At 61.7% G+C, this 112,019-nt stretch carries 111 protein-coding genes and 1 riboswitch (2 of these 112 running past the window's edge); of the genes, 51 read left to right on the top strand and 60 right to left on the bottom strand.

The genetic code is table 11. The features are described 5' to 3' along the window. On the bottom strand, positions 1-268 hold the start of the coding sequence (locus tag ATY75_RS17630; RefSeq protein WP_088938574.1) for an FAD-binding oxidoreductase. It extends 1,172 nt beyond the left edge of the window; the window shows 268 of its 1,440 coding nt (coding positions 1-268); its start codon is at positions 266-268; the stop codon falls past the left edge of the window. 439 nt (positions 269-707) lie between these two features. Between ATY75_RS17630 and ATY75_RS17625 the strand changes: the two genes are divergently transcribed. Continuing rightward, entirely contained in the window at positions 708-3,020 is a 2,313-nt protein-coding gene (locus ATY75_RS17625) for an NADP-dependent malic enzyme (RefSeq protein WP_088938573.1), read from the top strand. Between the two features lie 16 nt (positions 3,021-3,036). Here ATY75_RS17625 and ATY75_RS17620 read toward each other — a convergent pair whose 3' ends face one another. Further along, positions 3,037-3,570, bottom strand: a complete 534-nt coding sequence (locus tag ATY75_RS17620) for a ribonuclease H (RefSeq protein WP_088938572.1) — start codon at positions 3,568-3,570, stop codon at positions 3,037-3,039. Positions 3,571-3,723: 153 nt separating this feature from the next. On the opposite strand from ATY75_RS17620, the gene ATY75_RS17615 reads away from it, so the two are divergent. After that, on the top strand, positions 3,724-4,815 hold the full coding sequence (locus ATY75_RS17615; RefSeq protein WP_088938571.1) for a DUF2865 domain-containing protein: 1,092 nt from the start codon (positions 3,724-3,726) through the stop codon (positions 4,813-4,815). Between the two features lie 18 nt (positions 4,816-4,833). Here the strand turns inward: ATY75_RS17615 and bluB are convergent, their stop codons facing one another. Beyond that, complete coding sequence (bluB, locus tag ATY75_RS17610) at positions 4,834-5,523, bottom strand: 5,6-dimethylbenzimidazole synthase (protein ID WP_088938570.1); 690 nt, start codon at positions 5,521-5,523, stop codon at positions 4,834-4,836. A gap of 41 nt (positions 5,524-5,564) precedes the next feature. Next, positions 5,565-5,751: riboswitch (cobalamin riboswitch) on the bottom strand. A 174-nt stretch (positions 5,752-5,925) separates the two neighbouring features. Here bluB and ATY75_RS17605 point away from each other — a divergent pair. The 6 genes from ATY75_RS17605 (at position 5,926) to ATY75_RS17580 (ending at position 12,573) form a co-directional block, all read left to right on the top strand. Further along, the gene (locus ATY75_RS17605; protein ID WP_088938569.1) at positions 5,926-7,332 is read left to right on the top strand and encodes an MFS transporter; all 1,407 of its coding nucleotides are present in this window, start codon (positions 5,926-5,928) and stop codon (positions 7,330-7,332) included. A gap of 201 nt (positions 7,333-7,533) precedes the next feature. Further along, on the top strand, positions 7,534-9,408 hold the full coding sequence (locus tag ATY75_RS17600; RefSeq protein ID WP_088938568.1) for a HAMP domain-containing methyl-accepting chemotaxis protein: 1,875 nt from the start codon (positions 7,534-7,536) through the stop codon (positions 9,406-9,408). Positions 9,409-9,467: 59 nt separating this feature from the next. Then, a complete protein-coding gene (locus ATY75_RS17595) occupies positions 9,468-10,049 on the top strand; it encodes a hypothetical protein (protein WP_088938567.1) in 582 nt (193 codons plus the stop codon). A 326-nt stretch (positions 10,050-10,375) separates the two neighbouring features. Then, a complete protein-coding gene (locus ATY75_RS17590) occupies positions 10,376-11,443 on the top strand; it encodes a 3-deoxy-7-phosphoheptulonate synthase (protein WP_088938566.1) in 1,068 nt (355 codons plus the stop codon). Between the two features lie 158 nt (positions 11,444-11,601). Continuing rightward, positions 11,602-12,036 carry a DUF1629 domain-containing protein gene (locus tag ATY75_RS17585; RefSeq protein ID WP_088938565.1) on the top strand — a complete coding sequence of 145 codons (435 nt, stop codon included), beginning with the start codon at positions 11,602-11,604 and terminating at the stop codon, positions 12,034-12,036. A 141-nt stretch (positions 12,037-12,177) separates the two neighbouring features. Next, positions 12,178-12,573: a hypothetical protein gene (locus ATY75_RS17580; RefSeq protein WP_088938564.1), complete on the top strand. Its 396-nt coding sequence runs from the start codon at positions 12,178-12,180 to the stop codon at positions 12,571-12,573. An 89-nt stretch (positions 12,574-12,662) separates the two neighbouring features. Here ATY75_RS17580 and ATY75_RS17575 read toward each other — a convergent pair whose 3' ends face one another. Next, entirely contained in the window at positions 12,663-13,493 is an 831-nt protein-coding gene (locus tag ATY75_RS17575; protein ID WP_088938563.1) for a TolB family protein, read from the bottom strand. A gap of 70 nt (positions 13,494-13,563) precedes the next feature. Then, positions 13,564-15,243 carry an NAD+ synthase gene (locus ATY75_RS17570; RefSeq protein WP_088938562.1) on the bottom strand — a complete coding sequence of 560 codons (1,680 nt, stop codon included), beginning with the start codon at positions 15,241-15,243 and terminating at the stop codon, positions 13,564-13,566. 190 nt (positions 15,244-15,433) lie between these two features. Between ATY75_RS17570 and ATY75_RS17565 the strand changes: the two genes are divergently transcribed. Beyond that, positions 15,434-15,964 carry a DUF1003 domain-containing protein gene (locus ATY75_RS17565; protein WP_088938561.1) on the top strand — a complete coding sequence of 177 codons (531 nt, stop codon included), beginning with the start codon at positions 15,434-15,436 and terminating at the stop codon, positions 15,962-15,964. On the opposite strand, the gene ATY75_RS17560 is transcribed toward ATY75_RS17565, so the two are convergent. Continuing rightward, positions 15,961-16,359, bottom strand: coding sequence for a GFA family protein (locus tag ATY75_RS17560; protein WP_088938560.1), 399 nt, complete (start codon positions 16,357-16,359; stop codon positions 15,961-15,963). The genes ATY75_RS17565 and ATY75_RS17560 overlap by 4 nt on opposite strands. 298 nt (positions 16,360-16,657) lie before the next feature. On the opposite strand from ATY75_RS17560, the gene ATY75_RS17555 reads away from it, so the two are divergent. Further along, on the top strand, positions 16,658-18,493 hold the full coding sequence (locus ATY75_RS17555; RefSeq protein ID WP_088938559.1) for an ABC transporter ATP-binding protein: 1,836 nt from the start codon (positions 16,658-16,660) through the stop codon (positions 18,491-18,493). Positions 18,494-18,550: 57 nt separating this feature from the next. On the opposite strand, the gene ATY75_RS17550 is transcribed toward ATY75_RS17555, so the two are convergent. Beyond that, positions 18,551-19,924, bottom strand: a complete 1,374-nt coding sequence (locus ATY75_RS17550; protein WP_003579666.1) for a 3-deoxy-7-phosphoheptulonate synthase class II — start codon at positions 19,922-19,924, stop codon at positions 18,551-18,553. A 255-nt stretch (positions 19,925-20,179) separates the two neighbouring features. Between ATY75_RS17550 and ATY75_RS17545 the strand changes: the two genes are divergently transcribed. Then, positions 20,180-21,463, top strand: coding sequence for a vWA domain-containing protein (locus tag ATY75_RS17545; protein WP_088938558.1), 1,284 nt, complete (start codon positions 20,180-20,182; stop codon positions 21,461-21,463). A gap of 68 nt (positions 21,464-21,531) precedes the next feature. Next, positions 21,532-21,981 (top strand): hypothetical protein, encoded by a 450-nt coding sequence (locus ATY75_RS17540; RefSeq protein ID WP_088938557.1) that lies wholly within the window; start codon positions 21,532-21,534, stop codon positions 21,979-21,981. A 46-nt stretch (positions 21,982-22,027) separates the two neighbouring features. Here ATY75_RS17540 and gor read toward each other — a convergent pair whose 3' ends face one another. Next, the gene (gene gor / locus ATY75_RS17535) at positions 22,028-23,413 is read right to left on the bottom strand and encodes a glutathione-disulfide reductase (RefSeq protein ID WP_088938556.1); all 1,386 of its coding nucleotides are present in this window, start codon (positions 23,411-23,413) and stop codon (positions 22,028-22,030) included. A gap of 535 nt (positions 23,414-23,948) precedes the next feature. Between gor and ATY75_RS17520 the strand changes: the two genes are divergently transcribed. Further along, positions 23,949-24,167, top strand: coding sequence for a hypothetical protein (locus ATY75_RS17520; RefSeq protein WP_003569075.1), 219 nt, complete (start codon positions 23,949-23,951; stop codon positions 24,165-24,167). Between the two features lie 45 nt (positions 24,168-24,212). Here the strand turns inward: ATY75_RS17520 and ATY75_RS17515 are convergent, their stop codons facing one another. From ATY75_RS17515 to rpiA, 3 genes are all read right to left on the bottom strand, one after another. After that, positions 24,213-24,497, bottom strand: a complete 285-nt coding sequence (locus ATY75_RS17515) for an acylphosphatase (RefSeq protein ID WP_088938721.1) — start codon at positions 24,495-24,497, stop codon at positions 24,213-24,215. 94 nt (positions 24,498-24,591) lie between these two features. Beyond that, the gene (locus tag ATY75_RS17510) at positions 24,592-25,161 is read right to left on the bottom strand and encodes a DUF2059 domain-containing protein (RefSeq protein ID WP_088938555.1); all 570 of its coding nucleotides are present in this window, start codon (positions 25,159-25,161) and stop codon (positions 24,592-24,594) included. Between the two features lie 15 nt (positions 25,162-25,176). Continuing rightward, positions 25,177-25,875 (bottom strand): ribose-5-phosphate isomerase RpiA, encoded by a 699-nt coding sequence (gene rpiA / locus ATY75_RS17505; protein ID WP_003579681.1) that lies wholly within the window; start codon positions 25,873-25,875, stop codon positions 25,177-25,179. Here rpiA and ATY75_RS34640 point away from each other — a divergent pair. Both ATY75_RS34640 and ATY75_RS17500 read left to right on the top strand, forming a co-directional pair. Continuing rightward, positions 25,874-26,026, top strand: a complete 153-nt coding sequence (locus ATY75_RS34640; RefSeq protein ID WP_190241376.1) for a hypothetical protein — start codon at positions 25,874-25,876, stop codon at positions 26,024-26,026. The two genes, rpiA and ATY75_RS34640, sit on opposite strands and share 2 nt — an antisense overlap. A gap of 121 nt (positions 26,027-26,147) precedes the next feature. Further along, positions 26,148-26,858: an HAD family hydrolase gene (locus tag ATY75_RS17500; RefSeq protein ID WP_088938554.1), complete on the top strand. Its 711-nt coding sequence runs from the start codon at positions 26,148-26,150 to the stop codon at positions 26,856-26,858. 225 nt (positions 26,859-27,083) lie between these two features. On the opposite strand, the gene ATY75_RS17495 is transcribed toward ATY75_RS17500, so the two are convergent. Both ATY75_RS17495 and ATY75_RS33980 read right to left on the bottom strand, forming a co-directional pair. Further along, on the bottom strand, positions 27,084-28,997 hold the full coding sequence (locus ATY75_RS17495; RefSeq protein WP_088938553.1) for a murein L,D-transpeptidase: 1,914 nt from the start codon (positions 28,995-28,997) through the stop codon (positions 27,084-27,086). Between the two features lie 70 nt (positions 28,998-29,067). Further along, positions 29,068-29,334, bottom strand: a complete 267-nt coding sequence (locus ATY75_RS33980; protein ID WP_143535316.1) for a hypothetical protein — start codon at positions 29,332-29,334, stop codon at positions 29,068-29,070. 61 nt (positions 29,335-29,395) lie between these two features. Between ATY75_RS33980 and fumC the strand changes: the two genes are divergently transcribed. Continuing rightward, the gene (gene fumC / locus ATY75_RS17490) at positions 29,396-30,787 is read left to right on the top strand and encodes a class II fumarate hydratase (RefSeq protein ID WP_088938552.1); all 1,392 of its coding nucleotides are present in this window, start codon (positions 29,396-29,398) and stop codon (positions 30,785-30,787) included. Between the two features lie 171 nt (positions 30,788-30,958). Here the strand turns inward: fumC and ATY75_RS17485 are convergent, their stop codons facing one another. After that, positions 30,959-31,786, bottom strand: a complete 828-nt coding sequence (locus tag ATY75_RS17485) for a VCBS domain-containing protein (RefSeq protein WP_088938551.1) — start codon at positions 31,784-31,786, stop codon at positions 30,959-30,961. Between the two features lie 254 nt (positions 31,787-32,040). Between ATY75_RS17485 and ATY75_RS17480 the strand changes: the two genes are divergently transcribed. Further along, positions 32,041-33,648, top strand: coding sequence for a fumarate hydratase (locus tag ATY75_RS17480; RefSeq protein ID WP_088938550.1), 1,608 nt, complete (start codon positions 32,041-32,043; stop codon positions 33,646-33,648). Between the two features lie 251 nt (positions 33,649-33,899). Beyond that, positions 33,900-34,967, top strand: a complete 1,068-nt coding sequence (locus ATY75_RS17475; protein WP_065092374.1) for a GGDEF domain-containing protein — start codon at positions 33,900-33,902, stop codon at positions 34,965-34,967. A gap of 48 nt (positions 34,968-35,015) precedes the next feature. On the opposite strand, the gene ATY75_RS17470 is transcribed toward ATY75_RS17475, so the two are convergent. Continuing rightward, positions 35,016-35,627 carry a pyridoxamine 5'-phosphate oxidase family protein gene (locus ATY75_RS17470; RefSeq protein WP_088938549.1) on the bottom strand — a complete coding sequence of 204 codons (612 nt, stop codon included), beginning with the start codon at positions 35,625-35,627 and terminating at the stop codon, positions 35,016-35,018. A gap of 37 nt (positions 35,628-35,664) precedes the next feature. Then, a complete protein-coding gene (locus tag ATY75_RS17465) occupies positions 35,665-36,645 on the bottom strand; it encodes an alpha/beta fold hydrolase (protein ID WP_088938548.1) in 981 nt (326 codons plus the stop codon). A gap of 47 nt (positions 36,646-36,692) precedes the next feature. Here ATY75_RS17465 and ATY75_RS17460 point away from each other — a divergent pair, with 47 nt between their 5' ends. Continuing rightward, positions 36,693-37,160, top strand: a complete 468-nt coding sequence (locus tag ATY75_RS17460; RefSeq protein ID WP_088938547.1) for a MarR family transcriptional regulator — start codon at positions 36,693-36,695, stop codon at positions 37,158-37,160. A gap of 3 nt (positions 37,161-37,163) precedes the next feature. On the opposite strand, the gene ATY75_RS17455 is transcribed toward ATY75_RS17460, so the two are convergent. After that, a complete protein-coding gene (locus tag ATY75_RS17455) occupies positions 37,164-38,354 on the bottom strand; it encodes a low temperature requirement protein A (protein ID WP_088938546.1) in 1,191 nt (396 codons plus the stop codon). 23 nt (positions 38,355-38,377) lie between these two features. Further along, a complete protein-coding gene (locus ATY75_RS17450; RefSeq protein WP_064841348.1) occupies positions 38,378-38,752 on the bottom strand; it encodes a DUF971 domain-containing protein in 375 nt (124 codons plus the stop codon). A 136-nt stretch (positions 38,753-38,888) separates the two neighbouring features. Between ATY75_RS17450 and moaA the strand changes: the two genes are divergently transcribed. Beyond that, complete coding sequence (gene moaA / locus ATY75_RS17445; RefSeq protein ID WP_088938545.1) at positions 38,889-39,935, top strand: GTP 3',8-cyclase MoaA; 1,047 nt, start codon at positions 38,889-38,891, stop codon at positions 39,933-39,935. Between the two features lie 281 nt (positions 39,936-40,216). On the opposite strand, the gene ATY75_RS17440 is transcribed toward moaA, so the two are convergent. Further along, the gene (locus ATY75_RS17440; protein WP_088938544.1) at positions 40,217-41,002 is read right to left on the bottom strand and encodes a methyltransferase domain-containing protein; all 786 of its coding nucleotides are present in this window, start codon (positions 41,000-41,002) and stop codon (positions 40,217-40,219) included. Between the two features lie 116 nt (positions 41,003-41,118). Here ATY75_RS17440 and ATY75_RS17435 point away from each other — a divergent pair, with 116 nt between their 5' ends. Genes ATY75_RS17435 through ATY75_RS17425 form a run of 3 tightly spaced genes read left to right on the top strand, consistent with a single transcriptional unit; the run spans position 41,119 to position 44,078 of the window. After that, a complete protein-coding gene (locus ATY75_RS17435; RefSeq protein WP_088938543.1) occupies positions 41,119-42,255 on the top strand; it encodes an ABC transporter substrate-binding protein in 1,137 nt (378 codons plus the stop codon). Between the two features lie 6 nt (positions 42,256-42,261). After that, positions 42,262-43,332: an iron ABC transporter permease gene (locus tag ATY75_RS17430; protein ID WP_088938542.1), complete on the top strand. Its 1,071-nt coding sequence runs from the start codon at positions 42,262-42,264 to the stop codon at positions 43,330-43,332. After that, on the top strand, positions 43,326-44,078 hold the full coding sequence (locus ATY75_RS17425; RefSeq protein ID WP_088938541.1) for an ABC transporter ATP-binding protein: 753 nt from the start codon (positions 43,326-43,328) through the stop codon (positions 44,076-44,078). Before ATY75_RS17430 ends, ATY75_RS17425 begins: the two co-directional genes overlap by 7 nt. Before the next feature lie 22 nt (positions 44,079-44,100). Here the strand turns inward: ATY75_RS17425 and ATY75_RS17420 are convergent, their stop codons facing one another. The 4 genes from ATY75_RS17420 to ATY75_RS17405 all read right to left on the bottom strand — a co-directional run bounded on the left by ATY75_RS17420 (position 44,101) and on the right by ATY75_RS17405 (position 48,371). Beyond that, the gene (locus ATY75_RS17420) at positions 44,101-45,051 is read right to left on the bottom strand and encodes a sugar-binding transcriptional regulator (protein ID WP_088938540.1); all 951 of its coding nucleotides are present in this window, start codon (positions 45,049-45,051) and stop codon (positions 44,101-44,103) included. Between the two features lie 21 nt (positions 45,052-45,072). Beyond that, a complete protein-coding gene (locus ATY75_RS17415; protein ID WP_088938539.1) occupies positions 45,073-46,539 on the bottom strand; it encodes an FGGY-family carbohydrate kinase in 1,467 nt (488 codons plus the stop codon). A gap of 66 nt (positions 46,540-46,605) precedes the next feature. Then, complete coding sequence (locus ATY75_RS17410; protein WP_088938538.1) at positions 46,606-47,562, bottom strand: transketolase family protein; 957 nt, start codon at positions 47,560-47,562, stop codon at positions 46,606-46,608. Then, the gene (locus ATY75_RS17405) at positions 47,562-48,371 is read right to left on the bottom strand and encodes a transketolase (RefSeq protein ID WP_088938537.1); all 810 of its coding nucleotides are present in this window, start codon (positions 48,369-48,371) and stop codon (positions 47,562-47,564) included. Before ATY75_RS17405 ends, ATY75_RS17410 begins: the two co-directional genes overlap by 1 nt. Before the next feature lie 211 nt (positions 48,372-48,582). On the opposite strand from ATY75_RS17405, the gene ATY75_RS17400 reads away from it, so the two are divergent. The 5 genes from ATY75_RS17400 to ATY75_RS17380 all read left to right on the top strand — a co-directional run bounded on the left by ATY75_RS17400 (position 48,583) and on the right by ATY75_RS17380 (position 54,146). Beyond that, entirely contained in the window at positions 48,583-49,563 is a 981-nt protein-coding gene (locus ATY75_RS17400) for an ABC transporter permease (RefSeq protein ID WP_088938536.1), read from the top strand. A 116-nt stretch (positions 49,564-49,679) separates the two neighbouring features. Then, entirely contained in the window at positions 49,680-50,609 is a 930-nt protein-coding gene (locus ATY75_RS17395) for a sugar ABC transporter substrate-binding protein (RefSeq protein WP_003569108.1), read from the top strand. Positions 50,610-50,844: 235 nt separating this feature from the next. Beyond that, positions 50,845-52,323, top strand: a complete 1,479-nt coding sequence (locus ATY75_RS17390) for a sugar ABC transporter ATP-binding protein (protein ID WP_088938535.1) — start codon at positions 50,845-50,847, stop codon at positions 52,321-52,323. A gap of 22 nt (positions 52,324-52,345) precedes the next feature. Further along, positions 52,346-53,134 (top strand): SDR family oxidoreductase, encoded by a 789-nt coding sequence (locus ATY75_RS17385; RefSeq protein WP_088938534.1) that lies wholly within the window; start codon positions 52,346-52,348, stop codon positions 53,132-53,134. Between the two features lie 229 nt (positions 53,135-53,363). Next, positions 53,364-54,146 (top strand): glucose 1-dehydrogenase, encoded by a 783-nt coding sequence (locus ATY75_RS17380; RefSeq protein ID WP_088938533.1) that lies wholly within the window; start codon positions 53,364-53,366, stop codon positions 54,144-54,146. 696 nt (positions 54,147-54,842) lie between these two features. Here the strand turns inward: ATY75_RS17380 and ATY75_RS17370 are convergent. Further along, the gene (locus tag ATY75_RS17370; protein ID WP_088938531.1) at positions 54,843-55,610 is read right to left on the bottom strand and encodes an SDR family oxidoreductase; all 768 of its coding nucleotides are present in this window, start codon (positions 55,608-55,610) and stop codon (positions 54,843-54,845) included. A 342-nt stretch (positions 55,611-55,952) separates the two neighbouring features. Between ATY75_RS17370 and ATY75_RS17365 the strand changes: the two genes are divergently transcribed. Genes ATY75_RS17365 through mobB form a run of 3 tightly spaced genes read left to right on the top strand, consistent with a single transcriptional unit; the run spans position 55,953 to position 58,015 of the window. Beyond that, positions 55,953-56,861, top strand: coding sequence for a DMT family transporter (locus ATY75_RS17365; RefSeq protein ID WP_088938530.1), 909 nt, complete (start codon positions 55,953-55,955; stop codon positions 56,859-56,861). Positions 56,862-56,870: 9 nt separating this feature from the next. Then, a complete protein-coding gene (gene mobA, locus ATY75_RS17360) occupies positions 56,871-57,500 on the top strand; it encodes a molybdenum cofactor guanylyltransferase MobA (RefSeq protein ID WP_064841349.1) in 630 nt (209 codons plus the stop codon). Then, positions 57,497-58,015: a molybdopterin-guanine dinucleotide biosynthesis protein B gene (gene mobB, locus ATY75_RS17355; RefSeq protein WP_088938529.1), complete on the top strand. Its 519-nt coding sequence runs from the start codon at positions 57,497-57,499 to the stop codon at positions 58,013-58,015. The genes mobA and mobB overlap by 4 nt, the downstream gene beginning before the upstream one ends. Here mobB and ATY75_RS17350 read toward each other — a convergent pair. The 3 genes from ATY75_RS17350 to ATY75_RS17340 form a co-directional block, all read right to left on the bottom strand. Then, positions 57,950-60,112 carry a hybrid sensor histidine kinase/response regulator gene (locus ATY75_RS17350; protein ID WP_088938720.1) on the bottom strand — a complete coding sequence of 721 codons (2,163 nt, stop codon included), beginning with the start codon at positions 60,110-60,112 and terminating at the stop codon, positions 57,950-57,952. The two genes, mobB and ATY75_RS17350, sit on opposite strands and share 66 nt — an antisense overlap. Further along, positions 60,084-61,595, bottom strand: a complete 1,512-nt coding sequence (locus tag ATY75_RS17345) for an ATPase domain-containing protein (RefSeq protein WP_088938528.1) — start codon at positions 61,593-61,595, stop codon at positions 60,084-60,086. Before ATY75_RS17345 ends, ATY75_RS17350 begins: the two co-directional genes overlap by 29 nt. A gap of 149 nt (positions 61,596-61,744) precedes the next feature. Beyond that, positions 61,745-62,638 carry a LysR family transcriptional regulator gene (locus tag ATY75_RS17340; RefSeq protein ID WP_088938527.1) on the bottom strand — a complete coding sequence of 298 codons (894 nt, stop codon included), beginning with the start codon at positions 62,636-62,638 and terminating at the stop codon, positions 61,745-61,747. Positions 62,639-62,778: 140 nt separating this feature from the next. On the opposite strand from ATY75_RS17340, the gene ATY75_RS17335 reads away from it, so the two are divergent. Then, positions 62,779-63,174 (top strand): cupin domain-containing protein, encoded by a 396-nt coding sequence (locus tag ATY75_RS17335; protein ID WP_088938526.1) that lies wholly within the window; start codon positions 62,779-62,781, stop codon positions 63,172-63,174. Between the two features lie 13 nt (positions 63,175-63,187). Further along, complete coding sequence (locus ATY75_RS17330; RefSeq protein ID WP_088938525.1) at positions 63,188-64,177, top strand: aldo/keto reductase; 990 nt, start codon at positions 63,188-63,190, stop codon at positions 64,175-64,177. A 44-nt stretch (positions 64,178-64,221) separates the two neighbouring features. On the opposite strand, the gene maiA is transcribed toward ATY75_RS17330, so the two are convergent. The 5 genes from maiA to ATY75_RS17310 all read right to left on the bottom strand — a co-directional run bounded on the left by maiA (position 64,222) and on the right by ATY75_RS17310 (position 68,382). Next, positions 64,222-64,857, bottom strand: coding sequence for a maleylacetoacetate isomerase (gene maiA / locus ATY75_RS17325; RefSeq protein ID WP_088938524.1), 636 nt, complete (start codon positions 64,855-64,857; stop codon positions 64,222-64,224). Next, on the bottom strand, positions 64,854-65,006 hold the full coding sequence (locus ATY75_RS34635; RefSeq protein WP_172601191.1) for a hypothetical protein: 153 nt from the start codon (positions 65,004-65,006) through the stop codon (positions 64,854-64,856). Before ATY75_RS34635 ends, maiA begins: the two co-directional genes overlap by 4 nt. 167 nt (positions 65,007-65,173) lie before the next feature. Beyond that, positions 65,174-66,496 carry a HAMP domain-containing sensor histidine kinase gene (locus tag ATY75_RS17320; protein ID WP_088938523.1) on the bottom strand — a complete coding sequence of 441 codons (1,323 nt, stop codon included), beginning with the start codon at positions 66,494-66,496 and terminating at the stop codon, positions 65,174-65,176. Then, the gene (locus ATY75_RS17315) at positions 66,493-67,233 is read right to left on the bottom strand and encodes a response regulator (RefSeq protein ID WP_088938522.1); all 741 of its coding nucleotides are present in this window, start codon (positions 67,231-67,233) and stop codon (positions 66,493-66,495) included. The genes ATY75_RS17320 and ATY75_RS17315 overlap by 4 nt, the downstream gene beginning before the upstream one ends. A 114-nt stretch (positions 67,234-67,347) precedes the next feature. Next, positions 67,348-68,382 carry an alpha/beta hydrolase gene (locus tag ATY75_RS17310; RefSeq protein WP_088938521.1) on the bottom strand — a complete coding sequence of 345 codons (1,035 nt, stop codon included), beginning with the start codon at positions 68,380-68,382 and terminating at the stop codon, positions 67,348-67,350. Between the two features lie 306 nt (positions 68,383-68,688). Between ATY75_RS17310 and ATY75_RS17305 the strand changes: the two genes are divergently transcribed. After that, on the top strand, positions 68,689-70,458 hold the full coding sequence (locus ATY75_RS17305) for a cytochrome c biogenesis protein DipZ (RefSeq protein ID WP_088938520.1): 1,770 nt from the start codon (positions 68,689-68,691) through the stop codon (positions 70,456-70,458). Positions 70,459-70,511: 53 nt separating this feature from the next. Next, positions 70,512-71,270, top strand: coding sequence for an alpha/beta hydrolase (locus ATY75_RS17300; protein ID WP_088938519.1), 759 nt, complete (start codon positions 70,512-70,514; stop codon positions 71,268-71,270). A 152-nt stretch (positions 71,271-71,422) separates the two neighbouring features. Here the strand turns inward: ATY75_RS17300 and ATY75_RS17295 are convergent, their stop codons facing one another. Next, complete coding sequence (locus tag ATY75_RS17295; RefSeq protein WP_088938518.1) at positions 71,423-73,630, bottom strand: OmpA family protein; 2,208 nt, start codon at positions 73,628-73,630, stop codon at positions 71,423-71,425. A gap of 329 nt (positions 73,631-73,959) precedes the next feature. Here ATY75_RS17295 and ATY75_RS17290 point away from each other — a divergent pair, with 329 nt between their 5' ends. The 4 genes from ATY75_RS17290 (at position 73,960) to ATY75_RS17275 (ending at position 76,920) form a co-directional block, all read left to right on the top strand. After that, entirely contained in the window at positions 73,960-74,733 is a 774-nt protein-coding gene (locus ATY75_RS17290; RefSeq protein ID WP_064838806.1) for a transporter substrate-binding domain-containing protein, read from the top strand. Positions 74,734-74,846: 113 nt separating this feature from the next. Further along, positions 74,847-75,653 (top strand): ABC transporter permease, encoded by an 807-nt coding sequence (locus ATY75_RS17285; protein ID WP_088938517.1) that lies wholly within the window; start codon positions 74,847-74,849, stop codon positions 75,651-75,653. Continuing rightward, positions 75,650-76,480: an ABC transporter permease gene (locus ATY75_RS17280; RefSeq protein ID WP_088938516.1), complete on the top strand. Its 831-nt coding sequence runs from the start codon at positions 75,650-75,652 to the stop codon at positions 76,478-76,480. The genes ATY75_RS17285 and ATY75_RS17280 overlap by 4 nt, the downstream gene beginning before the upstream one ends. Before the next feature lie 173 nt (positions 76,481-76,653). Next, positions 76,654-76,920 (top strand): usg protein, encoded by a 267-nt coding sequence (locus ATY75_RS17275; protein WP_003594110.1) that lies wholly within the window; start codon positions 76,654-76,656, stop codon positions 76,918-76,920. Positions 76,921-76,936: 16 nt separating this feature from the next. Here the strand turns inward: ATY75_RS17275 and ATY75_RS17270 are convergent, their stop codons facing one another. Next, positions 76,937-77,662: a DUF2270 domain-containing protein gene (locus ATY75_RS17270; RefSeq protein WP_065092384.1), complete on the bottom strand. Its 726-nt coding sequence runs from the start codon at positions 77,660-77,662 to the stop codon at positions 76,937-76,939. 113 nt (positions 77,663-77,775) lie between these two features. Between ATY75_RS17270 and ATY75_RS17265 the strand changes: the two genes are divergently transcribed. From ATY75_RS17265 to ATY75_RS17250, 4 genes are all read left to right on the top strand, one after another. Continuing rightward, positions 77,776-78,594, top strand: a complete 819-nt coding sequence (locus ATY75_RS17265; RefSeq protein ID WP_064838814.1) for a methyltransferase domain-containing protein — start codon at positions 77,776-77,778, stop codon at positions 78,592-78,594. Between the two features lie 101 nt (positions 78,595-78,695). Continuing rightward, entirely contained in the window at positions 78,696-79,382 is a 687-nt protein-coding gene (locus tag ATY75_RS17260; protein WP_064838816.1) for a glutathione S-transferase family protein, read from the top strand. Beyond that, complete coding sequence (locus tag ATY75_RS17255) at positions 79,379-79,720, top strand: metalloregulator ArsR/SmtB family transcription factor (RefSeq protein WP_064838818.1); 342 nt, start codon at positions 79,379-79,381, stop codon at positions 79,718-79,720. The genes ATY75_RS17260 and ATY75_RS17255 overlap by 4 nt, the downstream gene beginning before the upstream one ends. Beyond that, positions 79,717-80,175 carry an SRPBCC family protein gene (locus ATY75_RS17250; protein ID WP_088938515.1) on the top strand — a complete coding sequence of 153 codons (459 nt, stop codon included), beginning with the start codon at positions 79,717-79,719 and terminating at the stop codon, positions 80,173-80,175. Before ATY75_RS17255 ends, ATY75_RS17250 begins: the two co-directional genes overlap by 4 nt. 138 nt (positions 80,176-80,313) lie before the next feature. Here the strand turns inward: ATY75_RS17250 and ATY75_RS17245 are convergent, their stop codons facing one another. The 7 genes from ATY75_RS17245 to ATY75_RS17215 all read right to left on the bottom strand — a co-directional run bounded on the left by ATY75_RS17245 (position 80,314) and on the right by ATY75_RS17215 (position 84,259). Continuing rightward, positions 80,314-80,766 carry a DUF1801 domain-containing protein gene (locus tag ATY75_RS17245; protein ID WP_088938514.1) on the bottom strand — a complete coding sequence of 151 codons (453 nt, stop codon included), beginning with the start codon at positions 80,764-80,766 and terminating at the stop codon, positions 80,314-80,316. A gap of 33 nt (positions 80,767-80,799) precedes the next feature. Next, positions 80,800-81,270 (bottom strand): DUF1801 domain-containing protein, encoded by a 471-nt coding sequence (locus ATY75_RS17240; RefSeq protein ID WP_088938513.1) that lies wholly within the window; start codon positions 81,268-81,270, stop codon positions 80,800-80,802. A gap of 95 nt (positions 81,271-81,365) precedes the next feature. Continuing rightward, entirely contained in the window at positions 81,366-81,776 is a 411-nt protein-coding gene (locus ATY75_RS17235) for an SRPBCC domain-containing protein (RefSeq protein WP_088938512.1), read from the bottom strand. Beyond that, positions 81,773-82,096 carry a metalloregulator ArsR/SmtB family transcription factor gene (locus tag ATY75_RS17230; RefSeq protein ID WP_088938719.1) on the bottom strand — a complete coding sequence of 108 codons (324 nt, stop codon included), beginning with the start codon at positions 82,094-82,096 and terminating at the stop codon, positions 81,773-81,775. Before ATY75_RS17230 ends, ATY75_RS17235 begins: the two co-directional genes overlap by 4 nt. A 265-nt stretch (positions 82,097-82,361) precedes the next feature. Beyond that, positions 82,362-83,537: an FMNH2-dependent alkanesulfonate monooxygenase gene (gene ssuD, locus ATY75_RS17225; RefSeq protein ID WP_064838828.1), complete on the bottom strand. Its 1,176-nt coding sequence runs from the start codon at positions 83,535-83,537 to the stop codon at positions 82,362-82,364. Positions 83,538-83,568: 31 nt separating this feature from the next. Then, entirely contained in the window at positions 83,569-83,781 is a 213-nt protein-coding gene (locus tag ATY75_RS17220; protein WP_088938511.1) for a hypothetical protein, read from the bottom strand. A 106-nt stretch (positions 83,782-83,887) separates the two neighbouring features. Next, complete coding sequence (locus ATY75_RS17215; RefSeq protein ID WP_088938510.1) at positions 83,888-84,259, bottom strand: hypothetical protein; 372 nt, start codon at positions 84,257-84,259, stop codon at positions 83,888-83,890. A 161-nt stretch (positions 84,260-84,420) separates the two neighbouring features. Here ATY75_RS17215 and ATY75_RS17210 point away from each other — a divergent pair, with 161 nt between their 5' ends. Beyond that, a complete protein-coding gene (locus ATY75_RS17210; protein ID WP_088938509.1) occupies positions 84,421-85,290 on the top strand; it encodes an NAD(P)-dependent oxidoreductase in 870 nt (289 codons plus the stop codon). Further along, positions 85,287-85,970, top strand: a complete 684-nt coding sequence (locus tag ATY75_RS17205; RefSeq protein WP_088938508.1) for a DNA alkylation repair protein — start codon at positions 85,287-85,289, stop codon at positions 85,968-85,970. Before ATY75_RS17210 ends, ATY75_RS17205 begins: the two co-directional genes overlap by 4 nt. A 48-nt stretch (positions 85,971-86,018) precedes the next feature. On the opposite strand, the gene ATY75_RS17200 is transcribed toward ATY75_RS17205, so the two are convergent. The 5 genes from ATY75_RS17200 to ATY75_RS17175 all read right to left on the bottom strand — a co-directional run bounded on the left by ATY75_RS17200 (position 86,019) and on the right by ATY75_RS17175 (position 90,837). Then, on the bottom strand, positions 86,019-86,915 hold the full coding sequence (locus ATY75_RS17200; protein WP_088938507.1) for a LysR substrate-binding domain-containing protein: 897 nt from the start codon (positions 86,913-86,915) through the stop codon (positions 86,019-86,021). 440 nt (positions 86,916-87,355) lie between these two features. Next, positions 87,356-88,423, bottom strand: a complete 1,068-nt coding sequence (locus tag ATY75_RS17195; RefSeq protein ID WP_088938506.1) for a porin — start codon at positions 88,421-88,423, stop codon at positions 87,356-87,358. Between the two features lie 661 nt (positions 88,424-89,084). Then, complete coding sequence (locus tag ATY75_RS17185) at positions 89,085-89,573, bottom strand: Lrp/AsnC family transcriptional regulator (RefSeq protein ID WP_003540387.1); 489 nt, start codon at positions 89,571-89,573, stop codon at positions 89,085-89,087. Positions 89,574-89,642: 69 nt separating this feature from the next. Then, positions 89,643-90,275 (bottom strand): uracil-DNA glycosylase family protein, encoded by a 633-nt coding sequence (locus tag ATY75_RS17180; RefSeq protein ID WP_088938505.1) that lies wholly within the window; start codon positions 90,273-90,275, stop codon positions 89,643-89,645. A 4-nt stretch (positions 90,276-90,279) separates the two neighbouring features. After that, positions 90,280-90,837 carry a thermonuclease family protein gene (locus ATY75_RS17175; protein ID WP_088938504.1) on the bottom strand — a complete coding sequence of 186 codons (558 nt, stop codon included), beginning with the start codon at positions 90,835-90,837 and terminating at the stop codon, positions 90,280-90,282. 106 nt (positions 90,838-90,943) lie between these two features. Here ATY75_RS17175 and ATY75_RS17170 point away from each other — a divergent pair, with 106 nt between their 5' ends. Further along, positions 90,944-92,479, top strand: a complete 1,536-nt coding sequence (locus tag ATY75_RS17170) for a HAMP domain-containing sensor histidine kinase (protein ID WP_088938503.1) — start codon at positions 90,944-90,946, stop codon at positions 92,477-92,479. Positions 92,480-92,527: 48 nt separating this feature from the next. Here ATY75_RS17170 and ATY75_RS17165 read toward each other — a convergent pair whose 3' ends face one another. Together ATY75_RS17165 and cobT are read right to left on the bottom strand one after the other, a co-directional pair. After that, on the bottom strand, positions 92,528-92,917 hold the full coding sequence (locus ATY75_RS17165) for a diacylglycerol kinase (RefSeq protein WP_088938718.1): 390 nt from the start codon (positions 92,915-92,917) through the stop codon (positions 92,528-92,530). Positions 92,918-93,046: 129 nt separating this feature from the next. Beyond that, positions 93,047-94,063: a nicotinate-nucleotide--dimethylbenzimidazole phosphoribosyltransferase gene (gene cobT / locus ATY75_RS17160; RefSeq protein ID WP_064838845.1), complete on the bottom strand. Its 1,017-nt coding sequence runs from the start codon at positions 94,061-94,063 to the stop codon at positions 93,047-93,049. 200 nt (positions 94,064-94,263) lie between these two features. Here cobT and ATY75_RS17155 point away from each other — a divergent pair, with 200 nt between their 5' ends. From ATY75_RS17155 to ATY75_RS17135, 5 genes are all read left to right on the top strand, one after another. Next, complete coding sequence (locus ATY75_RS17155) at positions 94,264-95,046, top strand: adenosylcobinamide-GDP ribazoletransferase (RefSeq protein ID WP_088938502.1); 783 nt, start codon at positions 94,264-94,266, stop codon at positions 95,044-95,046. 18 nt (positions 95,047-95,064) lie between these two features. After that, the gene (locus tag ATY75_RS17150; protein WP_088938717.1) at positions 95,065-95,283 is read left to right on the top strand and encodes a DUF1289 domain-containing protein; all 219 of its coding nucleotides are present in this window, start codon (positions 95,065-95,067) and stop codon (positions 95,281-95,283) included. Next, complete coding sequence (locus ATY75_RS17145) at positions 95,280-95,981, top strand: TIGR02281 family clan AA aspartic protease (RefSeq protein WP_088938501.1); 702 nt, start codon at positions 95,280-95,282, stop codon at positions 95,979-95,981. Before ATY75_RS17150 ends, ATY75_RS17145 begins: the two co-directional genes overlap by 4 nt. Positions 95,982-96,162: 181 nt before the next feature. After that, positions 96,163-96,600 (top strand): EamA family transporter, encoded by a 438-nt coding sequence (locus tag ATY75_RS17140; RefSeq protein ID WP_088938500.1) that lies wholly within the window; start codon positions 96,163-96,165, stop codon positions 96,598-96,600. A gap of 118 nt (positions 96,601-96,718) precedes the next feature. Further along, entirely contained in the window at positions 96,719-97,642 is a 924-nt protein-coding gene (locus ATY75_RS17135) for a LysR family transcriptional regulator (protein WP_088938499.1), read from the top strand. Here the strand turns inward: ATY75_RS17135 and ATY75_RS17130 are convergent. From ATY75_RS17130 to ATY75_RS17075, 12 genes are all read right to left on the bottom strand, one after another. After that, a complete protein-coding gene (locus ATY75_RS17130; protein WP_088938498.1) occupies positions 97,605-98,342 on the bottom strand; it encodes an SDR family oxidoreductase in 738 nt (245 codons plus the stop codon). The two genes, ATY75_RS17135 and ATY75_RS17130, sit on opposite strands and share 38 nt — an antisense overlap. Before the next feature lie 106 nt (positions 98,343-98,448). Continuing rightward, positions 98,449-99,210 carry an ABC transporter permease gene (locus ATY75_RS17125; protein ID WP_088938497.1) on the bottom strand — a complete coding sequence of 254 codons (762 nt, stop codon included), beginning with the start codon at positions 99,208-99,210 and terminating at the stop codon, positions 98,449-98,451. After that, positions 99,207-100,133 carry an ABC transporter ATP-binding protein gene (locus ATY75_RS17120; protein ID WP_088938496.1) on the bottom strand — a complete coding sequence of 309 codons (927 nt, stop codon included), beginning with the start codon at positions 100,131-100,133 and terminating at the stop codon, positions 99,207-99,209. The genes ATY75_RS17125 and ATY75_RS17120 overlap by 4 nt, the downstream gene beginning before the upstream one ends. A 433-nt stretch (positions 100,134-100,566) precedes the next feature. Further along, positions 100,567-102,180, bottom strand: a complete 1,614-nt coding sequence (locus ATY75_RS17115) for a glycoside hydrolase family 43 protein (protein WP_088938495.1) — start codon at positions 102,178-102,180, stop codon at positions 100,567-100,569. 257 nt (positions 102,181-102,437) lie between these two features. Beyond that, positions 102,438-103,469: an L-glyceraldehyde 3-phosphate reductase gene (gene mgrA, locus ATY75_RS17110; RefSeq protein ID WP_088938494.1), complete on the bottom strand. Its 1,032-nt coding sequence runs from the start codon at positions 103,467-103,469 to the stop codon at positions 102,438-102,440. A 216-nt stretch (positions 103,470-103,685) separates the two neighbouring features. Next, a complete protein-coding gene (locus ATY75_RS17105) occupies positions 103,686-104,819 on the bottom strand; it encodes a Gfo/Idh/MocA family oxidoreductase (protein ID WP_088938493.1) in 1,134 nt (377 codons plus the stop codon). A gap of 8 nt (positions 104,820-104,827) precedes the next feature. After that, a complete protein-coding gene (locus ATY75_RS17100) occupies positions 104,828-105,589 on the bottom strand; it encodes a sugar phosphate isomerase/epimerase (protein WP_088938492.1) in 762 nt (253 codons plus the stop codon). 39 nt (positions 105,590-105,628) lie between these two features. Continuing rightward, positions 105,629-108,088: a glycoside hydrolase family 2 protein gene (locus ATY75_RS17095; RefSeq protein WP_088938491.1), complete on the bottom strand. Its 2,460-nt coding sequence runs from the start codon at positions 108,086-108,088 to the stop codon at positions 105,629-105,631. Positions 108,089-108,358: 270 nt separating this feature from the next. Further along, a complete protein-coding gene (locus tag ATY75_RS17090) occupies positions 108,359-109,465 on the bottom strand; it encodes an ABC transporter ATP-binding protein (protein WP_064838871.1) in 1,107 nt (368 codons plus the stop codon). A gap of 4 nt (positions 109,466-109,469) precedes the next feature. Continuing rightward, entirely contained in the window at positions 109,470-110,414 is a 945-nt protein-coding gene (locus tag ATY75_RS17085) for a carbohydrate ABC transporter permease (RefSeq protein ID WP_088938490.1), read from the bottom strand. Next, positions 110,407-111,312 carry a sugar ABC transporter permease gene (locus tag ATY75_RS17080; protein WP_064838875.1) on the bottom strand — a complete coding sequence of 302 codons (906 nt, stop codon included), beginning with the start codon at positions 111,310-111,312 and terminating at the stop codon, positions 110,407-110,409. Before ATY75_RS17080 ends, ATY75_RS17085 begins: the two co-directional genes overlap by 8 nt. Positions 111,313-111,478: 166 nt before the next feature. Then, positions 111,479-112,019, bottom strand: partial view of an ABC transporter substrate-binding protein gene (locus tag ATY75_RS17075; RefSeq protein WP_088938489.1) — the 3' portion only. 695 nt of this gene lie beyond the right edge of the window; only the last 541 of its 1,236 coding nucleotides appear in the window; its start codon lies beyond the right edge, outside the window — the gene reads right to left on this strand; its stop codon occupies positions 111,479-111,481.

The raw sequence follows: 112,019 nt of genomic DNA, 5'->3' as shown, positions 1-112,019 counted from the left end.
TGCCGTGGCCGCCGCCGCGCACCGAAACGAGCAGATTGTTGTCGCGCGCAAACCGCACGGCGCGCACGACATCGGCAGCACCGGCGCAACGCGCGATAAGCCCGGGCCGACGGTCGATCATCGCATTCCAGATCGCCCGCGCCTCATTGTAATCCTTGTCTTTACCGGTCAGGAGATTGCCGCGAAATCCGGCGGCAAACGCATCGATGGCCACGTCATTGACCATCGTCTGCCCCTTTTGCAGGGTCGTCAGGTTCAAGTTGTCCATGATTTCCTCCATGCGACCGGCGCCCCGCACCGTCGCGGCGGCATATTGCGCCTGCGGTGGTCGCCAAACAAGTTTTCCAAAAGGATTAGTTAGTTGCTCCCGCCGCGATGAGGCTCCACGCAAAGAACGTATTGGGTGCGCCGTGGATACCCCCTCTGCCCTGCCGGGCATCTCCCCCACAGGTGGGGAGATTGGATGGGCGCGATGGCTCGCTCAAACAACGACCGCACAAATACACCGACCCGGTAGAGAGGGAGTGATCCAGCCTCCTGCCGATCTCCCTCCTTGTGGGGGAGATGCCCGGCAGGGCAGAGGGGGGTAATCCCACGGCACAACCTAGTCCTCGCGAAAACTTCTCCCATCCCCCATTTCCATACTGTCGCCCGTATCCGATTGATGTATGGAGGGAACTCCCAAAAAGACGTGCACGGAGGCGGCAATGGATAACCAGGAAAAATCCAAGACGGACAAGAACCTGACAAGCGGCGATCTCGACGAGCAGGCGCTGTTTTTCCACCGCTATCCCCGCCCCGGCAAGCTGGAGATCCAGGCAACCAAGCCGCTCGGCAACCAGCGCGACCTGGCGCTCGCCTATTCGCCGGGTGTTGCCGCCCCTTGCCTTGCCATCCGCGACAATCCTGAGATGGCGGCTGAATATACCTCGCGCGCCAATCTCGTCGCCGTCATCTCCAACGGCACCGCCGTGCTCGGCCTCGGCAATATCGGTCCGCTGGCCTCGAAGCCGGTGATGGAGGGCAAGGCCGTACTCTTCAAGAAATTCGCCGGCATCGATGTCTTCGATATCGAGATCGACGCGGCAAGCGTCGACCAGATGGTCTCGACCGTCAGCTCGCTGGAGCCGACCTTCGGCGGCATCAATCTCGAGGACATCAAGGCGCCGGAATGTTTCGAGGTCGAACGGCGTCTGCGCGAGAAGATGAAGATCCCGGTCTTCCATGACGATCAGCACGGCACGGCGATCATCGTCGCCGCCGCGATCCTGAACGGGCTGGAACTCGCCGGCAAGGCGATCGAAAACGTCAAGATCGTCGCCTCAGGCGCCGGTGCGGCCGCGCTTGCCTGCCTCAACCTCTTGGTGATCCTCGGGGCAAAACGCGAAAACATCTGGGTTCACGATCTCGAAGGCCTCGTCTACGAGGGCCGCACCGAGCTGATGGACGAATGGAAATCCGTCTACGCCCAGAAGAGCGACACGCGCACGCTCGCCGAAAATATCGGCGGCGCCGACGTCTTCCTCGGCCTGTCGGCCGCCGGCGTGCTGAAGCCGGAATTGCTGGCGCAGATGGCCGACAAGCCGCTGATCATGGCGCTCGCCAATCCGACGCCAGAAATCATGCCCGATCTCGCCCGTGCCGCCCGCCCCGACGCGATGATCTGCACCGGTCGCTCGGATTTCGCCAACCAGGTCAACAACGTCCTCTGCTTCCCCTATATCTTCCGCGGCGCACTCGATTGCGGTGCCGAGACGATCAACGAGGAAATGAAGATGGCGGCCGTGCGCGCCATCGCAGCCCTCGCCCGCGAGGAACCGTCGGATGTCGCCGCCCGCGCCTATTCCGGCGAAACGCCGGTCTTCGGCCCGGATTACCTGATCCCCTCGCCCTTCGATCCGCGCCTGATCCTGCGCATCGCGCCTGCCGTTGCCAAGGCCGCCGAACAGAGCGGCGTGGCGCGCCGCCCGATCCAGGATTTCGACGCCTATCTCGACCAGTTGAACCGCTTCGTCTTCCGCTCCGGCTTCGTCATGAAGCCGATCTTCACCGCGGCCAAGGCCGCCGAGCGCAAGCGCGTCATCTTCTCCGAAGGTGAGGACGAGCGTGTGCTGCGCGCCGCCCAGGTGCTGCTGGAGGAAGGCCTTGCCGACCCGATCCTCATCGGCCGCCCGCAGGTCATCGAGACGCGCCTGAAGCGCTACGGTCTGCGTATCCGGCCGCTGCAGGATTTCGAGGTCATCAACCCCGAGGACGATCCGCGCTTCCGCGAATATGTCGATCTCTATTTCTCCCTGGTCGGCCGCCGCGGCGTCATTCCCGAAGCCGCCCGCACCATCGTGCGCACCAACACCACCGTCATCGGCGCGCTGGCGCTGAGGCGCGGCGAAGCCGATGCGCTGATCTGCGGCCTCGAAGGCCGCTATGAAAAGCATCTGCGCGACGTCCGCCAGATCATCGGCAAACGCAAGAATGTCCGCGATTTCTCCGCCCTCAGCCTGATGATCTCGCAGCGCGGTGCCACCTTCTTCACCGACACCTACGTCACCTTCAACCCGAGCGCCGAGGAAGTTGCCGAGGCAACGGTGCTGGCGGCCGAGGAAATTCGCCGGTTCGGCATCACCCCGCGCGCCGCCCTCGTCTCGCATTCCAACTTCGGCTCGCGCGAATCCGAGAGCGCCACGAAGATGCGCAATGCCCTGCAGCTCGTGCGCGAGACCGCCCCCGATCTCGAGGTCGACGGCGAAATGCATGGCGAAAGCGCCATCACCGAAGCGCTGCGCAAGCGTGTCATGCCGGATACGACCCTGCATGATGAGGCGAACCTGCTGGTCTTCCCGAACCTCGACGCCGCCAACATCACGCTCGGCGTCGTCAAGTCGATGACCGACGGCCTGCATGTCGGCCCGATCCTGCTCGGCACCGCCCTGCCCGCCCACATCCTGGCGCCCTCGGTCACCTCCCGCGGCGTCGTCAATATGGCCGCACTGGCCGTCGTCGAGGCATCGCAGCCGGCGTAAGCCGGCGTCGCCAATGTTAGCCACCTGCTATCGACAGGCGTCCTCTATCCGCGAGCGCGTCCGCGCGCTCGTTGCCGGCAATCCCCGAATGCCCCTTGCACCAAGCAATGGTCACCAGGGCGTTTTGGCATAGCTGAAGATCGACCGCTTTCCAAAGGTCCGCATTGTCGATCGTTCGCCGTCGCCCATGTCCATTCGGGCTGCTTTTCTTCCAGCCGTTGTTCTTCCAGATATGTCGGCGGCTGTTGCAGCCTTTGACGGCATAGACGGAATCGGACCAGATGGTCGCGGGTTCGCCGGCTGTTTGGCTGTTGATCCACATGGCGGCCCTGAGAACGGCGGTCAATTCCATGGAATTATTGCTGGAAACGTCGACGCCACCGAAGTCGGAGGCGATTTCCACCGCATCGCGATAAGCGACAAACGACCAGCCTCCATGCCCGGAACCGGGCTCATAACAACCATCCGCGAAGAGGTGAAGGCCGTGTGGCGCCTCCGTGACCCCCGATGTCGGTGCAAAGGATCGGATCTCGTCGGGGATGCCTGTCATTTTCACCGCGTCTCTGGCGATTGCTGGATAAGATCAGGAAAATACGCTAATATTTTCTCTGAGCTTATTAAGAGAAATCCGTTAAGGGAAAACGCGCGGCCGATTGAAGTCGCATTCGACCCACCGACCGTTTGCTCATTCCGGGACGACGCCGTGAAACGCCGAAACCTGTCTCTCGCCCTTCTCCTCGCCTTGGCAGCGCCCGCCGTCGCGCAGACCAATGCCATCTGTGAGGACCTGCGCGGCCGTCTCGCCGACCTGCCGCGATCGATCGGCAATAGCAACGGCCCGGAAGCCCGCCAATATGCCAGTGCCATGGCCGAGCAGAACCTCGAGCTGCGCAAGGTGCGCAATGATCTGCGCAACTACGGCTGCACCTCGGGCAGCATGGTGGTGATCGGCGGCGAGAATGCCGATTATTGCACCGAGCTGTCGCAGGCCGAAGGCCGGATGATCGACAATATCGCTTATCTCCAGGACCGCCGCGACGAGCTGGCCGGCCGGAACAGCGCCGATGACGACCGCCGCGAACTGATGGCCGCGCTCGACAGCAACGGCTGCAACAGCGAGAACTTCTATGCGCCTTCCGCGCGCGGTGCCGACGAGCCTGCCCCGAGCGTCGAGGAGCAGGCGATGCGTTCCGATACCTTCATTCCGCTCGGCGGCGGCGAGGAGGCCGACCCGCATTACGGCCTGCCGCGGGCCGATATGCTGTCGCCGGTCAGCACCATGTGCGTGCGCAGTTGCGACGGCGGCTTCTTCCCGATCAGCTCGAACACCACCTCGGTTGATTTCGGCCGCGACGCCCAGACCTGCGCCAAGATGTGCCCCGGCATCGAGACCGAACTCTTCTATCGCGAGGTGACGAGCACGGAGGCCTCGAACATGATCTCGGTCGCAACCGGCACGCCCTACAGCGCCATGAAGAACGCCTTCGCCTACAAGAACCGCGCGCCCGGTGAAAAGAACACCTGCGCCTGCAATCTCACCGCCTATTACGACGAGATGCGCGGCAAGCAGGCGGTCAGCCAACCGCCGCAGCAGGGCTCGATCACCACCATCCGCACCAATCCGCCGATCAAGGAGACCGCGACAACGGCCGCGCCGCAGTCATCGGTGTCTGAGCGCCCTTACGATCCCACGCAGAACAAGGTCCGTCAGGTCGGCCCGCAGTTCCTCGCCGGCGACCAGGGCTCGATTGATCTTGCCAATCCCGCAGCACCTGGCCCCCAACCGCAGCAGTAGCCGCAGCAGCAGTGATGGCTAAGGCTCGTTGCGTCCCCAGCCGTCGTGGAAGACGAGTTCCTCGAGCGGCAGCCGCTGCCGCCAGCCTTTAACCGAGAGTTCCGGCTCGTCGTAAAGCCGGTCGACGAACCCGGCGCAGAGCCAGGCGACCACTTCGATATGCTCGGGTATGCCGAGAATGGTCTTCAGATCGCCTTCGCGAAAAATGCTGACCCAGCCGATGCCGATCCCTTCGGCGCGAGCCGCAAGCCAGAGATTCTGGATGGCGCAGACTGTGGAATAGCTGTCCATCCGCGGATTATGCGTGCGCCCCAGCACCACGCTGCCGCTGCGGGTGGGATCGCAGGTCACGCATATGCCGAGCGGCGCCTCGACGATGCCTTCGAGCTTGAGCGAGCGGTAGGCTTGGCGCCGCTCGCCCTCGAACATCGCTGCCGCTTCCTCGTTGGCCTTCGAAAAGGCATCGCGGACCTGCGCGCGCACCGTTGGACTTTTCACCAGAATGAAATTCCACGGCTGCATGAAGCCGACGGAGGGTGCGTGGTGGGCGGCTGTCAAGAGCCGCGCCACGACATCGTCCGGCAAGGGATCGGGCAGGAACTGGCTGCGAACGTCGCGCCGCGTCATGATCGCGTGATAGACGGCCTCGCGTTCGGCCAAGGAAAAACCGGACGCCACTGACAGGGCATCCTCATCAAAGGGTCGCATCGTCAAATCCCCAACAACGCAACCGCCCGCCGTCCGCGCGGGTTGGGTCTATCTTGCCAGGCCGGTCTTCTGACTTGGCGTCATCCGTCTGCCGCAGCCTTCCCGGCAAAAGCCAGTGGCATATGAAGCGGCAGGCGTCGGCCTTACAGCGTTGGGCACGTTCCGGTCTTGCACCGGATTCCCGATTCTCCCGCCTAGACGGCGGGCACCTGACGGCACATCTATCTCAGGAAAGCAGCACGACTGCAAGCCGGCCCTCGGGTGGCATTCGAACGGCCTGCGACATCGACTTCATGGACAGGCGGGTGTCGCTGCCTTAGAAATGAATTGATCCTGAGCGACGCCCATGGCGCCGTGATTTGTCTCCTTGCATCCCGGTTGCCCGTGCCCCGCCTCACACCCATGATCCTTGCGGTCGCCCTGTTCATGGAACAGATGGATTCGACCGTCATCGCCACCAGCCTGCCGGCGATAGCGGCCGATATCGGCACATCGCCGATCGCGTTGAAGCTTGCCGTCACCAGCTATCTCGTGGCGCTGGCGATCTTCATCCCGATCAGCGGCTGGATGTCGGATCGTTTCGGCGCGCGTAACATCTTCCGCATGGCGATCTTCGTCTTCATGATCGGCTCGGTCGCCTGCGCCTTTTCCAATTCGATCGCGGCCTTCGTCGTCGCGCGGCTGATCCAGGGCGCCGGCGGCTCGATGATGACGCCGGTCAGCCGCCTGCTGCTGGTCCGGGGAACGCCGCGCCACGAACTCGTCGATGCCATGGCCTGGCTAACCATTCCGGCGCTGATCGGGCCGATCATGGGTCCGCCGATCGGCGGTTTCCTCACCACCTATCTCACCTGGCACTGGATCTTCTGGATCAATGTCCCGATCGGCGTGCTCGGCATCATCCTCGTCACGCATTTCCTGCCGGCGGTCGAGCCGCGCAGCCCGCGGCCGATGGATTTTCCGGGCTTCTTCCTTTGCGGCATCGGCTTTTCCGGATTCGTCTTCGGCCTCTCGGTGATCAGCCTGCCGGCCGTGCCGGTGATCTACGGCTATGTCACGGTGGCCGTCGGCATCCTTGCCGGCCTCCTCTATCTCCTGCATGCCCGCCGCGTGCCCTATCCGCTGCTCGATCCGAAAATGTTCCGCTACCCGATGTTCCGGGCGGCGATCCTCGGCGCCTCGAATTTTCGCATGGGGCTCGGCGCCCTGCCCTTTCTGATGCCGCTCATGTTGCAGCTCGGCTTCGGCCTGACGCCGCTGCAATCGGGCTCGGTCACCTTCGTCAGCGCGCTCGGCTCGATGGGCTCGAAATTTGCCGCTTCGCGCACCTTCAATGCCTTCGGCTTCCGCACCGTCATATCGATTACCACCTTGCTTGCGGCAATCTTCCTCGGCATCAATGGCTTCTTCACCACGGAGACGCCGCTGCCGCTGATCATGGCCTGCCTGCTGATCGGCGGCCTGTTCCGCTCCATGGCCTTTTCGGGCGTCAACGCCATGGCCTTCGGCGATGTCGACGATTCCGACAGCAGCCAGGCGACCGCGATCAACGCCGTGGCCCAGCGCATCTCCATGGCGATGGGAGTGGCGATCGCCGGCGGCATCCTCGAAATTTCGAGCGGCTTCCATGGCGGCAGGCTGCTGGTCTCGGATTTCCACACCGCCTTTTTCAGTGTCTCGGCGATTTCGGCGCTGGCCTGCATCACCTTCCTGCGCCTGCCGCGCGACGCCGGTGCCGAACTGACGACACGGCGCCGCAAGCACCGCCAGGCCGAGCCGGGTGAGGCCATGGCGGAAAACAGCCCTTGATCCCGCCGGCCGCCGTTTCGGTATCCCATTCCACTTTATGATTTCTTCACACATCGAAGACAGACTGCGTTTGCGCGTTTTGGGTCGCACAGGGGGACATGGGCATGAGTGCTCATGCTGCGACCGCCGGCGTGGATGCCTGTATTGATAGGCTGGTCGGGAACATATCCGACTGAGCCCGCGTTTCGAGGCCCCCGCGGCATGTTCCAATTTTTGAAAACGATGCCTCTGACAGCCAAGCTGGCGGCGATTATCGTGGCCGTCAACCTTTGCGGCATCTCCGCCTTTGCCACCTACACCTGGATGTATGAAACCAAGGCGTTGATCGATGGCGCCAAGGCGAACTGGTCCAAGGATGCGGAGCAATTTGCCTCTCTGGCCGCCGGCGGCGTGAAATGGGGCAAGGCGAACGCCGTTCGCGAGGCCTATTCGCTTTATCGCGACGATCCCTCGCTCGACCTCGTTCAGTTTGCCGCCTTCAACGCCGAAGCTGCGGCCGTCGATACATGGACGCGCGACGGCATTGACGGTCTGCCGGCAGCCGCCGATCTGACAAAGAGCCTCAGCGCCAAACCTGAGAAAACCACGATCGACGACAGCGGAGTATCGGCCGGTGTCGTGACGATCATCGCGCCGCTTCCGCTGGACAAATCGGGCAAGGCGACCGGCTACGTCGTCACCAACTGGTCGGTCGAAAAAATTGCTGCTGACGTCGAGCAGAAGGTGCTGATTTCGCTGCTGACGCAGTTCGTGATCACCGCCATCGCCGTCGTCGCTTTCCTTCTCGCCATGCGCAGCCTCGTCGGCCGCCCTCTCCGGATTCTCAGCGAGCGGATCAGCGCCTTGCAGAAAGGCGATCTGGCCTCTCCCGTCACCTACCGGGAAAATGGCGACGAGATCGGCTTCCTGGCGCGTGCCCTGGAAGTTTTCCGTAACGAGGCGATTGCGAAAGTCGAGAGAGAACAGGCTGCGGCCGAGCAGAGCGCCTCGTTCGACGCCGAACGGGCGCGCAACGCATCCTTGACGGAAGAGGCCAGCAACGCGCAGCGGCTGGTCATGAGCGCGCTCGCCAATGAATTGGAAAAGCTGGCCGCCGGCGACTTCTCGACACACCTGGCAGATCTCGGCCCTGAATTCGATAAATTGCGGCAGGATTTCAACCGTATGGTCGAAGCGGTCGCGGCAGCGCTGACCGAGATCAAGATCGCCTCCGTCGCGGTTGAAGGCGGCTCAAGCGAGCTTGCCTCCTCCGCCGATCAGCTCGCCAAACGCACCGAGCAACAGGCGGCAGCCCTGGAACAGACCGCCGCCGCACTCGATGAAGTGACCGCCACGGTCAGAACATCGTCGCAGCGGGCCGAAAATGCCGGAAAGCTGGTCGAGGAAACGAAGCGCAGCGCCCATGTCTCTGCGACCGTGGTACGCGATGCGATCGGAGCGATGGACCGTATCCAGACCTCCTCGAGCCAGATCGGCCGCATTATCGGCGTCATCGATGAAATCGCTTTCCAGACGAACCTGCTGGCGTTGAACGCCGGCGTCGAGGCGGCGCGCGCCGGCGAAGCCGGCAAGGGTTTTGCAGTCGTCGCGCAGGAAGTGCGCGAACTCGCCCAGCGCTCCGCCAACGCGGCAAAGGAAATCAAGAACCTGATCAACGTCTCCGGCCAGGAAGTGGCGGCCGGCGTCGGGCTGGTGAACGAAACCGGCGATGCCCTGTTAAAGATCGAGGAGCAGATCAACCGCATCAGCGACAGCATCGCTTCGATCGTCCAGTCCTACCGCGAACAGGCGACGGGCCTGCAGGAAATCAACGGCGCCATCAATCAGATGGATCATGCGACACAGCAGAACGCGGCAATGGTCGAGGAGACCAATGCCGCCTGCCAGGAACTGCGCACGCAGGGACGGCTTCTGCAGGATTCGGCCGGCAGGTTCACTGTTGGCGCCGCTTCGGCCAGCCAGCCCAAAGCCGCTCAACCCGTTCGTCAATCTCGCCCCGAGCCCAGAGCCTTGGTGCAGCGGCATGCAGGAAACGCCGCCGTTGCCGCTGCTCCCGGTGCCTGGGAGGAGTTCTGACCTCGTCTTCGTTCGATAGACTTTATTTCTCAGCACCCATAATCAGGAAGGGAACAGTTATGAAGAAAGTTGTGTCCGCATTTCTTTTGGCCTGCACCGCAATTGCCGTGACGACGGGCGTATCCATGGCCCAGGATGCGAAACTCGCCCCGATCTCCGACTACGTCACGAGCGATGTAAAGCCATGGCTTAACGACCCGGTCATCATCGAGGCCATCAAGGCGCAGAATGCCGCAAACGCCAATCTGGGCCTGGCCGATATCGACGCTCTCGACAAGAAGTGGCGCGCCGAGGTCGATGGTTCCGACCATTCGATGATCGATAGCGTGCTCGGCAATGCCTTGTCGAAATTCCTCCAGGAAAAGAAAGAGGCGTCCGGCGGCAAGATTGCCGAGATCTTCGTCATGGATGCAAAGGGGCTGAATGTCGGCCAAAGCGATCCAACCTCCGACTACTGGCAGGGCGATGAAGGCAAGTTCCAGAAATCCTTCGGCGCCGGCAAGGACGCCGTCTTCGTCGATGAGATCGAAAAGGACGAATCGACCCAGACGCTGCAGTCGCAGGCAAGCGTCACCATATCGGACGACAAGGGAACGCCGATCGGCGCCATCACCGTCGGCGTGAACGTCGACGCTTTGTGATCGTAAGACCTTATTTGGTTCGTATCTCTCGCCCAGAAGCCGCGCGCTTCTGGGCGATTGCTTTAAGCCCTGCGCAGGAACGGTGGCGCCGCGCCGACGCGCGTGGCTTCCAGCCGAAAATTCTGCGTGACATCACGCGGCCGCGACGCTACATACGCCGGATGTCGACCGCTTCGATCCACGCCTCGCGATTTTATTGGTACCGCTGCTCCCAGCGGATGCGGGTCTATGCGTAACTGAAGTCGACGCGACGACAACCCGAACAGCCGCTAGTCTACCTGGCGGCTTTTTTGTTCCGCTCGGTATGACCAAACAGGAGCCATACCGTGTCCGATACCATTGACGATCTCCGTATCCTCGAGATCACCCCGCTGACCAATCCCGCCGATATCATCGCGGAAATCCCGAGAACCGTTGCCGTCAGCGAGACGGTGACCAGCAACCGCCATGCGATCCACAAGATTCTCGTGGGAGAAGACGACCGCCTGATCGTCGTCATCGGCCCTTGCTCCATCCATGATCCTGCTGCGGCACGCGAATATGCCGAGCGGTTGGCAGAACAGCGGCAGCGCTTCTCCAGCGATCTCGAAATCGTCATGCGCGTCTATTTCGAAAAGCCCCGCACCACGGTCGGCTGGAAGGGCTTGATGAACGATCCGCATCTCGATGGCAGCTACCGCATCGAGGAAGGACTTCGGATTGCCAGGCGCCTGCTGCTCGACGTCAATGCCATGGGGCTGCCCGCCGGCGTCGAATTCCTCGAGACGATCACGCCGCAATATATCGCCGACCTCGTCAGCTGGGGCGCGATCGGCGCGCGCACGACCGAAAGCCAGATCCATCGCCAGCTCGCCTCCGGCCTCTCCTGCCCGATCGGCTTCAAGAACGGCACGGACGGCGGCGTCCGCGTCGCGCTCGACGCTATCCTTGCCGCCTCGCAGCCGCATCATTTCCCCGCCGTCACTAAGGACGGGCAGGCTGCCATTGCTTCAACAAAGGGCAATGAGGACTGCCACATCATCCTGCGCGGTGGCAAACAGCCGAACTATGAAGCGGCCGATGTCGAAGCCGTGGTCGGCGATGCCGTCAAGCTGGGCGTGACCCCACGCATCCTGATCGATGCCAGCCATGCCAACAGCAGCAAGGATCCGATGAACCAGCCGCGCGTCGTCAAATCCGTGGCCGCGCAGATCGCCGTCGGCAACCGCTACATCAAGGGCATGATGATCGAGAGCAACCTCGTCGCCGGCCGCCAGGATCTCGTCCCCGGCAAGCCGCTGGTCTACGGCCAGTCCATCACCGATGGCTGCATCGACTGGGATATGTCGGTCGCCGTGCTCGAGGATCTGGCCAAAGCCGTCCGCGATCGCCGCCGGGCGGCTGTCGCTGCCTGAGTGGCCGCATCAGTTGCCGCTAGCAACCCGCCGCCCATTCACAGGGCGGTGGGGACCGCGAGAGATCAGGAGACTCGTGATGCGGCAAAACGCCTGTTGAAACCCAATGCTGGCAACACATACTTGCGGACGTGACATGCATTCACTCAGAGCGTCACATGGCAGGCAAATTCGAGAAGATGATCTACTACGAGATCGGACCCACGCGCAGTGATCGCGGCGATGGGTGGGATTTAATGAATCGCGACAAGCTGCAGTCTGATGGCGATCGGCTCAAATTGAAGAATGCTTGGCCAGACGGCCGGGGGGTCTTGCCAAGGGGGCACTGGACACTTCCCGACTATCTTGAGCCGCCACATTTCGTCTTTGATAGGCGCCTTGGACGTCCGCCTCAAGATTTCGGCATGCGCGATGGACTCTTCCTGATCTCGGCCAAGATGAAGTCGCTTCTTGAGGAGCTGGCGCCGGATGTTTGGGACTATAGACCATGTTCTACGAGTTATCGAAACGGTCAGCCCGCTCCAGAGCTGTGGATAGGCAGCGTTGTAAGAGCTTTCAAAGAAGCGGTGGACCTCGGAGCGCCACCCGAATAGGAGGGGTTAGCGCTCCAGTGCGTGACCGCGCTCGCTACATTCCTTCGAGCGCTCTGTGCGACGACAACTCCAATACTTATACGACGTTCTTTGGCCCACGATTCACCAAAAATCGCGTGGGCAATCTTTAAAGCGGATGATATGCAAAAACGCTTCCTCGCCGAGCTATTAGAAAAGCGGAGAAATTCGCGTTCTGCGCGAAGAGCCCTTGTCATCGCCGCACCGATTGCCGTGCTCGTCACGATCTCGTACGCCGTCGATCCGGGCCGGAAGATAATGTTGGCTTTGTATTTGATGTATAGCATCTTCATCGCACCAAAGGCTACAGAGGGCGTCATTACCAAGCTGAGACACGTGTATATCTTTGCGGTGGTGACATTTCCGTTCTTAGCCATTACCGAGTATTTCCAGTCAGGCGACACCCTAGTAGTTGGATGGCTGATGGTCTTCTCAGTGTTAAGTTATCAGTTCGGCCATGGAAAATTCATCGACGACTTGGCAAAAGCAGCTCGTGCCCGGCGGAAGCGAGATCAATGATGCCAGATGATTCGTCCAGTCCGGCAAAGGCCTTCATCTTAGCTTCCTGACCCCACCGCCCCATCATCAAATGGCGGTGCGCGCCGCTCTCAAGATCTCGCCGGAAAATACCTGACATAAGCAAACTCGTCACCGTCTGGTGACCAACAGGGCACGTTGATTGTGCCCTGCCCGCCGAAAAGCTCGAACAGCGTCTTCAGGTTGCCGCCGTCCATATCCATCAGCCGCAGCCGCACGTCGAGATCGCGCGGGTGGTCAAAAACGCTGGGGTCATAGGACAGAATCAGCACCTTGTCGTTTTTAGGCGACGGATGGGCGAACCAGTTGCCCTGATTGTCCGACGTCACCTGCTCCAGCCCGCTGCCATCGGGATGGATGCGCCAGATCTGCATCAGCCCGGTGCGGCTGGAATTGAAATAGATCCATTGCCCGTCGGCCGAATAGTCCGGCCCGTCATTGCGGCCCTCGCCATGCGTCAGCCGCGTCTCGGCGCCACCGTCGACGGAGATGGTATAGATGTCGAAGAGGTCATCGCGGATGCCGCAATAGGCAATCTGGCGGCCATCCGGCGACCAGCCATGCCAGTAGGACGGCGCGTTCTCGGTGACGAGCCGCGGCGTGCCGCCCTCGATCGGCAGGACATAGATCGTCGACTTGCCGAATTCGGTCTTGTCAGAGATGACGATCTCGGTGCCGTCGGGCGAAATACCGTGATCATTGTTGCAGTTGACGGCAAAGCCGGTATCGACCTTGGTGACTTCGCCGCCATTGAGCGGCAGCCGGTAGAGCAGCCCGTCGCCGTTCAGGAGCAGGTAGGAACCGTCAGGTGCGAAGTTCGGCGCCTCCACGAGCATGTCCGTCTGCCAGACCTCGCGGGCTCTGCCCGTCCTGACATTGTAGATCTCGACCGAGCTGCGCATGTTTCCTCCCTCGCATTTCCAGAGCGATAGCGTCAGCAATCCCGATGACGTCAGCAAATCCCGATCGCGATTAGCGATCCCGGAACTGGTTGGTGATCGGATAACGCCGGTCGCGGCCGAAATTCTTCTTGGTGATCTTTACGCCCGGCGCAGATTGCCGCCGCTTGTATTCGGCGAGATAGAGCAGGTGCTCGACGCGATGGACGGTTGCCACGTCATGGCCGCGTGCGACGATCTCTTCGACCGCCATCTCCTTCTCCACCAGGCATTCGAGAATATCGTCGAGAACAGGATAGGGCGGCAGCGAATCCTGATCCTTCTGGTCGGGACGCAGTTCGGCCGACGGCGCCTTGTCGATGATATTTCTCGGGATCACCTCGCCCGACGGCCCCAGCGCACTCGGCGGCACATTCTCGTTGCGCCAGCGGGCCAGCGCATAGACCTGCATCTTATAGAGGTCCTTGATCGGATTGAAGCCGCCGTTCATGTCGCCGTAAAGCGTGGCGTAGCCAACCGACATTTCCGACTTGTTACCCGTCGTCACCACCATCGAGCCGAACTTGTTGGAGATCGCCATCAGGATGACGCCGCGCGCCCGGCTCTGCAGGTTCTCCTCGGTGATGCCGCTGTCCGTGCCCGCGAAGAGATCGGACAGCGCGCTGCTGAAGCCCGTCACCGGCTGCTCGATCGGCACGATGTCATAGCGGCAGCCGAGCGCCTTTGCGCAATCGGCCGCGTCCTTCAACGAGTCTTCCGATGTGTAGCGGTAGGGCAGCATGACGGTCCGCACCCGCTCCTCGCCCAGCGCATCGACGGCGATTGCCGTGCAGATCGCCGAGTCGATGCCGCCGGAAAGGCCAAGCACCACCGTCTTGAAGCCGTTCTTGTTGACATAGTCGCGAAAGCCGAGCAGGCAGGCCCGGTAGTCGGCCTCCTCGCCTTCAGGAATATGCGCCATCGGCCCTTCGGCGCAGTGCCAGCCGGCCTCGCCGCGTTTCCATGTCGTCACCGCCAGCGCCGTCTCGAACTGGCTCATCTGGAAGGCAAACGATTTGTCGGCATTGAAGGCGAAACTGGCGCCGTCAAACACCAGTTCGTCCTGGCCGCCGAGCTGGGCGGCGTAGACCAGCGGCAGGCCGGTCTCGATCACCTGCTTCAGCACCACCTGATGGCGGATATCGACCTTGCCGCGATAATAGGGCGAACCGTTCGGCGACAGCAGAATCTCGGCTCCGCTTTCGGCCAGCGTCTCGCAGACGCCGAGATCGCCCCAGATATCTTCGCAGATCGGAATGCCGATGCGAACGCCGCGGAAATTCACCGGCCCCGGCATGGCGCCCTGGTTGAAGACGCGCTTCTCGTCGAACTCGCCGTAGTTCGGCAGGTCGATCTTGTCGCGCACCGCGATCACCTTGCCGCCGTCGAGCACGGCGACGGAATTATAACGTCCCGTCTCGTCCTGCCGGGGAAAACCGATGAGAACGCCCGGCCCGCCATCGGCGGTATCGGCCGCAAGGCTCTCCACCGCTTTCCAGCAGGCGCGGATGAAGGCCGGCTTCAGTACCAGGTCCTCAGGCGGATAGCCGGAAATGAAGAGTTCGGTCAGGACGAGCAGATGCGCGCCTTCGCGAGCCGCATCGGCCCGCGCTTCGCGTGCCTTGACGAGATTGCCGGCGACATCGCCGACTGTCGGATTGAGCTGCCCGATGGCGATACGGAAGATATCAGAAAGAGCGTTTTCCTGTGTCATGTCATTTATTTAGCCTGCACCTTCCGCGACCGCAACATGTCCCGCGGCAAAAGCCGCGCCTTGCGGTGACGAAATTTTTGTGAACGGACGCGCCGCAGCCTCGCGGCATAGACACGCATTGCAATTTGCCGAAGGAGCGGAATACTGCCCGAAAAGCGACTGCATCGATAACAGGCACCGGAAACAGGCCATGTCTAATCTTTCGAACTTCATGCACCATCATTTCGACAAGCCGGCCGACGAACTCGGCGACATCGAAAAACGCGTGCTGGCGAAGGCGCACGCGCGCAAGGTCATCTCGACCGATGTAAACGCCGCTCTTTCCGCCGAGTCCTCGTTCGGCGAACGTGTCGCCGATGGAATCGCCCGCGTCGGCGGTTCCTGGTCGTTCATCCTCGCCTTCCTGGCCTTCCTCGTCGTCTGGACGCTGATCAACACCATCATCCTGGCGACTGGCGCTTTCGACCCCTACCCCTTTGTTTTCCTCAACCTGATCCTGTCGATGCTCGCCGCCATCCAGGCGCCGATCATCATGATGTCGCAAAACCGCCAAGCCGAACGTGACCGCTTCGAGGCCGCCAAGGATTACGAAGTCAATCTCAAGGCCGAACTCGAGGTGCTCTCCCTTCACCAGAAGATCGACATGCGCGTGCTGACCGAACTGACGGCGCTTCGCGAGGACGTCGCCCGCCTGAGCGCCGATCTTGCCGCCAGGAGCTAGACCGGATACCTGTCATATTGCGGCAGGCCATCTGTGATCTCATAGAAATCGCCCTTGTCGACGCAGTAGATGTGATGGCTAAAGGCAAGGCCGCTCGGCTCGTCGAAAGTTCCGGCCATGACGGAAACCTCCGGCGATTGGTCGCCCTGCCAGAACAGCGACGAACCGCAATTCGAACAAAAGCCGCGCTGGGCTTCGGCGCTCGACCGATACCAGCGGATCGCGCTGGCGTCTTCCACCGAAAGAGCGGCGCGCGGCACGTTGACCGCCGCATAATAAAACCCTGTCTGCCGGCGGCATTGCGAGCAATGGCAGCCGACGACGGGTCCGGGCTTTGCCCCAATTGAATATCGCACAGCGCCGCAAAGACAGCCGCCTGTATGCCGTTCGGTCATGTTCGCTCTCCCCTTTATGACTGAAAATTGCCGCCGATCTCGCCTTCCGTCAAATCCATTCCGTTCAACAAAATCATCAGAAATCTTGACGACCGCAGGCTTTGCCGATGCCCGGCTGTTGCGGTCGCCGCTGTTGCTTGTCGACAACACCCGCCCATCCCGTCCCATCCCGGCATTGAATTAGTCGCTGTTGTCGGCGATACTGCGGCTGCAATTTAATTCAACCTCCGGGAGACTGACATGAGAGCGCCCCTGTCCAAACAGAAAGGAAACATCGCCCACAGGGACATTCTGCCTCATGAATATTCGGTTCTCCCGCGCGAGGAAAAGCTCGCGACGTCATAACGCCTTCCTGAAATTATTCCTGCACGATCCCGACGTCGACCACGGCCGACGCTGGTCGCGCATGCGAAAATTTCTCTCCTACTATCGCCCGCATCTGCCTTTGCTGCTGGCGGATCTGCTGTGTGCCATTCTTGTCGCCGGCACGGCGCTCGCGCTGCCGCTCTGCGCCAATATTGTCACCAGCCGCCTTCTGGCTCTGCCAGACGCGCCGCAGGCCTTTGCCCAGATACTCGGGATGGGTGGCGTCATGCTGGTCGTCTTGGTGGTCCAGATCGCCGCCATCTTCTTCGTCGACTATCACGGCCACGTCATGGGCGCCCGCATTGAGGCGACGGTCCGGCAGGAACTCTTCGAGCACTGCCAGAGGCTGTCCTTCAGCTTCTACGACCGCCAGCGCACCGGCCAGCTGATGAGCCGCATCACCAATGATTCCCTGTGGCTGGGGGAACTCTTCCATCACGGCCCCGAGGACCTTTCCATCGCCGTGCTGAAATATGGCGGCGCCATGCTGGTGCTGTTCTTCATCGATCCGCCATTGGCCGGCCTCATCCTGCTGCTGACGCCTGTCGCGGTGATCTATGCGCTCTATTTCAACCGGCGCATGAACCGCGCGCTCGAAGCCAGCAAGCACCAGATCGCCGCGGTCAACGAACGTGTCGAAGATGCGCTGGCCGGCATCCGCGTCGTCCAGTCCTTCGCCAACGAGGCGCTGGAAAGGGAACGCTTCGCTGAGCAGAACCGGCGCTTCCTGCAAAGCCGCGCCGACGGTTACCGCAGCGAGGCGTGGTTTTCGGTCGGCACCGAAACCTTCGCCCAACTCGTCACCATCCTGGTGATCGTCGTCGGGGGCTTACGCATCCTGGCGGCGGAACTGACCGTCCCGGATATGCTGACCTTCCTGCTCTGCGTTGCCGTGCTGGTCGATCCCGTCCAACGGCTCGCCAATTTTGTGCGTCTCTGGCAGGAGGGCTATACCGGCTTCCTCAGGGCAATGGAGATCCTGGAGATCGACCCTGATATCACCGATCGGCCGTCCGCCCGGCCGATGCCGAAGCCAAGGGGAGAGATCAGTTTCTCCAATGTCGCCTTCGGCTATGAGGCCGATGGCCCGCGCGTGCTGGAACGGCTTTCCCTCACCATCGCACCCGGCGAGTTCGTTGCCCTCGTCGGTCCGTCAGGGGTCGGCAAGAGCACGCTTTGCGCACTCATACCACGGTTTTACGATGTCGAGGCCGGAGCGATCCACATCGACGGCACCGATGTAAGAGACGTGACGCTGGCCTCGCTCCGGCTCCATGTCGGGGTGGTGCAGCAGGATGTCTATCTCTTTGCCGGCACCGTGGCGGAAAACCTGCGCTATGGCAGGCCCGACGCCAGCGATGCGGAGCTGGAAGCAGCCGCCCGCGCCGCCAATGCGCACGATTTCATCATGGCCCTGCCCCAGGCTTATGACACCGATATCGGCCAGCGCGGCGTCAAGCTCTCCGGCGGCCAGCGCCAGCGCATCACCATCGCCCGCGCCTTCCTCAAGAATCCCGAGATCCTGATCTTTGACGAGGCGACCAGCGCGCTCGACAACGAAAGCGAACGGGCGGTGCAGCAGGCGCTGCTGAGCCTCGCGAACGGCCGGACCACCTTGGTCATCGCCCATCGCCTGTCGACCGTCCGCCATGCCGACCGCATCCTGGTGCTGACGGCTGACGGCATCGTCGAACAAGGCACGCATGACGAGTTGATGGCGCATGACGGCGTTTACGCCAACCTGCACAGCGTGCAGGCCAGCATTTGACAGCAATAAAAAACCCGGCATCGCGCCGGGTTTTTCGTCATTCGTCTTGGGTCGGCCTCAGCCGTTGGCGACCATGCGCTTCTCGTCGCGGCCGCCCTTCATGCGTTCGGCAAGCAGGAAGGCAAGCTCAAGCGCCTGGTCGGAATTGAGGCGCGGATCGCAATGGGTGTGGTAGCGGTCCTGCAGGTCGTCGGCGGTGACGGCGCGGGCGCCGCCGGTGCATTCCGTCACGTCCTTACCGGTCATTTCGACATGGATGCCGCCGGGATGCGTGCCCTCGGCGCGGTGGATCTGGAAGAAGCTTTCGACTTCCGACAGGATCCGCTCGAAGGGACGGGTCTTGTAGTTGTTGAGCGTGATCGTGTTGCCGTGCATCGGGTCGCAGGACCAGACGACCTTGCGGCCCTCGCGCTCGACGGCGCGGATCAGCCGCGGCAGGTTTTCGGCGACCTTCTCATGGCCGAAGCGGCAGATCAGCGTCAGACGCCCGGCTTCGTTAGCCGGATTCAGGATGTCGATCAGTTGCAGCAGATCGTCGGCCTGCAGCGACGGGCCGCATTTCAGGCCGATCGGGTTCTTGATGCCGCGGCAATATTCGATATGCGCATGGTCGGCCTGGCGCGTGCGGTCGCCGATCCAGATCATGTGGCCCGATGTGGCATACCAGTCGCCCGAGGTGGAATCGACGCGAGTCAGCGCCTCCTCGTAGCCGAGCAGCAGCGCCTCATGGCTGGTGAAGAAATCGGTCTCGCGCAGGCTCGGGTGGTTTTCCGAGGTGATGCCGATCGCCTTCATGAAATCCATGGTTTCGCTGATGCGGTCGGCAAGCTTGCGGTAGCGCTCGCCCTGCGGGCTGTCCTTGACGAAGCCGAGCATCCACTGATGCACGTTTTCGAGATTGGCGTAACCGCCCATCGCGAAGGCGCGCAGAAGGTTCAGCGTCGCGGCCGACTGGCGGTAGGCCATGGCCTGGCGTTCCGGGTTCGGAATGCGCGACTCCTCGGTGAACTCGATGCCGTTGATGATGTCGCCGCGATAGGCCGGCAGCGTCACATCGCCCTGCTTCTCGACATTCGACGAACGCGGCTTGGCGAACTGGCCGGCGATGCGGCCGACCTTGACGACCGGCAGCTGAGCGCCGAAGGTCAGCACGACGGCCATCTGCAGGAAGGCGCGGAAGAAGTCGCGGATATTGTCGGCGCCGTGTTCGGCGAAGCTCTCGGCGCAGTCACCGCCCTGCAACAGGAAGCCGTTGCCTTCGGCGACATTGGCGAGATGCTTCTTCAGGCGGCGCGCCTCACCGGCAAAAACCAGCGGCGGATAGCTGGCGAGCGTGGCCTCCGTTGCCGCCAACGCGGCTGCATCCGGATATTCGGGAACCTGCAGGATCGGTTTCTGCCGCCAGCTGCTCGGGGTCCAATTCTCTGCCATGTCACTCACCTCACTCACATCCGTCCCTGGGATGCACCTATCCTTGATTGCGGCGGCTTATAGACCTTTAGATCGGGCTTGCAAAGGCCAATCGCCCGATGCTCCACGCCATGCCGCCGCCATCGGCCGACGCTCGCATATAGGTAGCAAAAATCCCCGCTTCCATCGTTAAACCAGCATATACCACGTCGATTTCCCTATATTTTAGACTTTGAATGTAGAACCGGAAGGAGGTTTCAACATCGGGGATATGTCATGGCGATCCTTCCGCCCGGCTTCATAGCGGACCGCTCAGGCAATTTCGGCATCATGACCGCATTGCTGATGGTGCCGCTCCTTGGCATGGCAGGCATGGCGGTGGATTTCGCTCACGCCATGAGCCTGCGCACCCAGCTCTTCGCCGCCGCCGATGCCGCCGCCGTCGGGTCGATCGCCGAAAAATCCGGCGCGGTCGCCGTCGCCATGACCATGGCCGGCAATGGCACGATCTCACTTGGCAAGATCGACGCCCGCAGCATCTTCATGTCGCAGGTATCGGGAGAACTGGCGGATGTTAATGTCGATCTCGGCATCGACGTTACCAAGACCGCCAACAAGCTGAATTCGAAAGTTTCATTTACCGCCGCGGTGCCCACCACCTTCATGCGTATTCTCGGCAAGGATTCGATCACCATCTCCGGCATGGCGACCGCCGAATACCAGACCGCCGCCTTCATGGATTTTTACATCCTGCTTGACAACACGCCCTCGATGGGAGTCGGCGCGACACCCATCGACGTTTCAAAACTGGAAGCCAAGACAGGCTGCGCCTTTGCCTGCCACCAGATGGATCAGAGCACCAACAACTATACCATCGCCAAAAGCCTCGGCGTCGCCATGCGCATCGACGTGGTGCGCCAAGCGACCCAGGCGCTGACCGATACGGCCAAGACTCAGCGCGTCAGCAGCGACCAGTTCCGCATGGGCGTTTATACATTCGGCACCAAAGCGGAGGACGCAAAGCTCACCACGATTTCTGGCCTTACATCCGACCTGACGAAGGTGAAGAACTATACCGACGCGGTCGATCTGATGACCATTCCCTATCAGAACTACAATAGCGACCAGATCACCAACTTCGACAGCGCCATGACGCAGATGAACACCATCATCGATCCGGCCGGTGACGGCACGTCGAACATCAGCCCCGAAAAGATCCTGTTTTTCGTTTCCGACGGCGTCGGCGACAGCTACAAGCCGTCCACATGCACCAAGAAGACGACCGGCGGCCGCTGTCAGGAGCCGATCGACACCTCTTTCTGCAAGCCGTTAAAGGATCGCGGCGTCAAGATCGCCGTGCTCTATACCACCTATCTGCCGTTGCCGAGCAACAGTTGGTATAATACCTGGATCAAGCCCTTCCAGAACGAGATCCCGACGAAGATGCAGGCATGCGCCTCGCCCGGCTTCTACTTCGAGGTGTCGCCGACCGAAGGTATCGCGGATGCGATGAAGGCGCTCTTCCTCAAGGTCATCCGAGCGCCGCGCATCACCAGCTGAAGAACATAGCTGGGGTCGTGCTGACAAAATGCTTCGGTCGATGAGGCCGTGGCCCCTGGAGGTTCGCAGTGACAGCGCTTAGAATCTACGACCTCAGAGAGAATATCCTCGCGGTCGATCTGCTGGACTTGTTGCGCTTGTTGGCTCCTCAGTCTTTGCAGGCAAATTGGACAGTTTCCACGGTTAAGTCGTCTAAACCTGGACATGATTGGTTTGAGGCCACGGGTGAAGGCGGCGAGCAACTTGAGACATTGGCGCAGGTCAATGCACGGCTCTCAGGCCCTGATCTCGCGGCATTGGCCGAAAAGACGCGGCAAGTTATCTGGGGAGAGTTCGTCGGCTCGTTGCCAGCAGAGCTAAACGAGAAGTGGGTGGCTATCCGGGCTGCCGACAGTACCTTCTATGAAATTGAAACCGACGATGAGACGGTGCTCACCAAGATCAAATCGACCTATAAAGACGTTCGCGCTGACGAAGGTCCCATAGGTTCTTGGCCTTTAAACCATCCCACTGATTGATGGCTCCGTGGCCGGAGCCAGAAATGCAGCGGATAGCTTAATACACCTAGACACGCTTGCCGTCGCGGATCCGATAGCTCGGCGCATACATGGTGACGAGCTCTTCGGCCGCAGTCGGATGCAGCGCCATGGTCCGGTCGAAATCGTCCTTGGTGCAGCCGGCCTTTAGCGTTATCCCGAGCAGCTGCGCCATCTCGCCGGCATCGTGGCCGAGAATATGGGCGCCCACGACCTTGCGGCTAGCCGCATCGACGATCAGTTTCATGATCATCCGTTCGGCCCGGCCGGAAAGCGTCGCCTTCAGCGGCCGGAACTGCGCTCGATACACCTCAAGTTCGCCGTAACGCTTGCCGGCCTCTTCTTCCGAGAGGCCGACGGTGCCGATCTCCGGCTGCGAGAAGACGGCAGTCGGGATCAGCTCGTAATCCGGCCGAGTCGGATTGTTCTTGTATTCGGTTTCGATAAAGCACATCGCTTCGTGGATCGCCACCGGCGTCAGCTGTACCCGGTTGGTGACGTCGCCGAGCGCATAGACGTTTTCGACATTAGTGCGCGAATAGTCGTCGACGATAATCGCGCCACGCTCGTCGACGGCGACGCCGGCCGCCTCAAGGCCGAGGCCTTCGGTGTTCGGATCGCGCCCCAGCGCCAAGAGGACGACGTCTGCCTGCAGCTTGCCATTATTCATCGTCTCCAGAGTGAGCCCGCCCTCGCCTTTGGAAACCTTCTGCAGCGTATCGTGGCAAAGGATGCGGATGCCCTTGGCGACCATCGCCTCGTGCAGCCCGCGCCGCAGATCCTCGTCGAAGCGCGACAGGATCTCGGCGCCGCGATAGATCAGCGTCGTCTCGACGCCGAGGCCATGAAAGATATTGGCGAACTCGACGGCGATATAACCGCCGCCGGCGATGACGATCGACTTCGGCAGCTCTTCGAGATGAAAGGCCTCGTTGGAGGAAATGCACAGCTCGTGGCCGGGAAGGGCCGCATGCGGGTTCGGCCGTCCGCCGGTGGCAATCAAGATTGTCTTTGCCGTCACCGTCTGCCCTGTCTTCACAAGCCGCACCGTATGGGCGTCGACGAGTTCGGCCCGCGTTTCCAGGATCTCGGCATTGGCCCCGGCAAGGCCCTTCTTGTAGAGGCCTTCCAGCCGGGCAATTTCGACATCCTTGGCCGCCACCAGCTTCTTCCAGTCGAAGCTGCTTTCGCCGACCGTCCAGCCGAATCCGGCCGCATCCTCGAAATGCTCATGAAACTGCGAAGCATAGACGAAAAGTTTCTTCGGCACGCAGCCGCGAATGACGCAGGTGCCGCCGTAGCGGTACTCCTCGGCGATCGCCACCTTTTTGCCGAGCGAAGCAGCGACACGCGCGCCGCGCACGCCTCCGGAACCGCCGCCGATGACGAAGAGGTCGTAGTCGTAGGAAGACATGAGGAGCTCCGGAAGGGAATCGCAGGAAGGATGTTCCTGATATAGAGCCTTTCCTGGTTAGATTGAAGCATTCTGCCGGAGCAGGTTTTCGTCAGGGCAGAGGCGATTGGCGAAGGGCATACCCCTTGGTACGTCCGAGCCGATCGCCTCTGCCCTGGCTAGAGATGCCCGGCCCACCGGCCGCACCGCTTCGCCACGGCGAAGCGATCAGTGCGTCTGGAGATTCCAAGTCTTGCAGATTTGCCTGGCAAATCTGCGGGAGGGTTGGCTGAAACGGGCCGGCTGATCGACCGGCCGGCTTGGCCGTAGAACTGGGCTACGACGCGCGCCGGCCGGTCGACCATCCGACTCCGTTTGAGCCAACAGAATGCTTCAATCTAACCAGGAAAGGCTCTAGGGGCGATCGCCCTGAAAACAAAAGCCCGCTCCTGCATTATCCCGTTCCCCTCGCCCGAATCTTCACGGCAAACGGTTGACCCGGCCGCCCGAGGCTGGCAGGCAAATCCACGCAATAAAAAAGAAGCCGGAGCAAACGATGGATCAGACTCTCTTCGCCAACCTGTGCAAGGCCGGCAAATTCAAGGAAGCGCTCGGCCTCGCCATCCAAGGCCATGAGAACGAAAAATACGCACCGAGCCGTTTCGCGATGGACAAGAAAACAGGACTGCCGATCTTCTACCGCGGCAACAAGCGCGTCGAGCCGGATGAAACGGGTGTGTGGCAATTGGCCAAGAGCTCGAAGGATTGGGGCTGAGGGTCCGGCGTTTCCGGGATGCGCATCCCTTGGCAATTTGCCGCGTCAACCCGTGATGCGGAAACCCGTTGGCATTGTCTCGAGCGGGCTCGCTTCCGTCTCGACATCGGAAACCAATGCGCCCGCAGGCCCGCGGCCGAAGCGCTCGATCATTGTCGAGATGGCGGTATCGGGCCCTGCGATCAAAGCGGCGACAGATCCGTCCGCTTCATTGCGCACCCAGCCTGTGAGCCCGAGCCGCAACGCCTCATCGCGCGTCCACATGCGAAAGCCGACACCCTGGACCCGGCCTGATATCCGCACGCGCACAGCCTCGTAATGAGCAGACATGTTGCCTCGCCAAAGCCTCATCGGCATTACGGCATCCATCATAGCAAAAAAGCCCGGGCGATGCCGGGCTTTTGCAAATCCGCCGAGGCGGTCCTTACTTCTGGGCAGCCGGCGCCGGAGCGGGCGCGGGTGCAACCGGGCTGTCGGTTGCCGGCGGCGGCGCCTTGATGACCTTGGAAAGCTCGGCATTGCTCTGCTTTTCCAGGTCGCGGGAAATACCCTGCGCCCAGATGTCGGCAGCCTTCGCCGTCTCGCGCGAGGCGACCGGGCCGTCGCGCAACAGCTTCTTGCCGACGTCGGAATTATAGAAGTCGGCGATCGCCTTCAGTTCCTCGGCGGTAAAGGTCTTGGCATAGGTGAGCGCCGCCTCCTTCTCCAGATCGCCGCGGCGGGGCGCCAACGCCAGCGCCTGCGCGTCGACCGTCGACGAAATGATGTCCTGGTAGTTCGGCGAATCCTGGATCAGACCGGCCTTCAGTCGCTCGGCAAGACCGGGCAGAATGTTGTCGAACTGGGCCGTGGCGCCGATGGCGTCGATCGCCGCGCGAGACGCCTTCAGCTGCTCCTCGGAGACCTCCTGCGCCTTGACGGCGGAGCCGAAGGCAAGCCCGGAAAGAACGATCGTCGCAGCGGCAAAACGGCCAAGACCTGCAATGTTCATCATGAGTGTACGCTCCTGTTATCTGTTTGCCTGCAGCGTGCGCGCACCTGCAGGACCGGCAATGATCGCAAGTGCCGCCATATTGATAAAGAGCCCGTGTTCGACGACGCCGGGTATGGAATTCAGCTCGCTCGAAAGCGCCTCTGCATCAGGAATGCGGCCAAAAGATGCATCGATGATGTGATGGCCGCCATCCGTGGTAAACTCTCCGTCACCGGATTGGCGCAGGCTGAGTTCGCCGGAAAGGCCGAGCCGGGCCGCGACCTTCTCGATCGCGATCCGTGTCGAGACAAGCCCGAATGGATTGACCTCGATCGGCAGCGCGTAGGCGCCGAGCGTGTCCACAAGCTTGCTCTCGTCGGCAATGACGATCATCCGCTCGGAAGCGGCCGCGACGATCTTTTCGCGCAGCAGCGCGCCGCCGCCGCCCTTGATCAATCTGAGCGCCGGATCGACCTCGTCGGCGCCGTCGATCGTCAGATCGAGTGCCGGCAGTTCATCGAGCGATTTCAGCGGCACGCCAAGTTCGACGCAAAGCCGCGCCGTTCTTTCTGACGTCGGAACGCCTTCGACCCTGAAGCCGCCCGCGACCTTCTCCGCCAGCAGACGAACGAATTCTTCCGCCGTGCTGCCCGTGCCGATGCCGAGGCGCATTCCGTCTTCGACATGGGCGAGTGCGGCTGCGGCGGCCTTGATCTTCATTTCGCGGGCATCCATGCGCCGCCAACTCCGAATTATTGCGTTGGATGTGCTGTTTACACGGCTCGCCTGGCAAACGAAAGTCAAAATCATCACGGAAAATGAAAAGCCGAAACAAATGCCTGCGCCCTTCCCGGCCGGCATCCTAACGTTGCTTTCCGCCGCGTGATCGCCTACCTCAGGAACAACCATCGTTCCGGGGGCGAGCTGTCTTTCCCTCGAACGACATTCGTTCCGCCGGGACCACCCGTCGCTCTCCGGAACGGCCCATCGCGCAAAGAGGCAAACCCTTGACCCCTTCCCCTGTCCGCCCGGCACTCATCGTCTTCGATCTCGACGGCACCCTTCTCGACACCCATACGGATCTGGTCGAGAGCCTGAACCACACGATCGCAGCCCTTGGCCTCGACCCGGTCAGCTATGACGACCTCACCCATCTCGTCGGCCACGGCGCCCGCGTGATGATCGAACGCGCCTGCCGGCTGCGCGGCCATCCGCTCGAAAGCGACGCCCTGCCGCCCCTGGTCGAACGGTTCGTCGCCCATTATGCCGCCAACATGCCCGGCCGCACCGAACCCTATCCCGGTCTCGTCGCGGCGATGGATGAGCTTAAATCTGCCGGTTACCGCCTCGCTGTCTGCACCAACAAGATGGAAAGCCTGGCGCTCGGCCTGCTCGAAAAACTCGACCTCGTCAGCTATTTCGATGCCATCACCGGCGGTGACAGCTTCCCCGTGCGCAAACCCGACGCCCGTCACCTCAGCGGCACCATCGACCGCGCCGGCGGCGATATCACCCGCACCGTCATGATCGGTGACAGCATCAACGACATCGCCGTCGCCAGAAACGCCGGCGTGCCGTCGATCGCCGTGCCTTTCGGCTATTCCGACGTGCCGGTTTCCAACCTCGATCCGGACATGATCATCACTCATTACGATGAGCTGACGCCTGATCTGGTGGAGAGGCTGTTGCAGGAATATGCGGTGAAGGTCGCGGTCTGAGGCTGTCGCCTCTCTTCCCTCATTCTTTGCCGATGTACCGTGCAAGCCCCCCTCTGCCTTGTGGTGGAGATGCCCGGCAGGGCAGAGGGGGGCTGCCACGGCAGGCCCTTTCCCTCGTCATTCCCTCCTCGAGCCTAAGAGCCCAGAACGGCGCCGTTGGCATCTCGGCCCAAACAAAACGGGCGGCCCGAAGACCGCCCGCTGCATAACCCGCTAAACCCTAGGTCAAATCTGCGCGCCACGCGCCTTCGTCGTCGCGTCGAAAGCCTTGTCGACATAGGCGTCACGGCCATAGACGTCGTCGAAATACTCCACCACGCCGTCCTTGTTCGGCCAGGCGGTGAAGTAGGACACGTAGACCGGGATCTTCTGCGGCACCTTCACCGCATGGTTCTGCCCGCTGGCGATCTGCTTGGCGACGTCGTCGACCGACGTGCCGAGCACGGCGGCGGCCATTGCGCGCGGATTGGAAAGGCGCACGCAGCCGTGGCTCAGAGCCCGCATATCACGCTTGAAGAAGCTCTTAGACGGCGTGTCGTGCATATAGATCGCGTGGCTGTTCGGGAACAGGATCTTCAGCTCGCCGAGCGCATTGTCACTGCTCGGCGGCTGGCGCACCGAGACGTTATTGGTCGAGCCGTACCAGTCGACGCTCGACGAGGCAACGGCATGGCCGTTCACTTCGACTTCATAGCCGAGCTGGTCGAGATAGTTCGGGTCGGAACGCAGCTTCGGCAGCATCTCGTTGATGATGATCGACTGCGGCACGCCCCAGAACGGGTTGAACTCCACCGTCTCGATCTCGTCGTCGAAGAAATAGGTCTGGTTGTTCTTGCCGCCGACAACGACGCGCATCGACAGCTGTTCCTTGCCGTCATTGTGGTAGTAGGCCATGAAGGCCGGCTGGTTGATCATCACGTAGCGTGAACCGAGATCCTCCGGCAGCCAGCGCGCCTGCTCCATGGCGACATCGAGCTTGCCGATCTTCGAGGCATTGGTATCGCCCCCGGTCATGGCGCGTACGGTCGCCTGGCCGATGACCCCATCGGCCTTCAGTCCACGCTCTTGCTGGAAGGCCTCGACCAGCGAGACGATATCGGGCGAGTAGTCACTGCTGCCTGCGTAAGCGGCAAGCGTTGCCGCGTGGTCGGTCTTCAGCGTTTCGGACCCATGCTTGCCGATCGCCTTGACGATATTGGCGATCTCGGGCGAGCTGTCGCCAGGCTTCAGCAGCTTGTCGAGCGAAACGACGATTCGCTCCTCATTGCCGCCATCGGCGGCGCGAAGCTTGGCAAGCTCCGCTTTCAGCGCCTCGAACTGCGGACCATCGGGCGAGCGGCTGGCGATATAGGCGCCGGCATCGGGGCTCATACGGGCAAGCTTCAGCACCGGCGTCAGATTGACCACCTTGCGCTGGAAATCGTGATAGCCGGAAATCTTGTTCGGATCGATGCGGCCGCGCACCGTATCCTGCACGAAGGCCAGCACCTTGGCCGAGAGCTCGAGTTCGAACTGCGTCAGCGCTCGGTCGCGGGCCGCGGGATCGGGATTGGCAGGATCGATATCCGGCGTCTGGACAGCGTAATCGGCCGGGTCGAGACCGACCGAAGCCACATCGGCAAGTGCCGCCATCGCCGACTTGGCGCGGTCGTTGACCTGGTTGCCCTCGACCCAGACGAGCGGATTGCGGCTGTCGCCGTAATAGGCTTCGAGCGCCTTTGCGACATCAGCATTGGCGCGCACCTTGGCCTGCGCCAGGAAACGGCGCTGCACGGCGGGTTCGGCGCCGGCATCGCCGCCGCTCGCCGAAACATCGGCAACCGCGCCGGTGACGACAGGATCGGCAAACTTGCTGGTGTCGACGAACTGCAGCGTCTCGGTCTTATAGGTGTAGTAGCGCGGGCCGCTGACCTTCGGCAGCGGCGCTTCCGGATCGAGCCCGCCGAGCGAGCCGCCATCGGCGCCACGCGGCACCGGACGGCCGGGCGCCTGATCCATGAAGATGGTGCTTTGGGTCCGCTGCCTGTCGCCGCGCAGCATGTCCATCAAAGTATAAGCATGCGCGGGTGCGGCACTCATAACCGCCACGCCGCAGGAAATTGCCAATGCGGATGCCGCGCTTTTCAAAACGAACGTCATATATCTTCCAGTCCCGGTGTCATGCTGTTCTCAGCTCAAATCCCGCGAAACTCAGCGTCCGGCTCATTGATCAGAAACCGGCCTGCGCCGCCAGCGCCGGCGGACTCAATTCTGTGTGACGGAGTTCCTGCATGGCGCCGCGCAGAAGTTCACACAAAATTATGAAATTATTAGTTAATTTTTTACCGAATTTTCGCATCCGGGCCAGTGGGACGAATTCGCCCGGACGCATAAAATTTTCAAAGTGGCCGAAAAAGCACGCCGCACAACCCATCAAAACATGACTGCCAATTTCAATATTTCCTATCGCGTCCGGTTTTCTTGTCGGACGTTCCAACCTATAAGACCTCATCTTTCTCAGATGACCGAAAACAGCATGTAAAGGGAAGGCAAGGCCGATGACCGCAACCCGCACCGAAACCGATACTTTTGGCCCGATCGACGTCGCCGCCGACCGATATTGGGGCGCCCAGGCCGAACGTTCGCTCGGCAATTTCAAGATCGGCTGGGAAAAGCAGCCGCTGTCGATCGTGCGTGCGCTCGGCATCGTCAAGCAGGCCGCCGCCCGCGCCAACATGTCGCTCGGCCAGCTCGACCCTGCGCTTGGCAAGGCAATCGTCGACGCCGCCCAGGAAGTGATCGACGGGAAGCTCGACGAGCATTTTCCGCTTGTCGTCTGGCAGACCGGTTCGGGCACGCAGTCCAACATGAATGCCAATGAGGTGATCTCCAATCGTGCTATAGAAATGCTCGGCGGCGTCATGGGTTCCAAAAGGCCAGTGCATCCGAACGATCACGTCAATATGAGCCAGTCGTCGAACGACACCTATCCGACGGCGATGCACATCGCCTGCGCCGAACGGATCGCCCATCACCTGCTGCCATCCCTGAAGCACCTGCATGCCGCCCTCGACATGAAGGTCACCGAATTCAGCCACATCATCAAGATCGGCCGCACCCACACCCAGGATGCGACGCCGCTGACGCTCGGCCAGGAATTTTCCGGTTATGCCGCCCAGGTCGGCTCCGCCATCAAGCGCATCGAAATGACCCTGCCCGGCCTCTGCGAACTCGCCCAGGGCGGCACCGCCGTTGGTACCGGCCTCAATGCGCCGGTGGGCTTTGCCGAAAGGGTCGCCGAAGAGATCGCCGCCATAACGGCCATGCCCTTCGTCACCGCGCCGAACAAGTTCGAGGCGCTCGCCTCTCATGACAGCATGGTCTTTTCCCATGGCGCCATCAATGCGGCCGCCGCCGCCCTCTTCAAAATCGCCAACGACATCCGCCTGCTCGGCTCCGGCCCGCGCGCCGGTCTCGGCGAACTGGCGCTGCCGGAAAACGAACCCGGCTCGTCGATCATGCCCGGCAAGGTCAACCCGACCCAGTGCGAGGCACTGACGCAGGTCTGCATCCACATCTTCGGCAATCACGCCGCGCTGACCTTCGCCGATAGCCAGGGCCATTTCGAGCTCAATGTCTACAATCCGATGATGGCCTATAATTTCCTGCAGTCGGTGCAACTGCTGGCCGACGCCGCCGTCTCCTTCACCGACAATTGCGTCGTCGGCATCGAGGCGCGCGAGGACAACATCAAGGCCGGCCTGGAACGCTCGCTGATGCTGGTGACCGCGCTTGCCCCGAAGATCGGCTACGACGCGGCCGCCAAGATCGCCAAGACCGCCCACAAGAACGGAACGACGCTGAAGGAAGAGGCGCTTGCGAGTGGACTGGTGACGTCGGAAGAGTATGACGCGATCGTGCGTCCGGAGACGATGATCGGGCCGAAATAGAAAACGAGGGCTGCCCCTCATCCGGCCGCCGCCACCTTCTCCCCGTAAACGGGGCGAAGGGGATATGCCGCAAGCTCTCCGTCCCTCACCAGCGCCTCGCGGGGCACGTCCCCTCGCCCCGTTTTTACGGGGAGAGGGTTAGGGTGAGGGGCAAACCGCGCACCCTTGCCGTCAAACCAACAGCGAAAAATTGTCCATCACCACAGAATTGCCCATGAAATCGAAGCGGATTTCTTCAATGTCTTCGATATTTACCTCGAGACTGGGACCAGTGACCTCAAGCTCCTGCTGATAGACGATCTGGCCATCATTCATGGCGGTCAGCGTCAGGTGAAACGGCGAAGCCGACAATTCGGCGATCGAGACGCCCTGAAAGGTAAACTCCCCGCCATCGACCATTTTCAAGGTCACCGGCAGAGAGCCCGGCGATAGAACGGTATCGCTGAAACCGTCCTCGGTGATGGCGTCAACGCCCAGGATAGTATCGTAGACGATACCGTTCAGAAGCGTCAGTTCGTGACTGCCGTTCACAGAGAGTGCAAAGCCCCGATAGTCGGGAAGGAAGAAATCATCCGCCCGCGACGTGACGCCCATGTCGTCGAAATCCAGGACTTCGTGGTATTTTTCATCTTCGTTGACGCCGTCGATTGCAAGCGTCAACACGCCGAGGTCCGTGCCCCCCGAGCCGTCCGACATCTTGTAGCTGAGCTTTTCGATGAGCTGATCGTACTTGCTTAAATTCTTCACCACGTCGAGCGTGTAATCCAGCTCATATGTGAAGTGGCCGTCAGGTTTCACCTTGAAGGTTCCATACTTGCCCTCGATGATCGTTTCGTGGTCAGGCCCATGTTTGGCGTCGATGCGGATGCCGTTGACGAAGCGAACGTACATGTCCGCTCCTTCGGGATCGCTGGCGAGGCGTAGCAGATCGCCTCTGATCCAGTCATGCTCGAAGAAAACAAGAAGGTCGTCGACAGCAGTTGGCTTTGCATTTGGCATTGGAAGCCCCGGCAGGTTAACGCTGCGGGAATATGAACCGGGCTTGAATTGAAAGCAACCTGAAGTCTGTCTTTTCGCGACAAATGACGATATCCGCTTTCTTTTACTCGCCTAGGGCGTGTGACACGTCGACGGCAAAATGCAGCACGACATGGCCGCAACGCCAAACTCCGCCGCATGCAGATTGCTTTTGCCCGACAGGAGATTTAGATCGGTTCCAATTTAGCGACGCGCCCACCAGAAAGGTCACTTCGATGGCTGACGATCTCTTTCCCCTTGGCAAGGATGCCACTGCCTATCGCAAGATCAGCAGCGATTATGTGTCGGTCGATACCTTCAAGGGTCAGGAGATCCTGACCGTCGAGCCGGAAGGCATCCGCCTGCTCGCCGAAACCGCCTTTGCCGACATCAACCACCTGCTGCGCCCCGGCCATCTGAAGCAGCTCGCCTCGATCCTCGACGACCCCGAGGCGACCGACAATGATCGCTTCGTCGCCTACGACCTCCTGAAGAACGCTAATATCGCTGCCGGCGGCGTGTTGCCGATGTGCCAGGATACCGGCACGGCGATCATCATGGGCAAGAAGGGTCGCAGGGTCTGGACCGAAGGCGGCGATGGCGCCGCCCTCGCCCGCGGCGTCATGGATGCCTATGAGAAGAAGAACCTGCGTTATTCGCAGCTCGCGCCGGTGAAAATGTTCGAGGAGAAGAACACCAGGAACAATCTGCCGGCCCAGATCGACATCTACGAGGAAGGCACCGACGCCTATGAATTCCTCTTCGTCGCCAAGGGCGGCGGCTCGGCCAACAAAACCTTCCTCTACCAGGGCACGCCCTCGCTTTTGACGCATGACCGGATGATCGACTTCCTCAAGGAGAAGATCCTGACGTTGGGTACGGCCGCCTGTCCGCCCTACCATCTGGCGATCGTCATCGGCGGCACCTCGGCCGAGATGAACCTGAAGACCGTCAAGCTCGCCTCGACCCGCTATCTCGACGAGTTGCCGACCGAAGGCTCCGAGAGCGGCCACGCCTTCCGCGATCTCGAGATGGAGAAGGAAATCCACAAGCTGACACAGCAGATGGGTGTCGGCGCCCAGTTCGGCGGCAAGTATTTCTGTCATGACGTGCGTGTCATCCGCCTGCCCCGCCATGGCGCCTCGCTACCGATCGGCCTTGGCGTCTCCTGTTCCGCCGACCGCCAGGCCAAGGGCAAGATCACCCGCGACGGCATCTTCATCGAACAGCTCGAAACCGATCCGTCGAAATACATGCCCGAGATCGATGAAGCGAAACTGTCTGAATCGACCATCCATATCGACCTCAACCGGCCGATGGCCGAAGTGCTGGCCGAACTCTCCAGGCATCCGGTCAAGACGCGCCTGTCGCTCACCGGCACCATCATCGTCGCCCGCGATCTGGCGCACGCCAAGATCCGCGAGCGCCTGGAAAAGGGCGAAGGCATGCCCGATTACCTGAAAAACCACCCGGTCTATTATGCCGGTCCGGCCAAGACGCCTGTAGGTTACGCCTCCGGCTCCTTCGGCCCGACGACGGCCGGCCGCATGGACAGCTACGTCGACCAGTTCCAGTCCTTCGGCGGCTCGATGGTGATGCTCGCCAAGGGCAACCGCTCGCGCGCCGTACGCGAGGCCTGCAAGAAACACGGCGGCTTCTACCTCGGCTCGATCGGCGGCCCCGCCGCCCGCCTCGCTCAGGACTGCATCCGCAAGGTCGAAGTGTTCGAATATCCCGAACTCGGCATGGAAGCGGTCTGGAAGATCGAGGTCGAAGACTTCCCCGCCTTCATCGTCATCGACGACAAGGGCAATGATTTCTTCCAGGAATTGAACCTGGGGTGATATCGACAAGTCGAATACGACCTCTGGCAGAGAAGAACTGTAAGTTTTTCGGACAGCGCTGCCCACACAACCAGTCTGCACTGGGCCCGAAAAGATAGGTTTTTCCGTGTAGAATCATAGGCATGAAAGAAGTATTGACCTATAGGGCAATTGTCGCATGTAGTATTTGGTATATGTCGCTTTAATCTTTTCCCAAGAAATTTAAGCTACCAAATAGAATATTGCCTTTGAATATATGAGGAGTTCGCCGGATGAATACGGCTGTCGCGCCCAAGGTGCAGGTTCCCGATGTTGCGGGCCAGATCACCTATGCCATGCGCTCGATGGGCGTTGCGCCGATACCGCGCAATTACGAACTCTTCTACGAGGCCTATATCGGCTCCAATCCGGCGCTGACACGGGAGCTTTCAGCCCTTGGCAGCCAGGCGACGCAGGCCGAACTCGACGCGCTCGGCGCGCAATATTTCACCAGCAGCCCGGCCCGCGTTGTCGACGACGCCCATAGCCGCATATCAGGCGAACTCGACGGCTTGCTCAGGATTCTAAGGCAGGAGCAGAGTTCGCTGGAAAGCTATACCAGGCTGCTTGGCGAGACCCATAAGCGCATCACCTCCAAGAGCAATGCCAGCGTCGAGCTGATCGAAAACGCCATCGAGCTCCTCAGCCAAGCGACCGGCGACACCATGGCGCATGGCGAACGCACCGTCGAGGACGTCGTTCAGCGCTCGCAGGAGATGGACCAGGTCCGCAAGGAACTCGACGAATACAAGCGTATCGCCAACACCGATTCGCTGACGCGTCTTTCCAACCGCCGCGCCTTCGACGAGCGCCTCGCCGCCGTCTTCAACAATCCCGGCATGCGGCCGGTGACGGCCCTGCTGCTTGCCGATATCGACAACTTCAAGAAGATCAACGACACCTACGGCCATCCCGTCGGCGACAAGATCCTCGCCACCGTCGCCTCCGTCATCCGCAGCAATGTCCGCCGCGATGTCTTCGTCGCCCGTGCCGGCGGCGAGGAATTCGCGCTGATTATCGACGGCAATACGCCCGAGGAAATCACCGCGATCGCCGAGCGCATCCGCCGCACGCTGGAAACGACCCCGTTCAAAAATTCCCGCACGCGGGTCAATTACGGCCCGATCACCGTCTCGATCGGCATCTGCATGGCCTCCAGCGCCGAGGACGCCGGCGAACTCTACAGCAAGACCGACATCGCCCTTTACGGCGCCAAGAATGCGGGCCGCAACTGCACCATCCTCTATCAGGACGGCATGCAGAAAGATTTCACCAAGAGCTGGCTGATCTATAAGAGCTGACGGCGAACCGCCGCCGCAGGCGCGCTGTCACCCACAGGTGACAGCGGCTTACCACATTGTCTTCGCCGCGCGTCCAGGCCATTCGCGGTCGTAGGTTTCCTGGTCGAAATCGCCTACCGCCGCCTTCAGCATCTGGCCGGGTGTCGGCAGACCTGCGGGATCGGCGAAATGCTCGGCATTCCAGAGTTCGGCCCGCATCACTGCGCGGGCGCATTGAAAATAGACCTCGTCGATCGAAATGACGATGACCGTGCGCGGATGTTTGCCGTCCATCTCGAAACCTTCAAGCAGCGCCTCGTCGTTGGAGACGACGCCGCGGCCGTTGATGCGCATCGTCGTGTTCGAGCCGGGGATCAGGAACATCAGCGCGAGCCTCGGATCGCGCACAATATTGGAAAGCGAATCGACGCGGTTGTTACCGCGCCAGTCCGGCAGATGCAGCGTCCCGTCGTCGACGACGCGCACCACCCCGCCGAGATCGCCGCGCGGTGAACAGTCGAGCCCTTCCGGCCCGACCGTCGCAAGTGCGGCAAACGGCGAGATCTCGATCATCTCGCGATAAAGCGGCGTAAGCCGCCTGGTCACCTTGTCGACCGAGGCCTGTGACAGGCCGGCGCCGTAGATCGTGTTGAGCTCTTCGATGCTGCTGATGATTTTCATGAGGCGTCCCGCCGCGGCTTGATCTTCGCGCCGGACGCTACAATGCCGCGCGCCGCGCCGGAAGCTCAAAAAACGGAATGATCTCCGCATCTTTTTTGATGCTTTCGTCAAACGCGTCCTCTTCACCCCGATCGCCGTCGAGAAAAGCCGCAATCGCGCCAAGCACCGGCTCTGCGCCGACGATGCGCCGATGCCCGAAGCCGTTCGCCCAGAACAGGCGCACACTTGCACCCGCCGCACCGTACCGCCTGGCATGGGCCGGCGGCACCTCCTTGTCGTCCTCGGCATGGATGACGAGCACCGGTCGGCCGATGCCGCCTGCCGTATTGTCCGCGTCGAACGCCTCAAGTCGCCGCCCGGTGACGCGATGAACCTCATTCTCCAGCGCGGCCTGCGCCGCGGGGCGAAGGCCGATCATCCGGCCGAAATCGACAAACAGCCAGCGCATCTCGCTTGGCGCGCCGATCAGCACCAGCCGTTCGCAGGCAACAGGCGCCATGTCGGGCAGCAGGCCGGCCGCCGAGACCATCAGCGCCGCACCGCCGAAGGAATGGCCGATGACCGCATCGAAGGCGCCGAACCGCTCCCCGGCCGCGGCGATCGCACCGACCGCAAGCCCCATATGCAGGAACCGCCCGCCGGCGCGCCCGTGGCCGGGAAAATCGAGCGCCACCACTTCCGCACCGGTTGCCGCAAGCATCGAGACGAGCTCGGCCATATATTCGCCACTCGAGCCCCAGCCATGCGTCACCAGGAAACGCGGGCGTTTTCCCCTCGCCCCGCCGTTCAGCCGGTAGGCATGCGCTTTCGCCCCGCTGGCAAGCTTGAGGGTAAAATGCTCAGCGCCGGCAAGCCGGGCCGCGCCCGCGGCATGCGCCGCCTTTGCCTTCGCGCCCTTCGGCCGCGGCGACGGTGTGCGGCAGAACAGCCGGAACGCCATCCTGCCGGCCAGCTCCGGTGAAACCGCCTGCAGAGCCGAAAAACCCAGACGGGTGACCTCCAGCGCAAAATTTGCCATAGTGAGAATCCAAAAGACTGTTCAACACTGAACAATAAAGTACAACGATGAACAAAAATCAATCCCTTCCCTGGGATCATCCGCGTTTTCGCAGCTGGATCGCGGTGGCGCGCGCCTGCCAACTGATGCAGCAGTCGCTGACCCGCTCGCTGGCCGATCTCGACATCAAGCCGCCGCACCTCGACATTCTCGTCAATCTCTATCGTTTTGAGGGCATCTCGCAGCAGGAACTGGCGCGCAAGCTGCTGGTCGGCCGCTCCAATATGAGCATGCTCTTGCCGCAGATGGAAAAACGGGATCTGATCGAGCGGCGCGGCGACGCGCGCGACAAGCGCGTGCTGCGCCTTTATCTCACCGCGGAGGGCCGCCGGCTGACAGAGGCGGCGATGGCGATCCAGACCGCTCTCATCGAACGCACCCTCTCCGACGAGCCGATCGAGCAATGCATGGCGACGGCCATCTCGATGGAGCGCATCATCGCCACCCTGCTCAAGGATCTCAGCGACAACGACTGACGATCAATGCAGCGTCGGCGCCGGCGATGTACCGCTCAGCGAGCGGTATTCCCAGGCCGCGACGACGATCAGCACCAGCGTCGCCAGAATGCCCAGCAGATAGATCTCGATGAAGGGGGCTGCGAAGGCGAGAAGGATCAGCAACACGAGGCCGGCAAGATGCGACAGCGGCAGCTGCCCGCTGGTCGCGCCCTTGAACCAGAGATTGCCGATCAGGAACAGGCCGGAGCCGCCGAGCACCGCCGCAGCGATGCCGAAATCGCCGGCCTCGTGCGGATGCGAGAACATGAACTCGACGGCCACCGCATGCACGATGATGCCGGCCAGGATCGGGATATGCCCATAGGTGAAGGCCTGCCGCGCCAAGGCCCCCGGCGTCGCCTCATGTTCGATGCGGTGGGCGGCGCGCCCGTGGCCGAAACGGAAATAAAGCCACCACATGGCGACCGTGCCGACGAAGCCGGTGATGAAGACGATGCCGGTCAGCCCCGAAACCGGCAGCTCCGAAAAGGTGCGTCCGGATACCAGGATCGCTTCGCCGAGGCAGATGATGACGAAGAGCGCGCAGCGCTCGGCCATATGGGCGCCGGACACATCCCAGTCGCTTGGAACGGAGCGGCCGAGGCCCGGCACCGCAAAGCCCGCGGCCGGCCCGGCATATTCGATCGCCAGCGCAATCACCCAGGCGATCAGCCGGGCTTCATGCTCCAGCAGCCCGCCGGCGATCCAGAAGACGGCGGCAACGATGAGCCAGGTGGTGATGCGGACAAAATTCAGCGTATTGGCGCGGTCGACGCGTGTCATCGCATAGGTCGCAAACAATGAGCGCCCGACCTGCATCGCCACATAGGCGCCGGCAAAGAGCAACCCCTTGTCGCCGAAGGCCTCGGGAATGGAGGCCGACAGCAGCAGCCCCAGCATCATCAGCGCCACCAGCATGCCGCGCACCGGCATCTTGTCGGGATCGAGCCAGTTGGTCACCCAGGCGGTGAAGATCCATACCCACCAGACCGAAAAGGTCATCAATGCCGCCTCGGCGGCACCAAGCGGCGTATAATGAGCGGCAAGCGCATGCGAAAGCTGCGAGATCGAAAAGACAAAGACCAGGTCGAAGAACAGTTCGAGGAAGGTCACCTTGCTGCCGGCCGCACTCCCCTTGGCGCGCAGCCAGTTCTTTCCGGTCGCTTTTGTCATGTATCCCCCGATACCCGTTGATTTCAGCGCGGCTTTTCCGCCGTGTCGCGGTTCATGCCTTTTTCGCGGAGCTCGTCCTCATAGGCCGAAAACAGCTCCGCGCCCCGTTCGCCGAGTTCGCGCAGATAAGTCCAGGTATAGATGCCGGTATCGTGCATGTCGTCAAAACCGATCCTGACGGCATAATTGCCGGTCGGCGTCATCGAGATGATCGCGACGTTGCGCTTGCCCGGCACCGTCACCCGCTGTCCCGGCCCGTGGCCCTGCACCTCGGCCGACGGCGACAGCACGCGCAAAAGCTCGGCCGACAGCTCGAAGCTCCGGCCGTCGTCGAAGGTCACCGCCAGCCGCTGCCGGTCTTTCGAAACGCGAATTTCGCTCGGCCAGATATCGCTCATCATTTTGTCCTCTTCTCCTGCGAGGAGTAGGCGCTGATGTTTTTCAGCGCAAGCTGAAATTGGCATGCGCGCACCGGCTGTTTCCCTTGACGCGACAATAGCATATGCCCACATTGAAGAGAGTACGGAGATCCAGTTGAATACCAGGGTAGGAACGATAGGCGATGCATCGCCGCTCACGGCGGATGCACATCCGATGATCGACCCGTTCGGCCGGGCCGTCACCTATCTGCGCGTCTCCGTCACCGACCGCTGCGATTTCCGCTGCACCTATTGCATGGCCGAGAACATGACCTTCCTGCCGAAGAAGGACCTGTTGACGCTGGAAGAGCTCGACCGGCTCTGTTCCGCCTTCGTCGCCAAGGGCGTGAGGAAGATCCGGCTGACCGGCGGCGAACCGCTGGTGCGCAAGAACATCATGTATCTTGTCCGCCAGCTCGGGGAAAAGATCGGTTCCGGCCTCGACGAGCTGACGCTGACCACCAATGGCTCGCAGCTCTCCCGCCATGCCGAGGAGCTCTATGAGTGCGGCGTGCGCCGCATCAATGTCTCGCTCGATACGCTCGATCCCGACAAATTCCGCAAGATCACCCGCTGGGGCGATTTCGCGAAGGTGATGGAAGGCATCGACGCAGCGCAGAAGGCCGGCATCAAGATCAAGCTCAACGCCGTGGCGCTGAAAGATTTCAACGACGCCGAGATGCCCGATCTCCTGCGCTTCGCCCATGGCCGCGGCATGGACCTGACGGTGATCGAAACCATGCCGATGGGCGAGATAGACGAGGACCGCACCGACCAGTACCTGCCGCTCTCCGAGCTGCGCGCCGATCTGGAAAAGCAGTTCACCCTCACCGATATCGATTACCAGACCGGCGGCCCGGCGCGCTACGTCAGGGTCACGGAGACCGGCGGCCGCCTCGGCTTCATCACGCCGATGACCCATAATTTCTGCGAGAGCTGCAATCGCGTCCGCCTCACCTGCACCGGCACGCTCTATATGTGCCTCGGCCAGAACGACGCCGCCGATCTTCGCGCCGCACTGCGCGCCACCGAAGACGACTCCCTCCTCCACACCGCCATCGACGAGGCCATCACCCGCAAACCGAAGGGCCACGACTTCATCATCGACCGCACGCATAACAGGCCGGCCGTGGCCCGGCATATGAGTGTTACGGGTGGGTGAGACGCGGTCCCGCGAAGCGGGAGCGATCGATCCAGTGAATCGATCGCAGCGTCGAACGCCCTGAGCCCAAGCGAAGGGCCGGGATACGGTGCGGGAATTTCCCTCTTCTCCCCAGCGGGGAGAAGATGCCCTTCAGGGCAGATGAGGGGGTGAGCGACGACAGGAGCGAATGCGCTGAGCGCAAGCGAAGGGCATTAAATGCAGTGCCGCGGGCCCCCTCATCCGACCCTGCGGGCCACCTTCTCCCCGCTGGGGAGAAGAGGGAGAAGCCGCAGCCCCCATCACCCAGGCTTACGCGCACAAATCGCAAACCGCTCCTGCACCATACGCTCAAGCCCGCGCAAAAACGGCATCTTGCGCGCCTGCGCCCAATGAACGTCCCCAAGCTTGCGGTCGACCACGATGTCCACAAAACCCGCCTTGCGAAGAAGCTCGACCACCGCTTCGGCCGGCATGTCATGGGAGAAATGCACGCGCGAGCGGATCTTCTGATGCCGCGCCATCATCTCCGGCGACATATGGCTCGCCGCCGGCTTACCGGTGATTTTCGTCCAGAGCTTCTGCAGGCCCTTGACCCAGGTCTCCTTGCCCATATTGCCGTCGAAGATCAGCACTTTGCCGCCCGGCTTCAGCACCGCGAACCATTCCTTGAAGGCCGAGGCCGGGTCCACCAGCGTCCAGACAAGGTGCCGGTTGGTGATGACGTCGTAGCTGTCCCGCGGCTCCATGGTGTTTTCGGCGTCGCCGGAGATGAAGCGGATATCGGTGCCGCGCTTCTTCGCCTTGGCGCGCGCCTTCGCCAGCATCGCGTCCGACCAGTCGAGCCCGGTGACCCTGAAGCCGACATCGTTCATCAGATGCGATATCACGGCGGTGCCGCAGGCGAGATCGAGTGCTGCGCGCCCCTGGCCTTCGCCGAGATGCTTCCGGATCAGCCGCTGCCAGCCCTTCCGCTCGCCTTCCGAAAAGATTTCATGGCCGACGCTCTGGTCGAAGGTCTCAGCCCGCTCCGACCAGAAATCGCGAATTTCGTCGCGGATCGAGTAGTTGGTATTCATCGAATTCATCGCAAGGCACCCCGGCATGGCATCAGTTTGGAAAGGCTCTAAAACATATAACTTGATTCACAAAGTCATATTTCTTATGCCTGCGGACATTATTCAGACGTCAGGGGAATTTCCAGATGAATTTCGCAAAAATGCTCGCAGTGTCCGCAGCTGCGATTGCCGCCTTGATGCCGCTTTCGGCCTGGGCGCAGTCCTTCACCGTCAAGGATGTCGCCGGCCGCGAAGTCAGCTTCGACAAGCCGGTCGAGCGTGTGATCCTTGGGGAAGGCCGCATGCTCTACGCCGTCGCGCCGATCGAGAAGGAAGATCCCTTCGCCAAGATCGTCGGCTGGCGCAACGATCTCTGGACCACCGACAAGGACGGCTTCAACGCCTATGTCGCGAAGTTTCCCAAAGGCAAGGACCTGCCCTTCCTCGGCAATCTGACGGATGGCACATTACAGACCGAGACCGTCGTCAAGCTGCATCCCGACGTGCTTTTGCTGCCGATCGGCAACAAGACGGCGGCCGACGAGGTGAAGCTCGAGGACATGCTCGCCGGCATCGGCGTGAAGATCGTCTATATCGATTTTCGCGAGCATATTCTCGCCAACACCGAACCGAGCCTGAAGATCCTCGGCCAGCTCTTTGGCCATGAGGACCGCGCCGAAGCCGTCGCTGCCTACTGGAAAGAACAGATGGCGCGCGTCACCGACAGGCTGAAGGCCGCCAATCCGCCGAAGCCGAATGTCTTCATGTACCGCGCCGCCGGCCTGGTGGAATGCTGCGGCACCTTCGGCCCCGATAATTTCGGCCTGATGGTCGATCTGGCCGGCGGCCATAATCTCGGCTCCGATTTCCTGCCCGGCTATACCGGCTCGATCAATGCCGAACAGGTCGTCGCCTCCAATCCTGACGTCGTCGTCGTCACCGGTTCCAACTGGAGCCAGACCAAGGATGCCAAGGACTTCGTCAATGTCGGCCCGAATGCGGCCGCGACCTTCGGCGACAGCCGCAAGGCGCTGAATACGCTGATGGAAAATCCGGCCTTCACAGGCTCCAGGGCGGTTGCCGGCGGCAACGTCCATGCGATCTGGCACCAGTTCTATACCAGCCCCTATCAATTCGTCGCCGTGCAGCAGCTCGCCAAGTGGTTCCACCCGAACCTCTTTGCCGATCTCGATCCGGATGCCACCTTCAAGGAATTCCACGAAAAATTCCTGCCGGTCGCCTATCAGCCGGGTTATTGGGTCGACGCCAAGGCGAGCCAGTAGTGCGAAATGGCCGAGATCGCCGCCATATCGGTTGAAGCAGAAGCTGGGAGGGAGCGCTACCGCGCCCTCACCCGGCGCAAGCTTCTGATTCTTGCCGCCATGACGGCGGCGCTCTGTCTATCCTTTGCCGTCGATCTCGCCTGGGGACCGGCCCGCTACAGCCTCCGTGAGGTCGTCGCCGCCCTCCTCGACCCCTCCTCCGTTTCCGATCAGGTGCGGGCCGTCGTCTGGAATATCCGCATGCCGGTCGCCGTGATGGCGATCGTCGTCGGCGCCTCGCTCTCCGTCGCCGGTGCGCAGATGCAGACGATCCTCGCCAATCCGCTGGCCAGCCCCTTCACGCTCGGCATCTCGGCGGCGGCAAGCTTCGGCGCGGCGCTGGCGATCGTCACCAGCGTTCCGCTGCTGCCGGTCGCCGCCGGCCTGCTCGTACCGGTCAATGCCTTCATCATGGCGCTGATTGCGACACTTTTCATACATTTCGTCTCGCAGGCCCGCGGCGTTTCGGTGCAAACAGTGGTGCTGCTCGGCATCGCCCTGGTTTTCACCTTCAACGCGGCCCTGGCCTTCCTGCAATATCTCGCCTCCGAACAGGCGCTGTCGGCAGTCGTCTTCTGGACGATGGGCAGCCTCACAAAAGCCACCTGGCCGAAGATCTGGGTGACGCTCGCCGTTCTCCTGATTGCCCTTCCGCTCTTTGCCCGCAATGCCTGGGCGCTGACCGCCATCCGCCTCGGCGAGGACAAGGCCGCAAGCTTCGGCGTCAATGTCCGTCGCATTCGGCTGGAAACCATGCTGGTCGTCTCGCTGCTGGCCGCAGTCCCCGTCAGCTTCGTCGGCACCATCGGTTTCGTCGGCCTCGTTGGCCCCCATATCGCCCGCATGATTCTCGGCGAGGATCAGCGCTTCTTCCTGCCGGGCTCGATCCTCTCGGGCGCGCTGCTGCTGTCGCTGACCTCGATCGTCTCGAAGTCGATCATCCCAGGCGTCGTCTTCCCGATCGGCATCATCACCGCGCTGGTCGGCGTGCCCTTCTTCTTCTCGCTCATCCTCTCGAACAGGAGCCGGTCGTGGTAGCGCTTCAATTGCAGTCGGTCGGCGCCTATCACGGCCGCAAGCTCTTCGTCGAAGATGTGACGACGCCGGTGATGAAATCGGGCGAGATCGTCGCGGTCATCGGCCCGAACGCGGCCGGCAAGTCGACGCTGTTCAAGCGCATCACCGGCCTGCTCAAGGGGCCGGGCGATGTCGTCGTCGAAGGTTCGAAGGCGAAGAACGCCATCAGCTATATGCCGCAGGATACCTCGGCGAATGCGGTGCTGACCGTCTACGAATCCATTCTGCTCGCCCGCAAACAGGGCCAGTCCTGGGCCGTCGGCGATAATGACCTGCGCTTCATCGACGAGATCATGGGGGCGCTCGATATCACAGCACTCGCCTTCCGCGATCTCGGGGCGCTGTCCGGCGGCCAGCGCCAGCTCGTCTCGATCGCCCAGGCGCTCGTCCGCGAACCCGAAATCATGCTGATGGACGAACCCACCAGCGCCCTCGACCTCCACCGCCAGGTCGAAGTCCTCGACTTCATGCGCCGCCGAGCCCGCGCCAAAGGCATGATCGTCCTCATCGCCATCCACGACCTCAACCAGGCGCTGCGCTTCGCCAACAAAGTCCTCCTCATCGCCAATGGCCGCATGCGCGCTTGCGGCGCGCCCAGGGATGTCGTCACCGCCGAGATGCTGCGGGAGATTTATAGGGTCGAAGCCCGCGTAGAGAAATGCTCGCTGGACCACGACCATGTGATCGTGGATGGGACGGCGCATTGAGGCTGGCAATCAGCCTGCCTGATCAATCGATCAATCGCTGCGCCGTAAACTTGTCCGTAACCAGCATGTCGATGACCCCGACGCGCAGCGCCCCTGCAATAGCGTCAGTCTTTTTGGCTCCGCCGGCGAGCGCAATGACCCGGTCCACGCGCTCCAAATCCTCGAGCGGCAGCCCGATGACCCGGTCATCCAGGGGCGTCTTGACCGGCTTGCCGTTTTTATCGAAGAAGCGAAGCGAAATATCGCCGACGGCGCCCGCTTCGGCGAGATCGGAGAGTTCGCGAGACGAAAAGATATTGCCGGAGCGTGCGAGAAGTTCGGAGGGTTCGACAGCTCCGATGCCGACGATCGCCAGCGTTATGCTGCCGAACAGATCCATCGTCTCGCGGACGAAGGGGTCGGCCTGCATCAGAAGTTTTGCCTCTCTTGATGTCGTCACGCCCTGCACGGGGAGCAGTTTCGGCTCGGCGCCGGTCAGCCGGGCAAGCCGCGTGGTCAGCTGTGTGGCATGCGTCTGCACGGAGGGGTCACCCATGCCGCCAAGGGTCTGGACCACGTATTTCACCTGAGCGCTCTTCGAAGGATGAATGTTCTCGACCATCTTGAAAATGGTCTGGCTCCAGCTCGAAACGCCGATGATCTCTCCTGGCGAAAGCGTCACCTCCAGGAGATGCGCCGCTGCCTCGCCGATACGCGCCATGATGGCCCCGTCCCGGTCTTCGGTGCACTCGACGACGATCGCCTCCGGCAGACCGTATCTTTCGCGAAGCGCGCTCTCGAGTTCGCTGTAGGTGCCGACGGGAGGGATGACGCTGGTTCGTACGATATCTTCAGCCTCGGCGCGCTTGAGCATGCGCGACACCGTCGCCTGCGACAGGCGAAGGTGCTGTGCGATCTCCGCCTGCCGCCGCCCCTCGATGTGGTACATCTGGGCGACCCTTGAAATGAGGCGGAGTTCGTTGAGGCGAGTCATCGCTAATCCCAGAGTGAATTTTTATTCACCTTTAGCCTGTGTTTCGCGGGACGTCGAGCGGGCGAGCGCATCATTCCAGGTCTGCAGAAGCGCTGCTCGATCCACGGGTTGCGGCTGAATGGTCTGGGTGTTTCGCGGCAACCCGGCGACCATATGGAGGTCGCTCCACAAGCCGAGGGACAGCCCCGCCAGATAGGCGGCGCCCAGCGCCGACGCCTCGGGTGCTTCGCATTGGATGACGGGATGCTGGATGAGGTTCGAGACGCACTGCATCAGGAAGCGGTTCTGGCTCGGCCCCCCATCCACATAGAGCGCGCCGAGTTCGCCGCCGCTTTGCGCCCGCATCGCCGCGATCACGTCATGCACCTGGAAGGCGATGGAATCGGTGACCGACCGCGCCATTTGCGCCCGTGTCGTGTTGAAGTTGATCTGCGAGAACAAGGCACGGGCGTCGGAATTCCAGTAAGGCGCCCCCAGTCCGACGAAGGCCGGCACGAAACCGGGTCCGCCAGGCGCGGCACTCGCCGCAAGCTCGACAAGGGCCGCCACATCTTCAAGGCCGAGAATATCCGCCATCCAGGGAAGGCTGGCGGCGCAAACTAGAATATTGCCTTCGAAGGCGAAAGTTGGCTTTCCCCCGATACGCCATGCGACGGTGGTTGTGACGCCGTTGCGTGGGGCAACGAATTGCGGCAGCGTCGTCATGATAGAAGAGCCGGTTCCGAAGGTCACCTTGCCGTCGCCCGGCTTGAAGGCTCCATGGCCGAACAAGGCTGCGTGGCTGTCTCCGATCGCGGCCATGATTGGAGTGCCATCCGCCACCCCTGGCAATCCTTGCGTCCTGCCGAAATCGGCGGAACTGTCGAGCACCTCGGGCAGGAGCGCGATATCGACGCCGAAGATCTCGCCAAGCTCCTCGCTCCATCTCTGTTCCCGCAGATCGAACAGCTGGCTCCTGGCGGCATTGGACGCGTCGCAGACATGCCGGCGTCCGCCGGTCAGGCAGTGGACGAGCCAACTGTCGATCGTTCCCAGCCGCACCGGCCGCCCGGCAGGAACGCGGTCGAGCAGCCATCGGAATTTCGAACCCGGGAACATCGGATCCAATGGCAGGCCGGTCAGCGCCTGCACACGGTCGAGGCGGCCTTCGGCAATCAGTCGTTCGCACTCCTGCGCGGTTCGACGGCACTGCCAGCTGACCACCGGTCCGAGCGGCTCTCCCGTTTCGGCGTCCCAGGCGGTGACGGACTCGCGCTGGTTGGAAATGGCGACCGCCTCGATCACCACAGCCGGGCCGGCCTTCAGGCAGGCGCCGATCGCTTCGCAGACCGATGCGTAGAGCCGGCGCGGGTCTTGTTCGACCCAGCCCGGCTTAGGATAGGAAATGCCGACAGGAGCCGAACCCCTTCCGACGATCTCTCCCTTTTCGGAAACGAGAACTGCTTTTGAATTGGTCGTGCCCTGGTCGATGGCCAGAATTGCCCGCATTCCATCCTCCCGGATCAGGTGGCGACCGGGCGACAAAAACCTCCCGGCCGGTCACGCCATCCCAGTTTACTTACGCTTGATCAGCGACTGTGCAGCGTCGGCGATTGCCGACGGCGCCATCCCGTATTCGTCGAGCAGGAACTCTGCCGAACCTGTGGGGGCATAGACGCCGGGAACGCCGAGACGCTTCATCGGCACTGGAGCATTGTCGACCACCACTTCGGCGACCGCGGAACCGAGCCCGCCAAAGATCGAATGCTCTTCGGCCGTGACGATCGCTCCGGTTTCCCTCGCCGCGGCGATAATGGCCTTCTCGTCAATCGGACGAACCGTGGCGAGGTTGAGCACCCTGGCCTCGATGCCGCGGCCGGCGAGAATCTCGGCCGCCTTGACAATGCGATGGGTCAAGGTGCCGTTGGCGATAAGCGTGACGTCGGAGCCCTGGCGAAGCAGATTGGCCTTGCCGAGTTCGAACCTATGCCCCTCCGGAAGCAGATCCGGCACGCCGACCCGCGACAGACGCAGGAAACATGGCCCGTTATAGGCCGCGGCCCACTCGACCGCGGCAGCGGTTTCGATGCGGTCACAGGGCGCAATGACCGGAAGATTGGGCAGGACCCGCAGCCAGGCGAAATCTTCGATCGAGTGATGCGTCGGGCCGAGTTCGCCATATGCCATTCCGGAAGAAATGCCGACCAGTTTGACGTTGGCATTCGAGTAGGAAATATCGGCCTTGATCTGCTCCAGCGACCGTCCCGTGAGAAACGGCGCAGCGGCGCACACGAATGGAAGACGCCCGCCATTGGCAAGGCCCGCTCCAACGCCGACCATGTTTTGCTCGGCAATGCCGACGTTGACGAGGCGCTCCCCGAACTTCGACTTGAAGCCGCCGAGCTTGGAGGAACCGACGGAGTCGTTGCAGACGGCAACGATCGTTTCGTTTTCAGCTGCCAGCCGCTCGAGCGTGGCAGCAAAGGCGTCGCGGCAATCGTAGAGCTTGGGTGGGTTTACTGGCGCGTTCATTAGAGTGCCTCCGACAATTCTGCCAATGCAATTTCGTATTGTTCCTTATTGGGCACCTTGTGGTGCCAGTCGACCCGGTCCTGCATGAACGAAATTCCATGGCCCTTGTTGGTATGGGCAACGATGCAATGCGGTCTCGATCCCCGGTGTTCGAGCGCCGGAACGATCTCGCTCATATCGTTGCCGTTGATCTCGGTGACGTCCCAATCGAAGGCCTCGAGCTTCGGCCGAAGTGGAGCGAGATCGTTGGTTTCCGCCAGCGCCGCCCCCTGTTGGAACCTGTTGTGGTCGATCACCAGCGTCAAGTTGTCGAGCTTGAACTGCGCGGCCGCCATGATCGCCTCCCAGTTGGAGCCCTCCTGCATCTCACCGTCGCCGGTGACGACATAGGTGTGATATCCAGCGCCGGCGAGTTTGGCGGCTTTCGCCATTCCGACGGCGACCGGAAGACCGTGGCCGAGCGGCCCGGTATTCGTTTCGACGCCGGGAACCTTGTTGCAATTCGGATGCCCGTTCAGCCTCGAATGCGGCTGCAAAAAGGTGGAAATCTCCTCCTCCGGAATGAAGCCGCGTTTGGCGAGCGTCACATAGAGAGCGCAGGCCGTATGTCCCTTTGAAAGGACGAACCTATCGCGGTCGGGATGTCGAGGCTGATCCGGCCAGACCTTCAGCACACGAAAATAGAGCGCCGTCAAAATGTCGATGACCGACATCTCCCCGCCAATATGGCCGGCACCCGCTTCGAAGACCGCCTGAAGATCGCGCAATCGGATCTCGCGGGCGATGCGCTCAAGTTCTGTCGTATCCATGATTCCTCGCGTGCATAAATATTCACTGTCCAATATTTTTGCACAACAAGCCGATTAGTCAAGCCCCTTAAACGAGGCTGCTAGCGTAAGCGCCGTCAGAAATCTTGTTGACAGCTGGAAAGCAAGTTGTTAATGAATTTTCCAGCAGGAGTGAATAATTATTCTAACCTGAACGAATATTGGAATACAAGCCGAGGCAGAGGGAGGAGCAATGGTGGCGCTCGATATCAATGAACACGGGCTTTCGTCCGGCGCCTGGCTGAGCAAGCTCAAGGGAGCGACAGGTCCGCTCGTGGGATTGCTGGCGCTGTGCGTCTTTCTGAGCCTCAGCACGGACACGTTTCTTTCGGTTCGAAACGGCCTCAACATCCTCGACCAGATCACCGTTCTCGGCATCATGGCTGTTGGAATGACCTTCGTCATCCTGATTGGCGGCATCGATCTCTCCGTCGGCTCGGCACTCGCCCTGGCGATGATGGTCATGGGCTGGACCGCCAACGTCGCCGGCCTGCCGCTGCCGGTCGGGATCGCCTTTGCGCTGATGGCATCGGCATTTTCCGGCCTGATCGTCGGACTTCTGGTCACCCAGTTCAGGGTTCCAGCCTTCATCGCCACGCTTGCGATGATGTCTGCGGCGCGCGGCGTCGCCAACATGATCACGGACGGCCAGCAGATCGTCGGATTCCCTGACTGGTTCATGATGCTGGCAATCGATCGCCATTTCGGCGTCATGACGGCCACGGTATTTCTCATGCTCGCGGTTGTTCTCGCGGCCTGGCTCTTCCTGCACTTCCGCTCGGAAGGGCGCATGCTCTATGCGGTGGGCGGAAACGCCGAAGTCGCGCGGCTGGCCGGCATCAACGTGCCCCTCGTGACGATATCAGTCTATGTCGTGAGTGCCGTCCTTGCGGGGCTTGCAGGCATCGTGCTCGCCGCCCGGCTGGATTCCGTCCAACCGTCCAGCGGTCTCGGCTACGAGCTGGACACCATCGCCGCGGTCGTCATCGGCGGGACTTCGCTCTCCGGCGGCGCCGGCGGCATCGGCGGAACGCTGATCGGCGTCCTGATCATCGGCGTGCTGCGCAACGGGCTCAATCTTCTCAACGTCTCGCCGTTCCTGCAGCAGGTGATCATCGGCATCGTCATCGTGCTCGCGGTCGGCGCGGAGACCATTCGTCGGCGTCGCGCCTGACGAGCAGGGTCCGCCGCGTTGGCGGGCCCAAAATTCCGCCCCGAAATTGGGGGCGGATCAGTGCCCCGAGGGGGAGGACATACCCGAGGGTTCCATCAAACAACGGAGGAAATACAATGAAAATAGCGCGCACCATGCTCGCATCTGCTGCACTGCTCGGTCTCATGCTCGGCCCCGTGCACGCGGCGGAACTGAAGAAGCTCGGCCTCGCCGTTGCCAATCTTCAGGCAAACTTCTTCAACCAGATCAAGCAATCGGTCGAGGCCGAAGCCAAGAAGCGCGGCATCGAAGTCATCACGGTCGACGCAAAGGGCGACGGACCGACGCAGGTCAACCAGATCCAGGATCTTCTGACCCAGAAAATCGACGCGCTGATCTACATTCCGGCAGGTGCAGCGGCCGCGACCGTTCCGGTCAAGCTGGCCAAGAGCGCCGGCATCCCGGTCGTCAACGTCGACCGCAACGCCGAGGGTGCACCGGGCGATACCTTCCTCGCAACGGATTCCGTCGCCTCAGCCAAGGCGGTGTGCGACTACATTCTGAAGGAAGCCGGCGGCAAGGGGAAGATGGTCATCATCCACGGCCAGAAGGGCACGACGCCGGAAGTCGATCGCTCGAAGGGCTGCGCTGAATCCCTCAAGGCCTATCCTGACGTGAAGGTTGTCGCCGAGCAGTTCTCGAATATCTGGAGCCAGGACGAAGGCTTCCAGATTATGCAGAACATGCTGCAGGCAAACCCTGATGTTTCGATCGTCTTCGCACAGGCCGACGGTCTCGCCCTTGGCGCTGCCCAGGCGATCAAGGTCGCCAATCCGTCGCAGAAGATCGTGGTTGGCGGTTTCGATGGCGACACCGCGGCTCTCGAAGCCCTCAGCAAGGGTGTCTTCAACGTAACGGCGACACAGCAGACGCAGAAGATGGGCCGCGATGCGGTTGAAAACGCCGCCAAGCTTGTCGCCGGAGAAAAGGTACCCCCGGTCCAGCTGATGGATGCCACGCTGACGACCAAGGAAAACGTCGCAGGCTTCATCGCCAACCATCCCTAAAGCATGTCGCGCAAAAGTGTGCCGCGGTTTTGCGGCAACGACATGCGTAAAAACAAAGAGCTAAAGCGCGTCGCATGAATCAAGTTTGACGCGACGCGCTTTAGCGCATCGCCCCGAAAATCGGGAACGATTTTCGGAAAGCACGATGCGAGGATTGAAAGTGTTAGAGCGTCCTTTGTCCGTCCGAAAGGACGCACGGCGCTCTAATGAAGTCGAGGTCTTGAGGAGGTGTGCCATGACTGACCCGGTTCTTTCCCTGAAGGGCATATCCAAGTGGTATGGGCCGCTCCAGGTTCTGAAGAATGTCAGCCTGGACGTCCATCCGGGCGAAGTGGTTGCTCTGCTCGGTGAAAACGGAGCGGGCAAGTCGACCCTGTCGGGCATCATCGCCGGGTCACGCACACCCTCCGAAGGATCGATGACATGGCTGGGGCAGCCTTATGCCCCGGCCACCCCCAGGGAAGCGATCGACAAGGGCGTTGTGCTGATCCATCAGGAACTGCAGCTTCTGCCGCAGCTGTCGATCGCCGAAAACGTCTTCATCGGTCGCTGGCCGATGAAGAACGGCGTGGTCGACCGCGCCCAGATGGTTCGCCGGGCTCAGGACCAGCTTGCCCGCTTGAACCTTCACATACCCGCCACTCGGACGGTCGCCGGCCTTTCCACCGCAAATCAACAACTGATCGAGATCGCCAAGGCGCTGGCTCTCAACGCCAAGCTGCTGATCCTCGATGAACCCACAGCCGCCCTCGGCGGCGCGGAGACCGAAGCGCTGTTCGAACAGGTTCGCAAGCTCCGGTCGGAGGGTGTCGGCATCGTTTACATTTCCCACCGTATGGAAGAGATCAAGCAGATAACCGACCGGATCGTCGTTCTTCGCGACGGGGAGCGGGTGCAGGAATTCTCAGACAGCGCCACCCCGGTGCGAACGATTGTCGAGAGCATGGTCGGGCGTCCGCTTGACCGCCTGTTCCCTACCCTTCCCGTTCCGACAGACCGCCCGGTCCTTGAGGTGTCCGGGCTGAGTTCGCCAGATAATTCGTTCCGCGATGTGACCTTCGAGGTGCGGGCCGGAGAAATTCTCGGCATCGCCGGATTGGTCGGCGCCGGCCGCACCGAACTGGTTCGGGCGATTTCGGGCGCCGATCCGGTCAGTGCAGGTTCGATCAAGCTGGAAGGCGAGGAACTCAGGCTGCGCGATCCGGCGGACGCGATCGCCAAGGGCATAGTCATGGTTCCGGAAGACCGCAAGGAGCAAGGTCTGATCGTCGGGCATCGGATCAGCGAAAACGTCATCTACGCCAATTTGGATAAACTCGGCGGTGGCTGGATTACGCCGCGCGTCAAGCGCTCGTTTGCGGAAAAGGCCGTTGCGAAGTTCGGCGTCAAGGGCCGTGCCGAGCAATATGCCTCGGACCTTTCCGGTGGCAACCAGCAGAAAGTCGTGATCGCCAAGTGGCTGATGCGCGATCCTAAGGTCGTCGTGCTGGACGAACCGACGAGGGGCATCGACGTCGGCGCCCGCGCAGGCATCTACGACATCATCGTCAATCTCGCCAAACAGGGCGTCGCGGTCATCGTCGTAAGCTCGGACCTCGAGGAAGTTCTCGGGGTCTCCAATCGCATCCTCGTGCTTGCCCAAGGCAAGCAGGCGGGCATCCTCAATCGTGACCAGGCAAATGACGTTTCGGTCATGGAGCTGGCCACCATCTAAACAGACAGAGAAAGGAAGAGCGGTGTCCGACATCACTCTGAATGCCCCGAAGCTTTTCGATCTCAGCGGCCAGGTTGCCATCGTCACCGGCGCCGGGAGCGGCATTGGGCAGCGCATTGCCATCGGTCTTGCGCAATGCGGCGCCGACGTGGCGCTGCTCGACCGTCGAACCGACGACGGACTGGCCAATACGGCTGAACATATTCGCGCCGCCGGCCGCCGTTCGATCCAGATCGCAGCGGACGTGACGAGCAAGTCTTCCCTCGGAGAAGCAGTCGCACGGACCGAAGCCGATCTCGGCGCCTTGACGCTGGCCGTCAACGCCGCAGGCATCGCCAATGCGAATGCGGCCGAAGAGATGGAAGAGGACCAATACCAGACGTTGATGGATATCAACCTGAAGGGCATCTTTCTTTCCTGCCAGGCCGAGGCCCGCGCCATGCTGAAAAATGGACGCGGCTCCATCGTCAACATCGCTTCCATGTCGGGCGTGATCGTCAACCGGGGCCTGAGCCAGGCGCATTACAACGCCTCCAAGGCGGGCGTCATCCATATGTCGAAGTCCATGGCGATGGAATGGGTCGACCGCGGCATTCGCGTCAACACCATCTCCCCCGGATATACGGCGACGCCGATGAACACCCGTCCGGAGATGGTTCATCAGACCAAGCTTTTCGAGGAGCAGACACCGATGCAGCGCATGGCAGCGGTCGACGAGATGGTCGGCCCGGCGGTGTTCCTGCTGTCGAACGCGGCAAGTTTCGTCACCGGCGTCGATCTGCTCGTCGACGGCGGTTTCTGCTGCTGGTGATGGATTAGAAAACGCATTGCCGGCAACAGAAAATGAACCGATCTCGCTTCCTCCCTGGCTGAGATCGAGGCGCTGAAGGGACCAACGGGCACGACGGCGCGATATCGCCGCCTGCCCGCCCTTCCCGCCGATAGAACGAGCTGAGGCCGACGCCGTCACTGGCGCTCAAGACCGCGCGAATCCGTTGAGCGGATTTGCGGCCCTCGACGGATACCCGAAAGGAAAGAGCATGAAACGCTTTGAACAAAAGACTGTGGTCATCACCGGGGCCAGCCGCGGCATCGGCGCGGCAATCGCCAGGCGTTTTGCCCGCGAAGGCGCCAATCTCGTCGTTTCGGCCAACGAGGATCTGGTCCACGGCGTTGCCGAGCAGATCCGGGCCGAAGGCAGCAAGGCGATCTCCTTCATCGGCGACGTGACCGACAAAACAAGCGTCATCGCCCTCTACGACGCGGCCGAGACGGAATTCGGCTCTGTCGACGTCTCGATCCAGAATGCCGGCGTCATCACTATCGCCCGCGTCGAGGACCTCACCGAGAACGAGTGGGACAAGGTCATGGCCGTCAACACCAAGGGCGTCTTCCTCTGCGCCCAGGAGGCGATATCGCGCATGCGCAAACACAAGCGCGGCGGCCGCATCATCAACACCGCCTCCGGCCAGGCCCGAGACGGCTTCATTTTCACGCCGCACTACGCCGCCTCGAAAATGGGCGTGGTCGGCATCACCCAGAGCCTGGCCAAGGAAGTCGCGACCGAAAACATCACCGTAAACGCCTTCTGCCCCGGCATCATCGAGACCGACATGTGGGCCTATAACGACCAGGCCTGGGGCAAGCTGCTGGGCAACTACGCCCCCGGCGAACTGATGAAGGAATGGGTCGAAGGCATCCCGATGAAACGCGCCGGCTCCGGCGAGGACGTCGCCGGCCTGGTCACCTTCCTCGCCAGCGACGACGCCGCCTACATCACCGGCCAGACGATCAATGTCGATGGCGGGTTGATCATGTCGTAGGTTGGAGTGGCGGCTTTGGGCGGGACGGCACTGAAGCTAAATGTGAAATAATTTCGCAGCCATATGCCTTTCGCTTGCCGCTCAAGGCGTTCGTCGCTGCCGCTCCTCACCCCTCATCTGCCCTGAAGGGCATCTTCTCCCCGCTGGGGAGAAGGGGGCAAGCTGCACGATCAACATCCCTGCACCAAAGGTCTCAAGAGGAGTGAGACGCCACCACGATTCCCCTTCTCCCCAGCGGGGGTCCGAAGGACGGGTCGAGACCGACGGCTCGACCCCGGTCGATGCCGGCAGGCAGATGAGGGGGTGAGCGGCAAAGCCGCGAATGCGCTGAGCGAAAGCGAAAGGCAAAATGTCTAAGTAATCCACAGCACGCCTCCATCCCCCCAGTGGCCGACCCCGTCCTTCGAGGCCCCTGCGGGGCACCTCAGGATGAGGTCGGAGAGAAGTCGCGGCTTGCCTCAATGGAGGGCGGAGCAGCAAGCCAGATCTTACTATGCGTGACATGGCACATGGATCAGCCGCCAGCCACTCGGCACATCGACCAGCCCACCAGCCACACGGCAAACCACTCAGTCCATCAGCCAAACAGCACCACAATCAGCCCTCATCCTGAGGTCTGCAGGCCGCAGGCCGGAGCCTCGAAGGACGAGGGCGGGTGGCTCGACCTGCAACACGCCGATCCCACCCTCGCCCAGCCTACGTTCGGCTGATCGAAACCCCGCCATCCGCCAGCATTGCCGTCCCCGTCACGAAGCTCGCCATATCCGACGCCAGGAACAGCGCCGCATTGGCGATCTCTTCCGGCCGGGCCATGCGCTTCAGCGCATGCAGCCCCTCCACAAAAGCCAGCAGTTCCGGCGTCGCATCGGGCGCGTTGGTGATGCTGGCCGGCGTATCGGTGCCGCCGGGCAACAGCGCGTTGACGCGGATGTTCTGCCGCCCGAGTTCGGCGGCGAGCACCTGCACGAAGCCGATCAACCCCGCCTTACCAGCCGCATAGGCGGCCATCCCGGGCATGCCGGCGGTGTGGCCGACGAAGGTCGAGGTGAAGATCAGCGACCCGCCGGCTTTTCCCATCGCCGCCGACTGGTGTTTGGCGCCGAGGAAGGCGGCGGTGAGATTGGTCTCGATCGTTTCGCGCCACCCCTCCGGCGACAGCGCCGCCACCGGTCCCATTTCGCCCACGCCGCCGGCATTGTTGAAGGCGATATCAAGCTTGCCGAAACGCGAAACCGCCGTATCGGTGAGCCTTGCCTGCAGCGCCTCGTCCCGGACATCGCCCGATAGGGCGACGGCCTGCCCACCCTCCGCCTCGATTTCGGCGACGACGGCATCGAGCGCCTCCTGTCGCCGTCCGGTGACCACGAGCTTCGCACCCTCCCGGGCAAAGAGCTTGGCCGCCGCGCGGCCGATGCCGGAGCTTGCGCCGGTGATGATCGCGACCTTGTCGTTCAGAAGTGTCATGTCCGTTTCTCCTCTGTTGTCGAGGCATCCCAAATCTCAAACATCGGGCGATGCAGCCACCCGTTTCCCGCGCGGGCAAACGAAAACCGGCGGCAATCGATGTTATCGGCCCGCGATCAACGGAATTGCCCAATCAGGACGGAAGCATGGATCGACGCATTGGAAATATCGGAATTCGCATTGTAAAACGTTCACTTGCCGCTGTTTCCAAACACGCACCTGCCGCAGCGTCAGCGCAATTGTGCGGCGCATCATCGATTTATCCCGGGTGTGACATTCATCCGATTCCCTTCATGTATCTTCCCGACTAAGAAGGGGCGCACAGGTAAAGGGAATCTCTTCATGCCGCGGTCACGCAATACTGAGGGCGCCATCTATATGAGCTTGGCGATGGCCGGCTTTTCCGCGAGCGATGCTCTCTCCAAATCGGTGATTGCCTATATGAACGCCGGCGAGATCATGTTCCTGCGCGGCCTCTTCACCAGCCTGCTCGTCTATCTGATCGCCAGGAAAATGGGCGCGCTGCGCTCCTTGCGCCTCGTGCTTAAGCCGATGATCATTCTCCGCATCATCTGCGAGATGTTATCCGCCGTCACCTATATCACCGCGCTCGGCATGATGCCGATCGCCAATGCCTCGGCGATCCTGCAGTCGCTGCCGCTGGTGGTCACCTTCGGTGCCGCGCTGTTCTTTCGCGAGTCCGTCGGCTGGCGGCGCTGGTCTGCGATTCTGGTCGGCCTTGTCGGCGTCATGATCATCATCCGCCCCGGACCGGAGGGGTTTACACCAGCCGCCCTGCTCTGCGTCGGCGCGGTGCTGACGACGGCCGGCCGCGATCTCGCCACGCGCTCGATTGATCCGGAGATTCCCTCGCTGATGATCACTGTCATCACCGCCGTCTCCATCTCTTTCTTCGGTGCTTTGCTCATCCCGGTGCTCGGCGGCTGGCAGCCGGTCAACGCGACGTCGCTCGGGCATCTCCTGCTCGCCTCGGTGCTGGTGCTCGTCGGCTATCAGTCGGTCATCCTCGCCATGCGCACCGGCGAAATTTCCTTCGTCGCGCCATTCCGTTATACCAGTCTGATCTTTTCCTCGCTGCTCGGCTTCTTCTTCTTCGCCGAGGTGCCCGACAGCCTGACGCTGCTCGGCGCTGCGATCGTCATCGCTTCCGGCCTCTATACGTTCTATCGTGAGGCCAAGCGCCGCGTATCGCCGATCGCGCAGGAATCCGCGCCACGCTCACCGGTTTGAGGCAGGATGATGACTGAATTCTCGCTCGACAGATCCGATATAGCAGGCGTCGTGCTGGCCGGCGGCCGCTCGCAGCGCATGGGCCGCGACAAGGCGGACGTGATGCTCGGGACCGAAAGCCTGCTCCGCCATGTGCTGACCCGCCTCTCGCAGCAGGTCGTTCCCGTTGCCGTCAATGCCGATACCGCCACTGAGGATGTTCCCGTCGTTCCCGACCGTTTCCCCGGCAAGGCCGGGCCATTGGCCGGCATTCATGCGGCCATGGTCTATGCCGCCGGCCTGCCCGCGGTCACCCATGTCGTCACCGTCTCTGTGGATTGCCCGTTCTTCCCGGCCGATCTCGTCGCCCGGCTGGCGGCAGCGCTCGAACGCCCGTCGCAGATCGCCATCGCCGCCTCCGAGGGCCGCAGCCATCCCGTCTTCGGTCTCTGGCCGGTGACGCTTGCCGCCGATCTCGAAACCTGGATCGCCGCCGACGAAAAGCGCCGCGTGCGTGACTTCCTGTTACGGCATGACGTAACGGAAGTCGCGTTTCCGCTGCATCCGACCCGCGCCAGCCTGCTCGATCCCTTCTTCAACATCAACACGCCCGATGATCTCGTCGAGGCGCAACGCTGGCTGGAGGCCCTTCGCGCATGACCGCCCCGAAAATCTTCGGCATCGCCGGCTGGAAAAACTCTGGCAAGACCGGCCTCGCCGTCCGGCTGGTGACCGAGTTCACCCGCCGCGGCTACACGATCTCCACGATCAAGCACGCCCATCATGATTTCGACATCGACAAGGTCGGCGCCGACAGTTATCGCCACCGCCAGGCCGGCGCTCACGAGGTCACCATTGTCTCCGGCACGCGCTACGCCATCATGCACGAGCTGCGCGGCGCCCCCGAACCCGAATTCGAGGAAATTCTTGCCCGTCTCGCCCCCTGCGATCTCGTGCTGATCGAAGGCTACAAGCGCGAACCGATCCCGAAGATCGAGGCCCGCCGCCTGGAGGCCGCCAATCGCCAGCCGCTGGCGCCGAGCGACCCTCATATCCGCGCCATCGCCGCCGATCATGCCGTTGCGGATACGGCCCTGCCCGTCTTCGATCTAGACGACACAGGCGCCATCGCCGATTTCATCGCAGCGATCGTCGGCCTTGAACAGCAGCCCTGAACCCCGCGCGCGGCCCGATCCGAGCACTTGAGAAGTCTCGCCGGCCACCGCCCTGGCGATTTCCTTGGCGAGCTGGGCCTGATCATAAGGTTTTCCCAACCTCGGAAGATCGATATCGGTGCCGGCGGGAAGATCGGCATAACCTGTCGCCAGCACGATTGGCAGCGCCGGATGAATGTCCCGCGCCGCCGCGGCGAGCTGTGCGCCGGTCATGCCGGGCATCAAATAATCGGTGATGACAAGATCGAAATGCTGACCGCTCCTGATCAACTCTAGCGCCTGCAAACCGGAATTTGCCTCGACGACCTCATGGCCGAGATCTTCGAGCATGTCGACCGAGCTCATGGCGATCAAGGCGTCGTCATCGACCAGCAGGATCTTCAGCCTGGATGCGGCCGGCGAAGCGGGCAGTTCGGGCTCGGCGCGCCGCTCGGGCCACCGTTCGGTCGCCGGAAGCCACAATTCCGCGGTCGTTCCCACCCCAAGCTGACTTTTCAGAATAAGTGCGCCATTGAGCTGAACGGCAAGTCCGTGGATCATCGACAATCCCAGGCCCGTGCCCTTTCCGAGTTCCTTGGTCGAGAAAAACGGATCGACGGCCTTCTTCAGCGTCTCCGCGTCCATGCCGGTGCCGCCGTCGGTCACCGCTAGGACAAGATAGGCTCCCTCGCCGAGATGGTCGTTACCACAGACGACCTCTTCCTCGCGCAGCGAAATGGACACGGCGCCCCCATCCGGCATCGCATCGCGGGCATTGACGGCAAGGTTGAGCAGCGCCAATTCGAGCTGGTTCGCATCAACCAGTGCCGGCGGCAATCTTGCCGGCAGGGTGGTTTCGATGCTGACCGAAGTGCCGACCGAGCGCCGCAGGAGGTCGTTCATGCCGGAAACCAGCTCGGCCAGATCGACGGGCTTGACCTGCAAATCCTGCTGTCTGGCAAAAGCCAGGAGCCGTTGCGTCAGCGCCGCCCCGCGGCGCGCGCCCTGAAGCGCCCCGTCGACGAGACGCGTCGCCTTGGCGTCTCCGGCCACGTGTTTGCCGAGCAGCTCCAGATTTCCGAGAACGACCATCAGCAGATTGTTGAAGTCATGGGCGACGCCGCCGGTGAGTTGGCCGATCGCTTCCATTTTCTGGGATTGGCGAAGCTGCTCTTCGGCTCTTTCACGCTGGGCGACCTCTTCAACCAGGGTCTGGTGGGCGGCGTTGACCTCCCTGGTCCGCTCCCTGACGCGTTCTTCGAGGGTTTCGTTGAGCCGTCTCAGATTTTCCTCGATGGTCTTGCGGGCGGTGGTATCGGAGCAGACGCCGACGAGCTTCCTGGCGGAACCGTATCTGTCGGCATAAAGCTGGGCATGAACCTCGGTCCAATGCAGTGATCCATCCGGCCAGAGCGTCCTGTGCTCCAACGAATAGTCGCGGCCGGTATCGATTGTCTGGCGCAGGCGCGCCAGCACAAAGTCGCGATCGTCGGGATGGATGCTTGCGATCAGATCGTCACGCGTCACCTCATCATCCGGCCCTCGGCCGAAGACTGCCTTACAGGTCGCCGAAGCCGACAAGACCATCGAGGACAGCTCCAGCTCCCACGCCCCGAGACGACCGGCGGCGAGCGCTGTCTGCAGCCGCCGCTCTCCCTCTCCCAAAGCCTCCAGCCGGGCGCGCGCTTCATACTGGCGCAGCCGCCCCTTCAGTGCGGTCCGCGCAACGCTGATGAAGGACGTGGCATGGAACGGCCTCTCCAGAAAAGTCACGTTGCCGAGGAGCTCGGAAAGCCTGGCAGCGGCAGGATTTCGGTCAGGTCCGCCGCCACGCTGGGTGAGGACGATGAACGGCAGATCGGACCAGCTTGGCTGAGCGGCAACCCAGGCAGCAATCGGTGTCAGGTCACACCCGCGGACGGCCTCTTCCGTCAAAATGCCCACCGCGACTTCGTCGTCGAGGGATGATGCGAAAACAGTGAGGTCGGCAACAGCTATCGAGGCTAGTCCGGCCTCATCGGTCAACGATGCCGCGACCTGGGCGTCGCGTCCGGCCGGTGCGTAGATCAGCGCCTTCGGGTCTTGGAGATTAGGAATTGCCGCCGTCCTCGCTGTCAGTGGGCAAAAGCGGAGCGGTCGCTGCGACGAACTCCGGAACACCACGAAGCACGCCCTGGAAACCGACGATGGGATCTCCGAATGTCAGGCCGCCAGCATCGATCCGATATTCCCGGATGGTGTCCTCGTGGTGGCCGGTCCTTTTCTTGATGATGGAGACCGCCCGCCGCACGCGCCCGACCGCCTCGAAATATCGCAGCAGGATGACGGTGTCCGCGAGATAGGTCACATCAACAGGTGCCTTCATGTCGCCGACCAGTCCATGCTGGGCAACGGTGAGGAAGGTGTTGGCGCCTTGCCTGTTCAGATACTGCAGCAGCTCGTGCATATGCAATATCAGCGAATTCTCGTCTGGCATCGAGGCCTGGTAGCCGTTGATGCTGTCTATGACGACGGTCTTCGCTCCCGATCTGTCAACGGAAGCACAGACCCGATGGGCGAATTCACCCGGTGACAGTTCCGCGGCATCGAGCTGCTCGATATGCAGCAGACCCTGATCCCTCAGGGCCTCAAGATCCATGCCGAGCGCTTTCAGGCGCGTGAAGAGCAAACCAAGCTCCTCGTCGAAGATGAAGGCAGCCGCCCGTTCGCCGCGTGCGATGGCCGCCATCAAAAATTGAAACGAGAAAGTACTCTTGCCGGTACCGGCCGGACCCAGGATCAATGTACTCGACCCTCGTTCGAGCCCGCCGCCGAGAAGCAGGTCCAGCCGGGCAATACCGCTGGAAAGCTGATTGCGAGCATAATTCGACCTGTGTTCGGCGGCGACGAGACGCGGAAACACGACGACACCGCCGGTCTGGATGGTGAAATCGTGATACCCGCCGCGGAACGCCTGCCCGCGGTATTTCGTCACCCTCAGGCGTCGCCGCTCGGCGCCGTAATTCGGCGCCAGCTCATCGAGATGAATGACCCCGTGCACGACACTGTGCACCGTTTTGTCAAGCGTGTCGGAGGTCAGATCGTCGAGGAGAAGGACGGTCGCTCCTTGTCGGGCAAAATAATGTTTGAGCGCAAGAATCTGCCGGCGATAGCGCAGCGAGCTTTGCGCGAGCAGCCGTATTTCGGACAGGCTGTCGAGAACCACCCGGTTCGGCCTGACCCGCTCGAAAGCTGCGAAGATTTCTTGTGTCGACTCTCCGAGTTCAAGATCCGAGGAATAAAGCAGGCTCTGCTGCTGGTCGGCACCCAGCAAGCTTTCCGGAGGCACGAGCTCGAAGACTTCGATATTGCCGTCGACCACCATGCCGTGCGATGCGGCAGCGGCCCTAAGCTCGCTCTCGGTTTCCGACAGGGTGATGTAGAGCCCCTGCTCGCCGAGCCGCGCCCCTTCGATCAGAAACTGCAATGCGATAGTCGTCTTGCCGGCTCCCGGATTTCCTTCGAGGAGAAACACGTGGCCAGTGGAAAGGCCCCCCGCCAGAATTGTATCCAAACCGGACACCCCGGTCCGGGCTTTCGTGGCAGGCGCCGCAGTATTCATCCATTGTTTCCTCAGTTTTAATGGGAATTAGCGGCGAGCGATGGAATGTCAAATCGCCGGCAGGCGTGATTTCGCCTCCGGTAAAGCCGATCGATCGAACGCCGGCGGCTCGGATGTGCGTCCGTCCGGGCCGTTCGAAACGCCGGCGTCTATCCTCGATAACGAAGCGCATCGACGACGACGGCAAAGGCCGGCGACGTGTGCCGGCGGCTCGGATAATAGAGATGATAGCCGGGAAACGGCAGGCACCAGTCCTCGAGCACGCGCACCAGCCGCCCGTCGGCCAGATGCGCTGCGACCACGTCCTCCGGCATATAGGCAAGCCCCAGGCCCGCCAGCACCGCGCTGAGCCGCAGCGCGATATTGTTGAAGATCAATTGTCCTTCGACGCGAACCCTGAGTTCACGCCCGTCCTTCTCGAACTCCCAGGCATAGACGCTGCCATAGGTCGGCAGGCGCAGATTGATGCAATTGTGGTCGGTCAGTTGCTGCGGCGTCAACGGCTTCGGCCTGGTGTGGAAATAGGCGGGAGCGCCGACCACGGCCATGCGCATGTCCGGGCCGATGCGCACCGCGATCATGTCCTTCGCCACCTGTTCTCCAAGCCGCACCCCCGCATCGTAGCGCTCGGCGACGATGTCGGTCAGGCCGTAGTCGACGATAATCTCGACATTGATATCGGGAAAATCAGGCAGGAGCTTTTCCAAGGCCGGCCAGAGTACGGCATCGGCCGCATGCTCGCCGGCATTGATGCGGACGGTGCCGGCCGGCTTCTCCCGGAACGCGCTCAAGGCCGCAAGCTCGGTCTCGATCTCGTCGATGCGCGGGCCTATGGTGAGGAGCAACCGTTCCCCGGCCTCCGTCGGCGAGACGCTGCGCGTCGTCCGTGTCAGCAAGCGCAGCCCAAGCCTTTCCTCCAGCCCGCGGATGGTGTGGCTGAGCGCCGATTGCGAAACTCCCAGCTTGCCCGCCGCCTTGGTGAAGCTCTGCGCGCGCGCAACGGCAAGAAAGGCGATCAGGTCGTTGACGGCGGGACGTGGCATTTATGAAATTTCCTCATGAGTTCTTGCCGTTTCTACCACCTAATCGCGACTACGCCCACGCGCTAAATAGCTTGTTATCCCAGGCAGACATGTCTGCCCCAGGCGGAAACCGCGCCCCAACAACCGGAAAGGAAGACGAGATGGACATCAAGCGAAGCGGTTCGCAGCCTTCGGCCAGGGGACCGTCCGACTGGTTTACCGGCAGCGTGCGCGTCGATCCGCTGTTTGCAGTGACGAGCCCCGCACGCGCGGCCGGCGCGAGCGTCACCTTCGAGCCCGGCGCCCGAACCGCCTGGCACACCCACCCGCTCGGCCAGACGCTGATCGTCACCTCGGGCTGCGGCCGCGTGCAGCGCGACGGCGGGCCTGTCGAGGAGATCCGCGCCGGAGACGTCGTCTGCTTCGCACCCGGTGAACGCCATTGGCACGGCGCGTCGCCGACGACGGCGATGACCCATATCGCCATCCAGGAACGGCTCGACGGCAAGGTAGTCGACTGGATGGAGCATGTCACCGACAGACAATATCAAGGCTAGAAAGGAAACGTCTATGCAGAAGCGTGAACTCGGAAGGAGCGGACTTCAAGTCTCGGCCATCGGTCTCGGCTGCATGGGGCTGAGCTATGGTTACGGCCCGGCAACCGGCATACCGGAGGCGACCGCGTTGCTCCGGCGGGCATTCGAACGCGGCGTGACCTTCTTCGACACCGCCGAGGCCTATGGACCCTATAAGAACGAAGAGCTTTTGGGAGAGGCGCTCGCTCCCTTCCGCAGCGAGGTGGTGATCGCCACGAAATTCGGCTTCAACTTCGACGCCAATGGCGGCCAGAGCGGCATGAACAGCCGCCCGGAGCAGATCCGCGCGGTTGCAGACCAGGCGCTGAAGCGCTTGAAGACCGATGTCATCGATCTGTTATACCAGCATCGCGTCGATCCGGATGTTCCGATCGAGGACGTCGCCGGCACGGTCAAGGCGTTGATTGCGGAAGGCAAGGTCCGGCATTTCGGCCTCTCCGAAGCCGGCGCCCAGACGATCCGCCGCGCCCAGGCCGTCCAGCCGGTGACGGCGCTGCAGAGCGAATATTCGCTCTGGTGGCGCGAGCCCGAGCAGGAGATCCTTCCGGTGCTGGAAGAGCTCGGCATCGGCTTCGTGCCGTTCAGTCCGCTCGGCAAGGGCTTCCTCACCGGCGCGATCAGCGAAACCACAACCTTCGACAGCAAGGACTTCCGCAACATCGTGCCGCGGTTTTCGGCAGACGCGCGAAAGGCCAACCAGGTGCTCGTCGATCTCCTCGCAGAGATCGCCGCGCACAAGAAGGTCACCTCTGCCCAGGTGGCGCTCGCCTGGCTGCTGGCGCAGAAGCGCTGGATCGTGCCGATCCCCGGCACCACCAAGCTGCATCGGCTTGACGAGAACATCGCAGCCGCCGACGTCGAACTGACCGTTGAGGATCGCGGCAATATCGAAAGCGCGCTCGCCAGCATCAAGGTGGAAGGCGATCGTTATCCCGCGCATCTGCAGGCAAGGGTCAACCGCTGAGAAAGGAAGCGGCCGCCATCGTTTGCGGCCGCCTCTTCATCGCGTCATCGTCTCGGCGCCGGCGCGTTCTCCTGGAAAGCCGGGATCGCCTCGAGCCTGCCGACAATCTCGGCAATATTGGGCCACCGGGCGAGATCGAAGCCCATGCGGCGGGCGCTGATCGCCTGCGGGAAGAGAAAGATATCGGCAACGCCAGGCCGGTCGCCGATGGCGAAGGCGCCCTGCCTCCGGCCGGCAATCATCGTCTCCACAGCTGCCATTCCCTCACCGACCCAATGGCGGCTCCAGGCGGCAATGGCATCGGCATCGGCCTGGAAGGTCGTTTTCAGATGCAGCCCGATCCGCGGCGGCAGCAGCGCATGGATCTCTGCTGCGATCGCCAGCGCGATCGACCGCGCCAGTGCCCGGCCCTCCGCTGTGTCGGGCAGCAGCGCCGGTTGCGGCTGGACCTCGTCGAGATATTCGATGATCGCCAGCGACTGGGTGATGAGAACGCCGTCATCCGTAAGCAAGGCCGGCACCAGCCCTTGCGGATTGACGCTGCGATATCCGGCCTGCCGGCTCTCGGCCTCTTCGCCGAGAATGCTGACCGGCAGCGCCTCGGCCGTCAGCCCCTTCAGGGCGAGCGCGATCCGGACTCTTGAGGTCGCCGAGGAAATTTCATTCTGATACAGTTTCACAGTCTTTCTCCCTGATGGCCTGAAACGGAAACCGTGGATGCCGCCGTCACGAGGCCGGCAAGCGGCGAAGGTTCCCGCGAGCTTACGTCGTAGATGCAGGGCGCGGCGAAAACCGCCGCTCCCAGAATGCAGATGATCATCAATCGCATCAAATCCTCCATGGCTGCTGCCGCGACCGGCTTGAACGGAGTGTGTTTGACCGACTGTTGTATCGGGCATGTTTCCGACATCGGCCGTAATGTCACAAAACGTAGCATCCGTTATCCAGGGTATTTTCCCATACAGAAACGCCGGAAACTTTGCGGCGGCCCCATCGTCACCGAAGAGTGACTTCCGCCGCCAGCCCGCCGCCGGGGCGATTGTAGAGTCGAAGGGATCCGCCGATTTTGGCGGTCAGCTGCTGGGCGATCGCAAGACCGAGACCCGTGCCGCCGGTCTCCCGGTTGCGGGATTGCTCCAGCCGGAAGAAAGGCTGCATGGCGGCTTCGAGCATCTCGTCAGGAATTCCAGGCCCCCGATCCATCACGGTGATGACGATATCGTTTTCCGCGTTGTGCCCGACGCTGATTTCGGCAGCACCCGCAAACTTCAAGGCATTGTCGATGAAGTTCGACAGGATACGGCGAAGAGCGTGCGGCTTGGTCGAGGCGGCGCCCTGAACCGGCCCGACGACCGTCACCGCCTTGCCGGTGTCCTGGTAGTCGTAGGCTATGCTGTCGATGAACGAGGCGAGATCGATGCGGGCATTATTCTCGCCGCTGCCGTGGGCGCTGCGCGCATAGGCTATGCCATCCTGGACGAGGCGCTGGATCTCGCCGAGATCATGTACCAGCTTGTCTTTCTCGGGCGAATCCTCCGCCATATCGGCGCGCAGCCGCATGCGGGTGATCGGCGTCTGCAGGTCGTGCGAGATGGCCGCCAGGATCTGCACGCGCTCCTCGAGATAATGGGCGATCCTCTCCCGCATCGCGTTGAATGCCCTCGCCGCATGCGCGACCTCGCTCGGACCGGCCTCACTCAAGGCGGAACCGTCATTGTTGGGATCGAGGGCATCGGCGGCGGCAGCAAGCGTGCCGAGCGGCCGGATCGCCTGGCGAACCGCAAACCAGGTGCAGAGGATGAGCAGCAGCATCTGGACGATGAAGACATAGGGCAGCCATGCGGCGATCGGCATGACGCCCTTCGGTGTGACGTCGATCGTCAGCGGGCTTCCGTCGCTCAGCGTCAGATGCGCCTGCAATCGGTTCACCTCGCCTGGGATCCGTTCGACGTTGATCGGAAAACGATGCCCGATCGCCTCCTCGATCTTGCCTGATATCTCCGCCCCCTTGCTTGACGTGTCGGGCACGCCGGGAAGGCCCGTCCCGAGCACGAAACGGTAGTTGCCCCGGCCGAGCCGATCCAGAAGATCGCCGCGCTCGCCAGGCGGGAGCCGGTCGAGAACGGCGATCGACGTTGCAACGTCATTCTCCAGCGTACCGAGCATCACAGCTTTGGCCGACATGGTGCGCTCCATGTAGAGCACGCTGAAGGACAGCCCGTAGGCAAGGGCGAGACCGATCAGAAGGATGAGGAAGATCCGCGACCGCAACGTCCTCGGCCATACAGAACCCACCAACGAAGGGATGGCCGCCCTCATGGACGCAGCTCCGTAATTTCGACCGGAACAGAAAATACATAGCCTTCGCTGCGCACCGTCTTGATGTAGGTCGGTTCGCGCGCATCGTCGCCCAGCCGCTGGCGCAGCCGGCTGACCAGGAGATCGATCGAACGATCGAAGAGATCGGCGTCGCGGCCCTGCGTCAGGCTCAGAAGCTGATCGCGATTGAGCACCCGCTGCGGATGATCGATGAAGACGCGAAGCAGCCGGTATTCGGCGCCGCTGAGTGCAATCGCCGTCCCCTCCTTGTCGAGCAGATGCCGGGCGACCGTGTCGAGCCGCCAGTCGCCGAAGCTCAGCAGTTGCCCCGCTTCACTGATCTGCAGGTTGGGCGGCAGCATGCGCGTGCGCCGCAGCACCGCCTTGATGCGGGCTAGCAGCTCCCGCGCGGCAAAGGGTTTGGCGAGATAGTCGTCGGCGCCCATCTCTAGCCCGAGGATCCTGTCCATCTCGTCGGTGCGGGCCGTCAGCATCAGGATCGGGATGGCCTTGTGCCGGCCGGAGCGCAATTCGCGGCACAGCACCAGCCCGTCGTCGCCGGGCATCATCACGTCGAGCACGATCAGGTCGACGGCGTTGGCTTCGAGAAAGCTGCGCATCTGCCGCCCGTCCGCGGCAACGCTGGTCCTCAGCCCGTTCTTCTGCAGATAGCCCGAGACCAGCTCGCGGATTTCGCGATCGTCATCGACGACCAGGATGTGATCGACATGATCCATATGTCTGTATTCCCTTACCGATAGAAGCAGTCGCGCCCTTCGCCTCGACATGGAGGCGCTGACGCGACCTACGCATATTCCGCCGGACGGAGCAATGCGGCCCCGCGCCAGCGATCAGAAGCGGTCGACGTCGATGACCGCCTGCGCAAAAGCCTGCGGTGCCTCTTGCGGCAGGTTATGCCCGATGCCGCCGCCGATCGTGCGATGCTCGTATCGGCCGGAGAACTTTCCGGCATAGGCGGAGGGCTCCGGATGCGGCGCACCGTTTGCATCCCCCTCCATGGTGATCGTCGGCACCGAGATCATCGGCAATCCGGCAAGCGTCTTTTCATAGGCATCGTATTTGGCCTCGCCTTCGACAAGCCCGAGGCGCCAGCGATAATTGTGAATGACGATCGCGACATGGTCGGGATTGTCGAAGGCGGCGGCCGACCTGTCGAAAGTCGCATCGTCGAAATTCCACTTCGGCGAAGCCGTCTGCCAGATGAGCTTTGCGAAATCATGGGTATTGCTTTCGTAACCCAGCCGCCCACGCTCGGTTGCAAAATAGAACTGATACCACCAAGCCAGCTCAGCCTTCGGCGGCAGCGGCTTGAGGTTGGCCTCCTGGCTGCCGATCAGGTAGCCGCTCACCGAGACCATCGCCTTGCAGCGCTCCGGCCACAACGCCGCCATAATGTTGGCCGTCCGCCCGCCCCAGTCATAGCCGGCAATGACCGCCTTCTCGATATCGAGCGCATCCATGAGCGCGATCATATCCGCGGCCAGCGCCGACGGCTGACCGTTGCGCGGTGTCTGGTCGTCCAGGAAACGGGTCGTGCCGTAACCACGTAGATAGGGGACGATCACTCTATAGCCTGCCGAGGCCAGCAGCGGCGCAACATCGACGAAACTATAAATATCGTAGGGCCAGCCATGCAGCAGCAGAACAACGGGACCATCCGCTCTGCCGGCCTCGGCATAACCAATATCGAGCACGCCCGCCTTCACCTGCTTCAGCGCTTCAAAAGACGTATTGGTTCCGGCCTTCACGGCCGGCAGCGCCGACTGGGCGACGGCTGTCCCGGCCACGCCGAATTCGACGGCAGCAAGGGCGATTGCCGTCATGCCGAAGAAGCGGCGGCGGTGATGGTTGATTTGCTCTGACATCGGTCTCTCCTGTCGAATGGATCACGTCCTCAAAAGACGTTCCACTTGTATCAGCGATATGTCATGAGCGACCATTATTGAATGCTGATGTAGCTTCCGGCCGCCGGGATACATTTTGATACAATCGCGCGGTGCGACCCCGTTTGTGTCGCTTTGTATCGCGATCGCCCATCTGCAAACTTCGGTACATTTTCCCGCGAAACCGGACACATCCGGGATACGTCGACCCGGCCATATCCCCGTCGTTGCTGGTTCAGGCCCATCGCCGTCCAGCGCCCGATCAATCGGTTTCAAAGGAAAACGATGATGACACTGCTGATCATTGCCTATCTCGGAGGCGCGCTGACGATCCTCAGCCCGTGCATCCTTCCCATTCTCCCCTTCGTCTTCGCCCGTGCCGGACAGCCATTTGTTCGCAGCACCCTGCCGATGCTGGCCGGCATGGCCGCCACCTTCGCCCTCGTCGCCACCCTTGCCGCGGTCGGCGGCAGCTGGGCCATCCGCGCCAATGAATATGGCCGCCTCGCCGCGATCGTCCTGCTGGCGCTCTTCGGCGCCAGCCTTCTGTCGCCGCGCTTTGCAAGCACCCTTGCCCGGCCGATCGTCGATCTCGGCAACAATCTTCTGAACGCCAACGGCAGTGGACGCGCCGCGCCGACGGTCAAGAGCGCCCTCATCCTCGGCGCCGCCACCGGCCTGCTCTGGGCGCCCTGCGCCGGGCCGATCCTCGGCCTTGTCCTGACCGGCGCCGCCCTGCAGGGCGCCAACCTGCAGACGACCTTCCTGCTGATCGCCTATGCCGCCGGTGCCGCAACGTCGCTTGCCGTCGCCCTGCTTGTCGGCGGCAGGATATTCGCCGCCATGAAGCGTTCCCTAGGGCTCGGGGACAGGGTTCGCCAAGGTCTCGGTGCTGCGGTCATCACGGGCGTCGCCGTCATCGCGCTCGGCCTCGACACCAGCCTGCTGTCGCGGCTTTCCTATGCCAGCACCGCCTCGCTGGAACAGGTCGTGCTCGACCGGCTGCATGCCAAGCCCGCCACCGGCGCAGCCGCCGAGGTCGCCGGCAACGACGTAGTGATCGCCGACGCGAAGAAACCATTCCTCAGCGATCTGCCGGTCGAAGGTTATGCACCGTCGCTCGACGGCGTCATCGAATGGCTGAACTCCAAGCCTCTGACCACGGAGCAGTTGCGGGGCAAAGTGGTGCTCGTCGACTTCTGGACCTATTCTTGCATCAACTGCATTCGCACGATCCCCTATGTCAGGGCCTGGGCGGAAAAATACGCGGATCAGGGCCTCGTGGTGATCGGCGTCCACGCGCCGGAATTCGCCTTCGAAAAGAAGATCGACAACGTCAAGAAGGCGCTCAGTGATTTCCAGATCGGCTATCCCGTTGCGATCGACAATGATTACAAAATCTGGCGCGCCTTCGAAAACAGCTACTGGCCTGCCGGCTATCTGATCGACGCCAAGGGGCAGATCCGCTACCACCATTTCGGCGAAGGCAATTACGACAGGACCGAAAAAGCCATTCAGGACCTGCTGCGCGAGGCCGGCAGCCAGATGACGTCAAGTGCGCCGGTCGCGCCCAATGCCAGGGGCGTGGAAGCAGGTCCGGACCTCGGCAATATCCGCTCCGGCGAAACCTATCTCGGCTACGAACACGCGGCGAATTTCGCCTCGCCCGAGGGGCTGCAGGCCGACGCCCCGCAGAACTATTCGATCGCCGAACCCGACCTCAACGGCTGGGGCCTGTCGGGAACCTGGACTGTCGGCAAGGATCAGGCGACGCTTGACCAGGCCGGCGGCGGCATCACCTATCGCTTCAGCGCCCGCGACCTGCATCTTGTTCTCGGGCCCGGCGGCGACGGCAAGCCGATCCGCTTCCAGGTGACGGTCGACGGCAGGGTGCCCGGGCCGGACCACGGCTCCGACATCGATGCCGATGGCAAAGGCACGGTCACGGCGACCAGGCTTTATCAGCTCGTCCGCCAGTCCGGCACGGTCGGCGCCCGCAATTTCGAGATCCACTTCCTCGATCCCGGGGTGCGGGCCTACGCCTTCACCTTCGGCTGAGCCGCAGACCGATCAATTCCGATCCTCAACGACGACCAAAGGAGTAATCCCTAATGAACAGACGTTTTCTTTTCACCGCAGCCCTTGCCTTCGCCACCACCGCCATCGCCTTCGCTGCAGAGGCTGCCGCGGTGAAGAACATCGTCATCGTCCACGGCGCGCTCGCCGACGGCTCGGGATGGCGCAAGGCGACGGAGATTCTCGAGAAGCGCGGCTTCAACGTCACCATCGTCCAGGAGCCCATTACGTCGCTCGACGATGATGTGGCGGCAACGAAGCGCGTTCTCGACCTTCAGGACGGACCGAGCCTGCTCGTCGGCCACAGCTATGGCGGCATGGTCATTACCGAAGCCGGCAATGACCCCAATGTCGCAGGCCTCGTCTATGTCGCGGCCTTCCAGCCCGACAAGGGCGAAAGCCTGCTGAGCCTCGCGAGCTCCAAGCCGGCCGGCAGCATGGATATCAAGGAAACGAAGGACGGCAAGTATCTCTATCTCGATCCGGGCGCCTTCGCCGCCGATTTCGCCGCCGACCTACCGCAAGCCGACGCGGATTTCATGGCAAGGTCGCAGGTCTTCGCCGCCAAGCAGGCTTTTTCTGCCAAGATTGGCCAGGCGGCGTGGCTGACAAAGCCGAGCTGGTCGATCGTCGCCACCGAGGATCGTTCCATTAATCCCGAACTGGAGCGTGACATGGCAAAGCGCGCCGGCAGTGAAGTGACCGAGATCAAGGCCAGCCACGCCGTCTTCGCCTCTCAACCGGAAAAAGTCGCCGACATTATCGAAAAGGCGGCCAGGCAAGCCGGGGAGTAGCGCCGCGAATGCGCTGAGGCACGCGACAGGCAAATCATGAATGGCGCGCCTTGCGGTCCCGACCCTGCGGGCCTCTTCTCCCGATGCGGAGAAGTGGACAAGTCGAAAGCGAAAGACGCCCCTCCCCATTCCTGGAGAGGGGCGCTTGTTCATCACTTGTTGGCAGCAACCGGGCGGACCAGCGCCGTCACGCGGCGAATGGTGACGCGGCGGTTTTCCTGCTCTGGGCCCGATGTGTTGACCTTCAGGTACTGCTCGCCATAGCCCTGCGTCGCCAGGTTCTCCGGTGCGATGCCGTAGACGTCGGAGAGCACGTTGGCGACCGATTCCGCCCGCTGGTCGGAGAGGACCAGGTTACTCTGGTCGGAGCCCACGGCATCGGTATGACCTTCGATCAGGAAGGTCTCGCTCGGATCCTTCTCGAGCACCTGGTTGATCGCGTCCGCGACCTTGCGCAGCGTACGCGCCTGCGTCATCGGGATATCGGCGCTGCCGGTTGCGAAGGTGATGGTGTCGAGGTCGATGCGGCGCACCTTGTCACGGATACGAGCCGAATACTTCACCTCGTCAAGCGAATAGACACGCTCGACCGGCTCCACCGGCGGCTCGCTCAGGAACTCGTAATAGTCCCGGTTCGGATCGCTGCGGGTATCGATGATATAATCGCTGAGCGGTACGCGCAGCCGCATCGGCGGCAGGTCGGCGCCCGGATCCTCGAAATAGTCGCGGTCCGGATCGTCGTAGAGATCCTGTGAGTAATAGAGCACATGCTCGCGCCCGCGGGCATCGACACGGGATCGCTGGATGATGTCACCGTAGCGATTGCGGATCGTGACGATGCGATAGCCCTCCGGCCGCGTGATCGTCTCACGGTAGCGATCGCCCGAGAGTTCCTCGTAGCTGGGTCGCTCGCCGTCACGCAGGAACCGCCTGTCATCGTCGCCGCGCACGATCACCCGATTGTCGTACTGGATGATCACACGACCGTCGTCGCTGCGGTCGTCGAAGCGGGCGCCGTCGGGACGGACGAATTGCGGCCGCTCGCCGAGCTTCCGGCCCTTCTCGCTGGTTACCGCCTCGAGCTTGATCGTCGGCGCCTTGCCGGCGGTAGCAGCCTGCGCATCGGCATCCGAGGTCGGCACCTTCACCTCCTGGCTGTCGGCGCGCTGCCTGTCGCGATCGCGGCGGCCTTCCCGGCCCTTGCTGCGGTCGGCATCCTTATCGCTGTCGAGCACGGCTGCACCGTTCTCGACCGGCAGCACGACGGTCTCATTGCTCTTGGCCGGGTCTGCGGCGACCTTCTTGCGGCGCTCCAGCTCTTCCGGCGAAACCTTTTCCGGCGCCGGAATGGCCTGTTCCACCTGCTGGCCGCCGCTGGCGTCCGGCAGCGGCTGGGCAGTGTCGGTCGCTGGCGCGGCCGACTTGCCGCCGGCGGGCTGTTCGCCGGCAGGCTTTGCCGCGGTGCCGTCCTGCGGCTTTTCAGCGGGTGCGGCCTCCGGTGCCGCTGCCTTATCTTCGGGCGCTTCGGTCACCTTGCCGTCAGTCGATTTGCCTTCGGTCGGCTTCTCCGCAGGTGCTGCGGCTTCACCCTTTGCCGGCTTCTTCTCAGCCGGCGCCTCGGCGGCGGGTTTTGCCTCCGGCTTGACTTCGGGTTTGGCCTGCTCCTCGGCCGGCGTCACGGCCTCGGGAGCGGCGGTCTCAGCCTTGCCCTTGCCTTTATCTTTGCCCTGGGCCTTGTCCTGACCTTTGGCCCGCTTGCCGCCTTCCGGCTTGGCTTCCGGCTGCGCCTGTTCCGTCTCCGGCTGCGCTTCCTTTGCTGCCGGCTGCTGTTCGGGCTGCGGCTGAGCCTCCGGCTCGGCCTGCTTCTTCGGCTTCCTCGGCTTTTCCTGTGTTACAGGCTGCTCCTGCTGCGGTGCGGCTTCCGGCTTTGCCTCGGGCTGGGCTTCCTGCTTGGATTTTCGCTCGGGCTTGCTTTCCGCCTTCGGCGCGGGCTGCTCTTTCGGCGCGGCTTCGGCCTTCGGCGGCTCCGGTTCGGCCTTGGGTTCGGGCGCGGGCGCCTCCTTCCGCTCGGCCTTCGGTTTTTCGGCGGGTGCCTCCTTCGGCTTCTCGGCCGCCGGCGCCTGCTCGGCTGGAGCCTCTTCCTTCTGCTTGCGCTTCTTCTTCAGCAACTCCTCCTCGGAAGGCGCATCCTGAGGCGCGTCCTGCGCCACCTCGAAGCTGCCCTGCTCGACCTGCCGCACGGACTGAGCCTGCGTCGCGACGTCGCGCACAGCGGCCATTGCCGATGCCGGCTGGAACGCCAGCGAAAGGGAAAGCAGCGGAAAAGCCGCGCTTGCGAATAATCTTGATTTCATGCCCATCGGGTTTCCTCGATCCTGTTTGAGCTTCCTGAAGGCCGATAGGCCCTGCTTCCGCCCCTAGCGTCGCAATGAGGCGAAACGGCGAAATGGCAATTGCCGAACCGCCGATTTGTTCCGGTTCTAGGAAGCCGAGGATTAACCTCGCGTGAATGTTGCAGTCTGCCGACGTTCATCTCGCCTGTTATTTGCACCGCCCAATTGCGATGGGATTTGTGTTGCAATTCCATGAAAAAAAGTCTGATTATCGCCGCAAGGCGGTCTCGGTACCGTTGAACTGCGGCCGTCAGCCACGAGAAAAAGAGCGGCGGCTACCAACTGAGAGGATCCTCATGCATATCTCCACCCGTATTTTCGCGGCAGCCTCGATCGCGGCGATGTCCCTTTTCGCCGGCTCGGCCATGGCCGATGGCGAGAAGTATGTGATCGGCACCGATTCGACCTATCCGCCCTTCGAATTCGTCGACGCGAGCGGCACGATCCAGGGCTTCGACATCGACATCACCAAAGCGCTCTGTGCCGAGATGAAGGCCGAATGCTCCTTTGTCAGCACCGACTGGGACGGCATCATTCCGGCGCTCAACGCCAAGAAGTTCGACATGATCGTTTCCTCCATGTCGATCACGCCGGAGCGTCTGAAGCTCGTCGACTTCTCTAACAAGTACTACAACACCCCGCCGGCCATCGCCGTGCCGAAGGATTCGAAGATCACCGACGTTGCCGGCCTCAAAGGCAAGGTCATCGGCGCGCAGACCTCTACGACGCACGCCAACTATGCCGAGAAGCATCTGGCCGACACCGAGCTGAAGCTCTATCCCACAGCTGACGAATACAAGCTCGACGTTGCCAGCGGCCGTGTCGACGCCGTCATCGACGACGTCGTCGTTCTCTCCGAATGGGTCAAGTCCGACGCCGGCGCCTGCTGCAAGATCCTGACGACCCTGCCAGTCGACAAGGAAATCAACGGCAACGGCGCAGGCATTGCCATCCGCAAGGGCGATCCGCTCAAGGAAAAGCTGAACACGGCAATTGCTGCGATCCGCGCCAGCGGGGAATACAAGAAGATCCAGGACAAGTACTTCGACTTCGACGTTTACGGCGAATAAGAAATTCGCTATCTGGCCGATCAAGGTAATGGCGGAAGGCTTGCTCTTCCGCCATTTTTGTTTGACAAAGATGGCAAGATCAAAACGGCAAAAGCCGTGAGGGGAATTCACGCATGGGCGGATTATTTTCCGCGCTCGGCTCCTTCTGGAGCTCACTTGTGCACATTTTCGATCCGCTGTGCGGACCCGTTGGCATCTTCACCTGGTTGGGACAGTCGACGATCCTTGCCTGTGGCGATACCGGCTGGGGCGACGAGATTGCAGTTGGCCTGCAGGTCACGGTTTCGGTGGCGATCGTCACCCTGCCGATCGGCCTCGCCATCGGCTTCCTGGTCGCGCTCGGCCAGCAGTCTGAAGAAAAGTCGCTGCGTCTGGCGGCCGGCATCTACACGACGATCTTCCGCGGCCTGCCGGAACTTCTGACGCTCTTTATCATCTATTACGGCATGCAGATGCTGATCCAGTCTCTGCTGACCTTCGTCGGTTATGACGGACCGCCGGTCGAGATCAATGCCTTCCTCGCCGGCGTCATCGCGCTTTCGGTGGTTTTTTCAGCCTATTGTTCGGAAGTGCTGCTCTCGGCCTTTCGCGCCATTCCGAAGGGGCAATATGAGGCGGGCGACGCGCTCGGGCTGCATCACGGCCGCACGCTGCGCCTGATCATCCTGCCGCAGCTCGTGCGCATCGCGCTGCCCGGCCTGACGAACCTCTGGATGGTGCTCCTGAAGGACACCTCCTACGTGTCGATCATCAGCCTTGCCGATATCCTGCGCCAGACGAGCGTTGCCGTGCGCGTCACCAAAGAACCCTTCTTCTTCTATGGCCTGGCCTGCTGCCTCTATCTGGTGCTCGCCATCCTCTCCTCCTTTCTGCTCGTCTATGTCGAGCGTTGGGCCAAACGTTCGGAGGTCCGCCGATGAGCTACGCCGAAACGCTGATCCCGCCGCAGCCCGCACCGCGTGAAGTGGTGAAGCCGATGACGCCGGCGCGCATCGCCGGCTATATTCTCGTCTCCGTCTGGGCAGTATTCGGCGCGCTGCTGGTGATCTCCGTGGTCAACGGCTGGGATCCGGAAAAATTCACCCGCTACGGACCGCGCTATCTCCACGGTCTCGGGGTTACACTCAGCCTCGTTTTCATTTCCGTCATCGGCGGCGCAGTTCTGTCGCTGCCGCTCGCCGCGGCGCGCATGTCGAAAAACCGGCTGCTGAATGCGCTCGCCTACGGCTATATCTATTTCTTCCGGGGCACGCCGCTGCTTGCCCAGCTTTTTCTGGTCTATTACGGCCTCGGCGTATTTCGCCCGCAGCTTGAGGCCGTCGGCATCTGGTGGTTCTTTCGCGATGCCTGGTATTGCGGCCTTTTTGCCATGACCATCAATACCGCAGCCTATCAGGCAGAGATCCTGCGGGGCGCCATTGAAAGCGTGCCACGCGGCCAGCACGAGGCGGCCGCTGCCCTCGGCATCCATAGGTTCATCGCCTTCCGCAAGATCACTCTGCCGCAGGCTCTCATCGTCGCCCTTCGCCCTTACGGCAACGAGATCATTCTTTTGATCAAAGGCTCGGCTGTCGTCGCCATCATCACCGTGCTCGACCTGATGGGCGAAACCCGCTACGCCTTCTCCCGCACCTTCGACTATCAGACCTATCTCTGGGCGGCGATCTTCTACCTCGCCATCGTCGAAGCGCTACGCCATCTCTGGGCCTGGATCGAACGCCGCCTGACCCGGCATCTCAAGCGTTGATGACTTCGATCTGACTTTGGCAGCACTCTCGGAGACCTGCTGCCAAGTTATTGATATCAAATATGAATTGTCCTTTTATGAGGTATCTGTAAAGCTTTCGTTAACCACTCGCATGTTTCCATATCAAGCAGCGCTAATAAGCGCGCGAGTGGGAACGAGAAGAAGTGAACACGATGCACAAGGACATGGAAAAACAACTACAGGGCTATGGTCTAACCACAGCCCAGATTCTCTACCACCTGCCGGATCATCCGGCGATCCTGCAGACATATGTCTGGCAGGAATATGATCTCGCCCCCGATTTTCCCGAAATGCGCGGCTTCCTGAAATTCTGGGAAGAGAAGCTCGACGGACCGCTGCATTCGGTGCGCTACATCCACCGCAAGCTGATCTCGGCGACCGAGTGGCGGGCGCTGAAGGGCGAGTTCATCCTGCACTGATCCGGCTTGCGCAGCATCAGACATGCGCCTCGCCATGGCCGAATTCGCCTTGATCACGGGCCGGACGGAGCGCAAAACTGAGGATGGCGAGGTAGAAGGCGACAACGATGACGATAACGGCAAGGCCGGGAATGGGCCCGAGCACAGCATTGTCGATGACATAGGTCCAGGACTGCGCCTGCAACGCCGGCATGCCCTCCGTCTGCAGTTTCGGCGTCGAGATCTTCAGGCACCAGGCAAGAAACAGGATGGAATACATCCAGCCGTAGTTGCGTTTGAGCCGACGGTGCATCGCATCCCGATAGCTGAGCAGGAAACGCGGCTTGCGCAGGCTGCTGGCGACCACCGCGGCCCATTCGCTGCTGGCCCCCGCCTGCGGCGCCAGGATCTGCGCGAAATAGCTGCGCTCGATCTGGCGGATGCGGGCGCGATAGATATCGAAGAAGCGGTATCGCCGCGCCTCGATAATCAGAAGCAGCGTCACCAGCATCATCCCGAACAGCAGCACCCCATGATGCGAGGTCGGCGTCGACAGCGACACCGAGAGCAGCGCCGCCACCACGGTGATCGCCCAGTTCGACGTCCGGTCGATGCGATCGCGCCAGCTCGTCATCCGCCCGAGTTCGCCGCGATAATAATGGCTGAGTGTATTGGTAATCTCGCCCGGCGTACCGGGCAGCAGCAACGCCCGCACAGCCTCTCCTTCAAGAGCCGATGACGGCCTATCCTGTTCCGATTTCATTGCTTTCCTCCCTTCATCTTCTTTGCCGCCATTCTGCGCCCGCAGCCACGCCATTGCAAAACATCGAAAGCCGCCGTAGACGCATGGCTGAAACAAAAGGACGATGGACTGCGATGGCAAAGAAGATCGACGAAGAGGCTCTCGGCGAGGCCTATAACCGCGCTCTGGCGCTGGAAAAGGCCGGCAATGTCGATGCGGCCGTTGCGGCCTATGAGGAAGTCCTGGCGATCGATCCCGACGATCACGGCGGTGCCGCCGTGCGCATCGCCGCAATGGGCCGGGGCGAAACACCGGTCAGGGCGCCCGACGCCTATGTCGAGACCCTGTTCGACCAGCATGCCGAGGTTTTCGAGGACGTGCTCGTCGAGCAGCTCGGCTATCACGTGCCAATGCTGGTGCGCCAGCACCTGCAGGCGCTGAAGCTTGGGCCGTTCAAGCGGCTGCTCGATCTCGGCTGCGGCACGGGCCTCACCGGCGGCGCGCTGCGCGACCTCTGCGAGGATATGACCGGCATCGACCTTTCGGAGAAGATGGTCGAGATCGCCCATGAGAAGGATCTCTACGAGACGCTTTTCGTCGCCGAAGTCGAGGATTTTCTCGACGATAATGATGAGGAAGCCTTCGACATCATCACCGCCACCGACGTGCTGCCCTATCTCGGCGCGCTCGAACCGCTGTTCTTCGGCGCCGCCGAGAACCTGACATCAGGCGGCCTGTTCATCTTCTCCTCGGAGACCCTGCCTGAAGAGACCCTCGCCGGCCGCGCCTATATGGTCGGCCCGCATCAGCGCTTCGCTCACGCCGACGCCTATGTGAGAGAAAGGCTGGCGGCCACCGGCTTCGAACTCGTCGAGATCTCGGATATCAACGTGCGCATGGAAGACGGCCAGCCGACACCCGGCCATCTGGTGATCGCCAGATATATCGGCTGATACAATAGTTACACGATCGGCGAACTATCTGTTGCGCATTCTTTTCCGACCTGATACTTAGTCGGTCGGTAAAGTTTCTGCCAAACAGGAAAGGTCGCCGCATGTCGCTCGTGTTCTATGGGCATCCGCTCGCCTCCTTCTGCCACAAGGTGCTGATCGCGCTTTACGAAAACGGCACGCCGTTTGAAAATCGCCTTGTTGATCTGTCCGACGAAGCCTCGCGCGCCGATCTTTTCCGCTTCTGGCCGATCGGCAAGATGCCGCTGCTGCGGGACGAAGCGCGCGACAGCACGGTTCCCGAGACGTCGATCATCATCGAATATCTCGACCATTATTATCCCGGCCCCGTTTCCCTGCTGCCGCCGGAAATCGACCGGGCGCTGCAGGTTCGCCTCTGGGATCGCTTCTTCGACCATTATGTCCAAGCGCCGATGCAGACCATCGTCAGCAATCGCCGACGCCCCGAGGGCAAGGAGGACGAAATGGAAGTGGCCGCCTGCAAGGCGACGCTTGCCACCGCCTATGCGATGATTGAAAAACAGCTCTCCGAAAGCCCATGGATCTCGGGCGAGGCCTTCACCTTGGCCGATTGCGCCGCAGCCCCCGCCCTCTTCTACGCCGAGACGCTGGTCCCGTTTTTAGAGGAGCAGCCGAAGCTTCGCGCCTATTACGATCGGCTTCTCGCGCGCCCGTCCTTTGCAAGGGCGCTCGAGGAAGCCCGCCCCTATTTCAAGTTCTATCCCTACCATGACAGGCTGCCTGGCCGTTTCCGGGATACAGCGGGATGATCGAAAGCCAGGCGGGTCTCGACCGCATGTTCCACGCGCTTTCCGACCGCAGCCGCCGCGGCATGATCGACCGCCTCGGCCGCGGCCCGGCGTCCGTCACCGAACTGGCCGCACCGCTCGCCGTCGCCCTGCCGACGGTGATGAAACATCTGCAGGTGCTGGAGGATAGCGGCCTCGTACACTCCGAAAAATCCGGCCGGGTGCGAACCTACCGCCTGCAGCTGGATGCGCTCGCCGCCGTCGAGCGCTGGGTGGAACAACGAAAGAGCCGCTGGACCGCCAGCTTCGATAGGCTGGATCAATATCTTGCAGAAGAACCGGAGACCTTTTCCGAATGACGACACACTCCACCGAACACGCCACGCTCGTCATCGAGCGCCAACTGAAGGCGCCGGTCTCTCGCGTCTTCCGCGCCTGGTCGACGCCGGAGGCGAAGCGCCAATGGTTCGCCTGCCACGGCGAATGGGTGCCGCTGGAGTACACGCTTGATTTCCGTCCGGGCGGCGCGGAAAGAAACCACGTCGCAGACACCGATGGGCTTCTGCACGCCTATGACGCCCATTACATCGATATCGTGCCGGATACCCGCATCATCTATGCCTATGAGATGAAACTCGGCGAAAGGCGTATCTCCGCCTCGCTCACCACCGTCACCTTCAAAGCCGAACCTGCCGGCACAAGAATGACCTTCACCGAGCAGGTGGTCTTTCTCGACGGCTACGCCGACAACGGCGCCCGCCTCCAGGGCACCGAAATCGGCCTCGACAATCTCGAACTCTTTCTCGAGCGCTAGGCGAGCCCGATCCATTAGAACAGGATGATTTTAGGCCCGGTTGGCCTAAAATCTGAATCCTGTTCTAAAATAAAGAGTTAGAGCATGATGTCCGAAAACCGCTCACACTTTTCGGCATCATGCTCTAGATCGGGAGTCTCAGCTACTCGCCTTCTTCCGCGCGCTGCCAGCCTTGGCTGACATATTCAGTGCCGCGGCAGCGCGAATGAGCGCCTTCAGCGCATCTTCATCGATTTTATCGCCCTCATGGAAATCGATGGCGCGCCTGGTATTGCCTTCGAGGCTGGAATTGAAAAGGTCCGTGGGGTCCTCCAGCGAGGCGCCCTTGGCGAAGGTCAGTTTCACCGCGCTTTTGTAGGTCTCGCCGGTGCAGATGATGCCGCCGCGCTCCCAAACCGGAACCCCTCGCCACTTCCATTCCTCGACCACTTCGGGCTCGGCTTGCTTGATGAGCGCCCGAACCCGGGCGAGCACTTCGCCGCGCCAATCCTTGAGCTCCTCGATCCTCGCATCGATCAGTTGAGAGGGCGAAGCTCCGCCATTTTTGTCGCCGGAGTCGGTCTTCTTCATGGTTGCCGTCGCTTTCTTCATGTTTATCGCCTTCCATCACTCGCCATTGAGACCTCACATCCACTCGCCGGGTAATCGGCTCGCCTGCTCCACCCAGGAAGCGATCAGCCCCTCATCGAACGGATCATTCTCGCGAATGTCGAGGTATCGCACTTCCTTCTGCTTGGACGCACCCGGCGGCTGCGGATGCAGCGATGCGCCCTGGAAGAAGGCAACCTTGACGTATTTCGTGTAGCAATGGATGGCGAGGAACCACGCCTCTCCTTCCATGCCATAGAAGGGCGAGTTCCATTTGACCGCCTTGGAGACACCGGGCACGGTATGGGTAATCAGCGCATCGAGGCGGCGTCCAATATCGCTTTTCCAGCCCGGCATGGCGGCGATATAGGCCTGCACGGGCGCCTCGCCATAGCCCTTGGGAATCTGCGGGTTGCCGCCTGAAAGAAGGGCCGGCTGCGCGGCGGCCTGTTTGGCAACCGTCTTTTTCGTAATCTTCTTCCTGGTCTCCGACGTTCTGCCCGCCATGGCGTCTCCTCCTATCGACCGGTGCGTCCCATGCCCGCCGCTTCGCGGCACCTCCCCTCAAATATAGACCGGCGCGCCTCCAGCCGGCCAAGACCTCACTCCACCCGCGCCAGCACCTGTTCCAGCTTTTCGAAGAACTGCGGCCAGCCGCTCCTGGCGCCGCCATACGCCTGCCGCTGATCCCGCCGGAAACCCGATTGCTCCATGCGCAGATGTGTGCCTGCGTTCGTCGGCGTGAGCGTCCAGGTAACGATGGTTTCGAGGCCGTAAGCGCCCCACGTATATGCCAACGTCTTGTTCGGCTCGACCTCCAGGACCCGGCAATCGACGGAGCCCCAATCGGCGTTGAAGTTGAAGCGATGATCGACGACCGGCTTGAAGTCGCTCTTCATCAGCCATTCCTCGATCAGATGCGGCTGGGTCAGCGCCCGCCAGATCTTTTCGGCTGGAAAAGGAATTTCCTTTTCGATCACGACGGAGCGTGTTTCGGTCGAAATATCGGTCATTGATCCATCCTCTTCAGCAAATCTTCGAGAGCGTCGAAACGGCTTTGCCAGAAACTCGCCATCTCGCGGGTCCAGTCGACCAACGGCGCCAGCGCCCCAAGCTGCGCGCTATAATGCGTCTGCCGGCCTTCATGGCGATCGCGCACCAATCCGGCCTGCTTCAGGATTCCAAGATGCTTCGAAACGACAGGCTGCGAAACCCCGGCGCGCGCCGTCAGCGCGCCCACCGTCTTCTCCCCTTCCCGGCACAACCGCTCAAACAGCGCCCGCCGGGTCGGATCGGCAAGCGTCCTGAAGAGCACATCATGAGCGTCAGACATGCAATCCATACCCCCATAGCTATGGATTGCCGTATAGTCAAAGAGGCATGGATGAGTCAAGCGCTATGTGCAAAACTGACTCTCGAGCGGATGTAGCGATCCGAATCCTGCAGAGCCCGCATAGCTCATCGGCTATGTATTTTTGAGGCCGCCGAGTCTCCAGGACAGCGATCGATGCCGAAGATTAAAGGCGCCTGTCATGATAACAAATCGCCGAAAGCCGTGCGGCTTCCGGCGATGTCGGACTTACCTGCGTTGTTCGATCTCAGGAACCGGAAACTACCTTCAGATTACCGCCGTGGCTGCCGCCTGCAAAGATCTGCTTGCGACCGAATTCGTTGTTGAAGGCCAGGCGCTGCTGCTCGCGGGTGATGCCAAGCTCGGGGAAGAGCAACTCGGCGACGCGATAGGCTTCTTCCAGGTGCGGATAGCCGGAGCCGATCACCGTATCGATGCCGATCGCCTGGTATTCGGCAAGGCGTGCGGCCACCGTCTTCGGCGAGCCCACAAGCGCCGTGCCAGCACCAGCGCGCACCAAGCCGACGCCGGCCCAAAGATTCGGCGAGACCTCGAGCTTGTCGCGGCGGCCGCCGTGAAGGGCAGCCATCCGCTTCTGCCCGACCGAGTCGGATTCATGGACGAAGCGCTCCTGCGCCTCGCGGATCGTATCGTCGTCGAGATGACGGATCAGCCGTTCCGCCGCCTCCCATGCCTCCTCGTCGGTTTCGCGCACGATGAAGTGAAGGCGGATACCGAAGCTCACCTCGCGGCCGCGCTCGGCGGCGGCCTTGCGCACCTTGGCGACCTTTTCTGCCACCTGCGCCGGCGGCTCACCCCACGTCAGATACTTGTCGACGCGGCCGACCGAGAAATCGATGCCGGCATCCGACGAGCCGCCGAAATAGAGCGGCGGACGCGGGTTCTGCACTGAGGGAAAGCCGAGGCGCGCATTGGTCGCCTTGATATATTTGCCGTCGAAACTCGCCGTTCCCTTGTCCAGCAATTCCTCGAAGACGGTGAAAAACTCCTCGGCATGGGCATAACGCTCGTCATGCTCGAGATGGATGCCGTCACCGGCAAGCTCAGCCGGGCTGCCGCCGACGACGATGTTGAGCAGCAGGCGGCCATTGGAGATTCGATCGAGCGTCGTCGCCAGACGCGCGTAATAGGCCGGCGACGCCGTGCCAGGGCGGATCGCCACCAGGAACTGCAATTTCTCGGTCTTGGCTGCAAGGGCGGCCGCCGTCACGAAAGACTCCTCGCAGGCAACTCCGGTCGGCAGCAGCACGCCGGAATAGCCCAGCCGGTCGACGGCCTGGGCGATCTGCGTGAGATAGCCAATTTCGGGCGCGCGGTTGAGATCGGCGGAGCCGAGATAGGTGCCGTCGCCCGACGTCGGGATGAACCAGAGGAAATTGATGGGATCGGATGTAGCGGTCATGGAAACGGTCCTTTGCTGCGAAATTCGAAAATCAGCCCGCGCGGTTTAGCTGGCTCTTGGCAAGCGACCACATGCAGAACGTGCCTGCGGGCGCCGCCAAGCGGATGCTTGGGAGGATGGCGGTCGCGGCGGAAGGAATGCCGGGGCTTGTCTGCGCGTGAACATCTGAAATACCTGTCGATTCGACGGCGGTTGGCCCAATGCCTTGAAGGCCATCGATCGCCGGAATATTGGCATAGGCCACAAATTATATCGACAATATCAATTTTCCATTGCCGTCCGCTTCGAGGAATAATTTTTCTCGTTCGGTCGCTCGCCTGCAAGCACCTGCTGATGGCGGCCGTCTTCCGCTATCGCTCCCGGCGTTCAGCCGCCAGCCGCTCCCGGATAAAGCCCGCCCCACCGGCAAGGCGCGTCGCCAGCAGGCTAGTGGGATCCACCATGCGCCAAAAAGGCGTGACCGTCGAAACCGGTTCACCCTTTTGCAGCGCGAGGAAGGACAGATCGGCAATCGCGCGCAGATGCCGCTGCACGGTGACCGGACAACAGGCGTCCGCCCCATATTCGGCAGCGAGGCGGCGGCGAAGGATGCCAAGCTCTGTGAAAACACCTTGCTGCGCCGATCGAATCTGCTCTGCAACCATCTGCTGCGATGGAATAAGCATCGACTGCATTCCACTGCGGCCTTTACGCCGCGGCTCGATCGTCGGAACTTCGCGCATGTCATCCCCGTTCACATTTGCCTGGTTCCCATCTAGGGCTGAGGCGAACGGCGACCAGCCTCATATCCGTCTATCGCAAGGAAGTCCGTCTTCACGGCTTTTCTGCCCCGGCCGTTTCGGTTAATCCTCAGGGCCTCGCACTCCGGATAAGGACAGGACATATGGCTAAAGTCGCATTCATCGGTCTCGGCGTCATGGGCTTTCCCATGGCCGGTCATCTGAAGACGAAGGGCGGCCACGATGTCACCGTCTACAATCGTACGGCCGAAAAAGCCGTCGCCTGGGCAGAGAAATTCTCCGGCAAATCCGCGCCCACCCCGGCCGAGGCGGCCTCAGGCGCCGACTTCGTCTTCGTCTGCGTCGGCAATGACGAAGATCTCCGGTCGGTGACATCGGGCAAAAACGGCGTCCTGCACGGCATGAAGCCGGGGTCGGTGCTGATCGACAACACCACCGCCAGCGCCGAGGTCGCCCGCGAACTTTATGCCGCAGCCAAGGAAAAAGGCGTCGGTTTCATCGACGCTCCCGTTTCCGGCGGGCAGGCCGGCGCTGAAAACGGCGTCCTGACCGTCATGTGCGGCGGCGACGAGGCCGTCTTCGATGGTGCCAGGCCCGTCATCGACGCCTATGCCCGCATGGTCGGCCTGATGGGGCCGGCAGGTTCTGGCCAACTGACCAAGATGGTCAACCAGATCTGCATCGCCGGCCTCGTCCAGGGGCTTGCCGAAGGGCTGCATTTCGGCAAGCGCGCCGGCCTTGATATCGAAAAGGTCGTCGAGGTGATTTCCAAGGGTGCGGCGGGCTCCTGGCAGATGGAAAACCGCCACAAGACCATGAACGCCGGCAAATATGACTTCGGCTTCGCGGTCGACTGGATGCGCAAGGATCTCGGCATCGTGCTCACCGAAGCTCGCCGCAATGGCGCCAAGCTGCCGGTCACCGCCGTCGTCGATCAGTTCTATGGCGACGTCCAGGCAATGGGCGGCAATCGCTGGGATACATCCTCGCTGCTTGCGCGCCTCGAAAAATGATCGGCCCCTCCTCCGACGCAGCCGAACTGATCGCGCATCTCGAAACGCTGCGTTTGGAGGAGAACGTCGCCGGCATGGCGCGCTTCGGCATTGTCACCACACGTGCCCTCGGCATTTCCAATCCCGATATCAGGGCGGTCGCCGGACTGGTGAAGAAGAATCACGCCAGAGCGATCGAACTCTGGCGAAGCCATATCCGTGAAGCCCGTCTGCTCGCCCTCTGCACCGCCGAGCCGAAACGGCTGACGGCGGAAGAAGCCCGGAATTGGGCCAATGATTTCAACTCCTGGGAAATCGTCGATTGCGCCGCCGATCTCTTCGTCGAAGCCCGGCTGGACGAACTCGTCGCAGAATTCGCCGACGACGAGCGCGAATTTGTCAGGCGCACTGCCTTCGCCATGATTGCAGGTGCCGCCGTCCATCGCAAGAACGAGCCCGACGCTACCATCCTTACCTGGCTGCCGCTGATCAAGGCTCATGCCGGCGACCCACGGAACTTCGTGCGCAAGGCGATCAATTGGGCGCTCCGCAGCATCGGCAAGCGCAATCTGGCCTGCCATGCACCGGCGCTCACCCTTGCAAGGGGGCTCGCGGAAAGCTCTGACAAAACTGCGCGCTGGATCGGCAAGGATGCCGTCAAGGAATTGGTCGGCGAAAAGCTGCTGACACGGCTGAAATAAACGCGCGCAGGCTTCAAGCCGAAGCCCTTCTTCGTCAATGCTGCTTCATCAATGCTGCCGGGATTTTTCGACCAGGAAATCGATCAGCACCCGCACTGCAGGCGGCATGCCCCTGGCCGTCGTGAAGACGATATAGAACTGGCTTTCCTCCGACTGCCAGTCCGGCAGCACCCGCACCAGTCTGCCGGCCTGGAGATCGGCTTCGCAGGCGCTTTCGAGCAAAAGCCCGAATCCGAGACCGGCACGGGCCGCGTCGAGGATGGCGGTCATGCTGCGGCAGGTAAGCCGCGGCTGATGCCGAATCACCCGTTTGGCATCATTCGGTCCGATCAATTCCCAGCTGTGGAACGACACCCATGACGTCATGGCCAGCGTCGGAAGCTCTGCGAGTTCGTCCACACAATTCAGGCCGCCGGTGCGCTCGACCAGCGAGGGACTTGCAACCAGAATGCGCCGCACCCGTTCGAGCTTGCGCATCGTCAAACTCGTCTGTGTCTCCGGCTCGTTGGTTGCCCTCACCTCAAGATCGATCCGTTCGTTGATGAGGTCGGCGCGCCGGTCGGAGCCAATGATCTGCAGCTTGATCTTCGGATAGCGCTCGAGGAATTCAGGCAGGATTCCGCCGACCGAGATATCGACGAGGCCGAGCGGGCAGCCCATCCGCACCACGCCTTGCGGGTCGGATTGAGCCTCACTGACGATTGACTTGGCGCGGTCGGCCTCCTGCAAGATGGTCTGGCATCTTTCGTAGAAAGCCTGACCGATCTCGGTCACCCGGAAGTGACGAGTGGAGCGTTCTATCAGCCTCGCGCCAAGCCCGTCTTCGAGCCGGCTGACCCGCCTGCTCAGCTTCGAACGCGGTATCTTGAGATCGCGACTTGCGGATGCGAAGCCGCCGCTGGAGACGACAGCGGCGAAATAATAGTAGCCGTTGAGGTCGTCCATCAGAACAAGCTGTCCGCGATAAGGAATGAATGCCGGCCCCCTGTAAAGGTTGTATCTCCTCTCCAAAAAAGCTGTAATCACATTGTCGGCATTGGATTTTGTTTGCGCGACCTGTTGCGGCAAAGCCGGCCGACGCCGAATAAGGAACGGTCCAACAGCTCCGTCTACGCGACGATTCTGTCGATTGATCCAGCTCGCTTGAAATTGAGAAAGAAGTGCCTCGATAAACGTGGCAAGAAGCCGGCGTGCGCGATGAGCCGGTTCGGCTCACCTGAAAAGGCTTCGGAAAGACCGCCCAGAGGACTGTGCGTTAAAAACGCTGCAAGGACGGTCCGGCAGGGAAGACCGGACCCGTCCCCGTAGCTGATCGGAGGTCACTCGGATCAGAAACTGATTTGAAGTGCCCCCGGCCCGAAGACCGGGAGCATCCACTAAGTGGATTAGAACGAACGCTGCAGGCGGAAGTAGCCCGTCGTGGAGTCGTCGCCATCATCCGGATCGAGGTACTGAACCGAAGCCTTGGCATAGAAGTTGTCGACGATCTGGTAATCAACCGTCAGACCAACCTTCCAAGCATCGCCGAGACCGTCGAAGTCTTCCGGAACGTTCTTGCCACCGCCGAAGTAGTTGCCGTAGTACTGAACGGCCGGGGTGATCTTCAGCTTGTCGGTTGCCTTGATAGCGTATTCAGCAGCAACAGCCCACTCAGCCGAAGAGTAGTAGGAGTTCGGGCCGGAAGAGTATACGCCAGCGAGGCCGAGCGTGCCGGGGCCGATGTCAACCGTACCCATTGCGCGGATTGCGCCATCTTCGTTGTCGACGTCCCAGCCACCGGTGACCTGGTAGCTGAAGGCGCCAGCCGTGCCGCCGATGCCGAAGGCTACGCCGACATTGTTCGGACCATCATCCGCAGTGAAGACGGTGGTGCCGGGAACGGCGCCGGGAGCAAAGGTACCCTGGTAAACGCCGTCTTCCAGTTCGTCGACGCTGAGGCCGGCGTAGAAGGTGCCGCTTTCATACTGATAACGGATGGAGTTATGCAGCGTTACGACCGAACCGATGTCGTCGGTTTCGCCGGAGAGGCCGTCGTCCCACCAGCTGTAGAAGAGACCAGCGCGGAAGCCCGCGATGTCGAGGTAAGCGGAGTCGAGGATGGCGTCCTGATCGGTGGCGTTGTCAGCATTGAACTGCATGACGATGACGCCGGTCAGCGGACCATACTCAGTGTCGCTCTTGGCCGTGAACTGAACCTGACCGCGGGTAACGGCATCCCAGTCCGAATCGCCGCCGACATCTTCGCCGACGTTAACCTGGAAACGGATGTAGCCTTCGATCTTAAGGCAGGTTTCGGTGCCCGGGATGTAGAAGTAGCCGGTGCCGTAAGCGTCGCAGACGCGAACATATTCAACCGGTTCCGGCTCAGCAGCAACGATAGCGTCAGCTGCAAGAACCGGCGTCGATGCAGCAAATGCTGCTGCTGATGCAAGCAAAACCATTCTGATGTTCATTTACCAATCCATTCCTTTGTCGATCGGGGCTGGCTTCCAATCGGGTAGTCGATTTGAAGCCGGCCCAGTTTGAACAGCCATCTCGGCGTGCGGATCGATCGAACCGCCAAACCGTCATCCCATATGAGGTCCTTTCAAGCAATTCTCGACACACGCAAGATGGGTCCCCTGAAGCAAGTTTCCCCGGCAACGTGATTTTTATACAACAATTTCAATTGTGTAGACGACAGAAACGCCAAACGGCCCCGCGACGGAAATCCTCCATCGCAAGCCGCAAACGCTACGCCCCATTTGTCAAATTCTCCACCGTTCGACCCCCGTCGAACATACTGGTGAAGTGCATAAACTCTACCGCCGGCTAATCAACACATACAAGGCAGCGGTTTAGAACATCGTGTCCTGAATTCGATACCAATGAGACGAAATGATGACATAACGCGCACTGGTTCCATTCAACATAGCGTCGTATTTCTTACCAGGCTATGCATTTTTCCGAACTTTGGAGGGATTCGAGCGTTTTTTCGCTATTTCTGGGGCTTTTCTGCAGTCTTAATTGCATTTCACCCCTCCGTAGTTACCGGATCGGCACACTCAGATGTGGCCGGATCGACTCAGTCAGCACAATCCTCAGGCCTTCCGGCCGTGTGGCCGAACGCCGATTTCAATCCTCATTGGATTTGGCATTGTCGAGAATCATATAGTCGAGCGGCAGTTGCGTCGAATACTTGATCTGCTCCATCGCAAAGGCGGAGGAGACGTCGCGAATCTCGATTTTGGCGATCATCCGCTTATAAAAGGCGTCATAGGCGGCGATATCGGGCACGACGACTCGCAGGAGATAGTCGACATCACCGCTCATCCGGTAGAATTCCACCACTTCGGGGAATTCGGCGACCACCTCGGAAAAGCGCCGCAGCCATTCGATCGAATGGGTGGCCGTGCGAATCGACACGAAGACCGTGACCTTGGTGTTGACCTTTTCCGGATCAAGGATAGCGACTCGGCGCTTGATGACGCCGTCTTCTTCCATTTTCTGGATGCGCCGCCAGCATGGCGTCGTCGACAGCCCGACTTTTTTGGCGAGATCGGCCACGGCAAGGGTCGAATCCTCTTGCAGAAGACGCAGTATTTTTCGGTCGAGGCGATCCATGCGAGCAACAGTCCTTTCGAATTATTTTCTTTGTATAACGCGATTCCGCGCGACGAAAAGAATTTTGTTTCAGGAAAGCAGCATTTTTGTCCGATCCCGCAAGACCGGGAGCAGTTCTTCCTCAAACCACGGATTGCGCTTCAGCCAGCCGCTGTTGCGCCAGCTCGGATGCGGCAGCGGCAGCACCGCCGGCGACCGATTGGATAGAAGGCTATCCCGCCACGCCCGCACCGTCTCGGTCATACCGTCCCGCCTTTCCGCCCCCATATGCCAGGCCTGCGCATATTGGCCGATGGCCAGCACCAGTTCGATCTGCGGCATGGCCGCAATCACCCTTTGCCGCCAAAACGGTGCGCATTCGCGGCGCGGCGGCAGATCCGCGCCCTTGGCGTCATAGCCGGGAAAGCAGAAGCCCATCGGCACGATGGCGAATCGATCGCGGTCGTAGAAGCTTGCCCTGTCAACGCCGAGCCATGACCGCAGCCGGTCGCCCGAAGCATCGTCGAACGGCAGGCCGCTCTCATGCACCCGAAGCCCGGGCGCCTGCCCGGCGATCAGAATGCGCGCGCTCGATGAAATTACGGCCACCGGCCGCGGCTCATGCGGCAGCCGATATGCGAGGCCTTTCGCCGGTGCGTCACGACAGATGCGGCAGGAGGCGATCTCCAGCCGCAGCATCTCCAGCTTGGCTTCGTCGGTCATGGCTTCACTCCCACCCGACGATCCACCTGATGAAATCAAGCGGGCCATTGAAATCGGAACTCTGGCGGGCATGGTCGCGCACATCGCGCGGCCGCTCGAAAGTCCCGGCCCAGAGCCCCGCCTTCGCGGCCCTCGCCTCGGCCTCCTCCCTGCCATAGCCGCCATAGGAGATTGCCATGCCGCGACGCACCATGGCGGCGTTGATGTCGCCGCCTGCCCCGCTGTGACAGATGACGAGCAGCCTGTCGTAGCGGTCGCGCCGGCTGCCTTGGCAACGCGTTCCCGATGCCAGAACCATGCCCTGCAGCGCTGCGCGCGCCGCGCGTCCGCAGGCCCAGGCATTTCCCGCGCGCGCGCAGCTCTGATTGAGCTCCGGCGCGTCGATGCCTTCGAGGCGCAAACGTTCGCCTCCGAAAGTCAGACTGTCGCCATCGGCAGCATGGAAAGCGCCCGCATGCTCGATTTTTGCTGCATCGTTGAGCTTGGCGGCGATCAGCGCCAGGAGTGCCAGCAGGGCAAAAGCGGTCACGCCGTCGCGAATCAGGCGCAGGCTCAGTGTCACGCTTTCGCCTCCTTAAAAAACAAATCCTTGGCAAAGATGGCAAACATCTTCTTAAGAATTGCCGGTTAAGCTCTTATCCACCCTGGGATGAAGTTTCAACGTGCACATGAGTACCGGCGTAAGCACATCGACCGACAAGATAATCGTCGACAGGTCGCGCAGCCACCGCAACAAGGCCGTTTCCAAGGCCGTGCGGCAAACGCGCGAACGTCTTCAGTCCGGCCATGCGTCCAATTCCTCCTTCGATCGTGACGCGCTCAAGATGTATGTGGCGTCGATGCTCCAGAGCGCGACGATCATGCCGCTCTTCGTCATCATCATCACCGCCCTTGGTGTTTATTTCACGCAGGATGCGCAGTTGCTTTTGTGGGCGCTGCTGACGCTGACCTGTCACACCGGCAATATCCTGCTGGCGCGGCGCGCGCGCCGTCAGGAAATCACCTCCGAGAGTGCTCGCAAATGGCGCCGCCTGCTGCTGTTTGGCCAGTTCCTGCTCGGCTGCTGCTGGGCGGTCTTCGCGCTGCAGGGCTGCGGTACCTGCGAGCCGTCGAGCTTTATCCTTTATAAAGGCGCGACGCTGCTGATCGCGCTCTCCGTCACGGCGATGTCGAATTTCATGCTGACGCCTGCCGTGCTCGCTGCCTTCGCGCCAGCGGTTCTGGCGCTCGCCGCCAAGAGCGGCCTGTCCCGCGACCTTCTCGAAATCAGCCTGACGGGACTCTTCACCAGCACCCTCGTCTTCTTCAACTATATCAGCGACCGGCTGTTCAAGTCGAACCTCAAGATCCTCTCCTACCAATCGGAGAAGGACGATCTGATCGCCGAGCTTGAAGTGGCGAAATCGATGTCGGACGAGGCGCGCCGCCGCGCCGAGGAGGCAAACCTCGCCAAGTCCCGCTTCCTCGCCTCGATGTCGCACGAACTCAGGACCCCGCTCAACGCCATCCTCGGCTTCTCCGAGGTGATGTCGGCCGAAGTCATGGGACCGCTCGCCAATCCGACCTACAAGGAATATGCCGGCGACATCCACCGCTCCGGCCAGCATCTGCTCGATCTCATCAATGAGATTCTCGACCTCTCCCGCATCGAGGCCGGCAAATACGAGCTGAGCGAGGAGGCGATCTCGCTTCTCGATATCACCGAGGATTGCATCGGCATGGTCCAGCTGCGCGCCCGCGCCAAGAACATCGCCATTTCGGATCAATTCGAGCGGCAGCTGCCGGCCATCTGGGCGGACGAGAAGTCGATGCGCCAGGTGGTGCTCAATCTTCTCTCCAATGCCGTCAAGTTCACGCCGCAGGGCGGCGAAATCAACGTCAAGGTCGGCTGGACGGCCGGCGGCGGTCAGTACATCTCAATCAAGGACAACGGCCCCGGCATTCCGGAAGAAGAGATTCCCGTCGTCCTGTCGGCCTTCGGACAGGGCTCGATCGCCATCAAGAGCGCCGAACAGGGCACCGGCCTCGGCCTGCCGATCGTCCAGGCGATCCTTGCCAAGCATGACGGACAGTTCGTGCTGAAATCGAAGCTGCGCGAGGGCACCGAGGTCATCGCCATCCTGCCCGCCAAGCGCGTGCTCCAAAGCCTGCCGGCCGTGGAAGAGGCCCAGGCCGTCGCCCGCAAGCGCAAGAGTTTTGCCTGATTCAGCCAAAGCATGATGCCGAAAAGTGTGAACGGTTTTCGGACGATATCATGCGGATCCAAAGAAGATATGTTTGCCGAGGACGAAGCCGAGATAGAGGCAGCAGGCGGCGATCATACAGCTCACCGCGAAGGAGCCGAGATCCTTGGCATGTTTACCGACGATCGAAATCTCCGGCGAAATCCGGTCGATCACCTCTTCGACGGCGGTGTTCATCGCCTCCATCGAAAACAGCCCGAGAAACAGCAGCACCGCAACGACGATCTCGCCCGCGCTCGCCCCCACCAGCGCTAAGGCCGCGATCGAAACGACTGAGAATCCGAGTTCCTGGCGGAAGGCTGCCTCTCTCAGAACGCGCAGGAAGCCTGCCCAGGAATAGCTGGCCGCGGCGATGAAGTGCCGAACTCCGGTCTCTTTCGTCACCGCAGGCTTCGTCAAGGCGCCTCTCTCCTCTTGCAGACCGGGAAAGGCTTTGCCGCCCCGCTTGATGACCGAATACGCAGATACCGAATCCATCTGGGCGGCGCAAGCGAAGCCGCGTGCCGATCGGCGGCGCCGACCGCGGCGTCAGTCTTTGTTGGTTACACCGGCCTGGGCGAAGGTCGCCATGCCGGAATGGCAGGCGGCGGCGGCCTTGACGATGCCAGCGGCGAGTGCTGCCCCTGTGCCTTCGCCGAGCCGCATGCCGAGCGCCAGAAGCGGCGTCTTGCCGAGCATCTCGATCGCGCGCAGATGTCCGGGCTCGGCGGAAACGTGGCCGATCAGGCAATGGTCGAGCGCGGAGGGATTGGCGGCTTTGAGGATCGCCGCAGCAGCAGTCGCGACATAACCGTCGATCAGCACCGGAATGCGCTCCATGCGCGCGGCAAGGATGGCGCCGGCCATTGCCGCGATCTCACGGCCGCCGAGGCGTCGCATGATCTCCAGCGGATCGTCGAGATGATCACCGTGGAGCTCGACGGCCTTTTCCACCGCCGCAACCTTGCGCTCCAGCATCTCGCCTTCCGAGCCGGTGCCGGGTCCGACCCAGTCTCGCGCCGAACCGCCGTAGAGCGCATAATTGATCGCCGCGGCAATCGTCGTATTGCCGATGCCCATTTCGCCGATGCAGAGCAGGTCGGTGCCGCCGGCAATCGCCTCCATGCCGAAGGCCATCGTCGCGGCGCAATCGCGCTCGGAAAGCGCTGCTTCCTCGGTGATGTCACCGGTGGGATAATCCAGCGCCAGATCGAACACCTTCAGCCCGAGATCGTAAGCGACGCAGATCTGGTTGATCGCAGCCCCACCGGCTGCGAAATTCTCCACCATCTGCTGCGTCACAGCCGGCGGAAAAGGCGTGATTCCCTGCCTGGTGACGCCATGATTGCCGGCGAAGATCGCCACCAGCGGCCGGTTGACGGCAGGGGTGCGGCCTGTCCAGGCGGCAAGCCAGAATGCGATTTCCTCGAGCCGCCCGAGCGCGCCCGGCGGCTTGGTCAGCTGCGCGTCGCGTTCGCGCGCGGCCACCAGCGCACGGGCATCCGGCCCCGGCAGATCGCGGAGCAGGGTACGGAAATCGTCGAACGGCAGGCCTGAAACGCTCATCTGTGCGGTTTTCCTATGAATCCGGGTATTCTTGTTTCACGCAAACCACTTGTTTGCGTCGGGCAAATCAGCTTCTTTGCGGGTCGCAACTCTCTTAAAGCGGGCCGACAGGGCGAACAACAGCAAAAGTACCGCCGCGACCATAAGCCAACGTCATAAGCCAGCGCCATAAGCCGTAACCTTGGGCAGAACGAAGCAGAATGAAGATCAAGGACCATGCGGTCGATACCGCCCGCGCCGTCGCCTTTCTCAGCCGCATTCCCATGCCGCAATCGCTGTTCAAAGCCTATGACGGCAGGCTCGGCCGGCTCGTGCGCGCCTTTCCCTTCGCCGGCATCGTCATCGGCCTGGTCCCTGCGCTCGCCCTGCTCCTTCTTCTGGGGCTGCGTGCCGATCCGCTGATGGCTGCCCTGATCGCGCTTTCCATCCAGGTCGTCGTCACCGGCGCGCTACACGAGGATGGCCTCGCCGATACCGCCGACGGCATCGGCGGCGGCAAGAGCCGCGAGCAGAGCCTCGTCATTATGAAGGACAGCCGAATCGGCACTTACGGCGCGATCGTGCTGATCCTCTCCTTCGCGATCCGCGCGGCAGCACTTGCCGCCATCGCCCGCCACGCCGCGCCGCTCACGTCAGCCTTTGCCATTCCCGCCGTCGCAGCGCTCAGCCGCGGCGCCATCGCCTGGCACTGGCAGCGGCTGCCTCCGGCCAAGGCCGATGGCGTCGCCGCCTCGACCGGCCAGCCGGATGAAGCGGCGATGCAATTTGCCCTCGCCTCGGCCGGCCTCGTCGCAGCGCTTCTGATCTGGCCGGCCTTCGGTCTGCGGCCGCTGGTCGCAAGCCTGCTTGCCACCGGCATCGCTGCCCTTGCCTTTACCGCTTTCATCCGCCGCAAGCTTGCCGGCCACACCGGCGACACGCTGGGCGCGACACAGCAAATTTGCGAGATCGCCACGCTTTGCGCCCTTGCCACGGCTCTTTGAAACTCCGATATGTCCTTCATGCAAACACCCTGCATTCACGTCTGCTCCCTGGTTTCCGCCACCGGATTTTGCGCCGGATGCGGCCGGACTCTTCAGGAAATCGGCAACTGGGTGAGCTATTCCGACACCGAGCGGAGCCGGATCATGGCGCTGCTGCCGGCAAGGCTTGCAGGCGCCGCCGCGGTATCGAACCACATCGAAACAGGGCTCGCCAGCGGGCCGGAGCGGCCTTTATGATCCGTTTGACCGTGTTCCTCCTCGTGATCGGCATCGGTCTTGCCGTGCTGATCGTCAATAATGACAGCAGCCGGATCCTCGGCCTGCAGAGTGATGACTTCGTCCGCGTCGTCTATCTGCTGCCGATTGCGCTGATGCTGTCGGCCGGCATCTGGGCGAGCCAACGCAACCTCGGCGAAACGATGCGCCACATGATGATCTGGTTGGTGATCATCCTGGCGCTCGTCACCGTCTATCTCTATCGCCAGGAAGCGCTCGGCGTCGGCAACCGGCTGCTCGCCGGCCTCGTTCCCGGTCGCGCCGTCGTCCTCACCACAAGCGAAGGTGGCCAGGAGATCATCCTGCACAAGTTGCTGAACGGCCATTTCGAAGCCGATGTCGCCGTCAACGGCCAGACGATCGAGATGCTCGTCGATACCGGCGCCAGCATGGTGGCGCTGTCGCACGAAGATGCCGAGCGGATCGGCATCGACCTTTCCCGCCTCAGCTATTCCATGACCGTCATGACCGCCAACGGTCGCGGCCGCGCAGCGCCCGTGACGCTCGACCAAGTGGCGATCGGCCCGATCGTCCGCAACAATGTCGCAGCCAGCGTCGCCGAGGATGGCCGGCTCGACCAGAGCCTGCTCGGCATGAGCTTCCTGGAAACGCTGGGCTCGCTGCAGATGCAGACCGACGAGCTGCGCATGCGCGACTGAGTCGCAGAGCTCGCGATTCGCTGTCGCCGCGGCTTTACGGCGGCGGTCACTTCTGTCACTTTCAGGCGCAACAACAAGACCACAAAGAGCAAAAAGAAACTCCTAGTCTGGTGGCCCGCAGGCTCGACCGGCCTTCGCGTGAGGCGAAGGCTTGACCTATGGGTGCGACAGGAGTTTCACGATGAATTCACTCTGGCCGATCGTCATCGGCGGCATTCTGCCCGCCATTTTCTGGGGCATCACCGCCATCTTCCAGAAGCAGAGCGCCACATCAGCCACCGGCTCCGCCGTCTATCTGATCGCCTTCGGCGCCGCCTGTGCGCTCACCGGCCTGATCGCCGCGCTGATCTGGCGCCCGGCGCCCTGGACCGTCGCGGGCCTTGGTCTTGCCGCCACGGCGGGCGCCTGCTTCGCAATCGGCACCGGCCTCATCAGCTTCGCGCTTTTCGCTTACGGCGTCCCTGTCTCGAAACTCGCGCCGATCTGGAGTTGCAACGTGCTGGTGACACTGGCAATCGCTGCCCTCCTTCTCGGCGAAACGTCCGGGCTCAACCTGATCAAGCTCGCCGCAGGCACCCTCCTCATTTTGTCGGGCGCCTTGCTGGTCAGCAGCGCCTGAGGGGAAATGACAGCGTAAGACAGACGGACCCGTCGTCCAAAATGCTCCTGCGTTGCAGCAGGTTCCGCTTTATTGATATCCTTATCAAGGCGCGCCTGCGCGCCCATCGGAGCTCGAGATGAATCCACGACAATTGAAGACATTCCTTGCGGTGATCCGGCATAAAAATCTCACCCGCGCCGCCGCCGAGGTCAACCTCGCCCAATCGAGCCTCAGCGACCAGATACAGGCGCTGGAGGAAGAACTTGGCGTGGAACTCTTCCTCCGCTCCCGCCAGGGTGCCGTTCCGACGCCGGCAGGTGCGACGCTAAAGGCCTATGCGGAGGAGATCCTGGCGATGAATGACGAGGCAAGGGCCGCCGTCTGTGCTGCAGCCGGCAATGCCGAACAATCTGTCATACTGGGCGCGCTCGAAACCATCGGCGCTGAAAGGCTGGCGCCCTGGCTCGCCCTTTTCGGTGGGCAGAACCCCGGCCTGGCTCTCAAACTCAAGGTTGGCGGCAGTGGCGAATTACATGCGCAATTGCAGCATGGCTCGATCGACGTCGCCTTCACCTTCGATCGCGGCCAGCGGGACGAGCGCTTCGCGACGCGCCGCATCTGCGGCGAACCGCTGGTATTGATCGCAGGCCGCGTGTCGCAGGCCTCTTCGTTTGAAAGCCTCGCAGCGATGAGCACGGCGCCCTTCGTCGCAACCGAACCCGGCTGCGTCTATCGCCACTTGTTTGATGCCGCCTTTGCCGAAGCGGGCGTGACTGCGCCACCGATTGCCACAGAGGCCGACAGTATCGCGACGATCATCCGGCTCGTGGCATCAGGCGCCGGGTACGGCCTAGTCCCGCGTTTGGCCGTCGATGCATCCGCTGCGCGTGGCGATGTCGTCGAACTGCCCTGGCCCGGGCAACCGCCGGCCGCCTCATTAGTGATGATGTGGCGACGTCGGCGCGTCCAGCCGCCGGCGCTCACGCTCCTCCTGCAATCGGCAAGCGAACACCTTTCGCCGATCACACCAGCCGATGCCCGCCTTCGACATGCAGGATAGTGCCCGTGGTGAAGCCGTTGCCGATCAGAAAACGGATCGCATCGGCTATATCCTCAGGCCAGCCGACACGCCCGGCAGGCAGGCGCTGCGCCATCGCATCAAGCGTCGCCTGCTTGGCGTCACCGGCAACGGAACTCCAGATCGGCGTATCCACCCAGCCCGGCGACACGGCATTGATACGGAGCGGCGCCAGTTCGACGGCAAGCGCCCTGACCAGGCCTTCGAGCGCCGCATTGACGGCGGCGACCACAGACCCACGCGCCGCCGGCCTGTAGGCCGCTATACCTGACGTAAAGGTGATTGATCCTGACGGCGGCAGATGGGTGGCGCCATATTTCGCCAGCAGCAGCGGCCCATAGAACTTGCTCTCGACCACGCGTTGCGCTGCCGCAAGCTCGATCGACGGCAGCAACTGATAGGCGCCTTCAATATCAGCGGCCGTGCTGACGATATGGTCGACCGGTCCGCTATCGCGAAACAGTGCCGCGACCTCCTCCTCCCGCGATATATCGACAGCGCAGGTGCCGAGTTTGGGATGGTCGCCGAGGTGGCGGCAAGCCGCCGCAAGCCTCTCTGTACTGCGCCCCGCGATCGTCACCGAGGCGCCCTCATCGAGCACGCACCTGGCAAGCGCCAATCCCATGGCGGAACTGCCGCCGACGATCAACACCTTCGCACCTTCGATCACGATTTCAGTCATCTCGCATCTCCATTTGAATGAGAGAGCAGATGCCCCAGACCGCAGCGGAAGAAAAACGGGAGAAATCGATGGCATCATCGGATTATCCGATGATGCCATTCAAGCGTCAGTTACGCAGCCGGTAGCCGGTTCTGAAGATCCAGCCGAGCGTGCCCAGGCAGATCGCCAGGAACACCGTGATCATCGCCAGGCTCACCGCCGGGTTGACGTCGGCGATCCCGTAGAAACTCCAGCGGAAGCCGCTGACGAGATAAAGCACCGGATTGAAATGGCTGACTGCCTGCCAGAAGGGCGGCAGCATGCTGATGGAATAGAAGCTGCCGCCAAGGAAGGTCAGCGGCGGCACGACCAGCATGGGAATGAGGTTAAGCTGTTCGAAATTGCCGGCCCAGATGCCGATCATGAAGCCGAACAGGCTGAAAGTGATCGCCGTCAGCAGGAAGAAGAGGATCATCATGAACGGATGCTCGATCCGGACATCGACGAAGAGATTAGCAGTGAGCAGGATGATGAAGCCGATGATCATCCCCTTGGTCGCCGCCGCCCCGACATAACCGAGCAGAATTTCGGTCATCGCCACCGGCGCCGACAGCACCTCATAGATCGTGCCGGTGAATTTCGGGAAGTAGATGCCGAAGGAGCCGTTGCTGATGCACTGGCCGAGCAGCGTCAGCATGATCAGGCCCGGCGTGATGAAGGCGCCGTAGGACACCCCCTCCACCTCCTGGATGCGTGATCCCACAGCGGCACCGAAGACGATGAAATAGAGCGAGGTCGAGATAACAGGCGAAATGACGCTCTGCAGCAATGTGCGGCGCGTGCGCGCCATCTCGAAGAAATAGATCGATTTGATCGCCTCGACGTTCATTTGCCTGCTCCTACCAGCGCCACGAAGATGTCTTCCAGCGAACTCTGCCGCGTCGAGAGATCCTTGAAATGGATATTGTTTTCGCCCAGCCGGGTCAGCAGCGCCGCAATGCTTTCCTGCTCGTTGTCGGCGTCGAAATCGTAAGTCAGCCGGCTGCCGCCGGATTCCAGCGTCAGTCCGTTGCCGGCGAAGCAATCCGGAAGCCGTTCGAGCGGTTCGGTGAGATCGAGGATGAGTTGTTTGCGGCCGAGCTTGGCCATCAGCGCCGCCTTGTCCTCGACGAGCAGCAATTGCCCGCCATTGATCACGCCGACGCGGTCGGCGATTTCCTCGGCCTCCTCGATATAATGGGTGGTCAGGATAATGGTGACGCCCGACGCCCGCAGTTCCTGAACGACATTCCACATGTCCTTGCGCAGCGTCACGTCGACACCGGCTGTGGGTTCATCGAGGAAAAGAATATCCGGCTCGTGGGAGAGCGCCTTGGCGATCAGCACCCGCCGTTTCATGCCGCCCGAAAGCTGGCGCAGCATATTGTCCTTCTTGTCCCAGAGAGAAAGCGCCCGCAGAACCTTCTCGATATGGGCTGGATTGGCCTTCTTGCCGTGCAGCCCGCGCGAAAAGCTCACCGTATTGAACACCGTCTCGAACTGATCGGTGGTCAGTTCCTGCGGCACTAGCCCGATCATTCCGCGGGTGGCGCGAAAATCCTTCACCACGTCGTGGCCGGCGACCAAAACCTGGCCGCCGCTCGGATTGGCGATGCCGCAAATGATCGAGATCAGCGTCGTCTTGCCCGCGCCGTTCGGCCCGAGCAGCGCCAGGATCTCGCCCTTTTCGACATTGAGGTTGATGCCTTTCAGGGCCTCGAACCCATTGGCGTAGGTCTTGGTGAGATTCTGAACGGAAATGATGGGGGCCATGCGGTACTCTTGCAAATTCTTAAGTGTTACTTCGGCCCGCTATATAATGCCTTCATGACGCTTTGACATCCTTGGGAACGTGAACACAGCATTCACGCCCCGCCAACACCGTCGGCCATCGGCGCAGACTGTTCGGCCGCGAGAAAGAAAGGCCGCGGCCGATTTCGGATGTCATCATCCGGTGATCTTCGTGCCCCATAACAGAGCCGAGGCCAGCACCGGCATCCGCCCCGCCGCCTACCTCTTTGCGGAGTCGTCTCCGGGTGTTCTCGTTGCACCCCTTTTCCGCTGCCTCGGCATGTAGTGAAAGTTATTGTTCAGTCACGAAGTGCTTGGAACCGGCCCGCATCCCCTGTTCAGCCGCGTTCGTCTTAGCCGGCCTTGCGCCGGCTTTCTTTTTGTGGGGAATAGACGGTGGCCGCCCGAAGCACCCTCACAACTCCTCATAATTAAACCAATCGAAATCCGCGACCTTCCCCCGCCCCGACGTATCGAAGGCAAACATGCCGGCGAAGGCGCCGGTGAAGGAACCGTGTTCGCCGCGGCCGCCCTCGTCGGAAATCATGCCGGCGTCGAGGATCGGGCCGATCGGCTGCCAGGCGCCCTTGCCTTCGGTCTGCCAGAAGAATTGCAGATCGTTCTCGCGAATTTCCATGGCGAGTTGGACACGGTCCTCGGCTGGGATGGCAACCCCGCTTTCGGCGGGAAAGCTGAGGCGTCCGTTCGGATAATCGCCGTTGCAGGAGAGGATGGTCACGCAGCGGCCGAGTGTTTCGTGCAGCGTCACGGCAATGGCGTGGAACTTGTGTCGGTTGTAATAGTGCGTCAGCCCCGCGACCTGCTGATAGGTGTCGGGCGTGAACGCGATCACGGTTTCGGCACGGAAGCTGTGATGCTCCTGGCGGCGGGCGACCAGCGACTGCTCGAACCAGGAACCGATGCTTTCGCGCCCGATCAGCCTGAGATGGCCCGGACGATCCGTCAGGCTGAAGATGCGCTCGGGCTCGGGCGTGCGCAGCCATTGGAAATCGGCCGGCAAGACGCCGCCATCGAAGCTGTATTCGCTGCGCATCGGCTTTTCCACCGGCGCAGCACCAAAGAGACCCGGCACATCGACGTCAGGCACGCTGGTGCCGTTTTCGAGATAGAGCCAGTCATCGTCGCGCCAGACGCATTTCTGCAGGCTCGTCTCTCGCCCAAGCGTGCAACGCCGTTTCGGCGGCAGCGGCCGGCCGCAGAGATGGGTGTGATAGGCCTCACCGTCCGGCGTCTCGACATATTGGCCGTGCCCTGCCCGCTGCAGCACTGCGCCCGGATGATCCTTCGAGGTGATGAGATGCATGTTCGGGTGCATCTCGTAAGGCCCGTCGATGCGGCGCGCGCGCGCCATGGTGACGGCGTGGTCGTAGCCGGTGCCGCCCTCGGCGGTCGTCAGATAATACCAGCCATTGCGCCTGAAGAGATGCGGGCCTTCGACGAGGCCGAGCGGGCTGCCGGCGAAAATGTTCTTGATCGGGCCTTTCAGCGCCTTGGTCGCCGGGTCCCATTCCTGCAACAGGATGCCGTCGAAGGCCGGCGATTTCGGCGAGCCACCATAACTTTCGGTGCGGTGATTCCACTGCATGTTGACGAACCACTTGCGGCCGTCATCGTCGTGAAAGAGCGAGGGATCGAAACCGGAGGAATTGACATAGACGGGATCGGACCATTCGGCCTCGATCGAGGGCGCGGTGACGATGTAATTCGGCGCATCCTTGAAGCTGCCGTCGAAGCGCTTGACGTCGGTATAGACCAGCCAAAACTGCCCGTCTGCATAGGAAAGACACGGCGCCCAGATGCCGCAGCTGTCTGGGTTGCCGCGCATGTCGAGCTGCGATCGGCGTTCCAGCGGCCGGCGCACCAGCGTCCAGTTCACCAGATCGCGGGAATGGTGGATCTGCACGCCCGGATACCATTCGAAGGTCGAGGTGGCGATATAATAGTCCGCGCCGACGCGGCAGATCGACGGGTCGGGGTTGAACCCGGGCAGGATGGGATTGCGGATCATGATGCGGCCTCCTCCGAGGTTATTGTTGTGGTACGTACGTCAGATAGATGCGATTTCCTCGCCTCCCCGCCCTCATTCCTATGCTTGTCACAGGAATCCAGCGCCGCGCGTCTGCGCGGAAAAAGAGTCTTTTCAACCCAAGGACTAGGGCTGGCTGGATCTCTGTGACATCCCTCAGGCAAGCCCTGAGGTCACAGAGATGAGGGAGGATGTGGCAACCGACTGCTCGAACCAGAGCTTAAACTGCCTCGATCTCCCTATTCCCGCTCCGCCGACTTCGCCCAGAGATTGATATCCGCCTCGCGGGCGTAGACGTCGATCTCGGCAAGCTCCTCGGCCGTGAACGCAAGATTATCCAGCGCCTTGACGCAATCGACGATCTGCGACGAGCGGCTGGCGCCGATCAGTGCCGAGGTCACGCGTCCGCCGCGCAGCACCCAGGCGATCGCCATCTGCGCCAGCGTCTGGCCGCGCGTTTCGGCGATGTCGTTGAGCTTCCTGATATTGTCGATGATCGAAGGACGGATGAAGTCGCGCTTCAGGAAGTGGTTTTGCGCCGCGCGGCTGTCGTCAGGGATACCGCCGAGATATTTCGTCGTCAGCATGCCCTGGGCAAGCGGCGAGAACACGATCGAACCCATGCCGACCTCGTCGAGCGTATCGAGCAGCCTGTCGTCCTCGACCCAGCGATTGAGCATCGAATAGCTCGGCTGGTGGATCAGGCAGGGCGTACCCAGATCCTTAAGGATGGCGGCGGCTTCGCGGCTACGCTGCGAATTGTAGGAGGAAATACCGACATAAAGCGCCCGGCCGGAGCGGACGATATGGTCGAGCGCGCCGCAGGTTTCTTCGAGAGGCGTATCGGGGTCGAAACGGTGGGAATAGAAGATGTCGACATAATCGAGGCCCATGCGCTTCAGGCTCTGGTCGCAGGAAGCGATCAGATACTTGCGGCTGCCCCACTCGCCATAGGGCCCCGGCCACATATCGTAGCCGGCCTTGGAGGATATGATCAGCTCGTCGCGAAGCCCGGAAAATTCTGTCCGCAGGATCTCGCCGAAGGCGGTCTCGGCGCTGCCGGGCGGCGGGCCGTAATTGTTGGCGAGATCGAAATGGGTGATGCCGAGATCGAAGGCCGTGCGGCACATGTCGATCTTGCGGTCATGCGGCGTGTCGCCGCCGAAATTGTGCCACAGGCCGAGGGAGACGGCCGGCAACTTCAGGCCGGAACGGCCGACGCGGTTATATTTCATCTTCGAATAGCGGTCTGCGGCCGGTTGCCAGCTCATTTGGAAGTCTCCTGAACCTGTCTAAAATTGCTTCCTTTTCGTATCCGTCCTGAGCGGCGGCCGAAAGCTAAAAACATCTGCACCTTCCAACGTCTTCATCCTCGGGCTTGTCCGAGGATCTACTGACAGCGCTGCAGATCCTCGGGACAAGCCCGAGGGATGACGGAAGCGTGGGAGTGCGCGCCGGGCAGAAGCGCACCGACGCGCGCGCTCACCTTACTTCAACAGTGCCTGCGCCTCCTCGATGCCAAGCGCGGCCGGCTGGGTGCAGGTCGTGGTCAGGTCGATAAAACGCCCCTCCTCGCCCGATTTCAGGATCGAGGTCATGACGTCGACACCGTGCAGCGTGCGGTCGAGCGAGCAGCGTGCGTCGCGGCCTTCGATCAGCGCCATCGCCATGTCGGCAAGGCCGGCGGTGCGGTAGTTGGCGCGCGCTCCGTTCGGGTTTTCCTGATTGATCTTGCCGAATGGATGCTCCCAGTCGTCGAGCGGCTTGATGTCCTTGTCGCGGCCGCTTGCCTCGACGACACCGCCGAAGAAGTTCGGGTCCGGCACGTAGAGCGAGCCATCGGTGCCGTAGAGCTCCATATTGGCATGACGATGCGACCACACGTCCCAGCTCGCTGACAGCGTCACGGTGGCGCCTGAGACGAATTCGAGCAGCGCCTGGATCGTCGTCGGTGTCTTCACAGGGATGATCTCGCCGTTGCGCGGCTCGCTGGTGATGGTGCGCGTCGGCGACGCCATCGAGGTCATGGCGCCGACGCGTTTGACCGGGCCGATCAGGTTGATCAGGTTGGCGATGTAATAAGGGCCGAGATCGAGGATCGGGCCGCCGCCCGGCAGGAAGAAGAAATCCGGGTTCGGATGCCACATCTCCATGCCTGGGCTCATCACGTAGCAGGCACCTGAGGTCACCCGGCCGATGCCGCCATCGTCGATGAACTTGCGGGCAAGCTGATGCGCGCCGCCGAGGAAAGTGTCCGGCGCGCAGCCGACGGCCAGATTCTTCTCCTTGGCGATGCGGCGAAGTTCCTCGCCTTCTTCGAGCGAAAGCACCAGCGGCTTTTCGGAATAGACGTGTTTTCCGGCCTCGAGGATCGACTTCGATACGCGGAAATGCGCATCCGGGATCGTCAGGTTGACGACGACGTCGATCTCGTCATTGGCGAGAAGCGCGTCGATCGTCTGTGCCTTCACGTCATATTCCTTGGCGCGCGCCTCGGCGGCCTGGACGTTGATATCGGCGCAGGCCAGCACTTTCAGCCCTTTGAAGAGCGGTGCGAGCGAGAAATAGGTGGTGGAGATGTTGCCGCATCCGATGATGCCGACGCCAAGTTCCCTGGTCATGATGTACCTCAATAAGTCTTGAAGGATGCGATCGAACGGCTGATGTTGCGGTCGATATCTTTGGGATTGTCATGTTCGACGACGAAGTGCTTGGCCTTGGTGCCGCGAAGCGCCGTTATCAGCTTGGCCCATTCGACCTTGCCATGGCCGACATCGGCCCAGCCGTCTTCATCCGTCGCTTCGCCGGCCGGCGCGATGTCCTTGACATGCACGGCAGTAATGCGCGGTCCAAGCTTTTCGACCCAGGCGAAGGGATCGGCGCCGCCGCGAATGACCCAGGCGATATCGGCTTCCCAGGAAATATCAGGCGCGCCTTCGAAGATGCGCTCGATCGGCAGCGAGCCGTCGGCCAGCTTGACGAATTCGAAATCATGGTTGTGCCAGCCGAATTCGTAGCCGGCTTCCTTGTAAGGCTTGCTCATCTCCTGCAGCCGCTTGCCGAAGGCGGTCCAACCGGCGGCGTCCGAGGGGCGCTGTTCAGCCGCCAGATGCGGTGCATAAATCGAGTCCATGCCGAGAATCTTGGCAATATTCAGCGACTTCTGCACGTCCTTTTCCAGGAAATCCGGGCTGAAATGGCCGGTCGCCATCACCAGGCCGTTCTTGTCGAGCTCGGCGCGAAGGCTCTTCAGGCCGGCATCGTCGAGATCGGCGTAAATGCCGCCAAAGCCTTCGACTTCCGCATAGCCTGCCTTGCCGAGCTTTTCGAAAATCACAGAATAGGGCTGGAAGTTGCGCGCGCTGTAGAGCTGGTAGCTAAGTTTCGTCATCATGTTCTCCTTGGGCCTCGTGCCCACGCTTGGGAAAGATCAATCCGCCGATTGGCAGGAATGCAGGTCGTAGATCCGGAAGTCCGGCAGCTTGCCGCGTTCGAGCTGATGTGCCGGGGTGAAGGTGACGCGGCGGCTCTCGCCGGCCGCGAGATCGAAGGCGTTGTCGGAATATTTGCCGTCCGTCTCGCTCTCGATCATCACGAAGAGCGCAAGTCCCTTCGCGGTGACGTTGATGTCGACGGCGCCGCTCGCCTCGACATATTCATGGGTGACCGTCAGCGTCGCGGGCTCGAGCTCCAGCGTCTTGTAAGTGCCGTTGACATGATGCCCCTCTCCACCCATGCCGTTCGACGCAGTGAAACGCCACGCAAGCAGCGTTCCCTCGCCGATCTCGGCAACGTCGATGGTCGCAGCCGTCACCGCCGCATCCGGCGAGCAGACTGCCTGCACGTCTTTCAGATGCCTCCGCTCGCCCGTCATGCTCAGCAACGAGATCGAAAGATCGACGCTGACATCCGCAAGCATGTCATTGACCAGCGAGAAGCGGATCGTCTTGCCGTCCTCGGAAGGAATGGCGGCGACCGCCACCGGCTGGAAGAAGCGCTTGACGAGATAATGCATCGCCTTCCAGCGGCCGCCATAGTCGAGGCTCGACCAGGAGGCGACGGGCCAGGTGTCGTTTAGCTGCCAGTAGATCGTGCCCATGCAATGCGGTTTCAGCGACCGCCAATATTCCACCGCCGTCTTGATCGCCAGCCCCTGCTGGATCTGCGAGAGATAGACGAAGTTCGGGAAATCCTTGGGGAAGCGGAAATAGCGGAACATCGTGCCTGCGATGCGCTCGTTGCCGCCGGCATTCTTCTGATGCAGCTCCATCACCGGAGAAGCGACGTTCATGTCCTTTTCCTCGGCATAGGTCTTGATGACGGGCAGCGAGGTATAGGACTGGAAACCGAATTCCGAGCAGAAGCGCGGACGCACCGAGCGGTAATTGTCGAACGATTTGTTCTCGTGCCAGACCGACCAGTAATGCATGTCGCCGGAGCCGTCGGCATGCCAGGCATCGCCGAAATCGAGATAGCCGGAGGCCGGGCTCGACGGCCACCAGAGCGCGCCGGGCAGTGCTTTCTTCACCGCCTGCTCGATCGTTCGGTTGAGCCGGTCGTAGGAGACGAGGTAGCGGTCACGATCCTTCCTCGATTCCTCGAACCAGGTCAGCGCGCCCACAAGTTCGTTGTCGCCGCACCAGAGCGCGATCGATGGATGCGAAGAGAGACGGCGCACCTGATAGTCGACCTCGATCGCCACGTTCTCGAGAAAGTCTTCGGTCGAAGGATAGAGGTTGCAGGCGAACATGAAGTCCTGCCAGACCATCAGGCCCAGCCGGTCGCAGAGATCGTAGAAATGATCCTGTTCATAGAAACCGCCGCCCCAGACGCGGATCATGTTCATGTTGGCGACTTTCGCCGATTGCAGGAGATCCTCGGTCTTTTCGGGCGACGATAGTGAAAACAGCGCGTCGGCCGGAATCCAGTTGGCGCCCCGGCAGAAGATCTCGCGGCCGTTGACCTTGAAGGCAAAGCGGCTGCCGGCGGCGTCCGGCGTGGTGATCAGTTCGATGGTGCGAAGGCCGATCTGCTTCGTCGCCACCTCGTCGGCCAGTTCGACGGAGAGCGCATAAAGCGCCTGCTCACCGCTGCCGGACGGCCACCAGAGGCGCGGCTTGTCGATATGGAAGAGGTGATTGACCGTCGTCTCGCCCTTGACGCCAACGTCGAGGCGCACGCGCTCGCCGTCGAGATCGAAATAGACCTGGGCGATGCCGGCATGCTTGGCAAACAGACTGGCCGTCACCGTGAGATCGACAGAGCCGTCATTGTTGTGGGTCTGGCGGGTGACGACATGCTCGATACGCGCCGTCTCGAGCTTCTGCAGCGCAATCGTGCCGTAGAGGCCGAACGGCGCAATTGCGATGTTCCAGTCCCAGCCGAAATGGCATTGCGGCTTGCGCAGCATGTTGCCGTCCGGAATGGGAGAATTGCCGGTGCTGTACGGAATATAGAAGGGCTGCTGCTTCTGCCGCTCGGCGCCAACGGCGGGGTTGGAGGCGAAGACGACGCGGATGATGTTGTCGCCGGATTTCAGCATGCTCGAAACATCAGGCCGATAGCGGCGGAAGCTGTTATCGGCTTCAAGCGCCAGGAAGCCGTTGACGTAAACGCTGGCGACCGTGTCGAGATAATCGACATCGAGATACCAATCGCCCTCGACCTCCTGCAGCGCGAAGCTACGCTCGACCGCCCATTCGCGCTGGGCGACCCACTGCACCTTCTCCTCGTTGCGGCCGAAATAGGGATCGGGGATCAAGCTTGCGCGGTGGAGCGCCGTATGCACGTCGCCCGGTAGCATGATCGCCGTGCGAATTTCACCGTCGATGGAGCTTAGTTGCCACGAACCGGAAAGGTCGATCCTGGAGGGAGGCTGTTGTTGCGTCACGATTTCATTCCGATTTTGAAAATGTGGTCTTGAAGGAAGGGCAAATGTCACCGTTCGGTGACCTTCACTAGTCGTTCGTCGGAGACGTTTCGTTTTTCTCCTCATCCGCCCACTCCGCTCTGCGTCATCCTCGGGCTTGACCCGAGGATCTACATCGCATCCAACTGCGGCAGCGAGCATGGATCCTCGGGTCAAGCCCGAGGATGACGGAGGGCGGGGTTGGTCTTTTCGTCAAACTCGCCTGGCTAGCGGCTCATCTACAGAATCTCCCTAAAGCCGCAGCTCGCTCTCGGCATCGAATACCGAAGCTAGCGTCATGTCGAAGCTCAGCTTCACCTTCGCTCCGACATTGAAGCGGCGCGCGCCGTTGACGCGGACCGACATCGTGTGGCCGGCATGTTTCAGCCACAGGAGATTGTCTGCACCCATCGGCTCCTCGATATCGACGGTCGCGTCATGTTCCTCGCCGCCGGCGTTCTCGTTGACCTTGATGTGCTCCGGGCGAACGCCGAGCACCACCTTGCGGCCGGGCTGGAGCGCCTCGTCGGCGTCGTAGGCAGCGAGCGAGAAAATGACGCCGTTGGCGGAAAAGGCAATGCCGTCGCCGGATTTGACCAACTCGCCGCGCAGGAAATTCATCGACGGCGAGCCGATGAAGCCGGCAACGAAGAGATTGCGCGGCCGATTGTAGATCGTCGTCGGATCGTCGAGCTGCTGGATGATGCCGCTCTTCATGATGGCGATGCGGTCGGCCAGCGTCAGCGCCTCGATCTGGTCGTGGGTGACATAGATCATCGTGTTCTTCAGCGATTGGTGCAGGCGCTTGATCTCGACGCGCAGCTCAGAGCGCAGCTTGGCATCGAGGTTGGACAGCGGCTCGTCGAACAGGAACACATCGACATCGCGCACCAGTGCCCGGCCGATCGCCACGCGCTGGCGCTGGCCGCCGGAAAGCTCCGCCGGCTTGCGCTTCAATAGCGGCTGGATCTGCAGGATTTCGGAGGCACGCGCCACCCGCTTGTCGATCTCGGCCTGCGGCACCTTGGCGACGCGAAGGCCGAAGGAGAGGTTCTTCTCGACGGTCATCTGCGGATAGAGCGCATAGGACTGGAACACCATGCCGATGCCGCGGTCCTTCGGTTCCTCCCAGGTGACGTTCTTGCCCTTGATGAAGATCTGCCCTTCCGAGGCGTCGAGCAGGCCGGCAATGCAGTTCAGCAAGGTCGACTTGCCGCAGCCGGATGAGCCGAGCAGCACCAGGAATTCGCCGTCGTTGATGTCGAGGTTCAGATCCTTCAATACGCTGACCGCGCCGAAGTTCAGCGACAGATCCTTGATGGAAACACTTGAATTGGAGACACTCGAATTCATGTTCATGTGATCAACCCTTCACTGCGCCGGCGGCGATGCCGCGGACGAAAAGCCGTCCCGACACGAAATAGACGATCAGCGGCACGAGACCCGTCAGGATCGTTGCCGCCATGTTGACGTTGTATTCCTTCACCCCCTGGACGGAATTGACGATGTTGTTGAGTTGCACGGTCATCGGATAGGTATCCGGCCGGGTAAAGACGACGCCGAACAGGAAGTCGTTCCAGATGCCGGTCACCTGCAGGATCATCGCGACGACGAAGATTGGCAGCGACATCGGCAGCATGATCTTCAGGAAAATCTGCCAGAATCCCGCCCCGTCGACGCGCGCAGCCTTGAACAGCTCTTCCGGCAGCGAGACGAAGTAGTTGCGGAAGAGCAGTGTCAGAATCGGCATGCCGAAGATCGAATGGACGATGACGAGACCGGTCAGCGTGCCGTAAATGCCGATTTCGCGCAGGATGATGACGATCGGATAGATCATCACCTGATAGGGAATGAACGCCCCGATGATCAGGATCGAGAAGAAGAGCTCCGATCCCTTGAAGCGCCAGTTCGCCAGCGCGTAGCCGTTCACCGAGGCGATGGCGATCGAGATGATAACCGACGGCACCGTGATGCGCACCGAATTCCAGAAGCCGCGCGACAGGCCATCGCAGTTGAGGCCGGTGCAGGCTTCGGCCCAGGCTTTCACCCAAGGCTCGAAAGTGATCTCCATCGGCGGCGAGAAGATGTTGCCGAGACGAATTTCCGGCATGCCCTTCAGTGAGGTCACAACCATCACATAGAGCGGCAGCAGATAGTAGAGCGCGGCGACGGTCAGCGTTCCGTAGAGGATGATGTTGCGCGATGACAGCGCCGGGCGCGGCTTCGGGCCGCTGGGGCCGTCGCCGAGCCTCGGCGCGACGGCGTCGATACCGGCGGCAGTGGTGTTGAGAGTTCCGATATTAGCCACGTTTGCGCCCTCCTCCGAATTCCAGATAGGCCCACGGAACGATGATGATCGCGACCGTGACGAGCATCATTGTCGAGGCGGCAAAGCCCTGCCCCAGATTCTGCGCCTGGAACATGTAGTCGTATACATATTTCGCCGGCACTTCCGACGAGATGCCGGGACCGCCCGATGTCTGCGCCACGACCAGATCGTAGACCTTGACGATGCCGGAGGCGATGATGACGATCGTGGTGATGAACACCGGCCGCATCATCGGAATGACGATGAGGAGATAGGTCTTCCACATCGGGATGCCATCGACGCGCGCCGCTTTCCAGATGTCCTCGTCGATGCCGCGCAGGCCGGCAAGCATCAGGCACATGACGAGGCCCGTTCCCTGCCAGAGCGCGGCGATCAGAATGCCGTAGATAACGATTTCAGGCGTATAGAGCGGATTGAAGGTGAAGCTCGTCCAACCCATCGAACGCACGACCGACTGAATGCCGAAATCCGGGTTCAGAACCCATTGCCATACGAGGCCCGTCACGATGAAGGACAGCGCGAAGGGATAGAGGAAGATGGTGCGGAAGGTGTTTTCGAAACGAATCTTTTGGTCCATCAGCGCGGCGAGCAAAAAACCGATGACTAGGCTGAAGATCAGCGAGAGTATGCCGTACAGAGCCAGATTCTCGATCGCCGTCACCCAGCGGGGTGCCGCCCACAGGCGCTCGTACTGGTCGAAGCCGACGAAGCTCAACCGAGGAAGGAGCTTGGAATTGGTGAAGGAATAAAAGACCGTCCAGAACGTGCCGCCGACAAAAATCACCAGCGCCGTCAGGATCATCGGTATGGAGGCAATCTTGGCGTTCAGATTGCGCAGTAACTTGATTGGCCGGCCTGCTTGCGCTTGACCCGTCATGAACTCTTCTCCTCAAATCGCAGCCGCGACCGTGACAGAGCGGATTTGCCGTCTGCCATCCCTGCCCGGCTTGCCGGGATGTCGGAGAGACGCCGCCGCCCGAACATTTGTCCGGGTACGATCCGGCACTTGCGGAGCCGGATCGTCAAGGCAGCGTATCTATCGATCAGTCAGCCGAAGCGATGATCCCGGCGAAGCGCTTCTGAGCGTCTTCCGGCGTCATCGACGGGTTGGCGAAGAATTCGGAGAAGAGGTCTTCCTTCTGCTTCTGGCTATCGGCCGAAAGCAGCTGGTCGGTGCCCTGGATCACGTTGCCCTTCGCCAGGATATCGAGACCCTTCTTCATGCAATCGTTGGCGGCGGCGAGATCGACATCGCCGCGAACCGGCAGAGAGCCCTTCTTCAGGTTGAAGGCAACCTGGGTCTTGGGATCGAGCAGGGTCTTGGCAAGGACGGCCTGTGCCTTGGACTTTTCCTCGTCCTTCAGGAGCGGGAAGTAGAAGGCGTCGCCGCCGGTCGAGATGATCTCGTTCACGCCGAGGCCCGGCAGGCAGGTGTAGTCGGTACCGGCTTTCTGACCGGCAAGCGCGAACTCGCCCTGCGCCCAGTCACCCATGATCTGGCCGCCGGCCTTGCCGGTGATGACGAGGTTGGTGGCCTGGTTCCAGTCCTGAACGTTGCTGCCCTTGGACATGCGGCGGGCATCG

The organism is Rhizobium sp. N122 (genome assembly GCF_002211295.1).
In the GTDB taxonomy this organism is placed as follows: Bacteria; Pseudomonadota; Alphaproteobacteria; order Rhizobiales; family Rhizobiaceae; genus Rhizobium.
This window is presented reverse-complemented; position numbering and strand designations above follow the sequence as displayed.

What these genes read in the sequence shown, in the direction of transcription:
- ATY75_RS17570 (WP_088938562.1), bottom strand. Translation starts at nt 15,243, where the DNA reads ATGACACAGGAAAACGCTCTTTCTGATATCTTCCGTATCGCCATCGGG.
- cobT (WP_064838845.1), bottom strand. Translation starts at nt 94,063, where the DNA reads ATGAGCGTTTCAGGCCTGCCGTTCGACGATTTCCGTACCCTGCTCCGC.
- ATY75_RS17120 (WP_088938496.1), bottom strand. Translation starts at nt 100,133, where the DNA reads ATGGCCCCCATCATTTCCGTTCAGAATCTCACCAAGACCTACGCCAAT.
- ATY75_RS17260 (WP_064838816.1), top strand. Translation starts at nt 78,696, where the DNA reads ATGTCGCTCGTGTTCTATGGGCATCCGCTCGCCTCCTTCTGCCACAAG.
- ATY75_RS17310 (WP_088938521.1), bottom strand. Translation starts at nt 68,382, where the DNA reads ATGTCAGAGCAAATCAACCATCACCGCCGCCGCTTCTTCGGCATGACG.
- ATY75_RS17620 (WP_088938572.1), bottom strand. Translation starts at nt 3,570, where the DNA reads ATGACAGGCATCCCCGACGAGATCCGATCCTTTGCACCGACATCGGGG.
- rpiA (WP_003579681.1), bottom strand. Translation starts at nt 25,875, where the DNA reads ATGGATGCCCGCGAAATGAAGATCAAGGCCGCCGCAGCCGCACTCGCC.
- ATY75_RS17320 (WP_088938523.1), bottom strand. Translation starts at nt 66,496, where the DNA reads ATGAGGGCGGCCATCCCTTCGTTGGTGGGTTCTGTATGGCCGAGGACG.
- ATY75_RS17150 (WP_088938717.1), top strand. Translation starts at nt 95,065, where the DNA reads ATGCAAACACCCTGCATTCACGTCTGCTCCCTGGTTTCCGCCACCGGA.
- ATY75_RS17565 (WP_088938561.1), top strand. Translation starts at nt 15,434, where the DNA reads ATGTCTAATCTTTCGAACTTCATGCACCATCATTTCGACAAGCCGGCC.
- ATY75_RS17210 (WP_088938509.1), top strand. Translation starts at nt 84,421, where the DNA reads ATGGCTAAAGTCGCATTCATCGGTCTCGGCGTCATGGGCTTTCCCATG.
- gor (WP_088938556.1), bottom strand. Translation starts at nt 23,413, where the DNA reads ATGTCTTCCTACGACTACGACCTCTTCGTCATCGGCGGCGGTTCCGGA.
- ATY75_RS17440 (WP_088938544.1), bottom strand. Translation starts at nt 41,002, where the DNA reads ATGAATTCGATGAATACCAACTACTCGATCCGCGACGAAATTCGCGAT.
- ATY75_RS17625 (WP_088938573.1), top strand. Translation starts at nt 708, where the DNA reads ATGGATAACCAGGAAAAATCCAAGACGGACAAGAACCTGACAAGCGGC.
- ATY75_RS17475 (WP_065092374.1), top strand. Translation starts at nt 33,900, where the DNA reads ATGAATACGGCTGTCGCGCCCAAGGTGCAGGTTCCCGATGTTGCGGGC.
- ATY75_RS17430 (WP_088938542.1), top strand. Translation starts at nt 42,262, where the DNA reads ATGGCCGAGATCGCCGCCATATCGGTTGAAGCAGAAGCTGGGAGGGAG.
- ATY75_RS17205 (WP_088938508.1), top strand. Translation starts at nt 85,287, where the DNA reads ATGATCGGCCCCTCCTCCGACGCAGCCGAACTGATCGCGCATCTCGAA.
- ATY75_RS17380 (WP_088938533.1), top strand. Translation starts at nt 53,364, where the DNA reads ATGAAACGCTTTGAACAAAAGACTGTGGTCATCACCGGGGCCAGCCGC.
- ATY75_RS17230 (WP_088938719.1), bottom strand. Translation starts at nt 82,096, where the DNA reads ATGTCTGACGCTCATGATGTGCTCTTCAGGACGCTTGCCGATCCGACC.
- mobB (WP_088938529.1), top strand. Translation starts at nt 57,497, where the DNA reads ATGACCGCCCCGAAAATCTTCGGCATCGCCGGCTGGAAAAACTCTGGC.
- ATY75_RS17480 (WP_088938550.1), top strand. Translation starts at nt 32,041, where the DNA reads ATGGCTGACGATCTCTTTCCCCTTGGCAAGGATGCCACTGCCTATCGC.
- ssuD (WP_064838828.1), bottom strand. Translation starts at nt 83,537, where the DNA reads ATGACCGCTACATCCGATCCCATCAATTTCCTCTGGTTCATCCCGACG.
- ATY75_RS17460 (WP_088938547.1), top strand. Translation starts at nt 36,693, where the DNA reads ATGAACAAAAATCAATCCCTTCCCTGGGATCATCCGCGTTTTCGCAGC.
- ATY75_RS17330 (WP_088938525.1), top strand. Translation starts at nt 63,188, where the DNA reads ATGCAGAAGCGTGAACTCGGAAGGAGCGGACTTCAAGTCTCGGCCATC.
- ATY75_RS17300 (WP_088938519.1), top strand. Translation starts at nt 70,512, where the DNA reads ATGAACAGACGTTTTCTTTTCACCGCAGCCCTTGCCTTCGCCACCACC.
- ATY75_RS17115 (WP_088938495.1), bottom strand. Translation starts at nt 102,180, where the DNA reads ATGATCCGCAATCCCATCCTGCCCGGGTTCAACCCCGACCCGTCGATC.
- ATY75_RS17245 (WP_088938514.1), bottom strand. Translation starts at nt 80,766, where the DNA reads ATGAAGAAAGCGACGGCAACCATGAAGAAGACCGACTCCGGCGACAAA.
- ATY75_RS17370 (WP_088938531.1), bottom strand. Translation starts at nt 55,610, where the DNA reads ATGACACTTCTGAACGACAAGGTCGCGATCATCACCGGCGCAAGCTCC.
- ATY75_RS17410 (WP_088938538.1), bottom strand. Translation starts at nt 47,562, where the DNA reads ATGAACGCGCCAGTAAACCCACCCAAGCTCTACGATTGCCGCGACGCC.
- ATY75_RS17090 (WP_064838871.1), bottom strand. Translation starts at nt 109,465, where the DNA reads ATGAACATGAATTCGAGTGTCTCCAATTCAAGTGTTTCCATCAAGGAT.
- ATY75_RS34640 (WP_190241376.1), top strand. Translation starts at nt 25,874, where the DNA reads ATGCGCCGCCAACTCCGAATTATTGCGTTGGATGTGCTGTTTACACGG.
- ATY75_RS17415 (WP_088938539.1), bottom strand. Translation starts at nt 46,539, where the DNA reads ATGCGGGCAATTCTGGCCATCGACCAGGGCACGACCAATTCAAAAGCA.
- ATY75_RS17470 (WP_088938549.1), bottom strand. Translation starts at nt 35,627, where the DNA reads ATGAAAATCATCAGCAGCATCGAAGAGCTCAACACGATCTACGGCGCC.
- ATY75_RS17485 (WP_088938551.1), bottom strand. Translation starts at nt 31,786, where the DNA reads ATGCCAAATGCAAAGCCAACTGCTGTCGACGACCTTCTTGTTTTCTTC.
- ATY75_RS17180 (WP_088938505.1), bottom strand. Translation starts at nt 90,275, where the DNA reads ATGACCGACGAAGCCAAGCTGGAGATGCTGCGGCTGGAGATCGCCTCC.
- bluB (WP_088938570.1), bottom strand. Translation starts at nt 5,523, where the DNA reads ATGCGACCCTTTGATGAGGATGCCCTGTCAGTGGCGTCCGGTTTTTCC.
- ATY75_RS17135 (WP_088938499.1), top strand. Translation starts at nt 96,719, where the DNA reads ATGAATCCACGACAATTGAAGACATTCCTTGCGGTGATCCGGCATAAA.
- ATY75_RS17555 (WP_088938559.1), top strand. Translation starts at nt 16,658, where the DNA reads ATGAATATTCGGTTCTCCCGCGCGAGGAAAAGCTCGCGACGTCATAAC.
- ATY75_RS17235 (WP_088938512.1), bottom strand. Translation starts at nt 81,776, where the DNA reads ATGACCGATATTTCGACCGAAACACGCTCCGTCGTGATCGAAAAGGAA.
- ATY75_RS17340 (WP_088938527.1), bottom strand. Translation starts at nt 62,638, where the DNA reads ATGCCACGTCCCGCCGTCAACGACCTGATCGCCTTTCTTGCCGTTGCG.
- ATY75_RS17400 (WP_088938536.1), top strand. Translation starts at nt 48,583, where the DNA reads ATGGTGGCGCTCGATATCAATGAACACGGGCTTTCGTCCGGCGCCTGG.
- fumC (WP_088938552.1), top strand. Translation starts at nt 29,396, where the DNA reads ATGACCGCAACCCGCACCGAAACCGATACTTTTGGCCCGATCGACGTC.
- ATY75_RS17315 (WP_088938522.1), bottom strand. Translation starts at nt 67,233, where the DNA reads ATGGATCATGTCGATCACATCCTGGTCGTCGATGACGATCGCGAAATC.
- ATY75_RS17595 (WP_088938567.1), top strand. Translation starts at nt 9,468, where the DNA reads ATGAAGAAAGTTGTGTCCGCATTTCTTTTGGCCTGCACCGCAATTGCC.
- ATY75_RS17405 (WP_088938537.1), bottom strand. Translation starts at nt 48,371, where the DNA reads ATGGATACGACAGAACTTGAGCGCATCGCCCGCGAGATCCGATTGCGC.
- mobA (WP_064841349.1), top strand. Translation starts at nt 56,871, where the DNA reads ATGACTGAATTCTCGCTCGACAGATCCGATATAGCAGGCGTCGTGCTG.
- ATY75_RS17100 (WP_088938492.1), bottom strand. Translation starts at nt 105,589, where the DNA reads ATGACGAAACTTAGCTACCAGCTCTACAGCGCGCGCAACTTCCAGCCC.
- ATY75_RS17550 (WP_003579666.1), bottom strand. Translation starts at nt 19,924, where the DNA reads ATGGCAGAGAATTGGACCCCGAGCAGCTGGCGGCAGAAACCGATCCTG.
- ATY75_RS17185 (WP_003540387.1), bottom strand. Translation starts at nt 89,573, where the DNA reads ATGGATCGCCTCGACCGAAAAATACTGCGTCTTCTGCAAGAGGATTCG.
- ATY75_RS17080 (WP_064838875.1), bottom strand. Translation starts at nt 111,312, where the DNA reads ATGACGGGTCAAGCGCAAGCAGGCCGGCCAATCAAGTTACTGCGCAAT.
- ATY75_RS17510 (WP_088938555.1), bottom strand. Translation starts at nt 25,161, where the DNA reads ATGATGAACATTGCAGGTCTTGGCCGTTTTGCCGCTGCGACGATCGTT.
- ATY75_RS17195 (WP_088938506.1), bottom strand. Translation starts at nt 88,423, where the DNA reads ATGAACATCAGAATGGTTTTGCTTGCATCAGCAGCAGCATTTGCTGCA.
- ATY75_RS17575 (WP_088938563.1), bottom strand. Translation starts at nt 13,493, where the DNA reads ATGCGCAGCTCGGTCGAGATCTACAATGTCAGGACGGGCAGAGCCCGC.
- ATY75_RS17105 (WP_088938493.1), bottom strand. Translation starts at nt 104,819, where the DNA reads ATGACCAGGGAACTTGGCGTCGGCATCATCGGATGCGGCAACATCTCC.
- ATY75_RS17455 (WP_088938546.1), bottom strand. Translation starts at nt 38,354, where the DNA reads ATGACAAAAGCGACCGGAAAGAACTGGCTGCGCGCCAAGGGGAGTGCG.
- ATY75_RS17125 (WP_088938497.1), bottom strand. Translation starts at nt 99,210, where the DNA reads ATGAACGTCGAGGCGATCAAATCGATCTATTTCTTCGAGATGGCGCGC.
- ATY75_RS34635 (WP_172601191.1), bottom strand. Translation starts at nt 65,006, where the DNA reads ATGCGATTGATGATCATCTGCATTCTGGGAGCGGCGGTTTTCGCCGCG.
- ATY75_RS17465 (WP_088938548.1), bottom strand. Translation starts at nt 36,645, where the DNA reads ATGGCAAATTTTGCGCTGGAGGTCACCCGTCTGGGTTTTTCGGCTCTG.
- ATY75_RS17365 (WP_088938530.1), top strand. Translation starts at nt 55,953, where the DNA reads ATGCCGCGGTCACGCAATACTGAGGGCGCCATCTATATGAGCTTGGCG.
- ATY75_RS17290 (WP_064838806.1), top strand. Translation starts at nt 73,960, where the DNA reads ATGCATATCTCCACCCGTATTTTCGCGGCAGCCTCGATCGCGGCGATG.
- ATY75_RS17605 (WP_088938569.1), top strand. Translation starts at nt 5,926, where the DNA reads ATGATCCTTGCGGTCGCCCTGTTCATGGAACAGATGGATTCGACCGTC.
- ATY75_RS17270 (WP_065092384.1), bottom strand. Translation starts at nt 77,662, where the DNA reads ATGAAATCGGAACAGGATAGGCCGTCATCGGCTCTTGAAGGAGAGGCT.
- ATY75_RS17495 (WP_088938553.1), bottom strand. Translation starts at nt 28,997, where the DNA reads ATGACGTTCGTTTTGAAAAGCGCGGCATCCGCATTGGCAATTTCCTGC.
- ATY75_RS17335 (WP_088938526.1), top strand. Translation starts at nt 62,779, where the DNA reads ATGGACATCAAGCGAAGCGGTTCGCAGCCTTCGGCCAGGGGACCGTCC.
- mgrA (WP_088938494.1), bottom strand. Translation starts at nt 103,469, where the DNA reads ATGAGCTGGCAACCGGCCGCAGACCGCTATTCGAAGATGAAATATAAC.
- ATY75_RS17170 (WP_088938503.1), top strand. Translation starts at nt 90,944, where the DNA reads ATGAGTACCGGCGTAAGCACATCGACCGACAAGATAATCGTCGACAGG.
- ATY75_RS17130 (WP_088938498.1), bottom strand. Translation starts at nt 98,342, where the DNA reads ATGACTGAAATCGTGATCGAAGGTGCGAAGGTGTTGATCGTCGGCGGC.
- ATY75_RS17345 (WP_088938528.1), bottom strand. Translation starts at nt 61,595, where the DNA reads ATGAATACTGCGGCGCCTGCCACGAAAGCCCGGACCGGGGTGTCCGGT.
- ATY75_RS17200 (WP_088938507.1), bottom strand. Translation starts at nt 86,915, where the DNA reads ATGGACGACCTCAACGGCTACTATTATTTCGCCGCTGTCGTCTCCAGC.
- ATY75_RS17520 (WP_003569075.1), top strand. Translation starts at nt 23,949, where the DNA reads ATGGATCAGACTCTCTTCGCCAACCTGTGCAAGGCCGGCAAATTCAAG.
- ATY75_RS17580 (WP_088938564.1), top strand. Translation starts at nt 12,178, where the DNA reads ATGCAAAAACGCTTCCTCGCCGAGCTATTAGAAAAGCGGAGAAATTCG.
- ATY75_RS17450 (WP_064841348.1), bottom strand. Translation starts at nt 38,752, where the DNA reads ATGAGCGATATCTGGCCGAGCGAAATTCGCGTTTCGAAAGACCGGCAG.
- ATY75_RS17155 (WP_088938502.1), top strand. Translation starts at nt 94,264, where the DNA reads ATGAAGATCAAGGACCATGCGGTCGATACCGCCCGCGCCGTCGCCTTT.
- ATY75_RS17145 (WP_088938501.1), top strand. Translation starts at nt 95,280, where the DNA reads ATGATCCGTTTGACCGTGTTCCTCCTCGTGATCGGCATCGGTCTTGCC.
- ATY75_RS17600 (WP_088938568.1), top strand. Translation starts at nt 7,534, where the DNA reads ATGTTCCAATTTTTGAAAACGATGCCTCTGACAGCCAAGCTGGCGGCG.
- ATY75_RS17215 (WP_088938510.1), bottom strand. Translation starts at nt 84,259, where the DNA reads ATGCGCGAAGTTCCGACGATCGAGCCGCGGCGTAAAGGCCGCAGTGGA.
- ATY75_RS17140 (WP_088938500.1), top strand. Translation starts at nt 96,163, where the DNA reads ATGAATTCACTCTGGCCGATCGTCATCGGCGGCATTCTGCCCGCCATT.
- ATY75_RS17545 (WP_088938558.1), top strand. Translation starts at nt 20,180, where the DNA reads ATGGCGATCCTTCCGCCCGGCTTCATAGCGGACCGCTCAGGCAATTTC.
- ATY75_RS17280 (WP_088938516.1), top strand. Translation starts at nt 75,650, where the DNA reads ATGAGCTACGCCGAAACGCTGATCCCGCCGCAGCCCGCACCGCGTGAA.
- ATY75_RS17265 (WP_064838814.1), top strand. Translation starts at nt 77,776, where the DNA reads ATGGCAAAGAAGATCGACGAAGAGGCTCTCGGCGAGGCCTATAACCGC.
- ATY75_RS17395 (WP_003569108.1), top strand. Translation starts at nt 49,680, where the DNA reads ATGAAAATAGCGCGCACCATGCTCGCATCTGCTGCACTGCTCGGTCTC.
- ATY75_RS17255 (WP_064838818.1), top strand. Translation starts at nt 79,379, where the DNA reads ATGATCGAAAGCCAGGCGGGTCTCGACCGCATGTTCCACGCGCTTTCC.
- ATY75_RS17240 (WP_088938513.1), bottom strand. Translation starts at nt 81,270, where the DNA reads ATGGCGGGCAGAACGTCGGAGACCAGGAAGAAGATTACGAAAAAGACG.
- ATY75_RS17390 (WP_088938535.1), top strand. Translation starts at nt 50,845, where the DNA reads ATGACTGACCCGGTTCTTTCCCTGAAGGGCATATCCAAGTGGTATGGG.
- ATY75_RS17295 (WP_088938518.1), bottom strand. Translation starts at nt 73,630, where the DNA reads ATGGGCATGAAATCAAGATTATTCGCAAGCGCGGCTTTTCCGCTGCTT.
- ATY75_RS17585 (WP_088938565.1), top strand. Translation starts at nt 11,602, where the DNA reads ATGGCAGGCAAATTCGAGAAGATGATCTACTACGAGATCGGACCCACG.
- ATY75_RS17275 (WP_003594110.1), top strand. Translation starts at nt 76,654, where the DNA reads ATGCACAAGGACATGGAAAAACAACTACAGGGCTATGGTCTAACCACA.
- ATY75_RS17435 (WP_088938543.1), top strand. Translation starts at nt 41,119, where the DNA reads ATGAATTTCGCAAAAATGCTCGCAGTGTCCGCAGCTGCGATTGCCGCC.
- ATY75_RS17250 (WP_088938515.1), top strand. Translation starts at nt 79,717, where the DNA reads ATGACGACACACTCCACCGAACACGCCACGCTCGTCATCGAGCGCCAA.
- ATY75_RS17420 (WP_088938540.1), bottom strand. Translation starts at nt 45,051, where the DNA reads ATGACTCGCCTCAACGAACTCCGCCTCATTTCAAGGGTCGCCCAGATG.
- ATY75_RS17305 (WP_088938520.1), top strand. Translation starts at nt 68,689, where the DNA reads ATGACACTGCTGATCATTGCCTATCTCGGAGGCGCGCTGACGATCCTC.
- ATY75_RS17560 (WP_088938560.1), bottom strand. Translation starts at nt 16,359, where the DNA reads ATGACCGAACGGCATACAGGCGGCTGTCTTTGCGGCGCTGTGCGATAT.
- ATY75_RS17515 (WP_088938721.1), bottom strand. Translation starts at nt 24,497, where the DNA reads ATGTCTGCTCATTACGAGGCTGTGCGCGTGCGGATATCAGGCCGGGTC.
- ATY75_RS17285 (WP_088938517.1), top strand. Translation starts at nt 74,847, where the DNA reads ATGGGCGGATTATTTTCCGCGCTCGGCTCCTTCTGGAGCTCACTTGTG.